Raw genomic sequence first — 115,343 nt, 5'->3', positions numbered from 1 at the left:
GGTACTTTTTCAGTACCTCAAATCCTTTAAATCTTTATTGAATAGTGCTTTGATATTTAATCAGCCACGCCCTAATTATTTAGGAATTTAGGGTTGAAAGTTTCTCCATTGCTTACTCTTGTTAATTGGCTACTTAAATATTTTTAATATTTTCAAAAAGTTTCTGAATATTAATATCTATTATGGTATTATAGAAGGCGAGAATAAATTCGGTTATAATGTTTGTTTATATTGAGAGCTACTTTCCTGTCGCTATTGACAAGCTTCTCTCCGAAATCTAAATCTCTACAAAAATCTTAATTTTGGAGAATATCTATGTCAATTTATGTAGGCAACTTATCCTACCAGGTCACGCAGGAGGACCTATCTGAAGTTTTTAAGGAATATGGTTCTGTCTTGCGAGTCCAGTTACCAACTGACCGTGAAACAGCGCGTCCGCGTGGGTTTGGCTTTGTGGAAATGAGTACAGAGGAAGAAGAAGAAGCGGCCATTGCTGCACTTGATGGTGCTGAATGGATGGGTCGTGAAATAAAAGTTAACAAAGCCAAGCCACGGGAGGAAAGATATTCCTCTGGTGGCGGTGGCGGCAGAAACAACTATCGTCGCTAATAATTTAATTGATTTTCATTCAAACTTAATTATAGGAGTTAGTTTAGTTCCTATAGTGATCGAGAAGAAATTCAGGTAGGGGAAGCATCGAATTAACAAAGTGCAGAATTTTGAATTGAATTCTGTAGTTTTTGTGTGTTTCGGAAGTCCATTGAAGACTCCCTACCAAATCTTAATTTTTGTTAGTCTTGAAAGAGTAACTAGTCTTAAATGCCTACTCATTCATAATCTTTCCTGTCTACTAACTCATAACATTCTTATTCAAGATTTCCAATTGACAAAACGGGTATAATAATAAGCGATCGCTTCTCCAACAACAGTCCGCATACCTGCACTGGACTGCCACCATCTCTTAGGATTATAACCTTTAGGCTCAAGAGCAATTACGCCTACCTGAATATCTGGACTGAAAATATTTCGGTAAATCATCCAGCTACGGCGAGCGTGGGGTCCTAAGGTATAGATATTGATAGAGTCTACTTTCAGATTAGAAGTTGTTAGCCATTCTTTAACTGCAATAGCAGAGGCAGCAGTGCGATACTTAACAACTTGAGGAGTGGGTATGGCAACTACTTGGTCTGGATGGACACCCAAGGCAATTAAAGTTGCGGCTGTTAGTTCGGCAAAGTTATCATATTCTGATAGATAATGTCCTTTTCCTATTGGCGAACCTGTGGTAATTAATTTTTGATAAGTGCCTTGATGAAATTCAGCGATCGCTAATTTTACTGCATAGTCAGACATCCAACCCTCAACTATTAGTATATCTGCTTTTATGGGGGAGTTTACTGCTAAGAATGAATAAATATTAAAGCAGCAAATCGCAATTAGAAAGATAATTAATCCTAGAATTAATATCCATATCTGGATTGTTAAAATTAATTTTTTCTGCCATTGTAATAAAATGTTTTTGGATACATTTAAGTAATCAACATAGATTCCAGATCACATTAAATCCTTTTAATAAAACAGATTTATAATTTTTTCTGTTCTTTACTATTGAGTTTCATAAGTAATTTATTTAACTGAATTTTATATATACAGATATAGCGTTTCTCAAGTTACTGAGGTACAGTTGTTTTCTTCTTTTCTACTCCCTACTAGGTACGGACGTTGCATGCAACTTCTCTACTAAAAATTACGAATTTTGTACCTCATGCTGGTTGGGAATTGCTATAATACCAATTACTAAAAATTTTGCTATACTTGAGTGCCTTATAAATTTGCAAAATCAAAGTTATGAGGTTAGCACAACTTTTGAGACAGCATATTCAATCAGGCGTTCAGTGTGGGAGTATGTCACATTTGGTATAACTATTATCTATTAAAAAAGGCTCAATCTTCTTCACCGAAAAATTTTGGTCTGAAGTCTTCTCTTTTAAGAGGATAAAAAAAGAATATTCCGTATTTTATTGTCTTCTTATCGCAGAGGTACTGATAACTGATAACTGATAACTGAAATGACTTAATTTTAGTAAGATTTATTGCTAATAGTTCTTTCTAGCTATGAGCTACTTCTTCCTGTTTTTTGTGTAAATATTCAAAAACACTCTTGTCTCCAATATCTGGAGGTATTGCTTGAAATACCTTTCGCATAGCAAAACTATAAATAGAAATGCCCAAATTCCTAATAAAAATTCTTTGACTTCCAGTGATAAAAAACCAGCCATATGAGATAGGAGTAAAAAAGGTACTAAAGGTGTGAGGAATTTTGTTTCTAGGCGGTTAAAACAAAAAGCTTCTTTGAAATAAATACCAGTCAAAGCAGCAAAGGTAAAACCAACACCCAAAATGGTAATTGGATTAGTGTAAACTACTAAGAACAGGGGCTGACTACTGTTAATTGCTAAAATTACTGTAGTAATAGTCCCTATAATCCAAAATACCTGGAGTAGTCGGTGTAAAATGGCCATATAGATATGAATAGTCGCTAAACTTAGGCCTAAAGCTAGACAAAAACAACCATAGATAGGCGTAAGTGCTTTAATAATGGTTGGGTTGTCACCTGGCCATAGGACTAAAGCGCTGCCTAATGCAAAACTCAGGGCAGCGATCGTGAGGCCACTGCGGTAAATAATGACACTAAGGCGATCGCTTTTTGTGATAGTAAATTCTCCAAAATGTCCTTGATAAACTATGGGTTCTGGGGATTGTAGTATTTGTGTCATAATTTACTCCTAAAGAGAGATAGATCGACTGATTTTTTTAACTTTATAGATATTCTTTAATCATAAACCTGGATAAGGGGAGAACTTCATGGCAAAATCTAATCAAAGACAAAATAAAAATAAGTCTCAACCTGATACCAGGAAACTAAAACCAATTGAGATTGATGAGACTATTATATCAGGGAAAACTGGTAAGTTGAATAATGGAGAAAATATAACTATCAGTGTACCTATTGAGGATTTTTACAACGTATTGGTGCTTTTCAAGGGATGGAAGAAGATGATGAAGCAGAAGAAATTAATTTAGAAGTTTTTGAGCAAAAGTTAGAGGAAATTTTCAATACAAGTAATTTAAAAGTTAATCAAAGTAATTTAAAAAATATTTTAAATATCTCAAGCAAAATCTTGAATTTCCTTGTTTAGTGACAGGAATAGAAGAATTTGAGTGGGAAGAACATTATACTATGGGTCCAGGAAGTGAAAAAGAATATCAAAAGCTGAAGAAGAAAAAACCATCCTATACAGATGTGTTTAATCTGCTGAAATTAGACGACCGATTAAATTTAGAGTCGGGAATTTTAGCAGAACTGGAGCGCACTACAGATCGTCAGAAATTTACATTACCACTAGCTGAATTAGAGGCTGTTATGGAAGATTCTGAGAATGCTGAATTGTTAGAAGATTATTCTCTGTGGTTTTTTACTTATCTATAATAAATTGAAAGTAGCCCTCTCCTGTATGTTTTTCTACCGACAGCTTTATCTGTTCAAATTTAAGTTATGAAATTCTTTAAAACTGCTTAATTGAATAGTAATTTTCTTATTAATTTTCAATCTGAAATCTGAAGAGCTTTTGGTGGAGATTTCAAAGTATATATCTGAGTTTCTGTGGCGATCGCCTGTCGTATATTCAAAGGTATTTGCAACATTCCTAACAAAGAAATACCATCCATAACTTTTAAACCACCGATAGTTTTTTCTGCTAACAAAAGGTCTACTTTTTCTGGGTTTGGTGTAGAGGAAATTTCTTGCTGAGAAGCAATAACAAATCCTAATGGAGTTCCATAACTTGTAGAATAAGCTTCTACAGAATGAACATAATTAAACACTGTCTGTAAAGTTTTAACCACAGGGACATGAAGATACATTTCAGCAGGAGAAATTGAGCCTGCTTGTATCATAAAAACTCCATCAGGAGACAAATGTTGATAAATTTTTTGAAAGTATTCCTGAGTAAATAAGGGAAAAGACAGACCAGACTCAATAGGGTCTGTCAGATCGGAAATAATGACGTCCCAAGTTTCTGAAGAAGAGTTTAAAAAATTCTGGGCATCATCAATAATTAATTCTACGCGGGGGTCTTCAAAAGAATTTTGGTGCATTTCTGGCAAATACTTTTTGCAGGCATCTACTACTTCCCCATCTATATCAACCATAACTAATTTTTCTACAGTTTTCCAGCGTAATACTTCTCGTAATGTTGCTCCTTCTGCACCTCCAAGCACTAAGACTTTGCGTGGCGACCCATGAAAAATCATTGCTGGATGTACTAAGCATTCATGGTAGAGAAATTCTTCTTCGGTGCAAGACTGCCACTTATTATCTAGTATTAAAGCTTTGCCATAAATACCTTCAACAATATACATTTCCTGATATTTAGTTTTTTGATAAACCAGCACCCGATCAATGCCATGTTTATAGATATCCCAAGGTGTAATTTGTTCAGCAAACCATAAGTTTGTATTAAGTTTAGCACCTGCCATTAATCGTTTTCCTCCGAATAAAATAGTTGGGGGTGGGGTGGGGAGTGGGGGAGTGGGGGAGTGGGGGAGTGGGGGGAGTAGGGAGTGGGGAGTGGGGAGTGGGGAGTAAGGGAGTGGGGGAGTAAGGGAGTAGGGGAGTGGGGGAGTGAGGGAGATTTAAGTAATTTAAGAAATTATCAACATATAGTATATAACTAGATTCTATATGATTTCGCGTCTTCTGACTTCTAACTTCTGACTTCTGAGTTCTCAAAGGAGTGGGGGAGATTGAAGGCTCGAAGTAATTATAGAATTATCTCAGTATATATTATATAACCGGATTTTATATTAATCAAACTTATAGCAATTCTCATATTGGTGAGGTAAAAAATTCGTTTGTTTTAGAGAGTAGGGAGTAGGGAGTAGGGAGTAGTAATTCGATAAATAGGGGATAGAAAAAAATCAAAACAATTTTATCTCACTGATTTGAGAAACGCTATATTTTTGGTAAATTTATTTCTTTTTTATCTCTTTATAAAGAGGAGGATTGAGACAGGATTTTTGTAAGCATTTCCTGCGGAATGCTGCGCAAACAGCCGTCAGCTATTAGCTAGCCTCCTATGGTCGGAACTGCGGACTTCAGCTATTAATGTTGGGAAAGGTAAAAGCAACTTTTGAAATTGAGGATAGAACAAAAAGTTACTCTCAAAGTCTCCTTCCCCAACCTGAGAAGTAATTATTCATTATTAATTGCTGAAGAGCGTAGTTCCTCCGGAGGAGGCTAGCTGATTGCTAATAGCTGAATACTTACGGATTTTTTGGGCAATATATAAAGAGAAAAAGGGTGATTATGACTCCTCAAAACCTAACACTATATCCAAGTTTGATGTATATTTTTATCAAAATAATATGGGTCGCACCACCCCGTCTTTTAAGGTGAAATATTTTTGGAGACTTGCTCAAATCCCCGTTACAAAAATAACTTCTGACTTCTAACTTCTGACTTCATTAAGCCTACCTAATTAGGGTTTGCTGAAAAAGTCTTTTAACCCACCCCTAACCCCGACCGTGGAGGGGAAGGTAGGAGACAACTATGCGCCTAAAATTCGCTCATTTTTGAACCATTACCAACTAAAACCTCGCAATTTTTGATACTTAAAAAGGAACTTACCTTTATCTGTAAAGACTTTTAAATTTAATCAGCAAGCCCTAATTAATAAGTACGGATCGAATTTTTAGGCATAGATAAGGAGGTATTTATGTTTCCATATTTTTATTTTTTATCAAACTAAAAAGGGTGCATCTCATATTTGCAGAAATACTTTTTTCCTATTCCCCATTCCCTATTCTCTATTCCCTGTTCCCTGTTCCCTAAAATTGAGATGCGCCCACTAAGAAAGGTTATATTTTTTCTAGTGCGGGGATTAAATATTGAGTTGCAGAAATACTTTTTTCCTATTCCCCATTCCCTATTCCCTATTCCCCATTCCCTGTTCCCTGTTCCCTAAAATTGAGATGCGCCCACTAAGAAAGGTTATATTTTTTCTAGTGCGGGGATTAAATATTGAGTTAAGGTAAAAGCATCTACTCCTAATTCGGTTCGTTTTTTTGCTGCTAATATTGCTGTTTGAGCGTGCCACCAAACTGCTGTTTTGACTGCTTCAAGTGGTGGGGTTTGAGTTGAAGTAATAGCTAATAAACCTCCAACTAAACCTGTTAATACATCTCCACTACCTCCTCTTGCTAATGCAGGGGTACTTTCTGGATTAATCAATATTTTTTGACTATTGGCAATAATTGTTTTTGCTCCTTTGAAAACTAAAATAAGATTACTATTTTGAACTGCTTTTTGAGCTACTAATATCCGATTATTAATTTGATTTTCTAGGTGAGGAAATAGACGTTTAAATTCTCCTGGGTGGGGTGTAATAATTGTTGGTGCTTGGCGTTGACTGACTAAATAATTTTTTCTAAATTATCACAAATATTTAAAGCATCAGCATCTAGAACTATCGGACAATTTACAGATAATATTACTTCTACTATAGATTTAGGTTCTGTGGTTAAACCAGGTCCGCAGGCGATCGCTTCAAATTTACTTAAATCTATATCTTCTGGTAATTGTTTTATTGTTCCGGTTTCTGTTTCGGGACAACCAATAATTAGTGCTTCTGGTAAGTGATTATTTAGTATGGGTTTAATTGATTTTGGTACGGCAATTGATAACATTCCGACACCTGTTGCTCTGGCTCCTAATCCTGTTAAAATTGCTGCTCCACTATAACGATGGGAACCTACAATTAATAATAAATTACCGTTTTTATATTTATAAGTTATTGGAGAAAGAGGTAAGGGGAAATTTGCTGTGGCAGATGTTTTTGTGATTCTTTCAATAGTGGGAAATTCTCCTAAAATTGCTGTAATATCTGCCAGAGGAATATCAAAATCTATTAGTTCGGATGTACCTATATATTCTAAGGCTTGGTCTTGTAAAAATGCTTGTTTCCACAGACCTAAACAAAATGTGTGGTTAGCAGAAATTGCTGTTCCTAAAATTGCTCCTGTATCTGTATGAATTCCAGAAGGTAAGTCGATACTAAATATATGTTTTTTCCAGCTATTAATTTCATTGATTGCTTTAGCTAAATATCCAGTAATTTCTCGTTCTAAACCAAAGCCAAATAAACCGTCTATGAGCAAATCGCAATTTTTGACCGGGGAAATATTATCAACAAAATTAACTCCTAAAGATTGGAGATATTTACTATGAGCATTTGTTAATTCTTTAAGTTTTTGCATCGGGCAGTAAACTATTATTTCATAACCTTGGAAATGTAATTCTCTGGCTATGACTAAAGCATCTCCGCCATTATGACCAGGACCTACTAATATACCAATTTTACTAATATTAGGATTTAATAATTTTACGATTTTTCGTGTTACTAATCCTGCAACTTTTTCCATTAATGCTGCTACTGGCATTCCGGCAACAAATATTCGTTCTTCTATTTGTCGCATTTGTGCAGCAGTAACTACAAATTTTTCTTTAGTATTGTTCATTTTTGTCGATCTATTATTCTAATTTAATTCTCTTCACTATAAAAAAGTAAAGCTAAGAAAGAGGGAATAACTGAAGTTGGAATAAAAAACAAAAATAATAATAGAGATAAGTAGATTCTCCAATCTTATCAGCTACTTCTAAGTTAAGACGCATTTTTACTGATCTATTATTCTAATTTAATTCACTAGAAAAAGGAAAGTTCATTAATGGATAATGGATAATGGATAATTACCTCGGGTTTTAACCGTTACGGAATTGAATATAAGGAAATATTATTTCTTTATTTTCCCTTGAAAGGGGAGGCGGAATTAGCTGAATTATTTAATTAATAATAATTAATGATTAATTATTCGGTAAGGAAGAACTGAAGTTGGAAGAAGAAAAAACAGAAATAATGATAGAAATATAGCAGAAGGAAGAAGGAACAAGCAAAAAGCAACAAGGAAAAATCTGGTATTGTCTGAATTTTATTTGATATGTCAAATACAGTAATAGCGACTGCTATAAGTAGCTAATTTTAAGCTAAGACAAATTTAGATTTTATCGCATTACCAAGGTAGGTTAGGAGTAAGCATTTCCTGCGGAATGCTGCGCAAACAGCTATTAGCAGTCAGCTCTCAGCTTTTTAATGAATGAAGCAAGCATTCGCTTAACTTTTACTACATTTTCAACTAGAGAATTGAAACACAATCATAACGAGTTTGAGTTGCTAACTTAAGGTAATGAAGCTGATAGCTGATAGCTGACTGCTGAATGCTTACGGTTAGGACATAATTTGTTTACTTAAAAGCCTTAATTGTATATGTTTTCTGTTTTCCTGTTCTCTTTGACAAAAAAGTTATATATAGTTTAAATTCTCAATAGCTTAGGTGAAAAATTTGAGTTTTCTTTTTTGTAGTATTCATAGACGATAATTGGTATAAGACCAAATATCACGCATTTTTGCTATATCTTCCCGAATTTTTTTGGTCAATACCCTGCCCTTTTAAGGGAATAAAAAAAGAGAATATTCCAGATTTCAAGCCTCCTTATTACAGGAGGTACTGATAACTGATAACTGAAATTACTGACTTTTAACGACCAAAGTAAATAACCACATTAACAAACCCCGAGTCTAATAAATAGCGTTGCCACTTTTCTGCTATTTCTTCTTTTTCAAAAGGTCCTATAGCTACATTTTCGGGAATTTCTGTTACCTGGATACCTTTGTCGGGAACTCCTAATAATCGTAATTTATATGTAATTAAAGATAAATCTGTTGACTTACTAGGAATTAATAAATAATAAGATTTACTATTACTTAGTCCATAAGCAATTGAACGTCTAACTGGAGGATATACACTAGATGCTAAAATTGCACGTTTTACAGGTTCACCAAAAGCTTCATTTGAATCAAGTTTTTCTAGTTGGGCATTAATTCCTCTTTCTTCCAAATAATCTAACAAATCTAAAGCAAAAAATAGCTGAGAAAAACTTCCTACTTGAATTACAGTATCGCCTGCAAAAGAACGCAATACTGCTCTTGGTTCGATTTTTCGCCGAATAATTCCTAACAATAACGCACTGTCTGATTCAATATAGACAACATATCGTAAATTGGGAAATGGATTTACTTCTATGGGATTAAATATTGGTTCTTGTTGTGGAATTGATGGTCTGATTATTGATGGAGGTAATACTTCAGGATATTTTGGAAAACTAAAATTTTCTGCTATTAATGGTGTTTGTTTTTTTGTATTGCTATTGGAGGTGAAATTTGTGGTTTTGCTTTGACTTTGATTGGCGGGTGAAATTTGAGTTTTAATGACTTTTCCCTGGGCGATAGTTTGGTGATTTATAGCTAAAAATCCTCCTAATATAATTGATAAGAATGAGATTTTTGAAATTCTGTAGTCTAATATTAAAAATAATTGGTTTAGCATGGTGAGTCGAGCAAATAAATGATGATTTTTAGCATGGGTTTGAACATAGTTTATTACATGGGTAAAACAAAGTGAAATTATATATAGCAATTCCCAAAAAGCGTGAGGTACAAAATTATTTTGCTTTAGGGAGTAGAGAGTAGGGAGTAGGGAGTAGAAAATAAGAAAAACAACTGTACATCAGTAACTTGAGAAACACTATATAGCAGTCCTAAATTACCTTTTTATTTTGGGTTTAATACCCCACCGTCTACACGATATTAACAATTGGTTGGGGTTTGAGTCCCCATCCATTTTTTCTTCCTTCTTCTTTCTTCTTCAATAGTGAAAATTTTATTGCTTGCTATTTGCCATTTTCTATTTACTTTTCCCTAAAAGTCTAATGCCAAATTCATTTCTAAATTGCATATAACAATATTTTAATCAGAGTTGACTTGAAATTAAGACAGACAAATTAAGAAATTTCATCATTCCGTGCAGTCTCATATATAGCAGTGGAAGGAAAGATGAGGAAATATCGAGAACTTAAAACTCAGAGAAAGTAATATTTTTCCTGCTTCCCTTTTCCTTGTTCCTTCTTCTTTCTTCCTGACTTGAAATTAAGACAGACAAATTAAGAAATTTCATCATTCTGTGCAGTCTCATATATAGCAGTGGAAGGAAAGATGAGGAAATATCGAGAACTTAAAACTCAGAGAAAGTAATATTTTTCCTGCTTCCCTTTTCCTTGTTCCTTCTTCTTTCTTCCTGACTTGAAATTAAGACAGACAAATTAAGAAATTTCATCATTCTGTGCAGTCTCATATATAGCAGTGGAAGGAAAGATGAGGAAATATCGAGAACTTAAAACTCAGAGAAAGTAATATTTTTCCTGCTTCCCTTTTCCTTGTTCCTTCTTCTTTCTTCCTGACTTGAAATTAAGACAGACAAATTAAGAAATTTCATCATTCTGTGCAGTCTCATATATAGCAGTGGAAGGAAAGATGAGGAAATATCGAGAACTTAAAACTCAGAGAAAGTAATATTTTTCCTGCTTCCCTTTTCCTTGTTCCTTCTTCTTTCTTCCTGACTTGAAATTAAGACAGACAAATTAAGAAATTTCATCATTCTGTGCAGTCTCATATATAGCAGTGGAAGGAAAGATGAGGAAATATCGAGAACTTAAAACTCAGAGAAAGTAATATTTTTCCTGCTTCCCTTTTCCTTGTTCCTTCTTCTTTCTTCCTGACTTGAAATTAAGACAGACAAATTAAGAAATTTCATCATTCTGTGCAGTCTCATATATAGCAGTGGAAGGAAAGATGAGGAAATATCGAGAACTTAAAACTCAGAGAAAGTAATATTTTTCCTGCTTCCCTTTTCCTTGTTCCTTCTTCTTTCTTCCTGACTTGAAATTAAGACAGACAAATTAAGAAATTTCATCATTCTGTGCAGTCTCATATATAGCAGTGGAAGGAAAGATGAGGAAATATCGAGAACTTAAAACTCAGAGAAAGTAATATTTTTCCTGCTTCCCTTTTCCTTGTTCCTTCTTCTTTCTTCCTGACTTGAAATTAAGACAGACAAATTAAGAAATTTCATCATTCTGTGCAGTCTCATATATAGCAGTGGAAGGAAAGATGAGGAAATATCGAGAACTTAAAACTCAGAGAAAGTAATATTTTTCCTGCTTCCCTTTTCCTTGTTCCTTCTTCTTTCTTCCTGACTTGAAATTAAGACAGACAAATTAAGAAATTTCATCATTCTGTGCAGTCTCATATATAGCAGTGGAAGGAAAGATGAGGAAATATCGAGAACTTAAAACTCAGAGAAAGTAATATTTTTCTCTCTTCCCTCTTCCTTGTTCCTTCTTCTTTCTTCCTGACTTGAAATTAAGACAGACAAATTAAGAAATTTCATCATTCTGTGCAGTCTCATATATAGCAGTGGAAGGAAAGATGAGGAAATATCGAGAACTTAAAACTCAGAGAAAGTAATATTTTTCCTGCTTCCCTTTTCCTTGTTCCTTCTTCTTTCTTCCTGACTTGAAATTAAGACAGACAAATTAAGAAATTTCATCATTCTGTGCAGTCTCATATATAGCAGTGGAAGGAAAGATGAGGAAATATCGAGAACTTAAAACTCAGAGAAAGTAATATTTTTCTCTCTTCCCTCTTCCTTGTTCCTTCTTCTTTCTTCCTGACTTGAAATTAAGACAGACAAATTAAGAAATTTCATCATTCTGTGCAGTCTCATATATAGCAGTGGAAGGAAAGATGAGGAAATATCGAGAACTTAAAACTCAGAGAAAGTAATATTTTTCTCTCTTCCCTCTTCCCTCTTCCCTCTTCCTTTTTCCTTCTTCCTTCTTCAAAAAATCTATAATGCAAGATAAATAAACTTAGTTTTGATTTTATAACCTCAAATTCAATGAATAAAATTATAGTCGGTCTTTCTGGTGGAGTTGATAGTTCCACAACCGCAGCAATACTACATCATCAAGGATATCAAGTTGAGGGTTTAACTCTTTGGTTAATGAAAGGAAAAGGTCAATGTTGTTCCGAGGGAATGGTCGATGCTGCTCATATTTGTGAACAGTTAGGTATTCCCCATCATATTGTGGATAGTCGCGATTTATTTCAAGCAAATATTGTTGATTATTTAGTAACAGGATACAGTGCTGGAATTACTCCACTACCTTGTTCTCAATGTAATAAAGCTGTGAAATTTGGCCCGATGCTGGCTTATGGTCGTGAAAAATTAGGTATTGACAAAATTGCCACCGGGCATTATGCACGAATTGATTATGATTCAGAAAGCGATCGCTATCAATTAAAACGTGCTATTGACCGTAATAAAGACCAGTCTTATTTTCTGTACGATTTAACACAGGACTTATTAGCTGGTTCCGTATTTCCTCTAGGAAAAATGGTGAAAAGTGAAACCCGACGCATTGCAGCAGAATATGGTTTGAAAACTGCTGATAAACCAGAAAGTCAGGATTTATGTCTAGTGGAAGCTAGCGGTTCGATGCGAGCATTTTTGGATAAATATATTACTCCCCATCAAGGTCAAATAGTTGACCAAGAGGGGCGAGTCTTAGGAAACCATGATGGTGTCCATCATTATACAATTGGCCAAAGAAAAGGTTTAGGAGTTTCAGCCCCTCATCCTTTATATGTAATTGATTTAGACCCAGTAATGAATCGGGTAATAGTGGGCGATCGCGACAGTGCTTCAAAAATGGAGTCCACTGTGAAGTTAGTTAATTGGGTTTCTATTGTCCCACCAGCTATGCCTATACAAGCGGAGGTGCAAGTGAGATATCGTAGTTTACCCGTAGCAGCAAATATTATTCCTTTGGGTATTAATGAGGAGAAACCACAGGATGGTTTTCGAGTTAAGTTAATGTTTGAAGAGGCAGTTTTTGGCATAACTCCTGGGCAAGCTGCTGTTTGGTATGACGAAGATATTTTGTTAGGTGGGGGGATTATAGAAAAGTCAGAATAAATGTTAGTTTGTAGTCTAGGATTTTAGTTGATTATCAAAGCTGAAAATCCTGACTACTAAATTATCTATTAGCAGATTTATTAAATTTTGCTTTGTGGGAAATTTTTTAACGGTAAAACTAGAATAAGTATGGGTTCCTCTGGAATTTTTTTGACGTTTCAAGGAGAAAATCTAGAAATCGTAAATTTTCTATCAGTCGGTTTCTCAAATTTTGGCTGGTGCAAATTTTTTCAGGGGATAAAGTCAGAGTAAGTATGAGTTTCTCTGAAGATTTTTTGATGGTCAGAAGGGAAAATTCAGAAGTAGTAAATTTTCTATCAGTCGGTTTCTCAGATTTTGGCTTGTACAAATTTTTTCTGATTTTTTCTGAAGAGAAAGCAAGATTAAATATGGGTTACTCTGGAAATTTTTTGATGGTCAGAGGGGAAAATCTGGAAATAGTACATTTTCCATCAGTGGGTTTCTCAGATTTTGCCTAACTGCCAATTTTTTTAGAGGATAAAGTAAGAGTAAGTATAGGTGAGTCTGAAAATTTTTTGATGGTTAGAGGGGAAATTTCAGGAGCAGTAAATTTTTCATCATTGGGTTTCTCAGATTTTGCCTAACTGCCATTTTTTTTAGGGGATAAAGCAAGAGTAAGTATGAGTTCCTCTAGAACTTTTTTGATGGTCGGAGAGGAAAATTCAGAAGTAGTGCATTTTCCATCATTGGGTTTTTCAGATTTTGCCTAACTGCCAATTTTTTCTGAAGCTAAAGTTAGGGTAAGTACAGGTGACTCTGAAGATTTTTTGATAGTCGGAGGGGAAAATTCAGGAGTAGTACATTTTTCATCATTGGGTTTCTCAGATTTTGCCTAACTGCCAATTTTTTTAGGAGATAAATTTAGGGTAAGTATAGGTGAATCTTAGGATTTTTTGATAGTCGGAGGGGAAAATTCAGGAGTAGTACATTTTTCATCATTGGGTTTCTCAGATTTTGCCTAACTGCCAATTTTTTTAGGAGATAAATTTAGGGTAAGTATAGGTGAATCTTAGGATTTTTGATAGTCGGAGGGGAAAATTCAGGAGTAGTACATTTTTCATCATTGGGTTTCTCAGATTTTGCCTAACTGCCAATTTTTTTAGGAGATAAATTTAGGGTAAGTATAGGTGAATCTTAGGATTTTTTGATAGTCGGAGGGGAAAATTCAGGAGTAGTACATTTTTCATCATTGGGTTTCTCAGATTTTGCCTAACTGCCAATTTTTTCAGGAGCTAAAGCAAGAGTAAGTATGAGTTTCTCTGAAGATTTTTTGATAGTCGGAGGGGAAAATTCAGGAGTAGTAAATTTTCCATCATTGGGTTTTTCAAATTTTGCCTAACTGCCAATTTTTTCAGGAGCTAAAGCAAGAGTAAGTATGAGTTTCTCTGAAGATTTTTTGATAGTCGGAGGGGAAAATTCAGGAGTAGTACATTTTTCATCATTGGGTTTCTCAGATTTTGCCTAACTGCCAATTTTTTCAGGAGCTAAAGCAAGAGTAAGTATGAGTTTCTCTGAAGATTTTTTGATAGTCGGAGGGGAAAATTCAGGAGTAGTACATTTTCCATAATTGGGTTTCTCAGATTTTTACTTGTGCAAATTTTTTCAGGAGCTAAAGCAAGAGTAAGTATGAGTTTCTCTGAAGATTTTTTGATAGTCGGAGGGGAAAATTCAGGAGTAGTAAATTTTCCATCATTGGGTTTCTCAGATTTTACCTAACTGCCAATTTTTTCAGGAGCTAAAGCAAGGGTAAGTATAAGTTCCTCTGAAGATTTTTTGATGGTCAAAGGGGAAAATCCGTAAATAGCAAATTCTCTTTTGAAGTTTTTTTAGGAGGTAAAGCAAAAGTAAGTATGAGTTTGTACTTATAGTTTGCTTGACTGTAAAATCTGTAAATTATAAGTATCGAATCATCAATCAATCTCTAATATTATTGCTAAAAGTTTTGCAGGAGGATTTGTTATGAATCAGTCTTCAGAAATTCAACAAGTCAAAAAATATAAACCACTACTTTACATTACCCCTAATGATAAATCCAGTTTACAACAATCTCTATATTCAGCAATAACTACTGTAGCTACTGAACAAGATAATAATCAATCAAATAGTTTTACATCAAATATCCTAAATCTATTAAACACAGAGATTTTGATAGAGACAGATTTGTTTCTTCCTTTTCCTTTTTCCTATTATGCCTTAAAACGATTAGTAAAAAGAATTATTGCTCGCCAACAAAATATTCAAGATAGCGAACAAGCAAAACTTGACGAAAATACAAAATTAGCTTTAAGTGAATTTAATTTAGAAGGTTGGTCAGAATTTATTACAGAAACTCCTTACTCAGATATACCAGAAGATTTTGACTTTCCTCCCGGTCATCCATTACCAGGAAAATTATATAGAGCGCATCCCTTAAAATCTAAAAGTAATAAATATATTCCTATAGAAGTATTTGACTCTTTACTTTATGCAGAAAGAGAAGCTGAACTAATTCGCTTATTGGTAGATTTAGGAGCAACTCAAATTACAATTAAAGAAAAAAAAGTCGGTAAAACAGCAACGGAAATAGAAGCAAATACTAAACTTACCGGAGCAGGTGGAGTAGAAGGAAAAATAGAAGGAGATATTAATAAATCAGATGAATCAATCAGAAAATTATCACTTGGAGGACAACCCTGGAGTTCGGAAATAGTAGAAAAATTTGACGAAAAAAACTATAGTTGGCTTCCTTATGAACCAGCATGGACAGCAGTTGCTCATAGTCGTTTATACGGAAAATGTTTAACAGCTTCCATTGAATTAACTAATGATGACTCTTATTCTATTTCAGGAAAAATAGGGCTAGCAGAAGGATTACTACAAAACTTAACTGACTTAAATTTAGGAACATCATTTATCCGCAATCAAAATAAAATAAGTCTAATTTATGTTGAATTTTCTCCTCCAGAAAAAAATGGAAAATCTTAACGAAGTCAGAAGTAAGAAATCAAAAGTCAGAAGTTATTTTTGTAACGGCGATTTGAGCTTCGCTCCAAAAATATTTCGCCTTAAAAGGTGGGGTTGCACGACCCAATTATTTTGATAATTTTTATCTAAGCTTTCTTGACATAAATATAGGTATGAAAAAGAATGTAGAGATTTTCCATGGAACATTTCTACCAAAATTTATCGAAAATCAAAATATTGTCTGAATAACTAATAATTTTTGTCTAATATCAATTCCTCTGATTTATACTGTTTTTATTGGAAATTTAGCCGTTGCTGATTCTGGGTATGATTTGATAATTTTATATTTTGGTTTTTGTATTTTGGATGCTTTGAACTACTTGTTAATATTAACTGTTCCCTATTCCCTATTCCCTATTCCCTATTCCCTATTCCCTATTCCCTATTCCCTACAAACCTACTTTTATACCTTAATTCAGCAATGCCGAAATTTATAGACATATCAATTTTATCTATGGTCTTGATGTATGGTCTAATAGGATATATAGCAGTCGAAAGAAAGGGCGCGGACAAGTCAAAAGCTTAAAACTAAGACAACGTAAGATTTTTCCTTCCTCCTTCTTCCTTCTTCGTTCTTCCTTCTGCTATAAAATTGTGAATTAAAATTTCTAGAACATAGGATAAATAAAATAATGACTGAATCTAAAACTGGACGAATGTTGCTTTCCCACAATTTTGAACTCTCAGAAAATACTCTGCCTGAATTAAATAGGAAAGAATTTGCTCAAGTTTTCATTAATGGTTTAAGTAAGTACCCACAACTTAAATGTCGGCAATTAAATCATCCTCATTGGATGGTAGAAATTTTATTTGAACATCAAGTTTTTTCTCCGCCTCAAGTTGGTGAAAAATGTGCTGAAGCTTTAAGAGAAAAGCGAATAATTCAAAAAAATGACAAGGATTTAATTGTTGATATTTTGATTCTCGGAGGTTTGAAAAAAACTCCTCCATTAAGTGATTCTCCCGACACTCTCCAAACAGGAGAATGGGGTATTGATGTTGTAGAAACTCACTCAGCAGAAACTTTTCTCAATATCCTTAACTGGGAGGAAAAAACTGCCGGAAAAACCATTGAAAATATTTTTAAAATAGAAATGAAAAATATTCTTAGTTAATTTATTTACTTAATCCATTTTTGCTTGAAAAGTGGTGCGAGATATATTTCACTCCTTAGTCAAAGTGGTAGATTCAAGATTGGATAATCAAAAAATTATTTAACAATTTGTTGACTAAGAAACAGAAAATATATTTGAGACTTAATTCAACCCTCGAAAACTATGTTCAAAATATAACTAAAGCCTTCTTCCTTACCGAAAAATTGTGGGTATGCGCCTCCCTTTTTAAAGGGATAAAAAACAGACTATTCCTTATGTCAAGCCTCCTGATTACAGAGGTACTTATAACTGATAACTGAAGTCCGCAGTTCCGACCTTATGGGGCTAACTGATAACTGAAATAACCTGAACTTTAATAATACCAATGCTGCCAGACTTGACATTAATTGAAGTTTGAGGTGCTTCAATAGATATAGGTGATTTGATATTAATTTGCGATTGATTTTGAACAGTCTGACAAATCTGATATTCTGGTGATAGTTCTGCGAAATTTTCTAGTCTACTTTCTCCTATATAACCCCAATTAACATAACTTTTTTCTCCGACTATAGTGCCTTTAGATTTGAAAATAGAACTAAGACAAGCACTAACAATTACTATTGGTAGATATAGCAATCGAAGGAAAGAGTGCGGACATATCAAAAGCTTAAAACTCAGATAAGCCAAGATTTTTCTTTCTTCTTTTTTTCCTTCCTACTTCCTTCTGCGTTGATAAATAGTATTATTTTGAAACTTAAAATTAGAGATATTTCCTATTCCCTGACTCTATCGTAAATAACGTAAGCATTCAGCAGTCAGCTAGCATCATAAGGTCGGAACTGCGTCATCAGCTTTATTACCTTTAGTGGACAATTTAAGCTCGTTGTTCTTGTGCTTCAATTCTTTGTTTAAAAATGTAGTAGAAGTTAAGCAAATGCTTGCTTCATTCATTAAAAAGCTGTTTCGCAGCATGACCTAAGAAGAGCTGACCGCTAATAGCTGTTTGCGCAGCATTCCGCAGGAAATACTTACTAAATAACTACATCTATAGAACTACTTCAATATGACTAAAAAATTAAATCGACGCTCGTTTATTTGTTATGGTTCAGTAACTTTAGTAACTAGCTTATTATTAAAAGCTTGTGCTGATTCTCCCTCTACAGTGATTCTTACAGAAAATCCTAGTAATGATTCTATAGATAATTCTGAAACTTTTAAAATTGCTATTGCTTTACCTGGAGTTATTACAGATGGAGGATGGAATCAATCTGGTTATGAAGGGGTGAAAAAAGCAGCCGAAATTCTCAATGGTGAGATGATTTATGTGGAAAATATTGCACAACCAGACCAGGTAGAAACTCTTTCTGATTTTGCCAGGAAAGATTACGATTTAGTGGTAGGTCATGGCGGACAATTTGATGCAGCTATTCAACAAGTAGCTAGTCAATTTCCCAATACATTTTTTTTGGGAGTTAATGGTAATATTGCTGGTGAAAATTATGCTTCAGTGACAACAAATTATTTCCAAATGGGTTATCTTGCTGGTGTAATTGCTGGTTTGATGACTAAGACTAATAAAGTTGCTTATCTTACAGGTTTATCTTTTAAAGGAACTAATTTACAAGGTAAGGCATTTGAGTTAGGTGCTAAGTCAGTAAATTCCAGTGTTGAAGTTGTCATTAGTTACACTGGAGATTTTAATGATATTGCTAAAGGAAAGGAGGCAACTTTGGCTTTAATTTCTACTGGGGTTGATGTGATTTATCACTTATTAGATAATGCTGCTCCGGCAGTTTTGAAAACGGCACAAGAAAAAGGAATTTATGCGGTGGGTAATACAACTGACCAGCTTGATGTTGCGCCAAAAGCAGTGTTGACCAGTGCAGTGCAGGATGTGGGAGGGGCGATCGCTTATATTGCTAATCTTGTTAAAAATAATCAAGTTAAGGGAGAAAAATATATTTTAGGAATTGAAAATCCAGATATTACTAAGTTGGGTCGTTTTAATGATGTTTTGCCAGAGGAAGTTAAGCAAAAAGTGGAAGAAGTTCAGCAGCAAATGTTGGCTGGAAAACTGAAGTTTGAAGATTGTACAGAAAGTGGTCGAGATAAAGTTTGCGTTCAAAAATGAAGGAAGAAGGAAGAAGAAATAAGGAGGAAGGAGAGAGGTAGAAAAGGAAGAAGTAGATAAGGAAGGAGGTGTTTAGCAATCTAGGAGAGAAGGAAAAATCTGGCGTTGTCTGAGTTTTAAGCTGTTAATATGTCCGCGCCTTTTCTTTCGACTACTATAATTAAAGTTAGAAAAATTTTTGAATAATAAATAATACGGATAATGTGGAGGGAAAATATCTACTTCCTCTCTTTAGTTGCGGATGTGGCAATAGTCAATCATTTTGTGAAGCTCATAACTTGAGAGTGTGTAATAGGAAAATATCTACTTCCTCTTTTTAGTTGCGGATGTGGCAATCGTCAATCATTTTGTGAAGCACATAACTTGAGAGTGTGTAATAGGAAAATATCTACTTCCTCTTTTTAGTTGCGGATGTGGCAATCGTCAAATCATTTTATGAAGCGCATAACTTGAGAGTGTGTAATAGGAAAATATCTACTTCCTCTCTTTAGTTGCGGATGTGGCAATCGTCAAATCATTTTATGAAGCGCATAACTTGAGAGTGTGTAATAGGAAAATATCTACTTCCTCTCTTTAGTTGCGGATGTGGCAATCGTCAAATCATTTTATGAAGCGCATAACTTGAGAGTCTGTAGTAGGAAAATATCTACCTCCCCTCTATTGCCACATCCGCAATAGTTAATCATTTTGTGAAGCGCATAACTTGAGAGTCTGTAGTAGGAAAATATCTACTCTCTCTCTCTATTACGGATGTCACAACAGTCAAATCATTTTGTGAAGCGCATAACTAGAGAGTCTGTAGTAGGAAAATATCTACTTCCTCTCTTTAGTTGCGGATGTGGCAATAGTCAATCATTTTGTGAAGCTCATAACTTGAGAGTGTGTAATAGGAAAATATCTACTTCCTCTTTTTAGTTGCGGATGTGGCAATAGTCAATCATTTTGTGAAGCACATAACTTGAGAGTGTGTAATAGGAAAATATCTACTTCCTCTTTTTAGTTGCGGATGTGGCAATCGTCAAATCATTTTATGAAGCGCATAACTTGAGAGTGTGTAATAGGAAAATATCTACTTCCTCTCTTTAGTTGCGGATGTGGCAATCGTCAAATCATTTTATGAAGCGCATAACTTGAGAGTGTGTAATAGGAAAATATCTACTTCCTCTCTTTAGTTGCGGATGTGGCAATCGTCAAATCATTTTATGAAGCGCATAACTTGAGAGTCTGTAGTAGGAAAATATCTACCTCCCCTCTATTGCCACATCCGCAATAGTTAATCATTTTGTGAAGCGCATAACTTGAGAGTCTGTAGTAGGAAAATATCTACTCTCTCTCTCTATTACGGATGTCACAACAGTCAAATCATTTTGTGAAGCGCATAACTAGAGAGTCTGTAGTAGGAAAATATCTACTTCCTCTTTTTAGTTGCGGATGTGGCAATAGTCAAATCATTTTGTGAAGCGCATAACTTGAGAGTGTGTAATAGGAAAATATCTACTTCCTCTCTTTAGTTACGGATGTGGCAATAGTCAATCATTTTGTGAAGCGCATAACTAGAGAGTCTGTAGTAGGAAAATATCTACTTCCTCTTTTTAGTTGCGGATGTGGCAATAGTCAATCATTTTGTGAAGCGCATAACTAGAGAGTCTGTAGTAGGAAAATATCTACTTCCTCTTTTAGTTGCGGATGTGGCAATAGTCAATCATTTTGTGAAGCGCATAACTAGAGAGTCTGTAGTAGGAAAATATCTACTTCCTCTTTTTAGTTGCGGATGTGGCAATAGTCAAATCATTTTGTGAAGCGCATAACTAGAGAGTCTGTAGTAGGAAAATATCTACTTCCTCTTTTTAGTTGCGGATGTGGCAATAGTCAATCATTTTGTGAAGCGCATAACTAGAGAGTCTGTAGTAGGAAAATATCTACTTCCTCTTTTTAGTGCGGATGTGGCAATAGTCATTAGTCAAAACTGCTATAATTTTTGCCCAGGTGCTTACTTTCCCATCTATGGACGAACAAATTTATTAAGTTGTTTAACCAATAAATGTACAGTTGTGGAAGGATTATCATTAACAGGATTAGGTGGATTATATTGCTCTAACAACTTCTCAGCATTTTTAATTGCTTGAGGTTGCTTATTTTTCAAGATTTCATACATTTTCTTACTATTTTTCTCATATTCTTGATTTAGCTTCTCAGTCAAAGCTTTTTTATATTCTTTGCGAGACATGGCGGTATCTCGATATTCAAAATGTAACAAATACCAAATTTCAAATGCTTCATTTGAATAAGCAACTTTAATATTATTATTTTCAGCATCTTTTATAGCTTGATTAAAATTTTTTACCGGAAATGAATCACGGTCATTTCAGTTATCAGTTATCAGTTATCAGTTATCAGTTGTCAAATACACACCAAACTAGATCATTATTATCTTCCTTATCTCTAATTTTTATTGGTTCTTTAACAAGTTTGCTGGGTTCTTCACCCAATCCTCGTACATCAATCACATCTTTAGGCACACGAAAACTCCGCAAATAATTTGGTTCCGTTTCTTCTCCCTCACAAACTATCAAAAAACGCTCAATAACTTCTCGTATTGCTACTGTTTCATTTCTTGAATAATGACTATATTTACTTTTACGGGAATTTTTATAATTTTTCTTAGATGCTTTTTGTTTAGCCATTTTTCTCAAATAATTCAGTTAAATTCCCCAGAAAAGGTATGGCTCCATATTTACCCTTAATATAATCACTTTCAAAAGTCGCATCATTCGGTACTTTGTATTCAACTAAAGAATATAAATCAGTCGATCCCTGCCGATTTTTTTCTGTAAACCATATTTAGTCTCGTCTAAAAATCTTATTACTAAGTAAGTTAGTGTCGTGAGTCGTAAAAATTAATTGGGCGTTTTTAGGATTCGTTTTATTAGAGTTAAATAAATCAATAATTGTGCGAGTGATGATTGGATGTAACCTAGCGTCAAGTTCATCAATTATTAAAATTTCTCCATTTTTTAAAGTATCCAAAATTGGCACGGCAAAAGCAAACAATTTTTTAGTTCCTTCTGACTCATTTTTCTCAAAATCAAATACTTCTAAAGATTCCATTTTTCCTTCAGAGTTATACTTCTTATGAAAACTTTGAATATCATAAGTTAGTGCTCCATAATCTAGCATGACTTTTCTAAATTCCTCTGAAATAAAATTAGGTAACTGTTCTTGTAAAACCTTTTTGGTCTCAATTTTAATATCATCAATACCTAAATCCCATTCCTTAATTAATTGAATAATTTCATTTTTGTATTTACTATCTTTAAAATATTCAACTGTTACTTGTTGATAAAAATCGCTATGCAATCCTGAAATTACATTCAAATTCATAAACCACCGCAAAATACTTGTAGAGATTTTGCCATTAAATTGACCATTGACAGAAAGAAAAAGTGCATTATTTCTTGTCTTATCAGCAATTAATTCTCCTTCTTTAAAAACCTTGGTCATCTTAATGCCATTTTCATCACGTTCAAATAGTCTAGTCTCCCTAACTTTTGGTAAATAAAATAACCATTCAGAAACCACTTGTTTGTTATCGACTTCAAAACCATACTTATATAATTTATGGTCTAAAATAAAAACTATTTCAAAAAAGAAGGTTTTCCTTGTGTCTCCGTATTTAATCTAAATTCCTCTACATTAATAGCATCTTCTATCTGAGTTTCTTTTGAAGAATTAAGCACAAACAGACGCATAAAATCTAATGCTTTAACCAAATTACTTTTGCCACTAGCATTCGCGCCATAAACAGCACAACTTTTCAGCAAATTTAATTCATCATCAACTTGAAAAATATTATTTTCATCAATATTTTGATTATTTGCAGTCACATCTGTAGCCACCATACTCAAAGTGACAATTTTTTCAAAAGATAAATAGTTACCAACACTGAATTGAATCAGTATAGAATTATAAAGAATAGGTCGAGTGGTAAATTTGTGAAAAAATTACAAATTTACACTAATTATACTATTGATGATTACTTTATATTAAATAGAATAATTACCGCTACGGAATATCTCACATAACCCCCTCCTGAAAAGGGAGAAAGTATATAGCCAATATTTTAATCTTTCAGATTACATATACAATTTTAATATGTGTATTGTATATAGTAGTGAACTGTTTCATCTTAAATTTTGCAATAGTAAATTTTTAAGAGATAACTTCTTCTAGTTGTAATAACAAATCTAAAGCACTATTTTAGCTGAAACAGTCTAGTAGGGAAAAATTATAGTGCTATAGCAATCAAAAATCATTTATAAAAAATTTCAGGATATATAAAAACTCTGAAACTTTTACCGAAAAATTGTGGTTTAAAGCCTCCCCTTTTAAGGGGATAATAAATAAAAATTTCATTATTAGTCAATCCTCTTCTTTTCAAGGAGAGGTAATTATTCATTATTCATTATTCATTATTCATTGTTGAAGCCTATTCCTTGTTTCCTAAATTCAAAGATATTTTTACCGATAAATTGTGGGTATGCGCCTTCCCTTTTAAGGGGATAAAAAAGGAAAAAAATCCGTATTTCAAGCCTCCTTATTGCAGGAGGTACTGATAGCGTAGCTCCGACCATAGGAGGCTAACTGATAACTGATAACTGATAACTGAAATGACCCGCAACTGAAATAGGATTGCTATATATATTTAGAATAAATAAATGCTCATTCCCAGGAGTTTTACTATAAAATAGAAATACTCAAGAATAAAATCATAGAAATGACATCAGAAAAAGAATCCTTAAATCAACAAATAACAGACAATTCAACAACTCCCTGGTGGTTAAAAATATGGCAACAACAAAAAGAAAATATTAAAGTTTTGGCGATCGCTTTATCTTTATCTTTATTAGTCAGAGTATTTATTGCAGAACCAAGATATATACCTTCAGACTCAATGATACCTACTTTAGAGGTAGGCGATCGCCTGGTAGTAGAAAAAGTATCTTATTATTTTCATCCACCAGTAGCAGGGGATATTATTGTTTTTCAACCACCCCAACAGTTACAGCGCTATGGTTATGCTAAAAATCAAGCTTTTATCAAAAGAGTTATTGGCCTGCCAGGAGATACTATTAGAATTGAGAATGGTCTAGTGTATATAAATGACCAACCGCTGACTGAAAATTATATTGCTGAACCTCCTGAATATACTTTGCCAATTTCAGTCGAAGTTCCTAACAATCAATACTTTGTGATGGGAGATAATCGTAATAATAGTAATGACTCTCATGTTTGGGGTTTTTTGCCTAAGAAAAATATTATAGGTAGGGCAATATTTCGCTTTTGGCCTTATCCAAGATTTGGACAATTAATTAATTAGGGAGTAGGGTTCAACAATTAATAATTAATAATTAATAATTATTAATTAACAATTCTTTCCTTTTAAAGAAGAGGATTGACTAAAAGGAAAATTTTTCTTTTTATCCCTTTAAAAGGGGAGGCTTTAAACCACAATTTTTCGGTAAATAGTATTTCAAAATTTATGAGGGTAATCTCTATTTTCAGTCAAAAAGACATAACGAATGAAAATCTTTTAATTACTCAAATTATTTGTAAAATTATTTATTTGACACTTGTGATCGAACCTCAAAAATAACACTTCAAACCTAATTTATTACCATTGTTGTTGATCTAAAACAGAAGGTAAACTTAGTTTAGGAAATCTGTAGAATGTATCTCCTTGTTCATCAACTTCTAAAGTTGCGGTGAATACTTCTACTTGACGTTCAAGATATTTCTGAGCTATTTGAGCATCAACTTTAGCAGCAGCAGCTAATTGAATCAAAGAAATTTTACCATTTTGCAGCTCTAGTAACCTGTAAAAAGCATAATCTAAAATACGCTTTTGTTGTTTATCATTAGATAGATTAAAAATAAATGCACCTAATATAACCCCTAATCCTGTAAGTATTACGAATTCGATAATAGCCATTCGATCAAAAAGAGAAAAAAGTAATAAGTAAGAAATCAGAATAAATCAAAAGTACGAGGGTTAACGAAGTCAGAAGTCAGAAGTCAGAAGCGAGTGTGTAATTCTGAGGTCCCCTACGGGGCGCCTACTGTGCGGAAGTAATTCCGCACACAGCCCTCCAGAATGTAAGACACACTTCACCACAGTCAGAAGTTATTTTTGTAACGGGAATTTGAGCAAGCCTCCAAAAATATTTCGCCTTAAAAGGCGGGGTTGCGCGACCCATGTTATTTTGATAAATTTAGAATATTAGGTAGAGCAAAATGTAGAATAAAAACAAAACTACGGATGTATATTCATTAATGGATAATGGATAATTACCTTTGGTTAAAACCATTCTTGATTGAATATAAGGAAACATCCTAGCACTTTTTTTCCCCTTGAAAGGGGAGGCAGAGTAAGCTGAATTATTTAATTAACAACTAATAATTATTAATTATTCGGTAAAACTTTTTGCCTATTAAGCTTGTTAAGGCTAATGGGATAAAATCAATGAATATTTATGCTTTTTACCCTAGTTATCCTCAATTTTTCCTGGTTTTTATAGCTAGAATTTTTATAATTTAAACTAATTAGAGTAATCGGTAGCTTAGTCTTAAAATCTCAAGAATATTTTAGTCACTAAATTATCCAATTACCCTAATTTTAGGCTAAGTTTTACCTCACTATTTTAATTTAAGCTTCAGGTTCAACAAGATTTTCTAATCCAGCAACTACCTTAGCAGAAATAATTTTGTCTCCTTTACCTAATTTTTCCAAAATCTTTTTCCCTTCCACCACATAACCAAAAACCGTATAACGACCATCCAGTAAATTTACTCCTGCAGGCGTTAATTCTGGTTGGAATAAGAAAAAGAAAAATTGAGAAGAACCACCATCATTTTCAGATTCAGGACGAGCCATTGCCACTGTACCATAAGCAGAAAAAGGCAGAACAGGTTGTTCCCGAAAACGACCAATTTCTTCTAAAGTAAAACTATATATTGGCTCTTCATCTCCCTTGACCAAAATTTCCAGTGGGATATTACGATACTCACCACTACCAGGGTCAATAAAACCAACTTCTGGGCCAGGAGGATCTCCAGTTTGTAAAACGTAAGACTGTTCTGAGCGAATAAACTCTAGGCCATCATAAAAACCCCTCTGAACCAAATCTACAAAATTACCTGCTGTAATAGGGGCACTATAACCATCAACAACCAAAGTCAAAGAACCCTTTTCCGTTTCCATCTCAATAGTAGCGCGACCTTTGAGTTGAGGTAAATTAGCAAACTCTGAGGAGACTTCATAGGGAAATCCTTCTAGCATCAACTCTTCAAGCTGACCCACTAATGCCAATAGTTGTGCCCGTTGCTCCAATACTTGTTCCCCATCTTTAGCTTCAGCAACTTCTCGAATATTAATAATGCCCTGCTCAAGTTTTTCAATTATGGCCTCTGCCTCAGATTGTTTCGACTCAGAAACACCAGCTAATAACTTAGATTTACTAATATTAAGAACCCTAGATGCAGCAGCAATATCACTACTAACAGAAGACCAACGTTTACCTCGCAGTCTATTAGCAATATCCTCCAGACTGCGTTGTATTTTACGCACTGGTTCATTGTCTATCGGTAGAGCATACCTTAATAATGCCTTACCATCGGTAATCGGATCGCCTTGGGGCAAACGACTTTCACGAGTTGTTGTGCCCCCACCAAAGTCCCACCAAGCAGCACTAAGGCCAACGGACAAAGTGAAAAGTAATAGTGCTAGGATGCCAGTTTTCAGCAACCGTTTACAAGTGTTAATTACGGAATTGTGTAGATTTAGCATATTTATCAATTTTTATCAAAACGTTAGCTTTTATACCCGCACCATAGCGTAGCTAAAGCCTAACGGCATGGCTCCGCTAAGGTGTCCTATGGGAATGCTAATCAATATTGATATTTACACAGAATATGTTAAAATTTAAACGTAGAATTAGCAAGCAGTAAATGGTTGAAAAAGCTTACAAGTTTAGGTTCTATCCTACTCCAGAACAGGAAAACCTGTTAAGGAGGACTTTAGGCTGTGTTCGACTGATCTACAACAAAGCTTTAACTGCCAGAACTCAAGCCTGGTATGAAAACAAGGAAAGAATAAGCTACAAGCAAACTTCAGCTATGCTGACTTCTTGGAAAAAGCAGGAAGATTTAGATTTCCTCAAAGAAGTCAGTAGTGTTCCATTGCAGCAAGGTTTGAGACATCTACAAACTTCTTTCACTAACTTCTTTAGTGGACGCGCTCTTTATCCTAACTTTAAGAAAAAGCGCAATGGTGGTAGTGCTGAATTTACTAAGTCTGCATTTAAGTGGAAAGATGGTCAAGTCTATCTAGCTAAATGTGTTGAACCATTACCTATCAGATGGAGTAGGCAATTACCACCAGGTTGTACCCCTAGTACAATTACCGTAAAACTTAGCCCCAGTGGTAGGTGGTCTGTATCTTTGAGAGTTAATGACACTAGAGATTTGAGCCTCAAACCGACGAACAAACAAGTAGGGATAGACTTAGGCATTACCAGCCTTTTAACTACCAGTGATGGAGAAAAATTTGCTAACCCGAAGAATCTCAACAAGTTATACAAAAAGCTCAGGTTAGCTCAGAAGTCACTCTCCCGTAAAACTAAAGGTTCTAATAACTATCAAAAAGCCAGACTGAAAGTAGCGAGAATACAGGCTAAGATTAAAGACTCAAGACTTGACTTTACTCACAAGCTGACGACTCAACTGATTCGTGAAAATCAAACGATAGTAGTTGAAGATTTAGCTGTAAAAAACATGGTCAAGAATCATAACCCACCCCCATCCCCTCCCGGAGGGGAGCAAGAGGGGTGGGTAGTGACGCTAACTGGGGGGAGTTAGTCAGACAGTTAGAATACAAGGCTGAATGGTATGGACGGGAATTAGTCAAAATCGATCGATATTTCCCTAATTCTAAACGTTGCTCTAATTGTGGTCATATAGTAGAGAAATTACCTCTAAATATTAGAGAGTGGGATTGTCCTAAATGTGGTAGTCACCACGATCGAGATATCAATGCAAGTATAAACATTTTGGCTGCGGGACTCGCAGTGTCAGTCTGTGGAGCGACTGTAAGACCCGAAGGGAGTAAATCCCGGAAGGCAGGTGTAAAGAAGCAGAAAGCCCTAACCCGTGATGGTTAGGAACCCGCGTTTTATCTATGTGATTCAACGCCGGGAGGATGTCAATCCCTTACTAATATTACATGGCTGTCCACAGTCTTAAAAAAGTCAGAAGTCAGAAGTCAGAAGTCAGAAGTTGTTTGGGACTTGCTGTTTATTAATATACTGATCGGGTTTTGCCATTGCTTAAGTACAGTTTGTTTAACTGGTACTTAATTTTTGTGCAAGTCCCTTTTTGTAATCAGGGAAACAAAATTAATTACACATTTTAGAGTTTGACATCCTCCCCGGCTGTTAGGCACGGGGATTCCTACCGAGCCGTAGCTCCTCGGCGGGTTGACATCTCACAGGCTGCTGCTACTTTGGCAGTAGTCTCATGCTTGCCTCCATGTCCGTTTAATGTCTCGGATTGCCCACCCGCGACTAATATATTTCTTGCTGCATTTTCGTCTCTATCGTGCTTACTTCCGCAATTTAAACATTCCCACTCACGAATTGATAAATCTAATCTTCCACCCTTAAATCCACAACTAGAACAAGTTTGGGATGTGGGTTCCCAACGGCTAATCACCCTAAAATCACGACCGTATTTTTCTGCTTTTCCTTCTAAAAATGTCCTAAATTGCCTCCAACCTAAATCAGAAATAGCTCTAGATAATTTCCGATTTTTAACCATTCCTGAAACATTGTCATACCTCTAAAACAATTGTTTGGTTTTCACGAATTATTTCAGTAGATAATTTATGTAGAAAATCTATTCTTGTATCTTTCAGTTTAGCATGTTTGCGTAGCATTCCGTAGGAAAATTTAGCTATTTTTAGTCTAGCTTTTTCATGACGATTTGTACCTTTAGCTTTCTTAGATAATGATTTACTTAACTTTCGATATTTATTGATTCGTTTCTTTAGTGGTTTTGGTGCATCAAATTTTTGACCATTACTCAAAGTAGCAAAAGTTTTAATTCCTAAATCTATACCTACTGAATTATCAGTTTTAGGTAAGGTTTCAGGCAAAATTTCTACTACAAAACTTAAGAAATATCTGTTAGCTGAATCTTTGATTATTGTTACTGATGATGGAACATTTGGTAGTTCCCTTGACCAGACAATTTTCAGCTTTCCTATTTTGGCTAAATACACCTTATGCTGGCCAACTTTAAATCCACCTTTTGTAAACCTTGCAGTCTGTCTTGACTTTCTAGTTTTGAATTTAGGAGGTTTAACAGGTCTGCCCTTTCTCTTACCTTGAGTTGATTTAAAAAAGTTTTGATAAGCCTGGTTTAAATCATTCAAAGATTGCTGCAGTGGTATAGCAGAAACCTCTGATAACCATTCTCTATATTCAGTTTTTTTAGCTTGAGTAATAAACTGTTTTTGTAGCTCAGAGTTAATAGGTTTCTTCTCTCCAGATTTGTACTTTTCCTGACAGCAAGCTAGACTATCATTCCAGACAACACGGACACAACCAAATAGCCTTGCTAATCGGTATTTTTGTCCCAATGTTGGATATATACGGTACTTAAATCTTGCTTTCATAAAATGACTTTTGAACTAACAATATGATAACATAACCTGTGGCAAAAATAAACTAAAAAGTCGCCCTAGAAGGGCGAGGCTTTAAACCCAATTTTTCGGTAAAACCCTTACTCTATATAGATAGTATTGTTTGTGTAAATACGGCTTGCCGATCAAATCTCAAAGTATTGACAGATAAAGGCTTTAGCATTTTTGGGGCCTTTAAAAAGTGCCAGGTTTTTAGTGTAAAAAGCTCAAAAAGTTAGGATTTTGGGCAGACAAAAGCAGAAAAATTAAGGGACAAATAGATCCGACTATTTCCTCTATAGAACCTGTTTGGTATTTCTAAAAATTTAGGCGCCATTCGGAGCTTTGCGTCAGCAATCGCTCTTATTACTTAACTTAAGCATATATCTTTATCCTCAAAAGACATCTCCAACCATCAAAAATAAAATCAATTATCGTAGAGCGTGTCATCAATTATTTCCCTCTACTCCCTTTTTCCCCTCCTGGGAGGGGTTAGGGGTGGGTCCCTACTCCCTACTCCCTCATTTGGTGGAGAGAGCTAAAAGATACGGTTAGGGGTTCTATAATTCCCTGTTCCTCCTAACTACTCTAATCTCCCCTCCTGGGAGACGTTAGGGGTGAGTCCCCTATTCCTTAACAAGACTTTTTCAATCCCTCAATAATTCTGTGTATGTGCTTAACAGGAATTTTGAGCAACCTTCCAAAAACGTTTCGCTAATCAAGGAGGGGTTGGGCAACCCAATTATTTTGATAATATTTTTAGGGACAAAAATATAGGTGATTTTGACACTCCACGGGATAAATCCGCGTGGATTCGTGACTAGGAGTTGTAAATCGGGTTAAAACCTCGATTTTCACATTGCTCGCAACAACCACATTGCCAGTACCGTACCGTAGTACGTATACAGCAGCAGTCCACGCTTACGGTGTCAATTGCCACTACTCTCTCCGGCCAAAAGACCATTGAGGCTACTTTTTAAGTTTAAGGTTAATTATAACACATTTTTTGACTACGGATTAAAATCCGCGCCCGTCGTTTCCATCCACCGCTTAAAAGACGGTGGTTTCCCATTTACCGAAATTTTACGATGAATGAGGTGTTGACATCCTCCCCGGCCTAAAGGCACGGGGATTCCTACTGAGTCATAGCTCCTCGGCGGGTTGACACTTCACAGGGTGCTGCTTCCTTGGCGGTAGTCTAACGCTTCCCTCCACGTCCGTTTAGAGTTTCCGAGTGCCCCCCGGCAACTAATAACACTATAGCATATATTCAATTCACTTAACATAAAAATAAAAAGTCGCCCTACAAGGGCGAGGCTTTAAACCCAATTTTTCGGTAAAAATTTCTTTCATCTCCCACAATATTCAACCATTATTTCAACTCCTGAATCTTTGCTCCTAACGAAGAAACTCCTTCAAATATTTCTAGAGAGTATTGTACGATGTCTAATGTTAAGTTCTAATCTGAATAATTAAAAACCGCAATAACGGTGTTATATGATTTCTAGTAATGATTTTCGCCCCGGTGTGACTATTGAATTGGATGGTTCAGTTTGGCGGGTAGTAGAATTTCTGCACGTTAAACCAGGTAAAGGTTCTGCTTTTGTCCGAACAAAGCTCAAAAATGCACAAACTGGCAGTGTAGTGGAACGAACATTTAGAGCTGGAGAAACCGTACCTCAAGCTACTTTGGACAAGAGAGCTATGCAGCATACCTATAAAGATGTTGACCAATTTGTGTTTATGGATATGGAAACTTTTGAAGAGGCCAGTTTAAGTTCAGAGCAAATTGGCGAGCGTGTTAAGTATCTAAGTGAAGGTATGGAGGTTAATGTTATTAAGTGGGGCGAACAAGTAATAGAAGTGGAACTGCCCAACTCAGTTACTTTAGAAGTAACAGAAACTGACCCTGGTGTTAAAGGAGATACTGCTACTGGTGGTAGTAAACCTGCTATTGTCGAAACAGGTGCTCAAATTATGGTTCCTTTATTTATATCTAAAGGAGAACGGATTAAGATAGATACTCGAAATGATTCTTATTTGGGTAGAGAGTAATAACAGAAAACTAGATTTATTGCGGAAGTAAGTTATGCATTGATTGTGTAATTCTGAGGTCTGTTTACGGGGGTTAATAAATGTGCGGAATTATCGTGGCACAAGGCCCCTTTAGCAGACTCTAAGATTTACTTAAAAGAGCAACATAGCACAAGGAAGAATGAAGAAAGAAAAATCTTACTTTGTCTGAGTTTTAATATCTCGATTTGCCCGCGCCCTTTCCTTCCACTGCTATAACAGATATAAAAGGATAATTTATTTTAATTTTGGTTTTATTAATAAGTCTAATTTATAGCAATATGATTTTAGTTGTGAGATATTGGAGACTTTTGTTCTAGGGAATAGGTATGGAGGGAATAGGTATGGAGGGAAGAAACGAATACATAAGAATTAAGATAACTGCTATATTCTATGCTTTAAAGGAACACTTCAATTCTCGCATCTGATTCCTGATTGCTATAGTATCCTTAGCAGCTAATAATTCTCCTGTATTTTTCTCTAAACTGCTACATTTTTTTATTAATAAGTAGTAATTCTGCTAAAACTTAAATATCAAGCTAACTTCTGTCAGTCAAAAAAATATATAGCTTTTAATTTCACGCTTCTACATCTATACTAAAACAGTAATAAACTCTTCTTTTTATGCAAAATTAATTGAGTTTAACGGCGATTAAGTGAGGATATAAAAACAGTGCAATTAGATTTACATCAACTGCGAGAACTGCTAACAGCAATAGACCAAACTAATATTTCGGAGTTGACTTTAAAAAGTGGAGATTTAGAATTAACAGTACGAAAAGGAACTTCATTTAGCGATCGCCTCCCATTACCTTCTTCCGACCGGACTGACGCTTCCGAATTTGTTTCTCCTGCTGCTGCCCCATTAGACACAACAGCGACCAAAACTGTTCCTATGACTCTAGGAACGCCTCCTACGGTCTCCAGCAAATTTGAAGAAATTTTATCTCCAGTTGTGGGCACTTTTTACCGCGCTCCTGCTCCTGATGAGCCACCATTTGTAGAAGTGGGCGATCGAGTTACTTCTGGCCAAACAGTTTGTATTATTGAAGCAATGAAAGTTATGAATGAGATTGAAGCAGAGGTATCTGGACAAATAGTAGAAATTTTAATCGAAAATGGGCAACCCGTAGAATATAATCAGCCTTTAATGTTAGTTAACCCCAACTAGAGTGTATAAAAATCATGCCACAATTGATTGAAAAGCCAACTCGGATTGAACCTACAGGTAACAAACCTAAGCAAATTGACGAGTATATTGGTCGTGTCAATAGTCAAACAGATGCTATTAGTGTTGCTCAAATGCACTCTCCCAGTGGCTGGATGGAACCAGGTCAAAGGCCAGAATTTGATGAATTTACTTTGGTACTGAAGGGAAAACTGTGTGTTGAGTATGAAGGCGGTAAGTTAGAAGTTAATGCTGGCCAAGCAGTAATAGCTCGCAAAGGAGAATGGGTAAAATACAGTACACCTGGCGCTGAGGGAGCAGAATATGTTGCCATTTGTCTGCCTGCTTTTTCCCCTAATACTGTTGCTTGCTAGAGCTGAAAAATATAGACTATCCAAGACTTATATCTACAAAATGTCTATGTTTTTACGCCATTAATCTGTGTTATTATTACATACGTCTGCTAAGACCAGAGGATTTTAGCAACGATTATGGAGTGTTTTGCACTCGACTTTTCATAAGGATGAAAGCCCCAGAGGGAATCCTAAACTCAATGTATTTGAGCGGAACATTAACCTTCTCTGCCAGTAGACTTATGGACAGGTGAGTCGGAAAATCGCTTTTAGTCACCGATGGAGAGCGTGTCTAGGATTGTCTAGATTTTTAGAAGGTGTAAATCGTGATTCTGATTGACTACTTCCCGGACTCAAGTCACGGGGATTCTAAGTAGATACTACGCAACAGGATAAATCCGTGTTGCTTTGCTTCGTCTATTCTTAGCTGACCAAAGATATATTCTTTGGGGACAAGTCAAAGTGCCCCTACACAGTCGGCTAAGGCTAATACCTACGCGTTCTGCCTACTTTTTGTTAAGAATAGTAGCACAGGACAACTAAAGTTGTCTAGTCTAAACGACTCCCTTGTTTTCATCCCCCGTTTAAAACACGGGGGCTTTCAAGGTCGCTTTTCGGTAAATACTGAAAAAGTTGACTATGGTAGGAGCTGCTTTGAACTATCTGTTTACTTTAAAACCGCCGCTGAAATGATATATGATATGTGACATAATCCCACGCCAACCTTAAGGTATGGCGTAGGCTTCTCGTTTCTCAGTCCCGGTACCCCGTCGGACAAGCGCGTGCTTTAAAAACGGAATGCCCTACCCCCCTATTTTTAATATTTATTGCTGCATTTCCGTTTGTCATGCTCCGCAAACAAATCGTGGTCAATAATAACACAGCAATTGGCACAATAATGAGTTCTTTCTGGTAATTTTTTGGGGACCCCCTCACCACAATTTGAACAATTTTGGCTCTGTTTTTGAGGATTCACAACTATAGTCTTCACCTCCAGCATTTGCCTCCTGGGTCGGAGCTGCGCTAACAGCTTTAACAATTAAATAATAGAAATTGTCCCCATCCAGTTGATTGCCCAAGTTTTAGGCTTGATTTTTGCTAGAATAACAGAAATTTTTAAATAATGGTGAAAAACTCCAGAATAGTATTGTAAATCAATTAGACATCGAATCCAATTGATTTACCACCGATTCATCTGGTCGCCAATTTTTCAAATATGGCGTGAGGCTTCTCGGCGATGTAGCTAAAATTGGAATTCTTGCTGAAAATTATTGCGAGTAATGGGCTGAGATACTTCTAAACCTTCACCCCCAAGCATTTTTAAAGGTTTACCACCGACAAAAATCCACACTTTTACATCTGGTTCTAAACTAGAGGCAGTATAGATAACTTGTCCCAAGCGACTTATCATCGAAGCACTACCACCTCCAGAAGTAAATTCTTCAGATAAGTCGATGTAGACCCCATTATTTTCAACAGTAAGCGCTTGAACTTTTGTGCCTGTGGGAATAGCACTCAAGACATCGGTATTTGCTGGACCTACGAGCAAGTGATCGAAAGCAGCTTTTAATATAGCTTCTGGTTCATCTGCTGTTTCTAGTTTTACTTTAGAAGAAACTAAATCTATTTCTTCAGCAGCATTTTTGACCCAATAAAGTTCTACAGTTTTTTCTGTAACTGCTTTGGGTTGAGGCACATCCAAAGGAACAGAGTCTGGAGATTCAACTTTAGCAGGAGGTGGGGGAGGCAAAGTGTCATCAGGTGAGCTTGAAGTAGGGGGAGTTGTAAAGGTCTGAGAATTATCAGAAGTTTTTGTGGTGGTTGATTGTAAATTTGTCCATAAGGCGATGCCACCACCTACCGCCACTGCCAATGCACAAACACTGGCCACGATACCGAGAGATAAATTATTAGTTTGATTTTGATCTTTCATTGTGAGAACTTTCCTTAAGAGTTAGGCATAATGGCAGTGAGGAGCTGAGTTGTAACTTTCTCTTAGGTTAACTATGTTACTTCTATTAGAACTGATTTATAAATACTAGAACTGATTTACACATAGAATCTCAAGAAAGTTTTGTCCAAGTTAAATTCGTGTGTTATTTATTTATTGTTAATTATAGTTTAGCCATAGTGAACCAATGATTTAATTTATAGCTTCCTGATTTACATCATGGTCAAGCGTAGCTATAATAGGTTTGTTTGTACTAAAAACTAAGTAGGGCTTGCTGATTAATTCTCAAAGTATTGACTGATATTGGCAAGTGCGTTTTTGGGTTTAAAAAAGTACCAGCTTTTCGGTGGCAAGAGCTGCATAAAGCTAGTATTTTGAGATGATTATGGCAGAAAAATTGAGGAACAATTTTTCCGACTACCTCCTCTATAATTCCCATGTCTCCTGTCTTCCCCTCCTGGGAGGGGCAGGGGTGGGTTGTCTCCTGTCTCCTGTCTCCTACCCTCACTCATAAGACTTTTTCAGCAAACCCTAAGTATACTGCTTTTGCTCAAAAGCTGGAGAATTATTAATCATGCTCTATGGTATTTATACCCTTGCTAATGATACTGTTTACGATCAACTGGTCGCTCTGCTAAACAGTATAGAAAAAAATATTGGAACTCATATACCTGTCTGCATAATTCCCTATAATGACAACCTAAGTAAAGTAAAATGGGAGATTCAGTCCCGTCCTAACGTTACCTTATTCAGTAACTTATCAGTAATTCAACAATGGGATAATTTTATTAATGATGTTTGGGAGGCACATCCAAGAGCTAAAGACCCTAAGCATCTGAGGCCAGGTTGGTACAAAGGCTTTGTTCATCGTAAGTTTGCCGCCTTTGAAGGAGAATTTGAACGTTTTGTTTTTTTTGATGCTGATAGCTTGGCAATGAAACCTATTGATGATGTATTTGAACGCCTAGACCAGACCGATCTCGTATTTAATGACTGGGAACATTCCAAGCGGGGCGATAAAACAGAGGTGATACCAGAAAAGTTAGCGGAAAAATTAAACTGTCCCGTGGCTGATATTTATCCTCAATTTCATTGTGACAGTTTTTTCGGATCTAAATATGGGCTTTTTAATGGAGAAGTTTTAGCTAGACTCAAAAATTTTCTTATTAACGATGGGGCTATTCAATGTGTTCGAGATCGCTGTTGGTGGTCTACATCAGCACTTTTTAGCATTATGACAATTAAAGAAAATTGCAGTTTTTTTAATTTTACCCAAAGTGAGAATGGACAAGAACGCACAGGTAATTGTGCTGATGCCGATCCTTTTATTTATAAAGATGGCGTTCTGTATAACGAACAAGGTTTGAAGCCTATTCATCGCATTCATTATATGAATTATCCTTCCATTGACTTCTCTCGTTTATGTCAAGGGGAAGCAGTAAATATTCGATATGCAGATACCTTTTTGGATTACCGTTTTTTGAAAGATCCAAGTCAAAAACCTCAAACATTAAAAGAACTCAGCACTTTAAATAAGGTTAATCGTAAGGTCAGTAGTGTAATCAAAAAAGTTCGTAAATTTTTCTAAAATTATTTTCAATTGGTAGTCTATAGCAATCCTAAATAAGTTGTCACAATTCAAAAACTAGAAATAAACTCCGAAACTCTTACCCATTACTTATTGCCTATTATCTATATCCCAAAAAGTGGCAAGATTTTGACACGAATAAAATAGGATTGCTATATCCAAAAAAATTAGTCTTAATAATACCTAAATGAAAACTACCCAAGATATCAAAAACTATCTACACAAAGCACTTAATAATATTCCAGACTTTAATAATTGTGCATTACTTGACTATCCCAACGATCGTAACATTGGAGATCATATGATTTGGTTAGGTAATATTTTTTACTTAACTCAAGTTCGTAAAGTTAAAATTGACTATGTATGTGCAAGAGGAAATGATTTTTCTGAAATTGAATTTTTATCCTGCTCCAAGGACGGACCAATCTTATTACATGGTGGTGGAAATTTTGGCGATATCTGGCCAGCTTTTCAAAAGTTTCGGGAAAAAATTATCAAACAATATAGAGATAGAGCAATTGTTATTCTGCCTCAAACTATTTACTACTCTAGTGAAGAAGCTTTAGAAAAATCAGCTAAAGTGTTGAATGAACATCCTGATTTAACCATTTTTGTGAGAGATGATAGGAGTTTTGCTATTGCCCAGCAAGCTTTTTTCAAATGTAAAGTTTATAAAGCTCCTGACATGGCTTTTCAAATGGTTGATTTACCTAAGACAAATATCAATTTTTCTCGTTCAAATCGAACGCTTTATTTGTGTAGAAAAGATGCAGAGATGAACAAAAAGTTTAAACCAAAAAATATCCCTGTTGAGAATTTAGATGTAGATGATTGGATATCTTTTAATTGGATGGGCAAAATTCCCAAAGGTTGGATTTATATTCCTGGTCTTGTCAGTCTTATTAGAGAAGGTTGGCAAAAGGGATTGAAAACTCCCCAAGAATGGGCTTCTCGTCAAGGATGGCAATGGTTACATCCTAATTCATCTGTGTTTAATCAAATCCATCGTCCCGATCTACATCGCAAATCTTGGGGATATATGCACAGTGGTATTTATCAACTCCAAAACTATAATTTGGTTATTACTAACCGTCTTCATGTGCATATTTTATGTTTGATTTTGAATATTCCTCATATATTGTTACCTGGTTCTTATTACAAAATACCAGCTTTTTATGATACTTGGACATCACAAATTCCTTTCTGTCATCTTATTGAGAATGTAGATGAGATACCTAATGCTATAGAAAGGTTAGCCTTGCAATAACCCTAACATACTGCACTGAAAAACTATGGCTGAAAACCATTGCTGAAACTTACTTATTATTGACTACTCCCCGGACTCAAGTCACGGAGATTCTAAGTAGATACTATGCAACAGGATAAATCCGTGTTACTTCGTCTATTCTTAGCTGACCAAAGATATATTGTTTGGGGACAAGTAAAAGTGCCCCTACACAGTCGGCCAAGTCAAAAACCTAAGCGTTCTGCTTACTTTTTGTTAAAAACAACAGCACAAAACAACTAAAGTTGTCTAGTCTAAACAACTCCCTTGTTTTCATCCCCCGGCTAAAACACGGGGGCCTTAAACGTCGCTTTTCGGTAAAAAAACAGCAATGGTTAACAAGTTGACATCCTCCCGACGCTGACCTACGGGAGAGCGCGGGATTCCCATCCATCATTCAAGCAGACTAAGCTGAACAAATGACTCAGGGCGGGTTGACACCTCACTGGAAAATGCTGGCTTGCCAGTAAATACGCTTCCTCCGCGTCCGATAAATAATCGACCGGTGCCCGTCGGCGACTTGATTAAAAAGCGATAGTACTCTCAACTTTGGTTTTTGGTTGAGTAACACTTGCATTTTAACATGCTTATCTGTAAAACCGCTCTTATTGATTGGTTTTTCCTCCGGAATGCAGAGCGCGGGTCTTAAACCAACGTTGAGATAAAAATCAAAGTTGAATTTTTCCAGAGAGAAAAAATCATTTTAATGCTTTATCAATCAAATCTTTAATAGTAGATAACACCTCCGCCACAGGTATTTCCTGAGATTGATGATTAGCTCTTTCTACAAATTCAACTTTGCCAGACTTGAGCGATCGCCCGGTAACTATTCGATAGGGAATTCCAATTAAATCTGCATCTTTGAATTTAACACCCGCTCGCTCATCTCGGTCATCCAAAATAGTCTCTATTCCAGCTTCATTTAATTCTTGATAGAGATTTTCTGCTACTTCTATTTGTTGAGCATCCTTAATATTAGGAATACAAATAACCACATGATAAGGAGCGATCGCCACAGGCCAAATAATCCCATCTTTATCATAAGACTGTTCCACTGCTGACTGAGCTAAACGAGACACACCCACACCATAACATCCCATTACTAAAGGCACTTCTTCACCCTGTTCATTTGTATAAGTTGCCCCCATAGCTTCAGAATATTTCGTCCCTAACTGGAATATATGACCTACCTCAATACCTCTAGCAGTTTCTAGGGTTTGACTGGGGTCATGGATAGAGCGATCGCCTTTTTGAGCTTTTCGTACATCTACTACCAACTTTGGCAATTCAAATTCCTGGCCCCAATTTGCCCCCATAACGTGATAACCAGATTCGTTACTACCTGTTGCGAAATTTTTCAAATCTACAGCGGTCTGGTCTACCATTCGTAAGAACTTAGAACTTACCTCTTTACTAGAAGCAATATAATCATCAGACAAATTTGGAGCAATATAACCTAAAGGCAAAGACTGAGCTGCCCATTTCTTTTGAGCCTCCACATCTGGCACAGTCAAAGCCAAAACTGTTTTGGCTTCATAATTTCCAGCCAACTTAGTCAACTCATTTAACAACTTCACATCATTAACATCTTGGTCTCCCCGAATATTCACCAAAACCAAAACAGTCATTCCATTGTCATAGACTGCTTGGTATAAAACATTTTTCACAATATTAGTAGGAGAACATTTCAGAAACTTGCACAGCTTTTCAATAGTCTCCGTGCCAGGAGTTTCCAATTTTTCATAACTCTCAAAAGGTGAAGCTTCGGCATCAGGTGGCATAGAAACAGCCTTTTCTAAATTTGCTGCGTACTTACCATCCTGGGTATAGAGAATTTCATCCTCACCAGCATCAGCCAAAACCATAAATTCTTGAGACCCAGACCCACCAATAGCTCCAGAGTCAGCATCGACGGCGCGAAATTCTAATCCACTGCGACGTAACATATTTCGATAAGCCTTATCCATATCCTGATAAGTCTTTTTGAGACTTTCTTGGTCAGCATGGAAAGAATACCCATCCTTCATAATAAATTCCCGGCCTCGCATTAACCCAAACCTGGGGCGAATTTCATCCCGGAATTTGGTCTGTAGTTGATAGAGATGTAGAGGTAGTTGGCGATAGGAGCGAATCATATCTTTAGCAATAGTAGTAATTACCTCCTCGTGAGTTGGACCTAACCCTAATTCCCGATTTTGACGGTCAATTAGAGAAAACATAATACCCTCAGCCTGAGTATAAGTATCCCAACGACCAGACTCTCGCCACAGGTCGGCGGGTTGAAGTTGAGGGAGGAGACATTCTTGGGCACCAGTAGCATCCATTTCTTCACGGACTATTTTGGAGACTTTATTGAGGACCCGCAACATTAGAGGTAGATATGCGTAGAGACCACTGCCGATGCGACGAATATATCCAGCACGGATGAGGAGTTTGTGGCTAGGAATTTCTGCTTCTGCGGGGTCGTCTCGGAGGGTGACTGATAACATTTGAGATAGTCGCATGGTTGCTCCTTGGTAGAAATAATGATTATTTCAGATAGTGTAGGACATCTGGTACTGCTTCACATTCAAAAATAAGGACGTTCCAGATTTTCAGCTTATAGCAGAAAGAAGAAGGAAAGATTTTGCGTTGTCTGAGTTTTAATATTTTGGGCGTTGCTGATTCTGGGTATGATGCAAGCCCCCCTCGCCCCCCAATGCGTGGGGGGAATAAAACTCTAAAAGTCCCCCACGCATTGGCAGGGCTGTTTCATTCTTGCGAAAAACAGAGAAAGAGATAGATAGATGGGTATAAAAGGGAGATTTTGGTAAAATAAGCAGAATTTCGTCTCAATTTATCAATTATCCTTGAAGGTTAATTAACCTTCTTATTGTCATTTGACCTAATTTAGTCAGAGTTTAACGATATTCCAAAACTGACAAAAATCCGCAAGTTTTAGCAAAATTTGACAAATTTCGCGATTTCCATATCCCCATTACTCTCATTCTCTCGCTTATCCTTGACTTACGAGACTTTGAAACAGCCCTGCCCACGCATTGGGGGACCAGCGGGGGCTTGACCAGAACCAAACAATCGCGCATTCATACTTCAATTCAGCAACGCCATATTTTGATACGTCCGCGCTCTTTCCTTCGACTGCTATAACAGTCCGCTCTGGAGTCATATTAGGTCAAAACGCTATATGTCTGTATGAAAAACTATAGTGCCACGCTAAATATAGTATTTACCATGAAAAAATCTCTAATTTCTGTGGAGTCATAAAATTCAGATATTTAATGGGTACCACAAGCAGCTCATATTAGGTCAAAACGCTATATGTCTGTAGAAAAAACTATAGTGCCACGCTAAATATAGTATTTACCATGAAAAAATCTCTAATTTCTGTGGAGTCATAAAATTCAGATATTTAATGGGTACCACAAGCAGCTCTTATGAGGCAAAAATGCTATATGTCTGGATAAAAAACTATAGTGCTACGCTAAATATAGTATTTTCCTGAAAAAATCTCTAATTTCTGTGGAGTCATAAAATTCAGATATTGAATGGGTACCACAAGCAGCTCTTATGAGGCAAAAATGCTATATGTCTGGATAAAAAACTATAGTGCTACGCTAAATATAGTGTTTCCCCTGAAAAAATCTCTAATTTCTGTGGGGTAATAAAATTCAGATATTGAATGGGTACCACAAACAGCTCTTATGAGGTAAAAATGCTATATGTCTGGATAAAAAACTATAGTGCTACGCTAAATATAGTGTTTACCATGAAAAAATCTCTAATTTCTGTAAAGGAAAGTAGGAAAAAGAAAGTTTCTGCTCCTGACTACTTTTAGTCATAAGTTATTGAGATACCGAAGGTGGGTAATATATATACTACTCAGAAATATTTTCCGTTCCCTATTTTCTGTTATCTCTTGCAGCTCTTATGAGGCAAAAACGCTATATGTCTGGATAAAAAACTATAGTGCTACGCTAAATATAGTATTTACCATGAAAAAATCTCTAATTTCTGTGGAGTCATAAAATTCAGATATTGAATGGGTACCACAAGCAGCTCATATTAAGTCAAAACGCTATATGCCTGGATAAAAAACTATAGTGCTACGCTAAATATAGTATTTTTCCTGAAAAAATCTCTAATTTCTGTGGAGTCATAAAATTCAGATATTGAATGGGTACCACAAACAGCTCTTATGAGGCAAAAATGCTATATGTCTGGATAAAAAACTATAGTGCCACGCTAAATATAGTATTTACCATGAAAAAATCTCTAATTTCTGTAAAGGAAAGTAGGAAAAAGAAAGTTTCTGCTCCTGACTACTTTTAGTAATAAGTTATTGAGATACCGAAGGTGGGTAATATATATACTACTCAGAAATATTTTCCGTTCCCTATTTTCTGTTATCTCTTGCAGCTCTTATGAGGCAAAAATGCTATATGTCTGGATAAAAAACTATAGTGCTACGCTAAATATAGTATTTACCATGAAAAAATCTCTAATTTCTGTGGAGTCATAAAATTCAGATATTGAATGGGTACCACAAGCAGCTCTTATGAGGCAAAAATGCTATATGTCTGGATAAAAAACTATAGTGCTATGCTAAATATAGTGTTTTTCCTGAAAAAATCTCTAATTTCTGTGGAGTAATAAAATTCAGATATTGAATGGGTACCACAAACAGCTCTTATGAGGCAAAAATGCTATATGTCTGGATAAAAAACTATAGTGCCACGCTAAATATAGTGTTTACCATGAAAAAATCTCTAATTTCTGTAAAGGAAAGTAGGAAAAAGAAAGTTTCTGCTCCTGACTACTTTTAGTAATAAGTTATTGAGATACCGAAGGTGGGTAATATATATACTACTCAGAAATATTTTCCGTTCCCTATTTCCTGTTATCTCTTGCAGCTCTTATGAGGTAAAAATGCTATATGTCTGGATAAAAAACTATAGTGCTACGCTAAATATAGTATTTACCATGAAAAAATCTCTAATTTCTGTGGAGTCATAAAATTCAGATATTGAATGGGTACCACAAGCAGCTCTTATGAGGCAAAAATGCTATATGTCTGGATAAAAAACTATAGTGCTATGCTAAATATAGTGTTTTTCCTGAAAAAATCTCTAATTTCTGTGGAGTCATAAAATTCAGATATTGAATGGGTACCACAAACAGCTCTTATGAGGCAAAAATGCTATATGTCTGGATAAAAAACTATAGTGCCACGCTAAATATAGTGTTTACCATGAAAAAATCTCTAATTTCTGTAAAGGAAAGTAGGAAAAAGAAAGTTTCTGCTCCTGACTACTTTTAGTAATAAGTTATTGAGATACCGAAGGTGGGTAATATATATACTACTCAGAAATATTTTCCGTTCCCTATTTCCTGTTATCTCTTGCAGCTCTTATGAGGTAAAAATGCTATATGTCTGGATAAAAAACTATAGTGCTACGCTAAATATAGTATTTACCATGAAAAAATCTCTAATTTCTGTGGAGTCATAAAATTCAGATATTGAATGGGTACCACAAGCAGCTCTTATGAGGCAAAATGCTATATGTCTGGATAAAAAACTATAGTGCTATGCTAAATATAGTGTTTTTCCTGAAAAATCTCTAATTTCTGTGGAGTAATAAAATTCAGATATTGAATGGGTACCACAAACAGCTCTTATGAGGCAAAAATGCTATATGTCTGGATAAAAAACTATAGTGCCACGCTAAATATAGTGTTTCCCCTGAAAAAATCTCTAATTTCTGTTGAATATCCACAAAGTAAAGTAAGAAAAAGGAAGTTTCTGTTCCTGACTACTTTTAGTCATAAGTTATTGAGATACCGAAGGTGGGTAATATATATACTACTCAGGAATATTTTCCGCCCCCTGTTCCTTATCCTCTCTTAAGCAAAGTTTTGCTACCATTTCAGCTCGTGACGAAACCCCAAGTTTACGAAACATCCGCTTCAAAGCTTGTTTTACTGAATTTTCTGTAATCCATAGAGTTTCTCCAATCTTTGCATTGGTAAATCCTCTAGCGACCAATTCTGCAATTTGTACTTCCCGTGGCGTTATGTTGGAGCAATTCATCTGAAACATAAAAGGTTTCGAGCGTAGCACCGCTAGTCTTGTAGAAAGATGGAGACAAAGCGCATTTAAATCTGCCAGATTATCTGCATTAAAAGCCTGGTCATAACGATAACGCGTAAAGGCAATGCCACCCACAAGTTGACCATCACTGACAATTGGACCAAGCATAACGTGTCCATGATCTGTGCGAGGACAAATCCTCTGCCAAACTCCAGGAGGTAATATTACTTCGTCATGGACAGCAGCATGGCGTTGAACCACATATCGCAAAACGGGATTATGGTCTAGCGACAAAGCTAGTTTAATCATGGCTGGGGTATGTTCATCAATGGCAGGAAGCTGGTCTAAAAAGTTAGCCCCCAACGTTTGGCAGCAAAATAATTGCCTATTTTGGCCACAATTGGTTGCCTTAGTTCTTGCTCATTCTCCGCTTGAGCGATCGCTTGGAATAAAGCTGACAAAGAAATTTCCATCAGGACTTATGCAAAGAAACTAAACTATATATATAGATATATAGTGAACAAAAACTATACAGTTTGTTTTAAATATTTAGTGTTTAGAATTCATTTAAGTTTTTTTTGCTAATTTGAGCCGAGTTAATGTTAATTATTCTGATGTTTACTTCTCTCCCACTCCCCTACTCCTTTGCTCAATAAAATGTAGAAAAGTTTTTGAGCAATGGTATGAGTTTTTGCTATATAGCACTACGCAAATAGGTTATATATAGTCATTCTGGTTTAGATTGAGACGAGTTTTTCTTGCTGTGAAAGGGTTTAAGCTGAAAAAGTGCCCCATTCTTATTCAGAATAACTATAAAATTGAAATGAAGCTGCATAGAATAATATTTCAAGCATAATTGACCGCAGGTAAGCTTAGATAAAGATAGATAAATTTAATGAATTTCATCATTCTATGCAACCTCATATCAAACTGGTATTAGGGCAATTATAAACACTCAAACGAGCATCAGGGATTACTTCTAACTTCTGAATTTGGAATTCTGACTTACTTAATAATTAAAGTTTAAAGCCTCTCCTTGAAAAGAAGTGGATGTCAGAAGGTCGTCCAGTCACAACAGAATTATCTAGCTTCGCTCCGACTGAATACAAGGCAAAACCAATTGATAAAAATTTACGAGTATTGCATGAGGAGGTTCAGTTATCAATTGGTCGTCCCGATACAGTCATACTAGATGTTCGTACTATTCAAGAATACCAAGGCGAACACTTTTTAATGAAGCCACCAGAAGATTCGGAACGTGCAGGACATATTCCCAGCTCTATTCATGTCGAACATATACTGACGCTTAATGAAGATGGAACTTTTAAATCATTTGATGAGTTACAGATGCTCTACAGTAGTCATGGCATTACTTCAGACCGGGAAGTGTTTCCTTACTGTGCAGTGGGTGGGCGATCGGGGTACATCTGGTTTGTTTTGAAGTATTTACTCGGTTATCCCAAAGTTCGGAACTATGATGGTTCGTGGAATGAGTGGAGTCGCTTGTCTAATGTGTTGATTGAAAAATAGAGTAATATCATGTCCGGTTGAATACTTATACAGCGCTTTTGCTCATTGATGAAACACATCTTCACAAGCAAAACTTTGTGGGGACGTTCTATGGAACGTCACTACTGTGGTCTACCCAAATGAAAACCGCTGTCAACCGTGAGACAGGGAAATGTTTTTTCCACATATTTGTGGGCGGGCAGGATGTTTTGTGGAATGGGCATCTTGCCCGTTCCTTATATTTGTGGGCAGGCAGGATGCCTGCCCCACTTATTATTACTACTTATTATTGTTGATAAACAAACCTAACTTTTTGAACTCCTTCTATCATTTGTAACCCAAATTGAGCAGAAGTAAACTCATCTAATTTTAAATATTCATTCATTTGTTGAGTTAATTCTTCTAAATTAACTACTTCTTTATCTTGATTATGCCAAGGTATAGGTGAAATTAAAAATTCATCCATAAGTTCGCCATTCTCATGCCGTAAATTTTTTGACCATTCGGGAGATTCTACTGTAGGTGCATCTAAACCAAAGTGCATAGACTCTGGTTCGAGGTGAATATCAACGGTTTTCACTTCTCCTTGAAATAAACAAATTAACACATCTTCGGCTAAAGTTTCCATTCTTAATAAAGATAAAATATTACCCTCCGTTTCATCTATAGAATCTAAATCTGCCACTGCTCGATCGTAACCATCAACAATTAACCCAGGCCATCCAGAAACTACTTTCGATCGCATAATAATTCCGGTAATTTTTCGCTCTTCATTAAGATTAAATTCTTTATTAGAACGAATTTTGTGGTCATCTTCTACATCTGCATTTGTCACCCTACCAATACTAAAAGTACCATCTTGTAAACAGTCTATCCATAGAGGATCTACCCAGAAAAAACGAATTGATTCTGGTGGTAGTAAACGTTCATCAGGAACTAAATAATTAAAGGGTATTCCTTTCAATAATTCCACTCCACGAAACCATTCTTTTAAGTTCGGGGGGATGAAATTGATGGGTTTATCTTCTCGTCGGGAAATTAGAGGTAGGTTTGATACCAGTTGTTCTAACCGTTTCAAATTTTGGGAATGTTGTCGTTTCCAATTATATAACTCTATGGCTAAACGTTTATTTTCTAACATTAACATTCGTCCTAATTGCCAAGCAGCAGCATAGGATATATCAAACATGGCAATTTCAGAATCATAACGTAATAATTCGTCTGCTGCTTTGACAGGAAATTGATAAGTTTCTGTATTATAACCAGTATTTAAAGGACCTCGATACCAAGAAATTGTTTTACTTCCTTTTCGCAAACCATGAGGTACGGTTATATAACCATTTGCTAAATATTCTTCTGTTTGGGGATTGTTATTTTCTGGTAGTCTTGGAGTAGAAGGTTGATGGTTTAGTCTTTGTAATAATTGGGTAAAAGTCTGATTAGGATCGACACAATCAAAACTCCAACTTGCTAAACTAACAAAGCGGATTAAATCTTCATCTCCTGCTCCTAGAAAATCAAAACCATCCTCAGTATACCGTCCTTCTATGGAAACTAAATGAACTATACTTCGACCATTAGGTTCGGGCAAACGATTAGAAATAATAGTGGCATATTCATTACGAAAAGGTAGAAATTCTTTTTCTAATATTGGATCGGATGATGATGCTTTCCGAACATGAGCAAGATAAGCTAGGTCATTATGACTGGGTAAAATATCTTTTACATATTTCTTTTTAACATCAATTACTGTTACTAAATCTTTGGGTTTTTGCCCTAGTTGCAATTCTGTATCTTTGGGAAAAAAGATGTTGTCTTCTCCCTCTAATAATTCTCCAAGAGTAATATTTTTTGGTTTGGGTTTATCTGCCTCATCTTCAAAATCTGAATCTCGAAATAAAAGTAAAATTAACCAAGAGAGATTTTCATCTTCAAATCCAGGATAACGTTCCCAAGGTAGGGTACTTCTTTTAACCGTAATATGAGGCAGAACGTTAGAATGATCTCCTAAGCTTTCTGAGGGAGGAAAAACTGCATAAATAGAGTTAGGAGATAGGGGTTCAAAACGTTCTCCTTGTACGGTAAAAGTTAGTTCTCGTTCATAAATTTTTAGGTCTTTGTCTGTACCATTATAATCAAGAGTCTGCTCAACTTTTAGGTGATAGTCTCCACTTTCTAAAGCAGGTTGATGGAATTGAATAAATTGAACTTGGTCTTTTTCTTTAGCTATCATGGAATTCACTCGTTTAATTATATTGGTCATTGACACCTTCTTTTTTCCTATCAAAATCTAACAATATAGCATTTCCCAAGAAGCGTGAGGTACAGCTATGGAGATCCCCCCTAACCCCCCTTCTCAAGGCAGGGCTAATTCATTGTCGCCAGAGAAAAATATTGAGGAGTACAAGTTTGGCCATATTGTCAAGTATTTCATAGTCTTTTCCCCTAAATTATCATACTTATACAGGAAAAATTTATGTCACAGACTCAGTCGCGATCGCTAATATCAGTCGCGATCGCCAATACCAGAACTATTGAAATCGAAAACTAGGGGGGAGTGAGGTTCTGTGTATGGGCCAATTTCAATTCTCAATGACTACAGTTCTAGATTTATAATCATCAGAAAAATCTGCTCCAAATCGTGAGCAATGGTACGAATCGCAGTAGTGAGGGAAGAATAACCATGAAGGCGACAGATAGCGATCGCCAACTGACGAATCACAGAAAAATTAGCAGCAGCTTGAGAGTGCCGAATTAGACTTGTGTCCTCTCGAAACACTACATCTTTAACCCAATGTAGTCGATTCTCAATTCCCCAATGTCCCTGAATTCCTACTGCAAATTCTGCTGCACTTAATTTCAGACTGCTAATGTAGTAAGCTGTTTGATAATAGTCAACACTTGCTCGTGTACCCTGACGCTCAACTCTAATCACAGACTTAATTCCTTCCCACTCAGAGCTAATTCCCAACAGATTATTAAACACAGACACTGTTCTACAAACCACACGATTTCTAGATCTATCTTCTGATATATCAACACTACTTGGTTGTGTTTGTTCAGTTGTTAGTTGTACTTGCTGGTACAGTTTTTTTTTGATTACCCTTGACTGCTATTGTGTAATGGTTACCTCTGTCAATGATTAACTTGACGGTTTTTTTTTGACAATGTAAAGCATCGCAACTAAAAACTACTCCTTCAAGGTTTAAACTAGCCAATATGGCTTGGACAACAGCAATTTCACTACTTTCTTCCCACGTGAAATTGTTCTATGGCTACAGGTACTCCTTGACAATTACTGAACACAGAAACAACATTGACAAAGTCTTGGTAAGAACCATAACAGTCACTGACAGTAGACCTAATACTCTTACCGTCCACTGCTAACCATTCGGCCTCTTGAATTGTTATTTGGTGTTGAGCCCATTGATTGAATACTTGAGCTAATTGAGCAAAATCAATTCTGGTCATAATTCGCCGAAATGTAGACTTCAGTTGGAAAACTCAAAGGCGATAGCTCTAGTTGTTGCTGTAATGCCAGATGATGACGACGAGCAAAATCTTCTAGGGCACAATAGGAGAAACAACCGCTCATTGTACCCATAATTACTAACAGTAATACTAACCATAATGGATAACGTCTCCCTCTAGCAGCTCGAAAATCTGGTAATTGGGCCAATATTTGTAATAAGTTCATTTCTATCTAAGCCCTAATATTGAGAATAGTTAGCTTAACTCAATACTTGACAACAATCATTGTACTCCTCAATATTTTTCTCTGGCGACAATGAATTAGCCCTGCCCTTCTCAAGGGGGGAACTGGAAGTCCCCCTTTTTAAGCTATGCTTTATAAACATCTTTCTTAACATAAAACTTGACACAATCGACAAGTTATGTACTAGCCTTTCAAAGATTTTTGCCAGAGAAAAAGTGTATTAAAAAGTAGATTTTTCTTGATAACTTAAGTAGTTTTTCCTATTCCATATTGATTCTTTCTCCCTTCTCCCCTGCTCCCTACTCCCCTACTCCCCTACTCCACACAAGGTTTTCAGGAGTTCCTTATAAGGGATAGCTTTTTAAGGGGGATGCGCGGGGGATCATTAATGTACCTCGCCAGGCTGAAAACTGCTATATCTAGTTAAATGATCAGGTATTGAGGCTTATCGGTGACTCCTCGCGCGTTTAATTACTGTTCAATGTTAGTTTCATAACTTATCACGCCATCGGCATTAATACTTGTTAAATTATATGAATCTATCTAAGATTATGTTAACACAATGTAAATAATAATAAAGGGAGTTCAACAATGAATAATGAATAATGAATAATGAATAATTACCTCTCCTTGAAAAGAAGAGGATTGACTAATAATGAAAATTTTTCTTTATTATCCCCTTAAAAGGGGAGGCTTTAAAGCACAATTTTTCGGTAATGAGTAATGAGTAAATTAGGGTAATAATTTACTTAAACTATATCAAAATTGATTTTATTCTGTTTTATCATTAATGATGCAATATCTCAGTATAAAAATAACTAAACCAAAAAATAAATGAAGCAGAATCTAACAATTATGTGCTAAAATGTTGAGGACGTATTTATGGAAAAAAAGGTGAAACGAAAAAATCTCTCTATCAAAAATTGACCAGAAAAAAATATGATATCGAGGCAATATTTAAGAATCCATTCGCCACATCAGAGATTGGTATGATTAAATATATGCCCTGTTATCGGTTAAATTCAGTCACCGCCGCCGCTATGGTGATAGCCAGAAGAGTATTAGGATTCTCTGAAAGGATACCAAAGTCTTTATTGATGGCTCTATTTGCAGTAGTCATTGTGGGGTTTTTTGCCCTTCAACCTGCTACTTTTGCTGGTAGCATCTCCATGCCCTGTAATGACAAAGCTAGCATCGATCTAGAGGCATCTGACTCTATGGGTGCAGTGTGGACAAACATCTGTGGCGACAGGGCAGAATTTATCGTTGACTACCCATCTGTTTCGCGGAATTACGTTTCCGACGTCGGATCGACTACAGTACAAGAAACTAATCCTACAGCTAACAGTAACGATAGTGCCGTTAATAACGATATTACCGTTACCTTTGACCGTACTTTAAACACTACTACGGCTACCAATGAAAATGTAGTTTTACATACCAGTCAGACTTCCCCAAGTAATGACACGGAAGTAACAGCAAGTGATCGCAGTGTAACCATAGATCCTGAAGCCGACTTTAAGCCCGGTGAATTAGTAGAAGTAACCGTTACTGAAGGCTTAGAAAGTGAAGAAGGACTAGCAGCTAACCCTTATGTATTCCAATACCGGACTGAAGTAGCAAAAGGTCCTTCTCAGTTCACAAACATCACCACTAACTCTTTCGGCAATTTCAATAGCATTGGAGTGAGTTTGGGAGATGTGAACTCAGATGGTTATTTAGATGCTGTCTTCGCTAATGATTTTGGTCAAGCCAACCAAGTGTATCTCGGTGATGGCAGTGGGAATTTCACCGACAATGGTAACTCTTTAGGCTCAAACGATAGCAGGGGAGTGAGTTTAGCAGATGTAGATGGGGATGGTTATTTAGATGCTGTCTTCGCTAATTATGCTCAAGGCAACACCGTGTATCTCAATGATGGCAGTGGGAATTTCACCGACAATGGTAACTCTTTAGGCTCAAACGATAGCATGGGAGTGAGTTTAGCAGATGTAGATGGGGATGGTTATTTAGATGCTGTCTTTGCTAATTTGGATGGTGCCAACACCGTGTATCTCAATGATGGCAGTGGGAATTTCCCCGACACCACCTCTCAATCTTTAGGCTCAAAGTATAGCCATGGAGTGAGTTTAGGAGATGTGGATGGGGATGGTGATTTGGATGCTGTCTTTGCTAATAACGGAGGCAACAGCGTGTATCTCAATGATGGCAATGGGAATTTCCCCGACACCACCTCTCAATCTTTAGGCTCAAAGTATAGCCATGGAGTGAGTTTAGGAGATGTGGATGGGGATGGTGATTTAGATGCTGTCTTTGCTAATTTGGATGGTGCCAACACCGTGTATCTCAATGATGGCAGTGGGAATTTCCCCGACACCCCTAAATCTTTAGGCTCAAACGATAGCTATGGAGTGAGTTTAGGAGATTTAGATGGGGATGGTGATTTAGATGCTGTCTTTGCTAATAACGGAGACAACAGCGTGTATCTCAATGAGGGCAATGGGAATTTCACCCCCACGGATTACTCTTTAGGGTCAAACGATAGCTATGGAGTGAGTTTAGGAGGTGTGAACTCAGATGGTTATTTAGATGCTGTCTTTGCTAATTATGCTCAAGCCAACAGCGTGTATCTCAGTCAACCAATTCCTCTTGAAGTACAAGCAACTAATCCTACAGCCAACAGTAACGATAGTGCTGTTAATAGCGATATTACCCTTGCCTTTGACGGTAATTTAAACACTGCTACGGCTACCAATGAAAATGTAGTTTTACATACCAGTCAGACTTCCCCAAGCAATGACACGGTAGTAACAGAAAGTGGTAGCAATGTAACCATAAATCCTGAAGCTGACTTTAAGCCAGGTGAATTAGTAGAAGTAACCGTTACTGATGGCTTAGAAAGCGATCAAGGACCAGCAGTTAACCCTTATGTATTTCAATACCGAACTGAAGTAGCAAAAGGTTATGCTAACTTCATCTTCTCTAATTCTTTAGGTTCAAACGATAGCTGGGCAGTGAGTTTAGGAGATGTGGATGGGGATGGTGATTTAGATGCTGTCTTTGCTAATTCTTTTGAACCCAGCCGAGTGTATCTCAATAATGGCAATGGAAAGTTCACCGACAGTGGTCACTCTTTAGGCTCAAACGGTAACTATGGAGTGAGTTTAGGAGATTTAGATGGGGATGGTGATTTAGATGCTGTCTTTGCTGCTAGTGGTGTGTATTTCAATGATGGTAATGGGAAGTTCATCCACAGAGGTAACTCTTTAGGCTTAAACGGTAACTATGGAGTGAGTTTAGGAGATGTGGATGGGGATGGTGATTTAGATGCTGTCTTCGCTAATTATGACCATCAAGGCAACCGAGTGTATCTCAATGATGGCAATGGGCAGTTCACCGACAGTGGTAACTCTTTAGGCTCACACTATAGCTATGAAGTAAGTTTAGGAGATGTGGATGGGGATGGTGATTTAGATGCTGTCTTTGCTAATGTTGTTGAACCCAACCAAGTGTATCTCAATGATGGCAATGGGAACTTCACCGACAGTCGTAACTTTTTAGGCTCACACTATAGCTATGAAGTAAGTTTAGGAGATGTGGATGGGGATGGTGATTTAGATGCTGTCTTTGCTAATGATCGACCCAACCAAGTGTATCTCAATGATGGCAATGGGAAATTCACCGACAGTGGTAACTCTTTAGGCTCATACTCAAACTATAGCCATGGAGTGAGTTTGGGAGATTTAGACTCAGATGGTGATTTAGATGCTGTCTTTGCTAATATTGCTCAATCCAACCAAGTGTATCTCAATGATGGCAATGGGAATTTCACCTACATTGGTAACTCTTTAGGCTCAAACTATAGCTATGGAGTGAGTTTAGGAGATTTAGATGGGGATGGTGATTTAGATGCTATCTTTGCTATGTTCGGAGGCAACGAGGTGTATGTCAATGAACCAACAGGTGAATAAACGTCAATTTGTCACGTTATATCAAATCCGGTAGCATTGGTATAATTCAGAATTAGGAAAAATTAATATTGTAGGGGCGTTAACGATAGTTATGCGTAAGCTAACGGCCGGAAAGCCCCTACTGACGGTAGAATTATATTACTCTGATTTCTCGGGAACCGTAGCCACCGGATTTGATATTATGTGACCCTTTGTATCAGTTTTATAGAGCAGTAATAGTAGTATGTGCCGTCACAGAGATCGCCAAACCCTACACAAATTTACTGGGGTGTTGAGTTTTGTTGCCTCAACTCAACCTATAAACTACTTAATGTTTTGTACTCACTTACATCTACTTTCATAATGAAGCACAAGGCATAATAACAAGGTCTGTTGTCAAATGATTGATCATCTCCTGCCTCATCAATACTAATACCTGTTGTATTACTTACAGTATACTTTGTCTCGAACTGGTCGTCAGAGATACCAGAACCATGACCTGCCTGGGTGAATCGCATTTTAGGTGAAGAGAATTGATGACTATGACCATCATCTGTAACACCATGACTATGTGAGGGCATTTGCTCGATAGTTAAAGTAACACTATCTGCTCCCCCTTGTTCTTGGAATTGATAGTTAGTTCTTTCTTCATTCTGTCCTACACCGACTATAAATCGACCTCTTAAATCCGGTCTTCCATTCTGACCATCACATAGCTTCCAACCAAAGGGAATGTCATCTTCCATTCCCGACCACATCAAAATCATGCCAGTAAAAACAGCACCATCTCCTTTAATTCTGTAGGCAGTTAATGTATCTACTACCTTAAGATCCGCATCTGAATCTAAGTTCATCAAAGGACTACTTTCATCTTTTACGAAAAATTGAACTGATGATTGATCGCGAGTTTTATCTACATCAGAACGGAAGACCAAAGGACCCGCATTCTTAATTTCAGCTGTATTGCCAATACGCACTTCCTGATCGAATAAAGTCAAAGGACCTTTTTCAATTTGACAAGTAAACTTCCCATCCTTATAATCTTTAACCCTTTTATAATATAAGTAGAGGTTAGTTTCCCCTGTGGGGTGATTCGTAACAATGTTGCTTAAATTAATTAACATTGTTTCTTGAGCAGTTAATATCACATCAGCATTTTGAGGGATAAAACTCCATTGTATTGCTTTTGTTATACCTCCTACTTCTATTGTTTGCACCCCGTTTTGTCGCCATTGCCCCCCTTCAATTTCAACTGAAATATCGTTAAGTTGATCTTCAGTTGCCAATGCCCAAGGAGCCGCTTGTACAGTTCCCACTTCTAACATCACTACTAATTGAGAAGAAAGAGTGATATCAAGATCGTATTGAAAAACGATATTAAGTTTTGGATCGCTAGTAATGTCAGGAGGCTCAGGAGTAGATGGTGGTGGTTCAGGATGATAATCAGGAGGATAATAATCAGGAGGATGTGGAGAGGCTGGATTTGGACCTGGACCTTCAAAAGGGGGAGAAGCCAAACGTGAGCTAGAGGAAAAATTTGTAGTGCTAAGGGTGCCAGGAAGGTTAGTATTAGTAATCCGTAGTTGCAAATTACTCAATTCATTATTAGTATTGAGAACCTTGTTACAGTTTACAAAACCAACAAAGAGAGGGATATTAGATTTTCCAGTTGCTTGTACCATATTTAGTGTTAATGTAGTAGATTTTGCATATTCGTCTTCTTGTCCAGGGAGTCTCCTAGTTATATCGCTAGGATCGCCAATCTCAATAATTCCCTCTTCCAACTGCCAACTAATGGTAACATCAGTAGTCGCGGTGCCTGCTGCCCTTGTTCTTGCCAGGGATCTAGTTGTGCCATCTGTCAATGTTTGAGCAGCTACACCAGTTAAAATAATTTCCATAGCCTCATTAGGTCTGAGGATAGTTTCATCACCTGTCCAAAGCAGATAAAGACTGACAGCATTAGCATCACCCTCGGAACTAATTGACCAATTTTCACTTTCAAGGCTAATACTTTGTGGCTCAACTAAGATACCAGGATTAAAAGCCAATTTAAAGTGATAATTGCTTGAGTCGGCTTCGGTTACTCCATCAATGGGATAGATAGAGATATTTTTATCTTTGAGGTCATTGGCGATATCAATATGAAGAGGTGGAACAGCATCAGTTTTACCCAATAGTAAAACCTGACATATTTCCCCTTCTTCCTCATCTTCATAGCACCAACGAAACCTAAAAGGCATTTCTTTTTCTTCTTCTGCCATTTGAGTTTGCTCCTATTGAAAACAATTATACCTGTTTAACTTTCTTGCTTTTAATTTAAGGAATTATTAATCTTCCTGTGGAACAGGCTTCTAGCCTGTGTTTTTTTTAAGAGGGAACAGTGTTTGCTTCATCCTCATATTTTGATGTGATTGTAATTGTGATTGTGATTGTGATTGTGATTGTGATTGTGATTGTGATTGTGATTGTGATTGTGATTGTGGAACAGGCTTCCAGCCTGTGTTTTTTGGAACTTCCAGCCTGTGTTTTTTGGAACTTCCAGCCTGTGTTTTTTGGAACTTCCAGCCTGTGTTTTTTGGAACTTCCAGCCTGTGTTTTTTGGAACTTCCAGCCTGTGTTTTTTGGAACTTCCAGCCTGTGTTTTTGGAACTTCCAGCCTGTGTTTTTGGAACTTCCAGCCTGTGTTTTTGGAACTTCCAGCCTGTGTTTTTTGGAACTTCCAGCCTGTGTTTTTGGAACTTCCAGCCTGTGTTTTTTGGAACTTCCAGCCTGTGTTTTTGGAACTTCCAGCCTGTGTTTTTGGAACTTCCAGTCTGTGTTTTTGGAACTTCCAGCCTGTGTTTTTGGAACTTCCAGTCTGTGTTTTTTTCAACTTCCAGCCTGTGTTTTTTTCAACTTCCAGCCTGTGTTTTTTTCAACTTCCAGCCTGTGTTTTTTTCAACTTCTAGCCTGTGTTTTTTTCAACTTCCAGTCTGTGTTTTTTGGAACTTCCAGCCTGTGTTTTTTGAACAGGCTAGAAGCCTGTTCCACGGTATTTTTAATTCCACAATGAATAGTTTTTGATGGACTTTTATTTAACCAGAGGGGCAAAAACAAAACCATCAGCGATCGCCTCAGTATCCTCAATATCCACTTCACTTAAATCGTACCCTAAAGATTGCAAAATTTCATCTCTTTGAGAATTATTTCTTAAAGTTTCCTCAACACGTTCAAGTTTTTCCTCATCTGTATTATAAGCAGAATTAGGCACAAATGGATCTAAAGTTTCCCAAATATAGCGATCGTCAACAAGTACAGTATCATAAAGTAAATGTTCCACGCCGATTACATGGGTTTTGCCTGGTTTAGGAGGTTCAGCAGGAGTAATACGCAAACCATAGAACACATTCTCAATGAATTGCTCTGCATTAACTTCTGGGGGTCTTATACGACCCTCTGACATACGGGGTATTCCCCAAGTAGCTGTTGAGGCTAGTTTGGGAATAGCTTCAAATGTAAATTTGTATTCCACATTTTCCTCACGATCCCCTGCTAAATCTTTAACAAGAGTTACCTTATGAGTCGTTTTCAATTGACTACTGCTAATACCCATAGAATTAATACCAAATGCGATATTAGTATCAAAGGATTTTTCTTCATCCCCTGCAAAAACCTGTTTTGATGGAACCAAGCTATCTGTTGACATTTCAAAGGATTTTGGATTAATAACCCACACTTCTTTTTCCTCTGCTCCTTCCCCTACCACAATTTGTTTCAACAAACCATCAATAGCAGTAATACTGCAAACATCCTCTGGCTCTGGTAAAAATGTCTCCTCAAATTCGCTCCATGGAATAGGATTAGGATAAATAGAACTTTGATCCCCAATTTTGATAGTAATAGGAATTATTAAAATTCGGATCTTAAACTTACAACCAAAATCAGGACCCCAAAAATGAATGCCGATGCCTAAACCCACACTAACATTTCCGATTCCTGCACGAACATGAGCATGGAGGTCAATATCATAATGATAAGGTGCCCAACCAAGCAAAAAATCAGCCCCCGCATCAAAACTAGCCCACACGCTACCTGCTTTATAGGCAATAGCAAATAATCCCCCTGCCATTATACCATGACCGCAGAGACTATAATAAATTTGGGCAGTAGTAAAAGCATGATTATCAATTTGCCAAGTCATGCCAATGTGTGGCACATCAGGATAGTGAGGAGGACGTTGAAATCGGGGATGATAGCCTCCTTGGCTAAAGATAAAATCACCAGCACGAGAACCTGCAAACCATAAACCATAAGCAAAACCCCCTGTTAAAACGCAATTGCGACTAAAGATATAAGAATTGGGGGTAAGTTGTCCACGAACCATCAACTCTCCATCCATAGGAGCAAAACGTGCTTCTAGAGCTACTTCCGCTTGAGCAATAGGCTCAAAGCGACCAAGAGTAGTAGGAAGTTGTAAAAGTCCAATACCGATTAAACACAGTTCAAAATCACTCTGACTAATAGCAAAAGTCACTAAACCAAAGCAATCAATAATTTTGAAGCAGGTAAAATCAAGACCCACAGCACCCCAACCACTTCCTTTGAGAGGAGGTATATATTTGTCCAAAAGCTCTAATTGTTCAGTAACGATCGCCTCAGTTTGACTAGGATCTATAGGATCTGGTCCCTCCATTGCTTGATACACAAAAGGAAATTCCTCTAATTTTTCCAGAGGAGGGACAATTAAATCGTAGTTGTAGCCTAATCCTCCAGAAATACCAGTGATGAAGAAGAAAGGCGGTCCACCAATCGGAAAATCACCTGCTAAGTAGATAAACAGAGAAAATTCTCCACTATCAGTATAATCAGCAAAACCGCCAATAGCAGAGAGAGATAAGGCAGATTTACCCCCTTTACCCCTGGTAAATGCTACTGTAGCCGTGCCTAGATATTCATCATAATTGCTCCCTTCCTTAGCCAGGAATGCTCCTGAAATTTCTAAGCCTCGGCAAATTACCTGTAAACCAAAACCATCAAGATTAAACTCAGGATTAAAGGTAGTTAAAGGAGAACTGATAGAAAGGGTATTGACAGAGAGCAATAAGGAAGAATCTTGAATTAGAAATTCAGGGGTGAGGTGTATTTGTCCTTTTTTGTAAACCAAGCCCACTTTTTCAAAGCGAATTGGCCCAAAGGATTTATGAATTTCTAACCAGACACCATTATCAGCTAGGGTAATTAGATTATCATCGCTTGGAGTAGGAGTGGTAGTTGTAGAAGAAGCAACCAGGGAGGATTTTTCACTTTGTACTGTTATGCTGGCACTGCGACCTCCCGGCCTTGTACCACTGCCACTACTTTTAGTACGTTTTAAGTTTAATAACCATGCTTTTATGTAACCCAGAATATCAAAATAAGCAATAATACTTGCTCCCCTATCTAACTCATTAATAGTGGTAGAAGGAGGTTTGATTTTTAATGGGGTATTGAGTTCTTCTAGCAAACCATTGAGAATTCTTAGTTCTTTTTGGGTGTATTTTTGTAATGACACTAAAAATTCAAAAGCGAACTGACTGGAGTACATTTCTTGAGGTAAGAAATCTCCCACTAAAGGAATTCGACTGAAATTAATATTGGCATTAAAACCAATGCTAAACAGCATTTTCTTCCTAGTAATTCCCTGATTATTTACAGTGCTATAAATTCCAAAAAGAACATTTTCCTGAAGATTAAATGCCTCTACAAGTTCTTCAGGGAATAATGATTCTAAACTCGGACAAATTTCCCCAACTAAACTGGCTAAATTAACATTTCCTATATCTTGTTCTTCTTGAATATTTAGCTGTCCAATAACTAATTTAACATTATCGCCCGATGGATCATTTTTAGTTTGATAATATAAATCAAAGATGAGATTAGTACCATCTGACAGAGGAATAGATAAGGAACCACCATATTCACCAGTGTATGCCAAATTGTTGTATTGTATGTCAATCTTGAGGCTACCACTTAATTGTTTAGTGGCATTTCCCTCATCATCTTGATTAATATCTATGGTAACTCCTACAGTAAATTCATAATTACCTTTCACTGAGTCGATTTCTACAGTAGCTTCTGTCAGAGTAAAGATATCAAGAGTAGTTAAATTTACATCATCCTCTGAGATGCCAAATGCGTCGATGATTAAGTTAATAAAGTCCTCTATTGTAGTCAAACTTTCTACTAAATCGACAGTAATATCATTAGGGCCAGTAATATCTGAAATGCTCATTTTTTTAACTCCAAATAAATTGTTTATTGATTATTTAACAAGTTAACTTTTTCTTGTGGAACAGGCTTCCAGCCTGTGATTTGTGATTTGTGATTTGTGATTAATTTAATTAATGTAATTACTATAATTCCTCTCAAATTTGTAAATCTGTCTCTTGCCAGAAAAAAGGGTAATCTTCTGGAGAATCAGACAGTCCTGCTTTAACAGAATTTTGGCGAATATACTCCCACATATTTGTTAATTCTAAGTCATTTCTGACAATGCGATCGTATCTTTCTGATTGCCAAACTTGACCAATGTTGGTCATTATTTTCAGAATTTGTTTAGCACTATAACTTTTGATGCTGTGCATAATACTACTAACAGACCAATATTCCTCTTCTGACTCCTCTTTAACTAGAGGATGTATTAAAATATGAACATGATCTGGCATAACAACTAAAACAAAAACATCATATCGCTTTCTATGAAAGAAAAGACAAGCATCTAAAACAATTTGTCTAGCTGCCGGAGTCAATTCAAGTCTGTTCCAGGTTTTAAAAGTGATGAAATATACAGCTCCATCAAATTCCCAGTGAGGTAAATCTCTTTGTGTAATCTTGAGTTCTTCTTGTGGCATAGGCTTCCAGCCTGTGTGTGTGTCTATGTGTGTGTTTGTGATTATATCTGTGATTGTCTGTGATTGTCTGTAATTGTCTGTGATTGTCTGTAATTGTCTGTGATTGTCTGTAATTGTCTGTGATTGTCTGTGATTGTCTGTGATTGTCTGTAATTGTCTGTGATTGTCTGTGATTGTCTGTGATTGTCTGTGTTTTTATCTCAAATAGGGACCATCTCACAAGAGTTAACTTACAAAAGCTAATTCACAAGAGTTAATTGATAAGAGTTAGCAAGATTCTTAGACTTCAATTGTTATCTATAGGAATGGACAGCCCAGAGGGCTATCCCACAAGAGCTATCCCACAAGAGCTATCCCACAAGAGCTATCACACAAGAGCTATCTCATAAGAGCTAAGAATCTTCTTGATCATAAATTTGACTTAGTTGTAACCAACCTTCAGAAGCCTCCTGCGATCGATAAAAAGTGGCCTTGAAATTAACAGGTTTAATCTTTTCTTTCTCTGACCATTTTTCGTTCTGTAAAGTCAACCAAGACCAAGTACTACCAGGTTCTTCAGGTAAAGGAATAGCAATTCGATTAAAGTGGCCTAGTCGATCGCTATTAGCAATAGTCCTATCTCTGCGATCGGATAAAATAGGAGTAGAAAGGAAATTAACCTCGATCGCCTGTAAAGCATGATTATAATTTTCCGCAGGTAAACGTAATTCCTGATTAGGTAAAACTCCACAAGTAGCATGAACTACCCCCCTCGGATCGATTAACATTGTCACCCCTTGAGGAGGTGCATCTACCGTTTGCTCAAAATATACTAACCCTTCTTTTTCAGTTTGAATCAGGGGATGATTGGCAATACGACTTTGGGGTGCATAAAACATATTGCCCTCATATTCATAATCTCCCTCATCACCTACAGGTTTTTCTCGCCAATATCCCACTAAACCATCATTGAGTTGTTGATAGTCTCCTAAACGGATCGGAATTTTAACCTCTGTAAACCCATAATTAGCTGGTGCTTGTTCCGTACTTTCAATTTTAACTGTAGGGTCGATCGCAGGTAAACCTTTAACTTCTAAACTAAAAGTTGCCCTCACCACAGCAATAGGTCGTCCCACTAACAAAGCTAAAGTAGTATGTTCAGCAAAGCTTTCAGGATCGATGGTAGCTAGAGAATTATCCAGAGTCGAAAGAAAATCTTGTTGAAATTCCTCCCTTTGTTCTAAAATATAGTGAACCAGTTTGCGTAAATGATGATTAGATAAAAGAGGACGGTCATGGGCATCACTCTCTATAGTTACCTCTGGAGCATCACGCCACTTTCCATCCACATCAATTGTTCCCAAACTGAAACCTTGATGGTCATAAATTGCTAGGTTACTATCAAGATTATTAGGAAGAATCCAACCACAAACAGGCGTTCTCGCTGGTGCCTTGGTCATTTCTACCTCTTGAAGGGCATCCGCAGCTAACCAGTGGAAGTTAAGACGGGCAGGTTGAGCCAAACGAGGCGATAATAAAAATTTATTATCAGCACCAGTATTAGGAGGGTCCATACGGTAAGTGGTGACAACCTCAGTAATTACATCATTCGCTTCTACCACTTTTTTGTGTTGTCCAAAACTATCAACTAACCACAATTTGCCAATAGACATCGCCCCACTACGGATAGGATTGAAAATGTCTCCAGTGAGGAATTTGTATTGTAAACTATTACCCAAAGTCCAACGTACTTGTTCATGGAAGATTTTTGCCACTGGATCGTTAGTCAGAGGATCATCCACTTCTAGTTGTAGAGTTGGTTGAGCTAGCAGGAGAGTATCATTTACACCACCTATACACTGAGCCATACATTGTAGGTCTTCCATTTCCTCGTATGCCCATAAGGCTACAAAGATAGGGTCTTGAACTTGTTCTTCTGGAAGCCGATCTCCTATACCTGTTTCTGCATAATACCAATCCCTAACTGCATCAAAATTCTTAGTCAAATAATCTGAAGTTTTATCTGCTTCAGGAATGCTATTAGCAAAATAGTAGTTAGGAAGTAGTTCTTCGTTCAGATAATAGATGATTCGTTCGCTCAAGTCACTACCTACAGTAGGGCTTAATAGGCTAAAACCACTATAAGTATTGCCACTTTCAATAAAACTGCTTTGCTTTCCTGCCTTAAGCTGTAAGTCTATGGCATTTGGTTCTAAACTATAGTTATCAATAATTTGATTGGGGTGATAATCTTGGACTTCACCCTCTTCTTGATCACGACAAGGATAAAAGAGAACTAACCAATGGAAAGCAAAAGGATTCCAAGGTTGTTCATTCCAAGTGATAAAGTTAATTGATTCTCCCTCTCCTTCAGGTTGGAGATTATCAATTTGCTCTTTAAGTTGCTCTAAATTATCAATAATTGTCTTGACATCAAAATCTAAAGGTTGACATTCTAAGTAATCATTTTGATTTAACCGTCCATCTTGCCCAAACCGCAGAGGGGCTTTGGCTGCATCTCCAGTTAATAAAATTGCTGGTTCGTTGGCACGCCAGTAATTTTGACTGACAAATGGTCTGAGATTATATTTAGTAGTTAGTTTTTGGCTGTTGTTAGTGGCGATCGCTTCACTTAAATTATGAATAGCATTGGTGACTTGAACGGCAATTTGAGAGTCAGTGGGAGGAATATAAATATTAAAAATACCCCCTTCTACTTTAACGTCATAAATTTGACCTGAATCTTCTATTTGCCAAGCTTCACCTTCAGTAATAGTTGTAACAGTCGCATTATCAGATAATTTCACCCCACAGTTGTCAAATTCAACCTTTATATCACCCCAGTCATAATTTTCATCAGCAGCTGCTGCTTGAATGAGATCGACGTAATAACTGAAATATTTCTCAGAATAGGCATCATTTAACTGAGATAAAATACCAAAAGGTAAAGCTTTTGCCGTTACTGTAATTGTTACTATGCCATTTTCATCTTTATTTTGGGTAAATTCTAATTCTCCTGCTTTGGCGATCGCTGTCCTTAAAGGGATAAGACTGGTTATATTGATAGTTTCGTAGAAATTTTCACTCTTATCATTCTGCATAAAGTCATACCACTGGCTATACAACTGGCGACGCATAGATTCTATATCTAGCCAAGCCTGATGATATTGCTCTTGAAGACTATTTAGTTCATTGAGTGCTTGAGCCAGTTCTGTCGGTATTCTCTGTTGACTGGGTTTCTTGGAAATCAGTTTCCTTTCTTGAGAAACTTCAGGCAGGATAGTCCAAAGATGGCCATCGTTTTGAGTCCCAAATCCCAATTCATGTTGTCCTTCTAAAAATTTAGGACTAACATCAAGTTTGCGTGACTGCAACTTTTCTAATAGTTGCAAGGCTTGTATTTTGTCTTCAACTTCTTTGCGGATGTTCTTTCCTGTCTCATTGTTTTCAGGGTTGAAAGAATGAGCTAAATAAGCAGCAAGAGCTTCTGGAGCAGAATCAGCTACCGCAATAGTTGGATTGGATAAACTGTTTACCCCATCTATTGCAGAATTACCTGAACCACTAAAAGTTACTCTAGAATGATACAGCGTTCTTTCAGGAAAACCTGGCTCTACTTGCTCTAAATCTAAAGTCCAATTAAACTCTTCTTGCAATAATTCCAGTAATTCTTCATTAGTTTTACCATCATTTTCTGCTAAGAATAATTGTAAAAAATCCTGTTGCTCATCACTGTAATAACCAATTATGTCATATTGCAACCCAGAAGGAGGAGCATTAGTGGTATATTCCGAATCCACCAACCCAAAAACGCTGTAACAATTGGGATAAAATGCGGCAAAGGTAGCTTTAACTTCATCAAATATGGGTATTTTTGCCTTATTCCCAATAGCAGTTAATGCAGATGCATATTCCTTAGTTTCTTCTTCTGACTGCCATTCTCCTAATTCCCAAGTACGTCCCATGTGGCGATAACGTTGGTATTGATAAGTGCTAGGATCTTCAGGATTAACATTAGCCAAATCTGGCGGTTCTATGAGAATATTAATAGCATCAGGAGTTGTACGATCGTCCGGGTCAAGTTCAGGATAGAGATAGTCACTTTCAATAATCCATTGCTTATTTCCTTTATTACCACCTTGGCGTAAAACTAACCAACGGTTAGGTACGCGAGGAAAAATAGTTCCAGTTTCATCATGTTGTCCATTGGTTAGGGTATCTGGTAATGACCAATGGAGATGAATTCCTGCTTTAAGCTGAAAATTTTGGTTAAATAAGGGGGCAAGAATCTGTTCACTGAGATTATCTTGTCCCGAACCATGAGTATCATTTTGATAAATATATGGTAATAGTCTATAATCAGCCATTGTTGTGAGGGCAGGTCGATCACTGTCTAGACATAGGGCATCAACATGGATGGGGACAAGTAGGGTTTTGGTCATATTTGCTCTGGTTTTCTTGTTGAGTAATTAATAAATAATCAGTACAAATTTGGGCGTTGCTGATTCTGGGTATTATGTAAGCTTCCCTAGCCCCCCAAAATTGGGGGGAATAAAACTCTAAAAGTCCCCCAAAATTGGGGGATGCGCGGGGGCTTGGCCAGAACCAAAAAATCGCGCATTCATACTTCAATTCAGCAACGCCCAAATTTGATTCGGCTTTTCTTGAGCCGAGTATCATTGTTTTTTGACTTTTTTGATTTCTTTTCTTTGGGGTGCGCGTTGTAGATACTTTAATCTTAAGTGTTAGTTTCTTTATCCCAATTTAATAATTTTTTAACTATTTTTTAACAATTCAGCTTATAAATCAGCTCTGGCATCCCAGGAGGGGAAGTGTGATGAGTGTGGTCAGAAATTAAAAAATAGACTTGTCGCTTTATAACTTAAAAAATCCCCAAAAACCTTGTTCTGTAAGGATTGTAGCCATTTGAAGACAAAAATGCTTGGAATTATTGCTCTGTCTAGGTTAGAGCGATTTTTTCCTTTATTCTGCAACGACTCTAATATATATCTTCACCATCACGGGAGTAGGGACTTGATATAAAATTCGATTATTCTTGCCTCTAACTTTAGCCGGAGTTACTGACAACTAATAACTTATAATTGATAACTGAAATGACCTTAATAATCTGATACTCCCATCTCCAAATAATTAGAAATTTCCCGACAATAATCATTACATAACTGCGACATTCGGAAATCTTCACTACGAGGATAAGTTACATCAATATTAACATCTGCTACTATCCTACCAGGGCGGGCAGCCATAACAATTACTCGTTGAGATAAATACACCGCTTCATAAATATTGTGAGTGACAAAAACTACAGTCCAATTTCGTTCTTGCCATAATCTTAATAGATCGCTATTCAGTTTACTGCGAGTTATTTCATCTAAAGCTCCAAAAGGTTCATCCATCAAAACAATTCTTGGCTTAGTTACTAATGCTCTAGCAATAGAAACTCGCATCTTCATGCCACCTGATAATTGTCGTGGATAAGAATGTTCAAAACCATCTAATCCTACTAAATTAATTGCTTCTTGTACTATTGTTCGAGATTTTCTGAGAGATTTTCCTGTTAATTTTAGAGGTAAATGTACGTTATCAATAACGTTAGACCAAGGTATTAAAGCTGGTTCTTGAAATACAAAAGCTAATTCATTTTTATTCCGGTCTATATTTGATTCAATTTTTCCTGAACTAACTTCGCTTAATTGTGATATTAATCGCAATACTGTACTTTTTCCACAGCCAGAGGGACCAACAAAAGTTACAAATTTACCATGATTAATTGTAAAGCTTATGTCTTGCAAAGCAATAGTTTGATTAGGATAAATCTTATTTACATTATGAAAGGAAATAGCAGGATTATTAGTATTATTCATATCAAGTCCTAATCTTATGGTGCTTTATTACTTTTTTAAGTCTAACATAAATCTCAATGATTTTTATGGAATAAAAATGCTTCTTTGTGTGAAGTGGGAGTAGCGATCACCATTCTGAAGGTAAGTATTTAGAACATTTTTTTATAATAGTAAAATACTATTTTATTTTTAGATTAATTTCTGTTACTTAGTAAGCATTCAGCAGTCAGCTTTATTACCTTTGGTGGACAATTTAAGCTCGTTTTTCTTGTGTTTAAATTCTTTGTTTAAAAATGCACTAGAAGTTAAATAAAATACTTTATTTATTCATTTTTATTGCTGTTTGTGTAGCATTATGCACCGAATAGCTGACTGCTAATAGCTGAATGCTTACGTTATTTAGGGAATATAAAATCAATATATTTGTGTATTTTAGCAGTGAACATAAAAATAGTTTTTTCTACCTATAAACTGACTATCAAATAGAAGTAGTTATACCAATTTCATAAAATACTGCTACAGTCACAACACAGGGAACAGGGAACAGGGAAATAAAAACATAATAAAAAGAGAAAAAAGGTTTAATTTTTAGAATTTATGAAATTTAATTTTTTTTATTTTAGTAATAAATCACAAATTAAGATGTAACTATCTTTTTGAATTTGATATTACAAATTCAAGAATTAAGAATTAAGAATTAAGAATTTAGAACTAGACAGTGCAAAGTTCTTGGAATAACTATTGCTAGCTAACACTTTCAGCGATCTAAAGGTTAAAAACTCTTTATTCATAGCTGTAAGTACTGCAAGCCTTTTCCAGTAAGACTTTCAGTCTTCAAAACAAATCATTTTTTTGCATAACTTTGTACTCTCCAGTTTAGAATTACCTTTCCTTTAAAACGGATAGGATTGACTCAAAGGAAATTTTTTCTTCTCTTGGTCGATGGTCGGACAGCGAGGAAACCCGCTCTTATCAGAGCCGCTCCGAATTGCGCCATCCCACCCTACGGGAAACTGCGCTACGACCGCTTTTTTCCCCTTAAAAGACTATGCTTTATAAACATCTTTCTTAACACAAAACGTAGACATTATAGACAAATTATGTTCGAGACTTTAAAAGTCTTTTTCTAGAGAGAAAATGTATTTAAAAGTACATTAATTTTGAATATTTAAATAGTTTTACTTAGATACTATGACTATTTCTCCCTTCTCCCCTGCTCCCCTTCTCCCCTTCTCTCCGTATCCCCGTGTCTGGTGCGTCTCCGTGTCCTCGTGTCTGAGGAGTTCCTTATAAGGGATAGCTTAAAAGGGGAGGCTTTATAGCACAATTTTCGGTAATTGATTACCGACTCTAATTTTATGTAAATTTTGTAGTAAAAATTTTTCAATACCTTGTTCTATATTTTAGCCAACTGATTTCATATTAAATTTATATTGTAAGTGGTAATATCAATATGTTAGAGAATACAAAAATATTAGAAAACATAGAAATTGCCCTAAAAAATCATGGAAAAATGCAAAAATTATGGCAAATATCACCCTTGAACAAAACAGAAAATGATGAGTATTTTTTATTCAAGAGGTAAACTGGTTCATTAATGGATAATTGATAATTACCTCGGGTTTTAACCGTTACGGAATTGAATATAAGGAAATAGTATTAATGGATAATTGATAATGGATAATTGATAATTACCTCGGGTTTTAACCGTTACGGAATTGAATATAAGGAAATAGTATTAATGGATAATGGATAATGGATAATTGATAATTACCTCGGGTTTTAACCGTTACGGAATTGAATATAAGGAAATAGTATTAATGGATAATGGATAGTAGATAATGGATAATGAAATAATTCTCGCGCCTCTCTAACTCTTTAATTATCAATTATCAATTGTCAATTATCCATTAGTAAAGGAGGCTTCAAGGCGCGAATTATTTAATTATTAATAATTAATAATTGGGTAATAATCGGACTATAAATCTTCATCAGATAATTAACCCACTAGAAAGAAAAGAAAATCAGAAGAATTTTAACGCTCTATAAGTTTGAACTGTATAACATTAGATAAAAGAGTTAATCTCCCTTACAAATATTGAGGCTGTTGTGATGGAAACTATTCGTATTCGTCTACAGGGAATGAGTTGCGCTTCTTGTGCCAATAGAGTTGAAAAAGCCATTAAAGAAGTATCAGGAGTCATTGAATGTAATGTTAATTTTGCCCTCTCTCAAGCTACAGTTTCTTATAATTCTCAAAAAACTAATTTAACTTATATTCAAGAATCTGTAAGAGAAGCTGGTTATTATGCTTTTGCCGAATCTGAACAAGAAGAAGATACTGAAAAAAAAGCTAGGGAAGCTGAAGAAAAAGAGTTAACCCGTAAAGTTATTTTGGGGGGAATTATTAGTAGTTTTTTATTTATTGGTTCCCTACCTGCCATGACAGGATTACATATTCCTTTTCTTCCTAGTTGGCTGCATAATTATTGGCTACAATTATTTTTAAGTTTACCTGTACAGTTATGGTGCGGTAAAAGCTTTTTTGTCGGAGCATTTAAAGCATTTAAACATCAGACTGCGGATATGAATACTTTAGTTGCTTTAGGAACAGGTGCTGCTTATTTATATTCTTTATTTGCTACTTTTAACTCGAACTTCTTTATTACTCAAGGCTTAAAACCCGAAGTATATTATGAAGCTTCATCAGTTATTATTACCCTTCTCCTGTTAGGAAAATTATTGGAAAATCGTGCTAGGGGAAAAACTTCAGAAGCTATTCATAAATTAATGGGTTTACAAGCAAAAACCGCTAGAGTTATTCGTAGTGGAAAAGAAAGCGATATTCCCATTCAACAAGTTGTAGTAGGAGATGTAATTTTAGTCCGCCCTGGGGAAAAAATTCCTGTAGATGGAGCAGTTGTAGAAGGAGAATCTTCTATTGATGAATCTATGGTGACAGGTGAACCTATTCCTGTGAAAAAACAAGTAGGAGATGAGGTAATTGGAGCCACAATTAATAAAACAGGAAGTTTCAAATTTCAAGCCACAAAAATTGGTAAAGATACAGTATTAGCCCAAATTGTACAGTTAGTAAAAGATGCTCAAGGCAGTAAGGCACCTATTCAAAAATTAGCAGATAAAATAACTGGATGGTTTGTGCCTGTAGTAATTGCTATTGCTATTTTTACCTTTATTATTTGGTTTACTACTATAGGAAATATGACTTTTGCCATGATTACTACGGTAGGGGTTTTAATTATTGCTTGTCCTTGTGCCCTGGGTTTAGCTACTCCCACTTCAATTATGGTTGGTACTGGGAAAGGAGCAGAAAATGGAGTTTTAATTAAAGGTGCAGATAGCTTAGAATTAGCACATAAATTAACTACTATTGTTTGTGATAAAACTGGAACAATTACCCAAGGCAAACCTAGTGTTACTAACTATATTACGGTTAAAGGTGTCACTAATAATAATGAAATTGAACTATTAGCAATAGCTGCTGCTTTAGAAAAAAATTCAGAACATCCTTTAGCGGAAGCTGTAGTTAATTATGCTCAATCTCAAGGAGTACAAAATCCTCTGGCTGAAGTGACTAATTTTGAAGCTGTAGCAGGAATGGGAGTACAGGGAAATGTATCAGGAAAGTTGGTACAAATTGGTACACAAAGATGGATGGATGAGTTGAAAATTGATACTCAAACTTTACAATCAAATCTTCAACAATGGGAAAGTGAAGCAAAAACTACTGCCTTAATAGCTATTAATGGAAAAATTGAAGGCTTAATTGGAATTGCTGATGCAATTAAACCATCTTCTGGGGATGCAGTTAAAGCTCTACAAAAAATGGGATTAGAAGTAGTAATGTTAACAGGAGATAATCAAAAAACAGCAGAAGCGATCGCCTCTGAAGTTGGTATTAAAAGAATTTTTGCTGAAGTACGTCCTGACCAAAAAGCTAGTATTATTCAATCTATTCAACAAGAAAGAAATAGTTCAAAACAAAAACATAAAATCGTCGCGATGGTAGGAGATGGAATTAATGATGCTCCAGCATTAGCTCAAGCAGATGTAGGAATTGCTATTGGTACAGGTACAGATGTGGCAATGTCAGCTAGCGATTTAACTTTAATTTCTGGAGATTTATGGGGAATTGTTACGGCAATTCAACTCAGTCATGCCACCATGAAAAATATTCGTCAAAATCTATTTTTTGCTTATATTTATAATGTTTTGAGTATTCCTATTGCTGCAGGTATTTTATATCCCTTTTTTGGTTGGTTATTAAATCCAATGATTGCTGGAGCAGCTATGGCTTTTAGTTCGGTTTCTGTAGTAAGTAATGCTTTGCGTTTAAGGAAGTTTAGACCCAAAGTTAATCTATAGATAGATCCTAAATGGGTTCTATTAAGCATCTCCTTCATGCATAGGGAGTAGGGAGTAGGGAGTAGGGAACCCACCCCTAACCCCTCCCAGGAGGGGAAAGAATTGATGAATAATAGTGCAATAATTTATTTTATTTTTGATTATTGGAAATATCTATAACTATACTATATAAATTAAATATCAATATCCTAATACCAAATTCAAAAAAGGCAGTTACATCTTAATTTCTGATTTATTCCTAAAAGAAAAATTATAAATCCCATAAATTATAAAATTTCCACCTTTTTTCCTCTTTAATATTTATGTTTTTCTTTCCCTGTTCCCTGTTCCCTGTTCCCTGTGTCTTCACTGTAGTAGACTGACACACATTAGATGGGGGATGGGGGGATGGGGAGATTGGGAGATAAAGACACCTAGAAACAAAAATCTATTGCACAGTTTTAGCTGTGTCGGTCCAGTAGCAATATTTTATAAATTGGTATAACTTATGACTTCTGAATTATTAGTCAAAAACCCCTACCTTTGTAAAGATACGGTTAGGGGTTCTATAGAAATATAGTAGTTTCAACAATTAATAATTAATAATTAATAATTACCTCTTATTTTCAAGGGGAGGATTTACGCTTAAGGAAATTTTTTCTCTCTTGGTCGATTGGATATGGCGAGGAAACCCGCTCTTGACAGAGCCGCTCCGAATGGCGCCATCCCTCAACCGCTTGTTTCTCCTTGAAAGGAGAAGCTTTAAACCTTAATTATTCGGCAATGAAAATTTTGAAAGAATTTCAAGGTTTTTAGAGCTTAATTTGCCAAAATATCTATTATTTTTTATAGTATACGGTACTGATTTAGTATAAATTGACGAGCAAGTATTTATGTCGATAAAAGTTTATGCTTTTTATAATAATAAAGGTGGTGTTGGTAAAACAACTTTATGTTCTAATGCTTCAATATTGTATGCTGAAAATAATCCAGAGGCACAAATTTTAGTTATTGATATGTGTCCTCAAGCTAACATTTATCAATTTTTACTTGGAGGTGGAAAAAAAGGATATGAGAATAATCAAAATTTGTAAGTAGGGCTTGCTGATTAAATCTAAAAGCATTTACATATAAAGACAAGTGCCTTTTTATGGTCGAAAAAAGTGCGCCTGTTTCAGTCTAAAACGCCCAAAAAATTAGTATTTTACGCAAGAGTTGGGCAGAAAAATAAAGGTACAATTCTTACTCTTACCGAAGAATTAATAATTATTAATTATTAATTAAATAATTCTGGTTAAAAGCCTCCCCTTTCAAGGGAAAAAAGCGGTCGAGAGATGGCGAGGTCTCCTCGCCATATCTAATCGACCAAGAGAATAAATAATATTTCCTTATATTCAATCAAGAACGGTTTTAACCAGAGGTAATTATCCATTATCCATTATCGATTATCCATTAATGAACTCCTCTAAATTCCCATTTATCCTGTCTGCTTTCTCCTGTTTCCTACCCCTACTAAAATACTTTTTCACCAAACCCTAAGTAGCTTACTCAAGACGTAATGTAGTAGGATTTGTTGATTGGATTTTGAAAGGTAATTCTGAATTTAAATCATTACCAAAAATTCTAGTTATACAGTAAAAGCTTCACTCTATAATGACTCTATTCCAGAAAATCTGTATTTAATCGCTGGTGATTCTTTTTTATAATCTTTGTCCTTAGCTCTTAATTATTCTGTACTTAATCCAGCAAATATTACTGCATGGAAAAATCATATGACAGCAATTAAAAGATTATGTCAAAGTGAGTTTGACAATATAAAAAACAAAGAAAAATATAAAAAATTAGTTGTTTTCATAGATTGTCACCCTAGTTTTTCCATCTATACACAGATGGCGTTACTTTCTTCTGATTATTTAATAATTCCTATGATGGCTGATTTTACTTCATTAGAAGGAATTAAAGGAATTTTAATGCTGCTTTATGAACAATATCCTTCAGAATTTCTCAAAAGATATGCAAGTAATATTATCACCTTTAATAAACAAGTTAAGCAATTCGAGCTTAAATCACCTAAAATCAAACAATTTGTTTTTAACAATTACACGAGCAATAAAGGTGTAGCTAATGCTTATAATTCTATCAAACAAGAATTAATCAATTTTTGCTATGAACAATATCAAAGTTTTCCTCAATATTTTACTAAGAATGATAATTCATTAGATTCTCTCATTACATGGCAAAATGCCTATGTTACCGATGTCAAAGATTTTCATTCTTCAGGAAAAGTCTCTGCATCTCTTGGCACTCCTTTACATCAACTTCCTGCTCAAGGGCAAAAATTTAAAATGCCAGATGGAGAACAAATTACTTTAGCTAAACATAGATATGAAGAAGCTATCGAAAATCTCAAATCTTTAGTCTCAAAATTATAACTTTCATATCAATCTTATAGAGAACTGAAACATCTAAATTAGTGTTTAGTAATTGTTAAATACTTCCATCAAAATCATTCAGAAATTATCACTAATTTTAGGTCATTGGGGTGGGGTCTCGGGTCGGTTCATCTAAATTTAATGTTGAGCAAGATGAAGAAGAACAAGGATATATATGTTTTAATTTCTCCCACACTCCCCAAATTCCCCTCCTGGGAGGGTTATACCAATTTAAAAAAGAATGCTATATTTAAATGACACTTCAATTATTAAGTAATTAACACAGACTGAATATTTTTTTGATAATTATTAGCCAGTTATTGTTAATTATTCTTATTTTTACCGAATAATTAAGGTTTAAAGCCTCTCCTTTTAAGGAGAAACAAGAAAAATTTTCCTTTGATTCAATCCTCTTCCTTTTAGGGAGAGGTAATTATCAATTATCCATTATCAATTATCAATTATTGAACTCTCCCTGTACGGACGCCCTTATGCAACGTCCCTACCCACTCCCCTACTCCCCCGCAATGCGAAAATGTAGTAAACATTTATCAAATTGGTATTAGGGGTGGGTCCCCATTTGCCCACACTCCCCGTGCTTTCTTTACCATTACTATGCACCACTACCATCCTGTATAGTAATAGAGTATAGGGACTAAAACATTCACCACATCGTTACCGACATCATGACAATGTACCACTACCAACTATTTAATATATGAAAACTATGAATATAATTTTAGAAGTTAAATAAGTAGCTCAAATTAAAACAGAAAATAGTTGTGGAAAAGAAATAGTAAATTTTGAACAAATCTTACTTCAATAGAACTCTGCATAAAAGATATTTGGCGTAGATATTTAAAAAAATCCTGAAGCTAAGAAAATAAAAGTATCAAACCTATTTTTTGTGACTCAGACTCGATACTAATGGCCTTAAGAATATGGACTACTCAGGCTTCTTCTCCAATATTATTCTCTAACATAGGAGTGTTAGAACTTTTTTTCTTTACTTTCAATACTTACTCTTAAATTTTTATAACTTGGTGTGTTACATTTCCTTATGCGAAATTTAGGATTGAAGATTTGTAGAAATAATTATAGACCTCTAAATATGCAAAATCCATATATTATTATTCTTGCAATGTCAGATTTTCTGGTAATGGTCCATGTTTGAAAAATCAAGATAACTAACTTTGAGTTAAGAGTAGGTCATATCCTCTAAAACTCTGGAATACTGACCGTAATATCCACTCAAACGCTTATCATAAATAATTGAAGGGACATCATTAAATTATGCAACAAGAAAAAGATACTACAAAAGAAGTAGAAGTAGGAGTAAATCCTACAGAACCAGGTTCTCTAACTACAGTATCTAATCCTGAGCCTGAAGAAACATCCGATCAATTCCAAGGTATTAAAAACCAAATCTTGGAAATTTTATCAGAACTACCAGCTATTATCTCTGGCTTCTTTGCACAATATCAGAAACCGATAGTTACTCTCGGTTTGATTTTAGGACTCATTGTTACTCTAAAAGTAATGTTGGCAGTAATTGAATCATTAAATGACATCCCACTGCTAGCTCCAACTTTTGAGTTAATTGGTATTATCTATTCTGGCTGGTTTATATATCGCTATCTACTTCGTGCTTCTAACCGCCAGGAGTTATCAGTAGAGCTTCAAGCTTGGAAAGAACAACTTTTAGGAGATAAATCATCAAGTAAATAAAAAAGTCTCAACCACTAGACATTGGTTAATAATTTGAAAATTCATTTTAAATAAATTAACCAATGTCTAAATTTTAGCTGCTTTTATGAACTACAAATTTGTTGCATAGTAGCAGTAAAATTAGGATAAGAAATGCTTGCAGCTTCAGCCTGATGAATATTGGTAGTACCAGTAGCATTAAGAGCAGCGATCGCCAAACTCATAGCAACTCTATGATCCCCATAACTCTCAACATCTGCACCAGTCAAGGCCACACCACCAGTAATTTCCAACCCATCAGGTAATTCTGTCACCTTAGCTCCCAGTTTTTGGAGTTGAGTGGCCATAGCCATCAAGCGATCGCTTTCTTTTACCCGCAACTCAGCCGCATCCTTAATCACAGTCGTCCCCTCAGCAAACATAGCAGCAACTGCCAAAATAGGAATTTCATCAATTAGTCGTGGAATTATCGCACCAGAAATTTCACAAGCTTTCAAAGGACTGTAACATACTCGTAAATCAGCCACAGGTTCTCCTGCAACAACTCGCTGATTTTCCTGTATAATATTAGCCTCCATCATTTCCAAAGCTTCTAATATACCTGTACGAGTAGGGTTAACACCAACATTTTCAATTACCAATTCCGATCCAGGCACAATAGCTCCTGCAACTAACCAAAAAGCTGCCGAACTAATATCACCAGGCACAACCACATCCTGACCCCGCAATTTAGCTGGGCCATTCACAGTAACACTATTTGTTTCTGGATCAATACTAACTTGAGCGCCAAAAGCTTGCAACATTCTTTCACTATGGTCTCGTGAAAGAGCAGGTTCTGTCACCGTAGTTTTCCCCTCCGTCATTAAACCAGCAAACAAAATACAAGATTTTACCTGAGCTGAAGCAATGGGAGAATGATAATGGATCGGTCGTAACTTTTGTCCCTGAATTGCCAGTGGGGCTAAAGAGCCACCTTTTCTACCCCAGATTTGAGCCCCCATTTGTGTCAGAGGTCCAATCACACGGGACATGGGACGCTGAACCAGGGAACTATCTCCAGTAACAGTAAAAAAACGTTCGGGATGGGACGCCAAAATCCCCAACATTAGTCGCATTGTAGTGCCAGAATTACCACAGTCTAAAACCTGAGATGGTTCTGTGAGATTATCTAGTCCCACCCCCTGAACTTCCACCAAGTCTGTATTCAGTTGAGAAATATTGGCCCCAAGTAGTGAAAAACATTGAGCAGTGCTGCGGGGATCTTCCCCTAAGAGTAAGCCTTTTATAGTAGTTTTCCCTTGAGCGATCGCTCCCAGCATAAGAGACCGATGAGAAATTGATTTATCTCCAGGAATTGAAATGTTACCTTTGAGGGACAGACCCGATGGTGGTCTTTGAATTATCAAAACTTCTTGACTATTTGTAATTTTTGTAGTAATTACAGCAGCTATCATAAAATTAACTATAAATTTGCACAGCCACAATTTTATAGGAGTCTGGGAAGAGTGAGGAGCTAAATAGGGTCTGCTGAAAAAATTTGGTTGTGCAGAGCGTAAAGTGTGGGATAAGTAAGTAGTGCTGGCCAATATAATCTAAAAGCACTGAGATATCAAGGTTGAGCGCATTTTTGTCGCGAAGGGGGTGCAAATTTTTCAGCCTTTAAGACTAAAAAGTTAGGACGGGTGAGAGACACTTCCCAAAAAGATACAGGTACAATTATTCCTCCTACTTTCGAGCGTCTTCCCACAGGAACCAACTTCCCACCCTTCCCACACTTCCTTGACGCACTACCAAAAATTTGTTGGTGGGGGTAGGACACGGGGACGCACCAGACACGGGGACGCACCAGATGTGGGGAACAGACAACGGTTTCGGCCATTTTATGTGAAGAAATTTTCTTGAATTTCAGCAGAAAATTTCAGTAAATTGATGCCAATAAGAGCCATAAACTAGGAGATAAACTGAATATAAAAAGCTCCATTACCGTAAGTTATCCTGACTTTTAGCTTTATTCAGCGAACCCTAAATAGTTCATAAAAATATAGTCACATAAGACATATCCTTCGGATCGAAGGTGTTACCTTGACGCTCGTGTTAGCGTTTGCGTAGCATGACAAAGGTCAAGCTCCTCCAAAGGAGGCACCACAACACCACGCCAGTTGCTTTAAGTCGGGGGACCCGCAAGGGTGCACTTGCTCCTCTATCCCATGGTCATTTCAGTTATCAGTTATCAGTTATCAGTTGTCAGTTGTCAAAGACAAAAGGGAGCTGCTTTTCTCGCATTGGTTCAAAGAACCGTTCACGCACCTCATTGATTAATCCAATGCTTGCGGTACGATACAAACCTATGCATGATTCTTTTTCCTGAGAAAGTGACTTGATTATTCTGACCTTTCTTGTAAACTGGAATCAAATCATTATCTATAAAACTTGCTTTTGACCTATAAGATTCTTCTGTAAGAATTACATCTATCCCTACCATCTTGGCTTTATAAGATAACATTTCTATTAACCTGTTATAGGGAACACAGACAAAATATGAAATGTTTCTTTTTCCTAAATTAATCTTCTGCTTCCAGTTTTCATTGTGCCCAATTATCAATGATCGTATTTTCTCATTAATCAGGGTATCAATAATCAAATGAGATGCAATACGCAAGATAGTCATTTATGAGCAAATTCTCTTTTATTAGAAAGCTTTTTCAGTCTCAGGTTCGATAGATTTTCTCTGAACAGAGCTTGAATACTGCCTCTAACTTTATTATAGTATTGATTGATTGATTGATTGATTTTAATGGTCTGCAATTTATTACTATTGGGTTTGATGCTGGCTTGATTAAAGGTTAATGTAGCTAATACCAATTTGAAAAAAGAATGCTATGAAAAGTGCCACTCTATCATATATGCTTAAAAATAGTGATTATCGTGGATTTTAGATAGTTATTTATATTGTTTTTACCTTTTTTCAATTTTTCCTTCTTCTTCCTTCTTCCTTCTTCCTTCTTTCGTACGGACTTTGCATGCAACTATTTGTAACAAACACTTATCAAATTGGTATAAGTTGTTTAATCCAAGGTTAATACTTGCACAACAATTTTTCTCTAGTTAGTATTGTTTTTCCGTCGCTTCATAAATGACCTCAATTACATAATGGTTAAGTTTAGGGACTAGATTAACTTGTTTAATTTGTGAAGTAGGTATAGCTGTGAGACAAATTTTGAAGATTAATTTGGTATTGCACTTTGACAAACATAAAAAAACAGTATTTATATCATTAACCTTACTTTGTAAAATTGTTCTATCGAATTGTTTGCTATCAGTAAGAACAAGTAAATATACAAATAATTCTATCTAAGTTTAATGTGATAATTTTCTGTATAGTTAATTATTAAACCAAAAGTAAGTCCGCTCAAAAGAATCTTTATTTTAGATTTATAGATTTCAATTATAACTATCCTACTTACTGTTTAACTTAAAATTTTAATCCCGACTATAGCGTTAATAAATCAACTTTAAAACACTAGCAATTTATTATTTTCTGACAAACAACTCTCCGAGCGCTTTTGATTTTTATGATTCTTTAAAGCCGTAAAATTTAACTCATCAAGCGATCGCTTGATGTATTTAGTTAAAAAAATGTAACAAAAGTAAATAAAGATATAATTAAAATCAATAAATTTACTTAGACTTGTCACTAGCAAAATTTTAGTATAAACAATATTCAAATTTTTTTGATCTAAACTATCCCTTGTGTCCAACCATATAAATATGCTACTCTGTTAATATCTTGAGGTGAGTTAGGTAAGTTAATAACCCATGAGCAAGAGCAATCAGTGATGCCAACTGGGGAGAGTTAGTTAGACAATTAACTCCAATAATTTAACACCACTTTACATGAAGTAATTGTTTGAAATTATTGTGTCATCTTAAAGTCTTCAGGCAAAGGCATCTTTTTTTTGACTATATTGAGTGCGTCCTAATATGATGTTTGTGTAGCGTTTCCCCAAGAAATAGAAATCTCATGATTACCTAATAGAAATATCATGATTACCCATTCGATGTATGAGTTCCCTAAAACCTATAAATAACAAACTACATATATAAAATATATTACAAATTTATGAAGTACATAATTATCCAATAACGATGGACCGGTGGGTGTACCTCACTTACTTTAAAAGTCCTGTATATACCGATAGTTTAAATTCTGAGTCAAAATAGAGTGAAATCTAAATTAGAGTTTGAGCAAGGTTGCGTGGGAAAGAAAAAGCTATTAAACATCTCCAATAATAAAAAATCAAATCAATTATCGTACTCTTATTCATCAATTATTTCCCTCTACTCTCTGCTCCCTACTCCCTACTCCCTACTCCCTCTTTTGGAGGAGATGTCTATTAACCAAGAGTAATATTTTTGATCTTTGTAGAACTAACAACCATTAAATAATTACAACTTACCCTAAGAAAATATATGCTAACTTATCAACGCAAACCCGTAAGTCTGTCATTAATATCAACAGACTTGCCCATTTGGTCCATAGTTGAAACAGCGGCCACTCTATATCATAAAGACCGCGATCAATTTCATATACTATTACATGAACCTGCAATTACAGATAGAGAAACATCATGTACAAACATAGATGACCCATCAATATTGCCAACTGTCTTAAAGCCAAGACTTTTATGGTTAGAAGTTGCCCCTTCCCGAGTTATTATGACTATGCAAGGAAGCGGTAAATATTGTTACCGTAATATCTGGGAAAGAGGAGTATATGGCATCTGTCGTTATTGGCTTCAAGACGAGTCATTCAATTTACATTATCAGCTACGAATGCGTAACTTTACCCGTAACCTAGTAGTTCAGGGAAAACCAGTTCCAGATTATCTGCGCTTAGAATATGAACTATGGTCTCAGCAGTTACGCATGGGACATTATGTACTAGAGTTAGAAATCCATCACTAATAGTTTAATTTAATCGACCAATCAATATTTGGCCTAAAAACAACTATCTCAAACTTAACATTCATAGAAATTATTGATTTGCGTTTGACTTCTCACCCGACTGAAGTACGGGTGATTCTAAGTAGTTGTTCCAAATCGGTTTAAAAACGCGATTCTGAAAGGCTACTAGCTGTCACTGGACATGATTAGTTTTTTCCAGTGGTGGTAGCTCATATACCACCTACAGACTCAAAGTATGCTGACTCCGAATGCCACATACATCGCCCTTACTTTTGTCTCACTTTCAGAGTGGTTTTACACTTATGAGTGAGCTATAAATCCCTATCCTTGCTGAGGTGTTTATCTGTGCCGAGCGTCTTGGTAGAACTATGCTAATAGTTTCTTTCCGACAGGAGTTTCACCCCTACAAGCATTGAGTCTATGGGACAAACCTTGTTCCTACTCGCATTCATTGATATTATCCCACATTTTGGGATACTTGGGAATAAATTCCCACAACTTGTTTTCATCCAAGGGCTAAAACCACTTGGCTTTCAACTGCATATTTTTTTTGTAAAGTGCTATAAATTTATTGATTTTGACAATAAGTAACCAGCTTATCTAACAAAATATCTTTTTCTGTAGCAACCTTATTGGCCTGCTGGCCTGCTTGAGTGAGTTGATTTTTAGCCTGATTAAATTTTTTTCTACCCTCTAATGAAGCTTCAACTTGTGTGCTAGTTTGCAGAGCTAAACTCATCTGAACAAAAGCTTGAGAAAGTTCTTTAAATGTTTGAGTTAAGTCTTTTTGAAACTGCTGAAGAGTTTCATCCTCAAGTTTGAGAGCTTCTAACTCCTGAGAAATTGCTTCTAAATCTCCTCCTAGTTGATTAGTTGTAGCAGCATCAAAGGAATTTTCAGCATTGACAAGAGTATTTCCCTTGTTAATAGTAACAATCAATTCATTACACTGAGAAACTTTGCTAGGGCCACAACCAGCGATGGATAAATAGACTAGAATAGTGCCACCAATAATTTTTAATTTACGAAACATTGTTTAAAATCTTGCAAACTTCAGCAGGTATACTTTATAAAAACATAGTTATATCATGTCAGGTTAAATACTTTTAACGAAAGTTATTTTTGTCACAGGAATTTTGACCAAAACTCTCAAAATATTTGGCCTTAAAAGTGGAGTTTTAGACCCAATTATTTTGATAAATTAAGCTAGCAGGAAGATGCTGTTGAAGCGAGAGGATCGGTTTTTTCATTCTGGATTAAAAAGTATCTGTAAAATCAATCTTAAAGACGTGCTTCAAATACCTAGTATTCGATGGGTTAGGCGACAGCATGAAATATTTTGTTTTTTGAAATTATTGCCACCATTTTAGATCGGCGACAGCCATTTAGCAGAAGCTCTGCGTTAGCAAAACCCACCCTACATCAAGGCTTAATTTTTTATTTTATAGATACACTCTTAATTAGGGTTCGCTGAAAAAGTCTTATGGGTAAGGGTAGGGAGACAACCCACCCCTCGCCCCTCCCCCTCCCAACCCACCCCTAACCCCTCCCTCCAGGGAGGGGAAGACAGGAGACAACCCACCCCTCGCCTCCCCCCTCCCAACCCACCCCTAACCCTCTCCTCCAGGGAGGGGAAAACAGGAGAAATGAGAATTAATTAGGAGGTAGGAGGAAGAATAATCCCTTGATTATTCTGCGCAACAAAGCCGCCTAAAATGCTAATTTTTTGAACCATTATGACCATTAAGCTTGGACTTTTTTTAACTAAAAAATGCGCTCAACCTTTATATTTCAGTGCTTTGAGATTTAATCAGCAAACCCTAATTAGGGCTTACCGATCTAATCTAAAAGCATTGGCATATAAAGACTTTAGCCTTTTTTGGGCCTTGAAAAAGTGCGCCTGTTTCAGTCTAAAACGCTCAAAAAGTTATTACTTTAGGCGCATAGTTGGGCAGAACAATATTGGGACAATTCTTATTCCTACCTCCTCGCTTATTCCCATTTATCCTGTATCCTGTCTCCTGTATCCTGTCTCCTACCCCTACTAAAATACTTTTTCAGCAAACCCTAATTATTGGCAAAATTTATCCCAACTACACCATTATTTATTAAAAATCCGCTAAAAGTATCGACAAATTTTGTCTATATTTAGCTATATTAGCAGTAAATGTTGGTGATACCTCATAAGTATAAAAGTTGGCTCAAGAATATTAAAATGCCCGAACAACCAAGAAACCTTAACAATAATAATAAATCCACAAATAATTTTCCCATTGTAATTTCTTTGGGATTAGCATTGCTAATGCTAGGTTTATCCTGGCGTATATTCACAGTCATTACTATTGCTTCTGGAGTTACCTGGTTAGTCAAACGTTATCAGGAAAAACAAAAACAACAAAAGATTATTTGAATATTATATTTTATCAGTTAATTCAGGAAAATAATGGATATATTACAGCCTTAGACTTAGCCATAAATTCCCAACTATCGGGAAAAATAGTCCAAGAGTTTCTTGATGAACAAGCCAAAGAATTTGGTGCTGAATTAGAAATTACACAAGAGGGGGTTTATTATATTATTTTCCTACTGCTGTATCTCTAGTTGGAAGAACAACGGATAAAACTTTAGAAAACAATACTCAGTTAATCTCGAAAGTTTCAAATTATGAGGTTCAACTGCCAAATAATTCCCAACTAAATTCTCATCTAAAAGATTGCCCTGAAGATATTCCAGAAAATTCCCAACTTCAATCTGCTACTGAAATAGTTTCTCCTCTTACCCAAAAAGAATTAGCAATTAGGCTCAATGTTCATGCTAGTACTATCAGTAAACGGAAAACAAAACCTGATTTTGGAGAATGGAGTAGTCAAAAAGATCCGGAATCAATTCCATGGAAATATTTTAAAGAACAAGCACAATTTTTACCTATAATTCCTAGATTTTAAACACAAAGTTTTAGTAGAAGGAAGAAGGAAGAAGGAAGAAGGAAGAAGGAAGAAGGAAGAAGGAAGAAGGAAGAAGGAAGAAGGAAGAAGGAAGAAGGAAAAGTACTTACGTTGTCTGAATTTTACAGCGCTTTTCAAATTGATGAACCACATCTTCACAAACAAAACGTTGTAGGGACGTTCCATGAAACGTCTCTACTGTGGTCTACCCAAGCTGATAGCTGACATCTAGTTAGAGTACGACTTAGATTCCATCCCTATGATTGCGTTACTTGACAAAAAGGTAAAATTGTGTTATAGAAGGGTAGAACAATAACACAAAAAAGGGCTATGTATTGAAAAATTAAGTGTAACATTAAATGAAAGAATGTTAGAAAAAACTTAAAATCTTAATTAAACATTACAATAAAAAAAATTATAGGTAAGTGTAGCAAATGATGCCTAGAATACTCGTAATTGACGACGATCCTGCGATCGCAGAACTCGTTGCTGTTAACCTAGAAATGGCTGGCTATGAAGTTAGCCAAGCAGAAGATGGCATAAAAGGGCAAGCTCTAGCCCTGCAACTACTACCAGACCTGATAGTATTAGACTTAATGCTGCCAAAGGTTGATGGGTTTACAATTTGTCAACGTCTGCGTCGTGATGAACGGACAGCCGATATTCCCGTACTGATGTTAACTGCTTTAAGTCAAACTCAAAATAAAGTAGAAGGCTTCAATGCTGGAGCAGATGATTATCTAACAAAACCCTTTGAAGTAGAAGAAATGCTGGCACGAGTGCGTGCTCTGCTGCGACGGACAGATCGAATCCCACAAGCAGCAAAACATAGCGAAATCCTGAATTATGGTCCTCTGACTCTTGTTCCTGAAAGGTTCGAGGCTATTTGGTTTGAGCAGACAGTAAAACTAACTCATTTAGAATTTGAGTTACTCCATTGTTTACTGCAACGACATGGCCAGACAGTATCCCCGAGTGAAATTCTCAAGGAAGTCTGGGGGTACGACCCAGATGATGATATTGAGACGATTCGAGTCCATATTAGGCATCTGAGAACGAAGATGGAACCAGACCCTCGCCATCCTCGTTATATTAAAACAGTATACGGTGCTGGTTACTGCTTAGAGTTACCTAGTAATAGCTCCAGTGCTAATAATGTGGAAACATCTGACTGGGCAAAACCAAATCAGGAATGGGTTCGAGAACCTTAAAATAATTTCCGGTTGAAAAATTATAATTTAGGTACAAAAACTGAACTATATAGAGATATTTCAAAATTCTGTAATACCTGACAAGTTACAATCTCTCAACCGGAAATTTAACGCGCGTCAGAAGTCAGAAGTCAACCCACCCCTCGCCCCTCCCCCTCCCAACCCACCCCTAACCCCTCCGGTGGAGGGGAGGGGGAAGTAGGGGCGTTAACGATAGTTATGGGCAAGCTTTCGGCCGTTTGCTGAGGCAAAGCTGCCGAATGGCGCCCGTACAGAAGTTATTTTTGTAACGGGGATTTGAGCCTCCCTCCAAAAATATTTCGCCTGAAAAGGCGAGGTGGTGCGACCCAATCCTGTTTGATAAATTAAGGTTTTATACAAATTTTATCTGAAGCGACACAGAATTATTTTTTCCTTTTTCCAACTTCAGTCCTTCTTTCTTGAAGAAATTCATTAATTTGCCTATCTCGATCTAAAGTCAACCCTGATCGCAATATTCAATATTATTCTATGCAACTTAGAAATGAATTTGGTATTAATTGAGTTTTCGGTGAAGAAATAATTATTCAGCGTGACTCCTGTAGAGTCAATATTGAGAAGATCGGAAATTAGCCCTCTGAGTGCCAAAAATCCGGTAAAATCCATTACTATATATGAGGATATATACTATGTGTTGGATTAGATATGTCAAAATAGCTCTAGTTAATACCATTGGAGCATTAGTAGCAATTATTTGGGTGCCCGTTCCTCAAGCAGTGGCACAACCTTCCCTTCTAGAACAAGGAAATTCAGTAGTTTCGCCCTTAGAAACCCTTGAGTCAGTAAACAACAACTTAAAAATTACAAGAAAAGTAAATTCACTATCAGAACTTTACCAGCTTAGAGACGAAATAAAAGCTGAACTGAATAGAGTCTCTCAAAGGCCAAGTCTCCAAGAAGTAGAAGAACCCTGGCAATACAAATTCCACTTACAGCAATATGAAAAAACCCTGAAAAACTTCCGTAACGTAGAAGCTAATATTATTAAAGAAGAAAAAGCGCTCCAAAGCTGGAAGCAAGCGATCGCTAAAGCAACTAAGGCAGTAGAAAAAGGAAAAATAACTCAGGCAAATTACCAAACTTGGCAAGAAGCAGAAAATCTTTGGTTAGAGGCAATTTCTAACCTGCGTCAAATTCCCCAAAATTCCTTCATGACAGATAAAGCGATCGAAAAAATGATCGAATATCAGGGATATCTAGCAGTTGCCTCCTATGAAAAAGTAATAGCAGCAAGAAGATGGGTAGAAAATGTAGAAGACGACACAAACAGTAATACAAGCAATTATTCACCCATTGCATATAGTTTATCTCCCGGTTTCACCATGTATGGCGACACCAACAGAGATGGAGAGTTAGATGAAGCTGATAGATCGGATAGAGAAAAGTGGTCTTTATCAGAAGGTGCATTGATGTTATTTAATAGCGATGATGATAATGGCGATCTAATACCAGACTGGCGCGATCGAGAAGTTAATGGCAAAACAGATGAAGCAGACTTGGCGCTGGTGAATATTCAAGTCGCAGAAAATTATCAAGATGCTCAAATCTATATTTCAACAGATACAGATGCTAGTGACTATATTAATGTATTCCAAAAAACAGAAGACGGATGGCAACCAGTAGATATTTCTGGTACTGAAGCATTAATATCTAGAGAGAAAGTAGTATTGGGGGTGGAAGCTAAACAGTTTGCCGATCGCAACTGGAAAGGAGTTGTTAAATTAACAGCGATCGCTGAAAAAAATGGCAGACAAATTGCTTCTGATAGTATTCAAATAGGTGTAGTTCCTTGGTTAATGTCTCCGAATACTGCTCCAGTCAAAGAACTTCATGTTAGCGAACGTGGTTTTGGCAATCAAGAATTTGTCGCCAAAATCAAACAGATCGTCGAAAGAACAGGTGCTAAAGCTCAAATTAATTCCGGCGGTACTACCTGGATGCAAGATACTAAAGAAATAGGTTATGTGCAATTTCCTTCTCAAGGTCAAACCCATAATATGAATGTGGTACTCAAAGCTAACCGTCCTGGGGAAAATGATCAATACGCTAGAAGTCTGCTCAAAGAAGATTTTGGCTGGTTTGAAGTAGGTAAACCCAGACAACTCGATCCTTTAAATAGATGGGCTGATGCTTATGGCAACCTAGAAGTGACACCACCTCTACCAGGATATGAGCTTGGAAGAATTTATTATGGTAAGGCAGGTGAAGTAGGAATGAATCCTGAAATCATTGATTTTATTAAAGCGCAAAAGATTCAGGGTCCGCCAGTAGCTATTGATACTTCTTGGTTAATGATTCGTCATGTAGATGAAATTATTACTTTTATTCCTAGTAAATTTGGCAAACCTTTAATGTTAATTGTTAGTCCAGAAGCAGGGGTAAAACTATTAGAAGAATTGAGTCTACAAGGATATGGACAAGCGGCAATAAATCGTGGTTTAAGTACTCAAACAACGGTACGAGCAGCGCTAAAAAATCAGAAGTTAATTCAGCATAATCTTTATTTGCAGCGGGAAAAATTAGACCCATTAATTGAAAAGTTGAAGCGGGAATTTAATTTAAGTGATGACCAGATTATTCAAGTGCCAGCTATGTTTGGATATAGCGGTTATTCTTGGTGGCCGAATATGGTAAATTCGGTGGTAGTTAACGGAGAATTGTTAGTTTCAAATCCCGTAGGAGCATTAATTAATGGTAGAGATTATACTCAGGAAAAATTCCGTAGGTTAGTAGCTGATGCTAGTTTAAATATTAATTTTATGGACGATAAATATTATCAGAATCTCAGGGGAAGTATCCATGATGCGACAAATACAACTCGTTTAGGAAAGAATAATCCTTTCTGGGAATCTTTGTCTGAGGATATTATTTCAGGGAGTAGGGAGTAGGGAGTAGGGGAGTAGGGGAGTAGGGGAGTGGGGGAGTGGGGGAGTAAGGGAGTGGGGAATAGTGGAGTGGCACACCCAAAATGGTGCATTAGTAGGGGCGGGTTCCGCGTTAAGTTAATGGTGTTACCCACGACTGAGTAAACCCGCCCCCGCCCCAATAATCTAATGCATAAAATTAGCTATGTCGGTCCAGTAGGGGAGTAGTAGACTGACACAGCTAAAACTGTGCATTAGCTTTTAACTTGAAAATTCTTACTTTTGAGTTTTGAGTTTTGACTTTTGAATTGAATCTAATGCAACATTTAAGATGAAATAGTCTACTAGATGATTTAATATTTATTTGACAAACATTCTTTTAATCAAGTTAAGAAGTCTTATTTTTAACTTTTGATTTGCTATTAAACCCTATCTATCAGGAGAAAAAATGTCGGATTTTATGGATTTTTTGAAGCATAAATATGCTTATGTTGCCTTGGGAGAATTTAAACCAGGAAAATTTGAAGAAGCAAGAGAACTTTATGAAAAGGCAGTTGCTACCTATAACGAAGGTTTTAAGGGAGCTTATTTATTGCAGTTGCCAGGAACAGATAAAGGTATTGCTGTAATTTTTTGGGAAGGGGTTGAAGATATGGATGCTAATCAAACTGATGCTTATAAAGCGGCATTGGAACAAATGTCACATTTATTTGCTAAACCACCAGAAACTAATTTTTATGAAACTATTACTGAGATATTGCCAGATTCAAGAATTTAGAATTTAGAATTTAGAATTTAGAATTATCTCTTCATTGGGGAATAGACTTTGTTCTATATCCCCAATTCCTGAATATTACGAACTAACTTTGATTGTAATCTGAATCCGATCTGCAACACTAGAAGGAACGTGCCATTTTAGGAGCGATCGCTTAATTTCCTCTTCAAGAATTTAGAATTTAGAATTTAGAATTTAGAATTATCTCTTCATTGGGGAATAGACTTTGTTCTATATCCCCAATTCCTGAATATTACGAACTAACTTTGATTGTAATCTGAATCCGATCTGCAACACTAGAAGGAACGTGCCATTTTAGGAGCGATCGCTTAATTTCCTCTATAATTTTTTTATCCTTCAAACTGGAAACTTCATCATCTAAAATTACCCGAAGTACGCGATCGCCTTTTACCTGCAATTCCAAAACTATTTCACCATGAATATTTGGTGGTAAATTAACATTCTGTAGATGCTGCTTAAGACTTTCCTGCGCTACTGCATCTAACCCGATAATTTGGATAACTTGCAAAGTATTACGAGTTAGTTTTGCAGAATCTTTTTGTTTAAGAGAAAGCACCATACCCATAAATTTTCCTTCTAATTTAGGAGCTGACTCCATATCGGCAACTTCTTGTAAGTCAGTAGCTATACGTTTGAGGAATTGCTCGCCTTGCTCGGAAGTCGGAACTTTCTGAGCATGAATTGCTATGGTAACTACAACCTTATCGTTAGTTTTGAGAAAGCGCTCTATATGAGAAAGTCGTACTTGATAATCATTATCCGAAATGTTGTAGCGCATCCTTACTTCTTTAGTAGAAACAGTTTCCTCTAGTTTGCCTTGTTTCAAGAACCTCGAAATTCCTTTCTTAGTACCCGAAAACCCTATATCTTCTCCTTGCTCCATCCAATCTGTTGTTTGAGGTGCCGAATCTGTCGATAGATTCATCTCATTAAATTCTTCCTCATCTGTAAAACATTGGTGTATCTTATCTGTTGCATCACAACCCAAATCTGTTGCTTGAAATGCTGCGAATTTTCTACTTCGACTCCGCGCATTTAGTGGTGCTGAATAAGCTACCATACCCTTAGCTGCAAAGTTGTCTACTCGAAATCTTTCAGGTGCAGCACCGAACCCCTTATAACTCAATCCCTCTGGCATTTCCACAGGAACTTCCATCGAAATACTCTTACCACCAGGTTCAACTCGCACCTCTTGACTCACCGCAACAAATGCCGTATATTCTGACAACAATTGATAACTTAAAGCTGTTTCCGTCACCTCTTTTACCATCGACTTCTTATCATAATCAAACATCTGATTCATCAAATGCTTAATTTTTTGCCTAGCCCAAATTTGAGCAACTGCTACATTACCACTCTCAGCAAAATGAATATCGAAAGTCTGCTGATAAATTTCCCCACCAGCAGCAATACCATTAACCTGTAACTCACCTCCCACAGCATCCTGTTTGTGCCCAAATAAAACCAAAGGTTGTTCCGCAAACAAATCTGGAGTTGTCACCGGATAAATTTCTGGTATTTCACCCCAACCATTCCACTCAACCTCAATTTGAGTCAATACTGGATTATTAATTTGCTGAAAAAATTTCTCTGCTACTTCCTGAGTGGGTTCATCGTGTCGCACAACTCTGGCAATACCCCGCCCAATTTCTGCTAAACGGTTAATTAAATATCGATTTACCGAACTACCGACACCAAAACTATAAAGTCGGTTTCCTGGTTGGAGTTGGTCTTGCACTTCTGCCAATACTGCTTTTTCATTACCAATATAACCATCGGTCAACATTACAATACTCCGTAGTCTTCCTGCAGGTGGAGGCGGAAAATTCAAAACTTCCTGGATGCCATTAAGTAATTCAGTGCCACCATTTGCATTTAATCTGTTGATATAGTTAATTGCAGTGGCAATGTTTTTAGGCGTATTCGGTAGAGGTTGTTCTGACAGTTTTCTGGCAGTATTGGCAAAGTCGATAATTGTGAAAGTATCGTTGGGGTTAAGTCCGTGAATAAAACGGCGCATCAATTCTTTGCATTTGAGCAAGGGTTCTCCCCTTTGGGAACCGGAAGTATCCATCAGGAAAACAACATCTTTCGGCACAATTTCATCACTGCGATATTGTAAAGCGGGAATTAGATAAACGGCAAAATATCCGCCACGTTGGTCTGCTTGAGTTAATACCGTTGCTTTGGTACGATCGCTAGCAACTTGATAGCGGAGAATGAAGTCTTTGTTTGGTATGGTGTCTTCATTTCCTAATTTAACTGTAACAATTTCTCTTCGCTCGGATGTTTGAATTTGGTGGGATGTGGAATTCACCTGAAAAATTGGCATCCCACAGTCTATTTCTACTGTCATACCAATATCATGTCCTGAACGAGTCGCAGGTGGAACTATTGGTGGTGTAATTTGACTAGCATCGGGAACTTGGTCTGTATCGCCGCTTCCATCTATAGGTGTTCCGGGAATATAACGCTCTCCCACAACCATCGGAAACACAAATTCATAGTCCCCACCTTCAAATTTGAGGGAGTCTGTATAGCGAATAATTACATCTATTTGTTCCCCTGGTTTAATATTTGCCAGGGACTGAGTGAAAATATTATCGCGCTGTTGTTCGAGTAACCCTGCGGTGCGACCTTGTTGTTTAGCTTGTTGATAGATTTTTTTTGCTTCTTCTCGTTTTTTGATATTGCCTTTGATTAAGCGATCGCCTATTTTGATTTCCATGTCATCGACTGCTGCTTCGTCTGGTAGTGGGAAGACGTAAGTTGCTTCTAGGGGTTCGGTGAATGGGTTTTCAAATTGTTGAGTAACTTCTACTCTAGATAGGTTGCCCGCTATTTTTGCTTTAACTTCCGTGTGTTTGAGCGGAAAAGTCAGTTTCTCTTCTGAGGATAGAATGTATAATCCTGTTATAGTTGGTATGGTTACAGACATGAATTTCTATGCTCCTAATAGCTATAGATTTTTTTGTAGTATTTTAATTCTTCTTGTAACACATTATAACAAGAATTGTCTGTTAAGAATTGTGTTTTATATCATGTCTGGTAGCAAAGGAACGGGCAAGATGCCCATTATAAATATCCAGAAAAGAGGGAACAGGGAGAAATAATTGACAATTTATGGATAATAATTGATTTTATTTTGAATTTCCACCAGATGTCTATTCCACAAAACTATTAAAATCATCCCGCATTTATCAAACAGGATTGGGTTGCGCAAGCCCGCCTTTTAAGGTTACAAAAATAACTTCTGACTTCTAACTTTTGACTTCTGACTTCGTTAAGCAATGCCTTTTTTTCCCTGTTCCCTGCTATAAATTACCGAAAAATTGCGGTTTAAAGCCTCCTCTTTTAAGAGGATAAAAAGAAAAATTTTCCTTTGAGTCAATCCTCTTATTTTATAAGGAGAGGTAATTCTAAATTCTAAATTCTAAATTCTAAATTCCTGAAAAACTTTTCTGTTTATTCTTAGCAAATATCAACAACTCTTGAGCTTCTTTATAATAAGTTGTTCCTGGTTTAATATTCTCTAACTGATTAATAATTAATTGAATTTTATTAGCCAGTATACCACGATTAGAAGTATCATCAACAGCATATCTTTGCCAATCTGCAATTAAATTTTTAGCCTCCTTAAAAGCTATTTTTGACTCTTTTTGTGCTTGCAGTCGCATTTTGACATTAGCTAAATTAACCTGATATTCTCCTAGTTTAGTCTGTGCTTCCAAATAAGCTGGATTATCTCCTGGTATTTTCTTTAATTGATTAATTGCTTGCTCCCATAAACTCGCTACCACTTGCCATTGTTGTTCTGGATGGGGTCCATTTTGGGCAGCTATAGCCGCTTGCATACCAAATTGTTTTGCCACTTGCATAAAAGTGAAACTGCGTTTGCTTCCCTCAGCTAAACCTGCCTCTTTTTGAAAATCTCGCTTTGTCGCTGCTAACTTTGGTTTCACCATTTTTCCAGCGAGAGTAGTGGGAGGAATTTGCTCTAACTTATCTATTGCCGCTTGCCAGTCAGCGATCGCTTGTTGTTTATCTGTTGGCGTTGTCGCTTGTTCATATTGTTGTTTAGCAGTAGTAATAGTTTTCTCTGCTTCTGTCAACAATTTTTGAGCATTTTTCTCTTGAAACGCCCTTGCTTCTATTTGCCCCACTCTTTTTCTCGCTCTTTCAAATTCATCTACAGTAAATTGCCAAGAACAACTAAAAAAGGTGCAATATCGTTGGGGATAGTAGCCCAAAAACCATACTGGTAAACCATCAAGGTGTTTTTGCGCTTCAGCAACTCTCTCTGACCCCAAATTAATATCGGCACTAGAAGTTGCCTTATTTATCAATTGGTCTGCTTGTTCAGTTTTAGCGATCGCCTCTCGATAGTTACGATCCATACTGATATAGCTAGGTAATAACACCATTGGTGCCACACTTGCGACTGGTCTACGAATCATGGGATAAGGTAAATTTGCTACCCAAACTAAACCAGCTACTCCCAAAGCAGCTAAACCTCCTAACTGAAATAATATTGTTTTTCCTGCGGGATGGTTTTCTTTTACAGCTTGTTTGAGAACTTTTTCGCTAAAAGTGGGATATTGGTCTATAATCAATGGTCGTAATTCTTCTAATTTAACAGGTTCGCCAGACTGCATCCGTAATTTTTCTAATCGTTTCATTACGATTTTCTGGCCTATTTCCCCTGTTAAATCTTCTTTGGATAATTTCTTGATTTCTTCGCTTAATATTTCGTAAGCATAATTATAGAGACGTGGCATAATTTATCTCCAGTGTATCATTATTTCTAGTTTAACCGAAATTAATTGTTAAATCATCATAAAAAATATGAATTTTACTTAATTATTTAGGAGCAAAAACATCTGTAAAAATACTGATTTATTCCTCATCTCAAGTCTCATTAATTAGACTAGAGGTAATAAGAACTCTCTTGTCACTGTATAAAATACTAAGTAGCGATCGAACCGTAGAACCGTAGGTTGGGTTAAGCGGCAGCGCAACCCAACACCAAGCTATAATATTAGGCTGACGTTTACGGAAACCCAACCTACAAAGTGTCAATAATTTTTAGTATAAAATTCGCTGTAAGAATGGGGAAAAAATTGCTGTATAAATCAAAAGTTTCATTCAAAAATCAATAACTTATAGCAATTCCTACAGTTATGAGGTACATTTACGATCCCCCTAAATCCCCCTTAAAAGGGGGACTTTGAAAGACTCCCCCTTTTTAGCGCTTCCCCCTTACTAAGGGGGTTAGGGAGGATGGGGGGATCTAAAACTTTTTTTAGGTTACTATTTACTCAAGGATTCAAGAATTTAGAATTTAGAATTTAGAATTTAGAATTACCTCTTCTTTTCAAGGAGAGGATTGACTAAAAGGAAAATTTTTATTTATTATCCCCTTAAAAGGGGAGGCTTTAAACCACAATATTTCGGTAATTGCAGAACAACGTCTTAAACTAATTATTTATAACGTAGAGCAAGAGGTAATTATAGAATGGAAAAGTTAGAAAAATACAGAAATTATATTGAGCAAATAATTAAAGAATACGGACTATATAAACCATCTTATGGAGAGGTGGAAGTACAAACAATTTTCGACAGGGAACGCGACCATTATCAACTTTTCAATGTTGGTTGGGATGGCAATGAAAGAATACGAGGTTGTGTTTTACAAATAGATATTAAAAATGAAAAAATCTGGATACAACATGATGGTACGGAAATTGGTATTGCTGGTGAATTAGTAGATTTAGGTGTGCCTTCATCTAATATTATTCTGGCTTTTCATGCACCTTATAAACGGAAATATACAGGTTTTGCTGTGTCGTAAAAAGAGGTAGTAGGGAGTAGGGAGTAGAGAGTAGGGAATAATTAATTGATTTTATATAAACCACACCTTATTCAGAATAAAAGGAATAACGGTTTGCTTTGATAAAATTTATGGCCGTTTCCGCAATACCTGGAATTTCTATCAAAAGAATTTTTTCTATCAAAAAAGGTAAAGGAATTTGTCCGAGGGATACCTTTGTTTTAGGGTAAAATATGTTAACCTGCGATGAGGGGTTATCTAAAAAATAAAGTCTTTCTAGACAAAGGTTTGATTGATGAAAATTTTCAAAGTATAAACTTTTATTTATTGTAGTATAGTATGGAAGGAAACGAATAATGGCAACAAAAATGTTTTTAACGCAACAACTTGAATACTTGGTAAAACAAACAACTAAGCTAGAGAATGAAGAAGTGACACTTCCTATACTAATCTCTAGTATGTTGATACCTTCTACACTGACTACAAATTATCTAATTACAGTTGTTTACGGAAATGATTCTGATGCGACAAATAATATAACTTTGCTGGCTTCAAAATTGTATAATGTTACTTGGCATTCATCTATACTTTCTAGTTATGCAGGCATCCGAAATTATATTGCTGAAAAACGCGATATTCTTATTCCTGTGCCTGACGTACAAACAAAAGCACTTGGAAAGAAGAAAAAAGAAGAATTATTTGAAATGCTAAAGGTCGGTGTTAATTCTACAGGAAAAGTTTTTACGCCTAAAAAGAAGTATGAGTTTGATGTAGGGTGTCCAAAGATTTTGTCTACCAAGGAATATATTTGGAAGGACGCAAAATTTAATAATATTAAGGATAGGTTTGTCATTATTCCTGCAGTAGAATTTATTAAATTTATTAATGAGGACGAGGATTATGACTATGAAGTTTTATTCAAAGCTCGTGAGAAATTTTGGTTGTCGGCAGCTAGTGAGTTTGAGGAAAATCTGAAGTTTGTTGAAGGTGTTGATAGGCAGTTAATAGCCACGATGGCAACAATCTATGATATTTCTGTATCAGAGGCGGTAGAAAAAGTATCTATTTATCAAGAGTTCGTCAAAAAATACTTCTAATTATTAGGCTTAAAACTAGAGAAATATTATTTCTTTTTTCCCCTTGAAAGGGGAGGCTTTTAATCTGGATTACTTAATTAATAATTATTAATTATTCGGTAATTTTTTCCACACTTCCTAAGTAATACTCGAAATCAACTAAACCATCACCAAAGTCTGAATAGCTTTAAACGGTTTATCTTGAAAATCAAAACGATTCCTGAGTAGCTGAAACCGACTGTATAAATTATAGAAAAAATCAGGAGTATTACGATTTTTAGATAATTATTCTAAAAAGAAAGAACAAAAGTCGCCCAAAGTGACTCAGATTTTTCATGTCGCCAAGCATTAAACCAAACTGTTTGTGTTTTTTGCTTTAATCCTAATCTGATAAATTTAAAAATGTCTGATAGATTGCTGAAAATAATCTGGTCTTCTTTAATTTTCTGCCAAACCTCTGCTAAATCTTTTTTATCTAATTCTTCAGACTTCTTAAGAATCTCCTTTTCCAACTGTTTCATAAAAGAAGATTTACCACTACCCCATTCACCTTCGATAGAAATAGTTAGTGGAGGTTTTGTATTTTCATTAGTTAAAAATTCAGCCATAGCTATTACATAAGGAGTAAAACCAAGTTTATCTTTTGTTTCTGCTTAGTCTCCGACAGTAATAAATTTGTTGGATTTATCTGTAGATTTTTTCATAATTGATAAGTCAAAAGTAAAAAGTTAAAAGTAAAAAGTGAGATTTTATAGGGAAGTAAAAAGTTAAAATTTACCGAAAAATTGTGGTTTAAAGCCTCCCATTTTAAGGGGATAATAAAGAAAAATTTTCATCTCTTTGTCAATCCTCTTCTTTTCAAGGAGAGGTAATTATTCATTATTCATTATTCATTATTCATTGTTGAAAGCATATTCCAAGTATTATAAAGTACAAAGATTAAAAATTAAATTTTTGTAGTGCGGGCATCTTGCCCGCGATGAATTTACCTCACCAAATAAGTCAAAAGTCAAAAGTCAAAAGTCAGATTTTTTAGGCTCAAAACTCAAAGGTACAAAAGTAGGGGCGAATGGCATTGACTAACGTCAAGCTCCGCTAACGCCCTCACTGGATTTAGTGTTCATGCGTAAGTCCTGAATACAACAGAAGTAAAGTTAATAAAAGTTATTACATCATAGCTTTTCTTAAATATTTAGTACCAAGTAGCCTTAGCATTAAATTAATAGTTAAAATTAAATTTTCTCTCAACTAGAATTATAATCTAAGTAATTTCCCCAGCAAGAAACTTTCATAAATCAAGAACAAATTCACTTAAGAGAAAAAAACCTATGAATAAACAAATAATCCGCTCTACTATCACAACTATCGCCCTAATAGCAGGCATAAATATAGCAACCCCCGCCCAAGCTTTTTACAATTTTCACGATGCTTATGATGAAGAGTCGGATAACATATTTTTACCAGAATCAATTACCAATTCAGTACTACAAAATACCTCCGAACTATCAGGTTTAGGAACAGAAGAACTTGAGGTTGTCGATTATGAAAGATTTATTTGGACTGATGGTTGTATGGGATTCAGATTTCCGGGAGTTTGCACATTGGCAATAGTTCCTGGTTGGGTTGTCACTGTAGAAAGCGAAACACAAAAATGGATTTACCACGCTAGTGATTATGGAATCGAACGTTTGGCAAGTCATTATCAATGGGAATTTGATACAGAACAAAATAAATTCTCAAATTATGTGACTAACTACAGTGGTATCGCCCCCTTAAACTTTTTTGTTCCCAAAACCCAGGAATACAACCAGGGAAAAGTAGAAGGTTTTCGCTACACCATGACATCGGATTTTTCGTTTGATCGTATTATTTTACCAACCCCAAATACAGAGGAAAATCTTTTTACCATCCTGACAGAAAATTCTACAACTCAAGTTACCTCAACACTGGTTTCAAATAGCCAAAGTATAGACTTAAATTCCTCCACCAGTGAAGCAGTTAAAGAATTTACCATTGCCGATATCAATTCATCCATTGATTGGTCCCAAGATCCTGCTTTTATAACCTTCGATTTATATTCTGAGTTCTATCCCCTATGGTTAGAAGATAATGATGATTGGTTAGAAGATACCGATCTTGCATTTACTTATACAGTAGAACTCCTGGCAAAATCAGAAGAATTTCCAGGAAAACCTATTCCCGAACCTAGCATAACTTTTAGCCTATTAGCACTGGGAATTTTGGGATTGCTAAAGCGCCAGTAAAGTATAAAAGACAGGACTTACGCAGGAAAAGGGCGAATGGCATTTCCTGACGGAATGCTCCGCAAACGCCCCTACATATGGCGTTTTCAACGTTAATTTGCGTAAGTCCCGTTATAATTATAAATAATAGCTAAATGCTTACCTTCAGTTTTTCCCATAACGAGAAAATTGACGCTTAAAAGCAGAATGAAAACCGATAACTATATCTGAAGTAGGTACACCCATCTGCTCTAATCTCTCAGCAACAGACTCTTCGGTACCATTATATTGAATCCAAATTTTGCCATCTATAATATCAAAGTGCATCACAGGACCAAATACTCTTTTATCTCCTCGCCAACCTACATAAGCTAGTTGATAATGGTCACGTTCTGTATCAAATATTAATTCATCTTTTACTGTATTATTGGTATTTGCTATTTCTGCGTGTGAACTCAAAATTTCCTGAACAAATTGTCGATATTGTTCTAATTTATCCATTGAGAAATCACCTCCAATTTAGGATTATAAATAATAAGTTTGACTTGAAAACGTTTCAGAGAACGTTGGATAATTAGAATTTAGAATTTAGAATTTAGAATTTAGAATTTAGAATTACCTCTTCTTATAAATAAGAGGATTGGATCAAAGGATTTTTTTTCTCCATGAATGGAGAGGCTTTATACCTGAATTTTTCGGTAAATAATTTTCATAATAGACATCTCCTACAAAAGAGGGAATAGGGAATAGGGAATAGAAAATAGGGAACAGGAAACAGGGAATAATAATTGATAATCTATGGATAATAATTGATTTTATTTTGGATTTTTGGAGATATCTAATAAAGGAAAAAGGAGTAAATATATAGCAATCCGCGCAACATAAATCTACTCCTGTCTCCTGACTCCTTCTTCTAAACATATCGCGTCAAATTAACCCGATAACGTTCTTTTTTCGTAATCGCAACATCTCCTACTTCTAACCTCCCTTTACCCCGAATAGCAATTAAATCTCCAGTTTTCACCGTATAACTTGCCTGACTAATTTCTTTCCAATTTACCCGCACATCTCCCCCTTCAATAAAATTAACCATTTTACTGCGAGACATTCCAAAACCAGCAGAAGCAACAGCATCTAATCTCATCGAAGCTTCCACAGTTGTTAACTCTTTCTTTTTCGGTTCTCTTATTCTTAAATCACTCAATTCTAGAGGTTTAACTTTAACAGGAACAGACCGAACTTGTTGCAGATTCATTTCTAAATATTCCACCAATTCAGGCACTACTATTACCTGAGCACCACGTTCTCCCAAAACAATAATATCCCCAGTTTTTTCTCTGACAATTCCCGTACCCAACATCGAACCAAGAAAGTCTCGGTGAGTCGCAGTATCAAACAGAAAATTTCCCTCAATATTAATAGCTTGTAATTCCACACTCGAAGTATCAATAGGTAAATCTGAACGAGCGATCGCTAATCTTTTTCGTTCCGCTTGAGGATAACCACCCCAGGAAACTAATTCTACTTCTGTCAACTTTTGAAAAATTCTTTCCGACTCAAATATTTCTGGCGGTGATAAAAAATCACTCTGAGTAATTTCCCAAGTTCTGATAGCTTGTTCAGCTAAGTCTATTATTCTGGTAATAGTATCGCGATTTTCGATTCCTTTAAGTAGTTCTTCTTTTGGTAACATAATTTTTTATTTAGGCAGTTCAATAATTAATAATTAATAATTAATAATTACCTCAATTTTTCGATAAGCATTTGGCTATTATTTTATCATACCAATTTGAAAAAAGAATGCTACAAAAAAGTAGACCTTGATCGGATATAGCATTTCTCATAAAGATGAGATACATTTACGATCCCCCGCGCATCCCCCTTAAAAAGGGGGACTTTGAAACCTCCTCCCTTTTTAAGTTCCCCCCTTACTAAGGGGGGTTAGGGGGGATCTAAAACTGTATCTCACCAATTTGAGAAACGCTATATGCTTAAAAATAGCTAGTCTAGTTCATTTTAGATAGTTATTTATATCGTTTTTCCATTTTTTAAAATATTTATTCCTTCTTCCTTCTTCCCTCTTCCTTCTTCCTTACTTCTACCATTTGTAACAAACACAGGACTTACGCAAATTGACTGTTAAACCACCATCCGTAGGAGCGTTTGCGGAGCATGACCTTAGGAAATGGCATTTGCGTTCCGCAAAGCTCCGAATGGCGCCCTTGCTATATGTAGAGTCTCAGCGTAAGTCCTGAAACATTTATCACGCTTGGTATCACACAAATTTCAGAAAATGTTTAGCTTTGTTAGTAGAACGAAAAAAGCAATCGCTCTTCAAACCTGGTTGGTTCTGAAAGAGCGATCGCTCTCTGTCTACCTTTAGAAGCTAACTAGGGTTGGCTGAAAAAGTCTTTTTTAGGAGTAGGGGAGTAATTTTTTTGCCTAACTCTTGCCTTTTATGTGCTCCATGCTTGACCATGAAGAGCTGAAAACCAGGTATTTCTGACCAGAAAAAAGACTAAAACCTTTAGAAAGTAAATGCTTTATACCAGTGTTCACACTACTTCCACACTCAGATCCAGGTCATAATCTGTATTAGCATTTCCCACAGAAAATACTCTCACAAAATATGTTCCGGCATTCAAAGTTTGACTAATGCTTTCCTCATTACTGCCACCACGACGACTCGTGCTGATTACACTCCCATTGTTCCGGAGCAATTGTAGGTTGGCATTAGCGCTTAAATCGTCCAAGTCCAGGTCGAGTTCGCTTCTGTTATCTAGAGTAAAACGGTAATAGTCATTTCTATCTGTTTCTCCCACAAAGTCCTCAAAATCACGACTACCACTGAGACGACCTATATTGCGAGCATTACCCCTGTTGTTCCCTGCCAAATCGGGGGCACCCACTACTTCCACACTCAGATCCAGGTCATAATCTGTATTGGCATTTCCCACAGAAAATACTCTCACAAAATATGTTCCGGCATTCAAAGTTTCACTAATGCTTTCCTCATTACTGCCACCACGACGACTCGTGCTGATTACACTCCCATTGTTCCGGAGCAATTGTAGGTTGGCATTAGCGCTTAAATCGTCCAAGTCCAGGTCGAGTTCGCTTCTGTTATCTAGAGTAAAACGGTAATAGTCATTTCTATCTGTTTCTCCCACAAAGTCCTCAAAATCACGACTACCACTGAGACGACCTATATTGCGAGCATTACCCCTGTTGTTCCCTGCCAAATCGGGGGCACCCACTACTTCCACACTCAGATCCAGGTCATAATCTGTATTGGCATTTCCCACAGAAAATACTCTCACAAAATATGTTCCGGCATTCAAAGTTTCACTAATGCTTTCCTCATTACTGCCACCACGACGACTCGTGCTGATTACACTCCCATTGTTCCGGAGCAATTGTAGGTTGGCATTAGCGCTTAAATCGTCCAAGTCCAGGTCGAGTTCGCTTCTGTTATCTAGAGTAAAACGGTAATAGTCATTTCTATCTGTTTCTCCCACAAAGTCCTCAAAATCACGACTACCACTGAGACGACCTATATTGCGAGCATTACCCCTGTTGTTCCCTGCCAAATCGGGGGCACCCACTACTTCCACACTCAGATCCAGGTCATAATCTGTATTGGCATTTCCCACAGAAAATACTCTCACAAAATATGTTCCGGCATTCAAAGTTTCACTAATGCTTTCCTCATTACTGCCACCACGACGACTCGTGCTGATTACACTCCCATTGTTCCGGAGCAATTGTAGGTTGGCATTAGCGCTTAAATCGTCCAAGTCCAGGTCGAGTTCGCTTCTGTTATCTAGAGTAAAACGGTAATAGTCATTTCTATCTGTTCCTCCCACAAAGTCCTCAAAATCACGACTACCACTGAGACGACCTATATTGCGAGCATTACCCCTGTTGTTCCCTGCCAAATCGGGGGCACCCACTACTTCCACACTCAGATCCAGGTCATAATCTGTATTGGCATTTCCCACAGAAAATACTCTCACAAAATATGTTCCGGCATTCAAAGTTTCACTAATGCTTTCCTCATTACTGCCACCACGACGACTCGTGCTGATTACACTCCCATTGTTCCGGAGCAATTGTAGGTTGGCATTAGCGCTTAAATCGTCCAAGTCCAGGTCGAGTTCGCTTCTGTTATCTAGAGTAAAACGGTAATAGTCATTTCTATCTGTTCCTCCCACAAAGTCCTCAAAATCACGACTACCACTGAGACGACCTATATTGCGAGCATTACCCCTGTTGTTCCCTGCCAAATCGGGGGCACCCACTACTTCCACACTCAGATCCAGGTCATAATCTGTATTGGCATTTCCCACAGAAAATACTCTCACAAAATATGTTCCGGCATTCAAAGTTTCACTAATGCTTTCCTCATTACTGCCACCACGACGACTCGTGCTGATTACACTCCCATTGTTCCGCAGCAATTGTAGGTTGGCATTAGCGCTTAAATCATCCAAGTCCAGGTCGAGTTCGCTTCTGTTATCTAGAGTAAAGCGGTAATAGTCATTTCTATCTGTTCCTCCCACAAAGTCCTCAAAATCACGACTACCACTGAGACGACCTATATTGCGAGCTGTGCTCAAAGTATTGCCTGCTCGACGTTGAGTTCTAGTTTTAGGATTGTTGTGATTTGTCAAACTGTCATTTTCTTCTATTGTTGGTTCGTTCTCCTCACCTATTATTAGGTCTTCCTCCCCTGATGGAGAATTTGAAACATATAAACCTACCTCCAACACTTCCGGTCTCTGAAGGGGTAGTAATAGTTCGTTCTCCCCTTCATTTAGTTCTGGAACTTGTAGTTCACCAGTCTCGCTATTTGACTCAATACTACTAGCCAATCGTAGTTCCTTATTGACATTGGCCTCGTTTATCCCAACTAATATTGGGTCTGTAAATTCTGACCCAAAGATGCTAGATTCTCGGTCAAAAATTTTGTCCAAAATAGTCACCTCTATTGTAGATAAATCATCAATTATTTCCCCCCTACTCCCTACTCCCTACTCCCTACTCCCTCTTTTCTGAAGAGAGTTAAAAGATACGGTTAGGGGTTCTATAAATTTTGTCAAGACTTTAGGACTCCATTCCTTTAGTTAACGGTGATAACTGAATTTTAACTTTCCGATGCAGAATATCCTTGGATATTTTCTGGTTTAAACTGATATAAAGTGCGAGTTGCTAGACGAATCAGAGCTTCTGAACCCCGAACAACAATCAAATACTTACCAGCATTAAGGCGGTTACGATAAGGCAGAGCATCACCACCACCAAAAATCAAACCCACTCCACCACCAACAAAAGTTCCACCCATTGCACCAGAAATAGCCCCCAATATACCACCAATAAAATGATTACCAAATTCCCCAGCCCAGGCAAAAGTATTCAATCCCGTAATGAGACTAAAAGTAACACCAGCAGCAAAGCCAAAAGGTGCAAGCCAAGTAACCATTTGTTTTGCTTGTTTACGGGCCTGCTCATTAGGATCGATTAGGCCATATTCATCAGCAGTTTTATAGCCCCGGCCCAATATTGCCACTTGCTCCATTGGCAAGTCTTCTTTTTCCAAAGCAGAATAGGCAGCTTCAGCTTGAATGCGGTCTGGTAATACAGCAACTAGATAATTCATAAAATTCGGTCAAGGCAATCTAAAATATTTCTGACAATCAATAAAATTATAGGCCCATAACTGGTACTCTGAAGGTTAAGGTTAAGTCAGCAGCTAATGTTTTTGCTAAATAAACATGACTAATCACAATGATAGTCTGACAAAATACCCTGCTATTTCAGAAACTAAAAAATAAAACTGAAGCGAAAGTTTCAGTGGGTTAAACAGTCAAATAACTTAATTATTCAACTAATTTCCTATGCCAAAAGTTCTTGTATCCGATTCAATAGATAAAACTGGAATTGATATTATCTCCCAAGTAGCTCAGGTAGATGTCAAAACAGGTCTACCCACAGAAGAATTGGTGAAAATTATACCAGAATATGATGCTTTAATGATTCGCTCTGGTACTAAAGTTACTAAAGAAATTATTGAAGCTGCTACTCAACTAAAAATTATTGGTCGTGCTGGAGTAGGGGTAGACAATGTAGATGTAACAGCAGCAACCCGCAAAGGTATTGTAGTCGTTAATTCCCCAGAAGGAAATACAATTGCCGCAGCAGAACACGCCCTGGCGATGATGTTATCTATGTCTCGCCATGTTGCAGAGGCTAACCAGTCAGTTGTTAGTGGTAAGTGGGACCGTAAAAAGTTTATTGGGGTAGAGGTCTACAAAAAAACTCTTGGTGTTGTTGGTCTAGGTAAAATTGGTTCCCATGTAGCTAAAGTGGCGAAAGCTATGGGTATGAAAATTCTGGCCTATGACCCATTTATCTCTAAAGAAAGGGCAGACCAATTGGGTTGTAATTTGGTAGATATGGATTTATTGATCCAAGAGTCGGACTACATTACTCTCCACATACCTAAAACTGATGAAACTTATCATTCTATTAATGCTGAAACTTTCGCAAAAATGAAGCCCACAGCTCGTATTATTAACTGTGCTAGAGGTGGCATTATTGATGAAGTTGCTTTAGCTGAAGCTTTAAAAGAAGGAAAAATTGCTGGTGCTGCTATAGATGTGTACGAAAATGAACCTCTAGAAGCTGAGTCCCCACTACGAGAGCTAGGACAAAAAATTGTGATGACTCCTCACTTGGGTGCTTCTACTGCTGAAGCTCAGGTTAATGTGGCAATAGATGTTGCGGAACAAATTCGAGATGTGTTGTTGGGGTTACCTGCTAGATCGGCAGTTAATATCCCTGGTATGTATCCAGACACATTAGAAAAACTTAAGCCCTATTTGTTATTGGCTGAAACTCTTGGTAATTTAGTTAGTCAATTGGCAGGTGGACGAATTGATTTTCTGAATGTCCGTCTTCAAGGAGATTTGGCCACTGGAGATAGTAAACCAGTAGTAGTGGCAGCTCTCAAAGGTTTACTCTCTCAAGCTCTGCGAGAGCGTGTAAACTATGTAAATGCTTCAATTGAAGCTAAGGAAAGAGGTATTCGAGTAGTGGAAACTAGGGATGCTTCAGTCCGAGACTATACTGGTTCGTTAGAGTTGGAAGCAAAGGGTTCTCTGGGCGACCATATTGTTAGAGGTGCTTTACTTGGAGAAGATGAGATTCGGATTACTAATATTGATGGATTTCCAATTAATGTCCCTCCAAGTCCTTATATGTTATTGACTCTGCACCGAGATCTGCCGGGAATTATTGGTAAAATAGGTTCGCTCCTGGGTAGTTTTAATGTCAATATTGCCAGTATGCAAGTAGGTCGTAAAATTGTCCGGGGTGATGCAGTGATGGTATTAAGTATTGATGACCCATTGCCGGAAGGAATATTAACTGAAATTCTCAAAGAACCAGGAATTAGGGATGCTTATACAGTTGCTCTGTAGAATTTAGAATTTAGAATTTAGAATTTAGAATTGGTAAATTTACCTTTATATCAGAATTCAGAATTGGTAAATTTACCTTTAATTCCTCTAAATTCTAAATTTTAAATTTCAATTACCTTTAATTCTAAATTCTACATTCTATTTTTATGGCATATAACTGGTGGGAAATTAGAGTATTGTGTCACCCAAGTCTCGAGGAAGTCATTTCTTGGCGTCTAGATTCTAAATTTCAATTACCTTTAATTCTAAATTCTAAATTCTAAATTCTACATTCTAAATTACCTTTAATTCTAAATTCTACATTTTAAATTCTAAATTCTATTTTTATGGCATATAACTGGTGGGAAATTAGAGTATTGTGTCACCCAAATCTGGAGGAAGTCATTTCTTGGCGTCTAGATACTTTTGGTTGCCGGGGTACTGCAAGTCAGGTCAAAGATAATCAGTGTTTGATATTGGCCTATATACCAGAAGAACAGGCTCAAATGTTGGACTTGTCAGCTTTGGCTATAAATTTACGTCAGGATGCCCTATGTATGAATTTACAAATTCCAGCAGTAGATTGGGATTTAATTGAGGAAGAAGACTGGGCAAGTAGTTGGAAACAATATTGGCAACCTCAAGAAATTGGCGATCGCTTTCTGATTCATCCTGCTTGGCTAGATATACCAGAAAATATAGATAGAATTATTCTTCGTTTAGACCCAGGAGCGGCTTTTGGTACAGGAACTCATCCTACTACAGAGTTATGTTTGGAGTCATTGGAAATGCGTTTGGGGTTGGAACCTAACCCAGAAGCTATTATTGCTGATATTGGTTGTGGTAGTGGTATTTTGTCCATTGGTGCAGCATTATTAGGAGTACGTCAGATATATGCAGTTGATATTGACCCACTAGCAATTAGATCCACTATTGGTAATCGGAAATTAAATGATATAACGGCTGAAAAATTAATTGTTGAACATGGGGATATTGAGCATTTAATTAAGTTAGCTTCTGGTCCGGTAGATGGTATAGTTTGTAATATTTTAGCTGAAGTAATTATTGATATAATTCCGCGTATGGAAGCGATCGCTAAACCTAAAACTTGGGGTGTTTTGAGTGGGATTTTATTAGAACAATCTAAATCAATTGCTGATACTTTGGAAGAAAATGGTTGGGTTGTGGCCACTCTTTGGAAACGAGGAGAGTGGTGTTGTTTTAATATTCGACGTTCTTAATCAGTTATCAGTTATCAGTTATCAGTTATCAGTTATCAGTATTTCTGCAATCAGGAGGCAAGAAAATTCAGTTATCAGTTAACTGAAATGACTGAATGGTTGACTTCGGTTAACCACTATAAATTTTTTTTACTTTTTACTTTTTACTTTTTACTTTTTACTTTTGAATTATATTTAGTTATCAGTTATCAGTTAACTGAAATGACTGAATGGTTGACTCCGATTAACCACTATAATTTTTTTCTGACTTTTGACTTTTGACTTTTAACTTTTAACTTTTAACTTTTAACTTTTAACTTTTAACTTTTAACTTTTGACTTAATATTTTTATGCTATATTTTGTGCTGCCGAATGTGGGTTAAAAAAGGAGGCTTCAGACTAAAATTTTTAGGTGAAAGTTTAAGAACGAAGATAAAAATAAATATAACTACTACCATAAAAATATTAACTAGAACTATCAATACTTTTCCTATTCCAGAATTAATACTAGGAAATATCCACAAAGTTGCTAAGAACACCAGTAAAATTTCTATCAAGGCAACAATTGTTCCATAATGTTTTGGGTCCCAATAAGAAATAGGGCTAATAAATCGATAGTTACTTAAAGGGAAAAAATGTCTATGAGCATCATTATTATGTACTGGTAAATCACCCAGAGAATGAAGCACTAAACTAATACAAATAACTTGCATAATTTCCCAGCCAAAATAGTAAGAAATTAGTAATAAAATTATCGCTAAAGGGATAGAATGAAAAGTAGCAACAAAATTTTGTATTAATGGTTGATAATAGGCTTCTGACCAAATTTTTGCTTCTGGTAACCGGACAATAAATTTTGCCCAAAAGTAGAAAATAAAGATTGGAATATCTGGTAAAACTCCACCTATGACAATAGCAAGATTAGCTTGCGGTAATTGTGGTTTAGCAAGAAGAGCTAGATTAATAATGGCATGACTTGGTGTATTCATTAGGAAGAAGTAAGAAGGAAGAAGGAAGAAAGAAGAAGGAAAAGAGATTTGCCGTTGAAGTGAGAAGATGATTTTTTTCACCACTAATAGACATCTCCAAAAATCAAAAATAAAATCAATTATCGTACAGAAATTATCAGTTATTTCCCCCTATTCTCTATTTCCGATTCCCTATTTTCTGGAGATGTCTAATTAAACAGACATGATATAAAACCTGCTTCAACAAAATTCTTGCTATAATAAAAGTTTGAATAATTGGCATTAGTGAATCAACATAAGAATTAAGATATTTGGGCGAACCGTAATCAAGACCTTTAGGGACGTTTCATGCAACGTCCCTACCTATTCCCTATTCCCTATTCCCTATTCCCTAAATTAATTAAAATTAACTATGTCCTTACCTATAGTAGCTATTATTGGCAGACCAAATGTGGGAAAGTCCACAATTGTGAATCGCTTGGCCGGAAATCAAGATGCAATTGTCCATGACGAACCAGGAATAACTCGCGATCGTACTTACCGTAATGCATATTGGCGGGACCGAGAATTTCAAGTTGTAGATACAGGAGGTTTGATATTTGATGATAATACAGAATTTTTACCGTTAATTCGCGAACAAGCTATGGCAGCTCTCACAGAAGCAAGTGTTGCTATTTTTGTAGTAGATGGACAAGTAGGAATGACTGGAGGAGATGAAGAAATAGCTAGTTGGCTCCGTCAACAACCTGTCCCTACCCTCCTAGCGGTTAATAAGTGCGAATCTCTGACAGAAGGACTAACCCAAGCTGCGATGTTTTGGGAATTGGGTTTAGGAGAACCTTATCCCATTTCTGGTATTCATGGCAATGGCACTGGAGAATTATTGGATGAGTTAGTTACCCATTTACCACCTATTGCAGAAATTCCAGAAACAAATGAGATTAGAGTAGCAATTGTTGGTCGTCCTAATGTGGGTAAATCTAGTTTATTAAATGCATTTCTTGGAGAAAATCGTGCAATTGTTAGTCCTATTTCTGGTACGACAAGAGATGCTATTGATACTGTGGTAGAACGTAATGGAAAAACTTACCGTTTGATTGATACTGCTGGTATTAGAAAGAAGAAAAATGTGGAATATGGTGCAGAATTTTTTGGTATTAATAGAGCTTTCAAAGCTATTCGTCGTACTGAAGTTGTTCTGTTTGTAATTGATGCTTTAGATGGGGTAACGGAGCAAGACCAAAAATTGGCAGATCGAATTATTGAGGAGGGTAGAGCTTGCGTTATTGTGGTGAATAAATGGGATGCTGTGGAAAAGGATGCCTATACTATTTATACTTATGAACAAGAAGTAAGGTCGCGACTATATTTTATGGAATGGGCAGAGATGATTTTTATTAGTGCATCTACAGGAAAACGAGTAGAGAAAATTCTAGATTTAATAGATAATGCTGCCAATGAATATCAGCGTCGAGTAACAACTTCAGTGATTAATGAAGTTTTAGAGGAAGCTGTTAGTTGGAATTCTCCTCCAACAAATCGTCAGGGTCGTCAAGGAAAAATTTATTATGGAACTCAAGTGACAAGTAAACCACCAACAATTGCTTTATTTGTGAACGATCCCAAGCGTTTTCCTGATAATTATCGTCGTTATATACAAAGTCAGTTTCGTCAACATTTAGGATTTACAGGAACACCTATAAGATTACTTTGGCGTGGCAAAAAAGCTAGGGAAGTAGAGCATAATACTGTGAATAGAGCAACTCGTGTTTAGGGTTAACGAAGTCAAAAGTCAAAAGTCAAAAGTCAAAAGTTAGAAGTTAGAAGTTTTTTTGTAACGGGGATTTGAGCAACCCTCCAAAAACATCTCGCCTTAAGAGACAGGGTGGCGCGACACAATTATTTTGATAATTAACAGGTAAACGAAGTCAGAATTCAAAAGTCAAAAGTCAAAAGTCAAAAGTTGTTTTTGTAACGGGGATTTGAGCAAGTCTCCAAAAACATTTCGCCTGGGGTTGCGCGACCCAATTATTTTGATAATTAACAGGTAATTGTTAAAGTTAACGATTAATATATTTGCCAGTTTTTTTAGGTGCATCTCATATTTGCAAAAATACTTTTTTCCTATATATTCCCTGTTCCCTATTCCCTATTCCCTATTCCCTATTCCCTGCTATAAAACCTAAATAAAAATGGATTTACTACGATCGCTTCCTCTAGGACTATACTTAGAAAAACCCATAACATGGCTACATAAACTCGACCCTAGAGTTAAATTAATCTGGCTAATGAGCTTTCTAATTAGCCCAGTTTTGAGTAGTTCCATCTGGCGTTTAATATTAGTAGCTATGTTAATTGTATTAACATTTAGTGCCTCAATTCCTTTACGAGTTTGGAAACAACAAATGGGTTGGTTGCTCACATTTTGTTGTTTAGTTTTTGTCATGAGTGCAGCTATTGCCCCTGATGGACTTTCAATTAACTATCAACCCCGTTTACCAAAAGATGAACTAACCTTTGCTGAACAAACTAATTTACCACCAGAACCAGAAGCGAAAAATTTTTCCAATTTTTTTGGATTGGTAAAAACAGAAACTTCAACTGAATCAAATTCTGAAACACAACAGCAAAAACCAACTGAATTACCTCAACCTACCTCTTATAGGTACGTTCTTTTTCAACAAAGACCACTGACTATAACTCGTCGTTCAGTAGATTTAGGTATTAGGATTGCCACCTTATTATTTACCGTGATTTATAGCACAAACTTATATCTTTTAACCACAGGAGCAGAAGAAATTACAGCAGGTATAGAAGACCTAATGCAACCTCTGAATAAATTAAATTTACCTGTAACAGAAATAAGTTTAACTTTAACCTTATCTTTAAGATTTATTCCCCTAGTTTTAGAGGAGATACAAAATTTAGTTCGTTCAGTTAGAACTAGGGCAATTAACTGGAAAAAACTAGGACTGCGACAAGCTTCTCAGGTGTGGTTAATAGTAGCAGAAAGACTATTAGAAAATTTGCTATTACGAGCAGATCAAATTGCCAGTGCAATGAAAGTGCGAGGTTTTACAACTCCCGATCAACATAAAGTAGAATGGCACGATCTAAAGCTAAAGGTATGGGACTGGTTAATATTGGTTTGCTTAGTGTTATTCTGGTGGGTTAGATTAGTTTGGGGAGGACAAAGTTAAAACAAAATTATATATTCTTTATAGATAATTATTTATCTGGTATCGTTATCTTAAGTAAAGTGCAAAACTTTCAATAAAGTACTATGCGATACTTAATCACTGATTTATATTGTTGATAATTTGAAGCAAAAATTATAGGTTGATATTCGAGTTGAATATTACATAATTATAATTTCAGAAAATATATTTTCTGGGTCTATTTAATTCTAAGAGAATTTAATAATTTACAGAAAAAACAAAAATCATTATTTATCTGTTAAGCTGTAAAATCTAAAATCTAAAGCAATTAGGGGCTTTCAATTGACAAAGGCCACTAAGTTATTTAAAAATCCTGTCATTATCTGCTGATTTTTAAGCCTAAATGACTAACGAAACTTACATGAACCATCCTAACTTTGGCCTTTTATACAGGGTGTGCTTAGTTGAGGATAACAAAGAATTGTTTACGACTCTCTATGCTCAACGCTTATTTTTTTTAGTGACAAATGGAATAGGAGGTATTAAATTTGAACCTTTAGGCCGCTCAGATGCACGTTTAATGGTGGAAATACGCCTCCGCCAACTGCGTCGAAATGGTCCAGCAGTTGAATACCAAAAACTTCAGACAGTTCACAAAAATACTTTTCAATAATTAAGCTGTTCTCTGTTTCTACTCAAGTAAAGTAAAGTTAACTATATTGTCCGGCCTAATCTTGAAGAAGGCAGAAGGGAAAATTGCATGGGTATAGTCAACGACCGCCCACGCGTGTGTCTGATCGCCCCAAACAATTTTAAGCACCCTCCTTGACCGAAAATTTTGGGTAGTTACCAATGGATAATTGATAATTGATAATTGATAATTAATAATTAATCCCCATTTGGTTTAAAGCCTCTCCTTTTAAGGAGAAAAAAGCGGTCGTTTGCTTCGCAACGCTGACGCGAAACGCGACAGCGGAACGGAGTTCTATCTTCGCAGCGCACCCGTTGGGTGGGATGGCGAGGTCTCGGAGCTGGCCGACCATCGACCAAGAGAAGAAATCAGATTTCCTGATATTCAATTCCATTTCTGTTAACAGTTAACACCCGAGGTAATTATCCATTATTCATTATCCATTATCAATTAATGAAGCCTCCTCTTCTAAGAGGATAAAAAAAAGAAGATTCTGTATTTCAATCCCAATGGTCCAGTTAGAGGCACTGATAACTGATAACTGATAACTGAAATGACGGTGGGGTATTAAGCCCGCCACAGATAAAGATAATAAAAAATTCTCAAATCTCAAGATAAAATGGTTGAGTCCATTACTGAACGTATTACTAAAATCCGCTCCAACTTACCTGCATCAATACGCTTAATTGCTGTAACTAAACAGGTATCAGTTGATGCTATTCGTACTGCTTATGCAGCAGGAATAAGAGATTTTGGAGAAAATAAAGTTCAAGAAGCAGAAGAAAAGCAAGCCCAACTACAAGATTTACCAGAGATTACCTGGCATCTGATTGGCCACTTGCAATCTAATAAAGCAGCAAAAGCCTTACAGCAGTTTCAATGGATTCATTCTGTAGATAGTTTAAAATTGGCCCAGCGCCTGGACCGTTTAGCAGAAGAGTTATCTTGTAGTCCTAATATTTGCCTGCAAGTCAAAATTTTACCCGACCCTAATAAGTATGGGTGGAGCATACCAGAATTAATTAGTGACTTACCACAGTTAAATCAATGTCAAAATCTGAAAATTAAGGGTCTAATGACTATCCCACCCCAAGGATTAGACCATGGGCAAACCTTATCAGTATTTGAGAAGACTCAGGAATTAGCCCAGGAAATTAGCAAAAAAAATTTGTCTAGTCTAAATATCCAAGAACTTTCAATGGGAATGTCAGAAGATTATAATCTAGCCATAACTGCTGGTACGACTATGGTTAGACTAGGTAGAATTCTATTTGGAGAGAGGAGGATAACACACAAGAAGATTGAAAGTTCCTAGCCTTTAGGCAAAGGATGAAAATGACGGTGCGGGTTAACGAAGTCAGAAGTCAGAAGTCAGAAGTCAGTAGGGGCGTTAACGATAGTTATGCGAAGCAAACGGCCGTTTGCTGGCGCATAGCTGACGCTAACGCCCGTACAGAAGTTAACCCACCCCTAACCCTCCCAATCCACCCCTAACCCCGACCGTGGAGGGGAAGTAGGGGATTTGATCCCCGCTCCAAAAATATTGCGCCTTAAAAGGCGGGGTTGCGCGACCCATATTATGATAAATCCGGCCAAGTGATAGAATTAAAGTTTGAATAAGGGGTTCATTTGCACCTGGAACTATCCTAGTACAGAGAAATTCCGGCAATTAACGAAGTCAGAAGTTAGAAGTCAGATAGGGGAGCCGTTGGTAGGGCTATGTAGAGAAGTTGTTTTTGTAACGGAGATTTGAGCAAGCCTCCAAAAACATTTCGGCATTTCCCAGGGGGGTTGCGCGACCCAATTATTTTGATAAATCTCTAGGTGATAGTTAAGAATAAGAAGCAATGTATATTTATTCCATTGTGTAGCATCTGCTTAAAATGCTTGTATCTTTAATTATCGGGAGAAGTCATTAAATCTGAAGACTTATGATTGTCCACCATCTAGCTTGTCAATAGACCGCGACTTGAATGGGTCAATTAATTTAAAAAAGCGAGTGCGGTCTTGGCGAAGTTTCCTACGGGGCGTCTACTGTGCGGAAGTAATTCCGTACACAGCCCCTCCAGAATATCAGACACACTCAAGAGGTGCGGTCGGCTTGACCGTTTTGGCTGTCGCCGACATAGAAAATGCCTGTGGATGAGTAACTGCCGACGGTCTCACAAGAAGCAGGAAGTAAACAGCCTCCTAGGTCGGAGCTACGCAATCAATTCGTCACTGTTTGTGACGTGTTGTGTCAGTTTTATGAAGCAGAAGTCAAAAGGACTGATATGCTATCAAATACAACTTAAAGAGTAAAAATAGTAGTAAACTACCAGCGATTAAGCTACCTTGGGACAATAGTCCGAATTAGACAGTAGCGAAGGAGTAATTTAATTGTGAATAGTCTTTTTTCCAAACTAAAACATTTTGTGGGACTCAACGAACAAGTTGAGTACGAATATGATTACGATGAAGTGGAAGGAGAAGAATATCAAAGTGTTTATCCTCCACAACAAGAAGCTCCTGCTGCTGTACCAGTAGTAGAAGAGGAAAGTCGCAATAGTCGCCGATTAAGAAATAGGGCCACTGCTGCGACAACAACAACAAGCAGCACAGGTGTTACTGGAGCTGTAAAATCAGAATCTGGAATGGGATCGGTTATGAATAATGTAATTGGAATGCCTGGCGCTTTAAATGGAATGTCTGAAGTTGTGGTTATGGAACCACGAACTTTTGAAGAAATGCCTCAAGCAATTCGTGCTCTACGGGAGCGCAAGTCCGTGGTTTTAAATTTGACCATTATGGACCCAGACCAAGCTCAAAGGGCAGTGGACTTTGTAGCAGGTGGTACTTATGCTCTGGATGGTCATCAAGAACGCATCGGAGAAAGTATTTTTCTGTTTACACCAAGCTGCGTACAAGTCAGAACTCAAGCAGGTGTAGTCAACGAGACGCCTCAGGCTCAACCACGCCCTCGTGTGGGAACTTCTGGGTCTCAAGTTTGGCAACCGGAGCAAGTTCAGATGATGCAATAATAGCTAGTGCTGCTACGCGGAAGTCAAAAGTCGTAGGGGCGTTAACGATAGTTATGCGAAGCAAATGGTGGTTTAAAGGTCAATTTGGGTAAGTCCTAATCAATTCACTCTAAGGATGTCACAAATAGTCTGCAACTGATGATGTGGAATAATAGGCTGAAATTATTGTTTAGTTAAAACTTTAAGTCTATCAACTTTTACTTCTGACTTTTGACTTCTGACGTCCGTGAAACGGTATAGGAACCCATCCCTAATTCCCTATTCATCTTGAAAATTTGGTAAGTGGGAAACCACTGTCTTTTAAGCAGTGGATGGAAATGACCCGACTGGTTTTAACCCGAACAGGACTTACGCACGGACACTAAATCAAGTGAGGGCGCAATTCGGAGCTTGGCGCTAGCCAATGCCATTCGCCCCTACATCTAGGGTTTTCAAGGTTAATTTGCGTAAGTCCTGCCGAAGATATTCTTGATGTCAAGTCTCCTTATTACAGGAGGTACTGATAGCGTAGCTCCTCCGCTAGGAGGCTAACTGATAACTGATAACTGATAACTGAAATGGCAACTGCAAAATTTGGTTTAATTGGTGGTGGGGTAATGGGTGAAGCTTTATTATCCCGACTGCTCGAACAGAAAATTTATCAACCCTCAGAAATTTTAGTTAGTGACCCGCAGCAACAAAGGCGGGATTTTTTAGCACGGGAATATGGTGTAGAGGTAACTACTGATAATCGTTTGGTTGTTACTTCTACAACTGAAGCTTTGTTACTGGCGATTAAACCTCAAATATTTGATACCATAGCATCGGAATTGGCAGACTGGCAAGTTGGTGGCGAGACTATATTGGTAATTTCAATTATGGCAGGTGTACCTCTGCAAAGTTTGGAGGCAGCTTTCCCATCGAGACCTATGGTAAGAGTTATGCCTAATATTCCAGCAACAGTAGGTGCAGGAATGAGCGCGATCGCTCCTGGTAAGCATATTAAACCGGAACATCAAGAGTTAGCTACTCGCATTTTAGAGTCGGTAGGAAAGGTAGTGGAAGTTCCAGAAACTTTAATGGATGCAGTTACAGGTTTATCTGGTTCCGGACCTGCTTATGTGGCAATTTTAATTGAGTCCTTGACAGATGGGGGAGTTCATGCTGGTTTACCTAGAGCGATCGCTTATCAGTTAGCATTGCAAACAGTTTTGGGTACGGCAGTTATGTTACAGGAGTCGGGAATGCATCCCGCACAGTTGAAAGACCGGGTAACAAGTCCTGGAGGAACAACTATTGCCGCAGTTGCGGAATTAGAAAGTTTGGGTTTTCGTTCTGCTTTAATTGAAGCAGTCATGGCGTCAAAAGAAAGGTCTCAAGAGTTAGGGAATAGTTAAATAGGGGTAGGGGTGTTGCATAAATGCGGGGTGATTTGAATAGTCTTTCTTGTGGAATGGGCATCTTGCCCGTTCCCGTTCCTGATATTTTCACCGCAGTAGTGGACTTTATTTCCTCCTGACTTCTGGCTCCTGACTCCTCCCTTATTAACAGGACTTACGCACGGACACTAAATCAAGAGGGCGAATGCCATTCGCCCCTACATATGGCGTTTTCAAGGTGAATTTGTGTAAGTCCTGATTAAAACACAATTGTGGGATGAACTAACTCAAAACCTTCATCCCTCAATTTTTTATTTGATACTCTGGCATTAAAAGGTCGCATTGATGAGGGGGAACCATCCCAAGAAACTTTTTCTAAACCTTGATATTTATGTAAACCATCCAGTAATTCTTTACCTTTCATTGGTACATCATTAACTAAGTTGTAAATACCCTGCAACTGTCTGTCTCTGGCAAATTCTACAGCACCGACGATATCATCTAAGTGAATCCAATTAGTGACATCATCACCAGTACCAGGGCGAGTTTTGCCTCCCCACCTACTAAAAATTTTTATTAGCTCTCTACCGGGACCGTAAATTCCCCCTAAACGGAGAATACAAACT

General features: G+C 36.5%; 81 protein-coding genes and 2 pseudogenes (1 of these 83 cut by a window edge). 43 read left to right on the top strand and 40 right to left on the bottom strand.

Features of this window, described 5'->3' with window-relative positions:
- Positions 1-315: 315 nt before the first annotated feature.
- Positions 316-609, top strand: a complete 294-nt coding sequence (locus tag SAGCYANO_RS11680; protein ID WP_202220223.1) for an RNA-binding protein — start codon at positions 316-318, stop codon at positions 607-609.
- 261 nt (positions 610-870) lie between these two features.
- Here SAGCYANO_RS11680 and SAGCYANO_RS11675 read toward each other — a convergent pair whose 3' ends face one another.
- Positions 871-1,353, bottom strand: a complete 483-nt coding sequence (locus tag SAGCYANO_RS11675; RefSeq protein ID WP_375339917.1) for a hypothetical protein — start codon at positions 1,351-1,353, stop codon at positions 871-873.
- 756 nt (positions 1,354-2,109) lie between these two features.
- Positions 2,110-2,522 (bottom strand): annotated as a pseudogene (locus tag SAGCYANO_RS50225) (DUF2301 domain-containing membrane protein).
- A 343-nt stretch (positions 2,523-2,865) separates the two neighbouring features.
- Between SAGCYANO_RS50225 and SAGCYANO_RS11665 the strand changes: the two are divergent.
- Both SAGCYANO_RS11665 and SAGCYANO_RS11655 read left to right on the top strand, forming a co-directional pair.
- Positions 2,866-3,084 carry a hypothetical protein gene (locus SAGCYANO_RS11665; RefSeq protein WP_202220222.1) on the top strand — a complete coding sequence of 73 codons (219 nt, stop codon included), beginning with the start codon at positions 2,866-2,868 and terminating at the stop codon, positions 3,082-3,084.
- Between the two features lie 115 nt (positions 3,085-3,199).
- The gene (locus tag SAGCYANO_RS11655) at positions 3,200-3,490 is read left to right on the top strand and encodes a calcium-binding protein (RefSeq protein ID WP_202220220.1); all 291 of its coding nucleotides are present in this window, start codon (positions 3,200-3,202) and stop codon (positions 3,488-3,490) included.
- 116 nt (positions 3,491-3,606) lie between these two features.
- On the opposite strand, the gene SAGCYANO_RS11650 is transcribed toward SAGCYANO_RS11655, so the two are convergent.
- The 4 genes from SAGCYANO_RS11650 to SAGCYANO_RS11640 all read right to left on the bottom strand — a co-directional run bounded on the left by SAGCYANO_RS11650 (position 3,607) and on the right by SAGCYANO_RS11640 (position 9,591).
- Positions 3,607-4,539 (bottom strand): fused MFS/spermidine synthase, encoded by a 933-nt coding sequence (locus SAGCYANO_RS11650; RefSeq protein ID WP_202220219.1) that lies wholly within the window; start codon positions 4,537-4,539, stop codon positions 3,607-3,609.
- Positions 4,540-6,052: 1,513 nt separating this feature from the next.
- Positions 6,053-6,448, bottom strand: a complete 396-nt coding sequence (locus tag SAGCYANO_RS50220) for an NAD(P)H-hydrate dehydratase (RefSeq protein WP_375339919.1) — start codon at positions 6,446-6,448, stop codon at positions 6,053-6,055.
- A 26-nt stretch (positions 6,449-6,474) separates the two neighbouring features.
- Positions 6,475-7,578 (bottom strand): NAD(P)H-hydrate epimerase, encoded by a 1,104-nt coding sequence (locus tag SAGCYANO_RS11645; RefSeq protein WP_375339916.1) that lies wholly within the window; start codon positions 7,576-7,578, stop codon positions 6,475-6,477.
- Between the two features lie 1,074 nt (positions 7,579-8,652).
- Positions 8,653-9,591 carry a hypothetical protein gene (locus SAGCYANO_RS11640; RefSeq protein ID WP_237396066.1) on the bottom strand — a complete coding sequence of 313 codons (939 nt, stop codon included), beginning with the start codon at positions 9,589-9,591 and terminating at the stop codon, positions 8,653-8,655.
- A 2,304-nt stretch (positions 9,592-11,895) separates the two neighbouring features.
- On the opposite strand from SAGCYANO_RS11640, the gene mnmA reads away from it, so the two are divergent.
- The 4 genes from mnmA (at position 11,896) to SAGCYANO_RS11620 (ending at position 17,129) form a co-directional block, all read left to right on the top strand.
- Complete coding sequence (gene mnmA / locus SAGCYANO_RS11635) at positions 11,896-12,990, top strand: tRNA 2-thiouridine(34) synthase MnmA (protein ID WP_255502544.1); 1,095 nt, start codon at positions 11,896-11,898, stop codon at positions 12,988-12,990.
- A 254-nt stretch (positions 12,991-13,244) separates the two neighbouring features.
- The gene (locus SAGCYANO_RS11630) at positions 13,245-13,469 is read left to right on the top strand and encodes a hypothetical protein (protein ID WP_202220216.1); all 225 of its coding nucleotides are present in this window, start codon (positions 13,245-13,247) and stop codon (positions 13,467-13,469) included.
- Positions 13,470-14,970: 1,501 nt separating this feature from the next.
- Positions 14,971-15,975, top strand: a complete 1,005-nt coding sequence (locus SAGCYANO_RS11625) for a hypothetical protein (RefSeq protein ID WP_202220215.1) — start codon at positions 14,971-14,973, stop codon at positions 15,973-15,975.
- A gap of 671 nt (positions 15,976-16,646) precedes the next feature.
- On the top strand, positions 16,647-17,129 hold the full coding sequence (locus SAGCYANO_RS11620) for a DUF2656 domain-containing protein (RefSeq protein ID WP_202220214.1): 483 nt from the start codon (positions 16,647-16,649) through the stop codon (positions 17,127-17,129).
- A 324-nt stretch (positions 17,130-17,453) separates the two neighbouring features.
- Here the strand turns inward: SAGCYANO_RS11620 and SAGCYANO_RS11615 are convergent, their stop codons facing one another.
- Positions 17,454-17,795, bottom strand: a complete 342-nt coding sequence (locus SAGCYANO_RS11615) for a hypothetical protein (RefSeq protein WP_202220213.1) — start codon at positions 17,793-17,795, stop codon at positions 17,454-17,456.
- A 376-nt stretch (positions 17,796-18,171) separates the two neighbouring features.
- On the opposite strand from SAGCYANO_RS11615, the gene SAGCYANO_RS11610 reads away from it, so the two are divergent.
- The gene (locus SAGCYANO_RS11610) at positions 18,172-19,239 is read left to right on the top strand and encodes a BMP family protein (RefSeq protein ID WP_202220212.1); all 1,068 of its coding nucleotides are present in this window, start codon (positions 18,172-18,174) and stop codon (positions 19,237-19,239) included.
- Between the two features lie 1,604 nt (positions 19,240-20,843).
- Positions 20,844-21,038, top strand: coding sequence for a hypothetical protein (locus SAGCYANO_RS11605; RefSeq protein WP_202220211.1), 195 nt, complete (start codon positions 20,844-20,846; stop codon positions 21,036-21,038).
- A gap of 203 nt (positions 21,039-21,241) precedes the next feature.
- Here the strand turns inward: SAGCYANO_RS11605 and SAGCYANO_RS47510 are convergent, their stop codons facing one another.
- The 3 genes and pseudogenes from SAGCYANO_RS47510 to SAGCYANO_RS11595 all read right to left on the bottom strand — a co-directional run bounded on the left by SAGCYANO_RS47510 (position 21,242) and on the right by SAGCYANO_RS11595 (position 22,988).
- The gene (locus SAGCYANO_RS47510; RefSeq protein ID WP_255502543.1) at positions 21,242-21,562 is read right to left on the bottom strand and encodes an RloB family protein; all 321 of its coding nucleotides are present in this window, start codon (positions 21,560-21,562) and stop codon (positions 21,242-21,244) included.
- 70 nt (positions 21,563-21,632) lie between these two features.
- Positions 21,633-21,923: an RloB family protein gene (locus SAGCYANO_RS47505; RefSeq protein WP_255502537.1), complete on the bottom strand. Its 291-nt coding sequence runs from the start codon at positions 21,921-21,923 to the stop codon at positions 21,633-21,635.
- A gap of 157 nt (positions 21,924-22,080) precedes the next feature.
- Positions 22,081-22,988 (bottom strand): annotated as a pseudogene (locus tag SAGCYANO_RS11595) (AAA family ATPase).
- Positions 22,989-24,013: 1,025 nt separating this feature from the next.
- On the opposite strand from SAGCYANO_RS11595, the gene lepB reads away from it, so the two are divergent.
- A complete protein-coding gene (gene lepB / locus SAGCYANO_RS11590; protein WP_202220210.1) occupies positions 24,014-24,616 on the top strand; it encodes a signal peptidase I in 603 nt (200 codons plus the stop codon).
- A 294-nt stretch (positions 24,617-24,910) separates the two neighbouring features.
- On the opposite strand, the gene SAGCYANO_RS11585 is transcribed toward lepB, so the two are convergent.
- Entirely contained in the window at positions 24,911-25,228 is a 318-nt protein-coding gene (locus SAGCYANO_RS11585) for a hypothetical protein (RefSeq protein ID WP_202220209.1), read from the bottom strand.
- 714 nt (positions 25,229-25,942) lie between these two features.
- Positions 25,943-27,082 carry a peptidylprolyl isomerase gene (locus SAGCYANO_RS11580; protein ID WP_202220208.1) on the bottom strand — a complete coding sequence of 380 codons (1,140 nt, stop codon included), beginning with the start codon at positions 27,080-27,082 and terminating at the stop codon, positions 25,943-25,945.
- 161 nt (positions 27,083-27,243) lie between these two features.
- Between SAGCYANO_RS11580 and SAGCYANO_RS11575 the strand changes: the two genes are divergently transcribed.
- A complete protein-coding gene (locus SAGCYANO_RS11575) occupies positions 27,244-28,152 on the top strand; it encodes an RNA-guided endonuclease InsQ/TnpB family protein (protein ID WP_375339915.1) in 909 nt (302 codons plus the stop codon).
- Positions 28,122-28,454 (top strand): RNA-guided endonuclease TnpB family protein, encoded by a 333-nt coding sequence (locus SAGCYANO_RS50215; RefSeq protein WP_375339914.1) that lies wholly within the window; start codon positions 28,122-28,124, stop codon positions 28,452-28,454. Before SAGCYANO_RS11575 ends, SAGCYANO_RS50215 begins: the two co-directional genes overlap by 31 nt.
- Before the next feature lie 289 nt (positions 28,455-28,743).
- On the opposite strand, the gene SAGCYANO_RS49185 is transcribed toward SAGCYANO_RS50215, so the two are convergent.
- Together SAGCYANO_RS49185 and SAGCYANO_RS11570 are read right to left on the bottom strand one after the other, a co-directional pair.
- Positions 28,744-29,109, bottom strand: coding sequence for an RNA-guided endonuclease TnpB family protein (locus SAGCYANO_RS49185; RefSeq protein WP_307785869.1), 366 nt, complete (start codon positions 29,107-29,109; stop codon positions 28,744-28,746).
- 13 nt (positions 29,110-29,122) lie between these two features.
- The gene (locus SAGCYANO_RS11570; protein ID WP_307785868.1) at positions 29,123-29,968 is read right to left on the bottom strand and encodes an RNA-guided endonuclease TnpB family protein; all 846 of its coding nucleotides are present in this window, start codon (positions 29,966-29,968) and stop codon (positions 29,123-29,125) included.
- A gap of 1,503 nt (positions 29,969-31,471) precedes the next feature.
- Between SAGCYANO_RS11570 and efp the strand changes: the two genes are divergently transcribed.
- The 3 genes from efp to SAGCYANO_RS11555 all read left to right on the top strand — a co-directional run bounded on the left by efp (position 31,472) and on the right by SAGCYANO_RS11555 (position 33,589).
- Positions 31,472-32,029: an elongation factor P gene (gene efp, locus SAGCYANO_RS11565; protein WP_202220207.1), complete on the top strand. Its 558-nt coding sequence runs from the start codon at positions 31,472-31,474 to the stop codon at positions 32,027-32,029.
- A 691-nt stretch (positions 32,030-32,720) separates the two neighbouring features.
- On the top strand, positions 32,721-33,218 hold the full coding sequence (accB, locus tag SAGCYANO_RS11560; protein WP_202220206.1) for an acetyl-CoA carboxylase biotin carboxyl carrier protein: 498 nt from the start codon (positions 32,721-32,723) through the stop codon (positions 33,216-33,218).
- Positions 33,219-33,232: 14 nt separating this feature from the next.
- Complete coding sequence (locus tag SAGCYANO_RS11555) at positions 33,233-33,589, top strand: cupin domain-containing protein (protein WP_202220205.1); 357 nt, start codon at positions 33,233-33,235, stop codon at positions 33,587-33,589.
- A 796-nt stretch (positions 33,590-34,385) separates the two neighbouring features.
- On the opposite strand, the gene SAGCYANO_RS50210 is transcribed toward SAGCYANO_RS11555, so the two are convergent.
- Both SAGCYANO_RS50210 and SAGCYANO_RS11545 read right to left on the bottom strand, forming a co-directional pair.
- Positions 34,386-34,607 carry a zinc ribbon domain-containing protein gene (locus SAGCYANO_RS50210; protein WP_375339913.1) on the bottom strand — a complete coding sequence of 74 codons (222 nt, stop codon included), beginning with the start codon at positions 34,605-34,607 and terminating at the stop codon, positions 34,386-34,388.
- 204 nt (positions 34,608-34,811) lie between these two features.
- Entirely contained in the window at positions 34,812-35,501 is a 690-nt protein-coding gene (locus SAGCYANO_RS11545; RefSeq protein ID WP_202220203.1) for a GerMN domain-containing protein, read from the bottom strand.
- A 592-nt stretch (positions 35,502-36,093) separates the two neighbouring features.
- Between SAGCYANO_RS11545 and SAGCYANO_RS11540 the strand changes: the two genes are divergently transcribed.
- From SAGCYANO_RS11540 to SAGCYANO_RS11530, 3 genes are all read left to right on the top strand, one after another.
- Positions 36,094-37,107, top strand: a complete 1,014-nt coding sequence (locus SAGCYANO_RS11540; protein ID WP_202220202.1) for an Npun_R2821/Npun_R2822 family protein — start codon at positions 36,094-36,096, stop codon at positions 37,105-37,107.
- A gap of 187 nt (positions 37,108-37,294) precedes the next feature.
- Positions 37,295-38,374 (top strand): polysaccharide pyruvyl transferase family protein, encoded by a 1,080-nt coding sequence (locus tag SAGCYANO_RS11535; RefSeq protein WP_202220201.1) that lies wholly within the window; start codon positions 37,295-37,297, stop codon positions 38,372-38,374.
- Between the two features lie 105 nt (positions 38,375-38,479).
- A complete protein-coding gene (locus SAGCYANO_RS11530; RefSeq protein ID WP_237396065.1) occupies positions 38,480-38,635 on the top strand; it encodes a hypothetical protein in 156 nt (51 codons plus the stop codon).
- A 455-nt stretch (positions 38,636-39,090) separates the two neighbouring features.
- Here the strand turns inward: SAGCYANO_RS11530 and proS are convergent, their stop codons facing one another.
- Complete coding sequence (gene proS, locus SAGCYANO_RS11525) at positions 39,091-40,896, bottom strand: proline--tRNA ligase (protein ID WP_202220199.1); 1,806 nt, start codon at positions 40,894-40,896, stop codon at positions 39,091-39,093.
- A gap of 3,356 nt (positions 40,897-44,252) precedes the next feature.
- Entirely contained in the window at positions 44,253-44,843 is a 591-nt protein-coding gene (locus tag SAGCYANO_RS11520; RefSeq protein ID WP_237396064.1) for a LuxR C-terminal-related transcriptional regulator, read from the bottom strand.
- A 687-nt stretch (positions 44,844-45,530) separates the two neighbouring features.
- Here SAGCYANO_RS11520 and SAGCYANO_RS11515 point away from each other — a divergent pair.
- Entirely contained in the window at positions 45,531-46,010 is a 480-nt protein-coding gene (locus SAGCYANO_RS11515; protein ID WP_202220198.1) for a sulfurtransferase, read from the top strand.
- Between the two features lie 265 nt (positions 46,011-46,275).
- Here the strand turns inward: SAGCYANO_RS11515 and SAGCYANO_RS11510 are convergent, their stop codons facing one another.
- From SAGCYANO_RS11510 to SAGCYANO_RS11490, 4 genes are all read right to left on the bottom strand, one after another.
- Positions 46,276-48,252 (bottom strand): hypothetical protein, encoded by a 1,977-nt coding sequence (locus tag SAGCYANO_RS11510; protein ID WP_237396062.1) that lies wholly within the window; start codon positions 48,250-48,252, stop codon positions 46,276-46,278.
- A gap of 333 nt (positions 48,253-48,585) precedes the next feature.
- The gene (locus SAGCYANO_RS11505) at positions 48,586-49,077 is read right to left on the bottom strand and encodes an ISAs1 family transposase (RefSeq protein WP_255502477.1); all 492 of its coding nucleotides are present in this window, start codon (positions 49,075-49,077) and stop codon (positions 48,586-48,588) included.
- Between the two features lie 155 nt (positions 49,078-49,232).
- Positions 49,233-49,460, bottom strand: a complete 228-nt coding sequence (locus SAGCYANO_RS11495) for a hypothetical protein (protein ID WP_202219317.1) — start codon at positions 49,458-49,460, stop codon at positions 49,233-49,235.
- Positions 49,447-49,686: a transposase family protein gene (locus SAGCYANO_RS11490; RefSeq protein WP_202219316.1), complete on the bottom strand. Its 240-nt coding sequence runs from the start codon at positions 49,684-49,686 to the stop codon at positions 49,447-49,449. Before SAGCYANO_RS11490 ends, SAGCYANO_RS11495 begins: the two co-directional genes overlap by 14 nt.
- Before the next feature lie 941 nt (positions 49,687-50,627).
- Between SAGCYANO_RS11490 and SAGCYANO_RS11485 the strand changes: the two genes are divergently transcribed.
- A complete protein-coding gene (locus tag SAGCYANO_RS11485; RefSeq protein WP_202220197.1) occupies positions 50,628-53,675 on the top strand; it encodes an FG-GAP-like repeat-containing protein in 3,048 nt (1,015 codons plus the stop codon).
- 296 nt (positions 53,676-53,971) lie between these two features.
- On the opposite strand, the gene SAGCYANO_RS11480 is transcribed toward SAGCYANO_RS11485, so the two are convergent.
- Entirely contained in the window at positions 53,972-55,918 is a 1,947-nt protein-coding gene (locus SAGCYANO_RS11480; RefSeq protein ID WP_202220196.1) for a hypothetical protein, read from the bottom strand.
- Positions 55,919-56,037: 119 nt separating this feature from the next.
- On the opposite strand from SAGCYANO_RS11480, the gene SAGCYANO_RS11475 reads away from it, so the two are divergent.
- Complete coding sequence (locus tag SAGCYANO_RS11475) at positions 56,038-56,709, top strand: hypothetical protein (protein ID WP_202220195.1); 672 nt, start codon at positions 56,038-56,040, stop codon at positions 56,707-56,709.
- A gap of 18 nt (positions 56,710-56,727) precedes the next feature.
- Here SAGCYANO_RS11475 and SAGCYANO_RS11470 read toward each other — a convergent pair whose 3' ends face one another.
- The 4 genes from SAGCYANO_RS11470 to SAGCYANO_RS11455 all read right to left on the bottom strand — a co-directional run bounded on the left by SAGCYANO_RS11470 (position 56,728) and on the right by SAGCYANO_RS11455 (position 66,390).
- A complete protein-coding gene (locus tag SAGCYANO_RS11470; RefSeq protein ID WP_202220194.1) occupies positions 56,728-59,907 on the bottom strand; it encodes a DUF6603 domain-containing protein in 3,180 nt (1,059 codons plus the stop codon).
- Between the two features lie 133 nt (positions 59,908-60,040).
- Positions 60,041-60,526, bottom strand: coding sequence for a transposase (locus SAGCYANO_RS11465; protein WP_202220193.1), 486 nt, complete (start codon positions 60,524-60,526; stop codon positions 60,041-60,043).
- 392 nt (positions 60,527-60,918) lie between these two features.
- On the bottom strand, positions 60,919-64,947 hold the full coding sequence (locus tag SAGCYANO_RS11460; RefSeq protein ID WP_202220192.1) for a hypothetical protein: 4,029 nt from the start codon (positions 64,945-64,947) through the stop codon (positions 60,919-60,921).
- A gap of 678 nt (positions 64,948-65,625) precedes the next feature.
- Positions 65,626-66,390 (bottom strand): ABC transporter ATP-binding protein, encoded by a 765-nt coding sequence (locus SAGCYANO_RS11455; RefSeq protein ID WP_202220191.1) that lies wholly within the window; start codon positions 66,388-66,390, stop codon positions 65,626-65,628.
- Positions 66,391-67,822: 1,432 nt separating this feature from the next.
- On the opposite strand from SAGCYANO_RS11455, the gene SAGCYANO_RS47500 reads away from it, so the two are divergent.
- The 5 genes from SAGCYANO_RS47500 (at position 67,823) to SAGCYANO_RS11435 (ending at position 74,894) form a co-directional block, all read left to right on the top strand.
- The gene (locus tag SAGCYANO_RS47500) at positions 67,823-67,954 is read left to right on the top strand and encodes a hypothetical protein (protein ID WP_255502534.1); all 132 of its coding nucleotides are present in this window, start codon (positions 67,823-67,825) and stop codon (positions 67,952-67,954) included.
- 527 nt (positions 67,955-68,481) lie between these two features.
- On the top strand, positions 68,482-70,755 hold the full coding sequence (locus SAGCYANO_RS11450) for a heavy metal translocating P-type ATPase (RefSeq protein WP_202220249.1): 2,274 nt from the start codon (positions 68,482-68,484) through the stop codon (positions 70,753-70,755).
- An 872-nt stretch (positions 70,756-71,627) separates the two neighbouring features.
- Positions 71,628-71,828, top strand: a complete 201-nt coding sequence (locus tag SAGCYANO_RS11445) for a ParA family protein (protein WP_202220190.1) — start codon at positions 71,628-71,630, stop codon at positions 71,826-71,828.
- 678 nt (positions 71,829-72,506) lie between these two features.
- The gene (locus tag SAGCYANO_RS11440; protein WP_237396061.1) at positions 72,507-73,166 is read left to right on the top strand and encodes a ParA family protein; all 660 of its coding nucleotides are present in this window, start codon (positions 72,507-72,509) and stop codon (positions 73,164-73,166) included.
- A 1,293-nt stretch (positions 73,167-74,459) separates the two neighbouring features.
- Positions 74,460-74,894: a CAAD domain-containing protein gene (locus tag SAGCYANO_RS11435; protein ID WP_202220188.1), complete on the top strand. Its 435-nt coding sequence runs from the start codon at positions 74,460-74,462 to the stop codon at positions 74,892-74,894.
- A gap of 83 nt (positions 74,895-74,977) precedes the next feature.
- Here the strand turns inward: SAGCYANO_RS11435 and aroA are convergent, their stop codons facing one another.
- From aroA to SAGCYANO_RS11420, 3 genes are all read right to left on the bottom strand, one after another.
- A complete protein-coding gene (aroA, locus tag SAGCYANO_RS11430; protein ID WP_202220187.1) occupies positions 74,978-76,327 on the bottom strand; it encodes a 3-phosphoshikimate 1-carboxyvinyltransferase in 1,350 nt (449 codons plus the stop codon).
- A gap of 155 nt (positions 76,328-76,482) precedes the next feature.
- The gene (locus SAGCYANO_RS11425; protein ID WP_202220186.1) at positions 76,483-76,752 is read right to left on the bottom strand and encodes a hypothetical protein; all 270 of its coding nucleotides are present in this window, start codon (positions 76,750-76,752) and stop codon (positions 76,483-76,485) included.
- Positions 76,753-77,181: 429 nt separating this feature from the next.
- The gene (locus tag SAGCYANO_RS11420; RefSeq protein WP_202220185.1) at positions 77,182-77,541 is read right to left on the bottom strand and encodes an IS200/IS605 family accessory protein TnpB-related protein; all 360 of its coding nucleotides are present in this window, start codon (positions 77,539-77,541) and stop codon (positions 77,182-77,184) included.
- Positions 77,542-79,343: 1,802 nt separating this feature from the next.
- Here SAGCYANO_RS11420 and SAGCYANO_RS11415 point away from each other — a divergent pair.
- Positions 79,344-79,838 carry a hypothetical protein gene (locus SAGCYANO_RS11415; protein ID WP_202220184.1) on the top strand — a complete coding sequence of 165 codons (495 nt, stop codon included), beginning with the start codon at positions 79,344-79,346 and terminating at the stop codon, positions 79,836-79,838.
- 568 nt (positions 79,839-80,406) lie between these two features.
- On the opposite strand, the gene SAGCYANO_RS11410 is transcribed toward SAGCYANO_RS11415, so the two are convergent.
- Positions 80,407-80,871, bottom strand: coding sequence for a hypothetical protein (locus SAGCYANO_RS11410; protein ID WP_202220183.1), 465 nt, complete (start codon positions 80,869-80,871; stop codon positions 80,407-80,409).
- 1,134 nt (positions 80,872-82,005) lie between these two features.
- On the opposite strand from SAGCYANO_RS11410, the gene SAGCYANO_RS11405 reads away from it, so the two are divergent.
- The 5 genes from SAGCYANO_RS11405 to SAGCYANO_RS11385 all read left to right on the top strand — a co-directional run bounded on the left by SAGCYANO_RS11405 (position 82,006) and on the right by SAGCYANO_RS11385 (position 87,675).
- Complete coding sequence (locus SAGCYANO_RS11405; protein ID WP_202220182.1) at positions 82,006-82,248, top strand: hypothetical protein; 243 nt, start codon at positions 82,006-82,008, stop codon at positions 82,246-82,248.
- On the top strand, positions 82,245-82,439 hold the full coding sequence (locus SAGCYANO_RS11400; protein ID WP_202220181.1) for a hypothetical protein: 195 nt from the start codon (positions 82,245-82,247) through the stop codon (positions 82,437-82,439). The genes SAGCYANO_RS11405 and SAGCYANO_RS11400 overlap by 4 nt, the downstream gene beginning before the upstream one ends.
- A 781-nt stretch (positions 82,440-83,220) precedes the next feature.
- Positions 83,221-83,994: a response regulator transcription factor gene (locus SAGCYANO_RS11395; protein ID WP_202220248.1), complete on the top strand. Its 774-nt coding sequence runs from the start codon at positions 83,221-83,223 to the stop codon at positions 83,992-83,994.
- Positions 83,995-84,662: 668 nt separating this feature from the next.
- The gene (locus tag SAGCYANO_RS11390; RefSeq protein ID WP_202220180.1) at positions 84,663-86,921 is read left to right on the top strand and encodes a protein-arginine deiminase domain-containing protein; all 2,259 of its coding nucleotides are present in this window, start codon (positions 84,663-84,665) and stop codon (positions 86,919-86,921) included.
- A gap of 424 nt (positions 86,922-87,345) precedes the next feature.
- A complete protein-coding gene (locus SAGCYANO_RS11385; protein ID WP_202220179.1) occupies positions 87,346-87,675 on the top strand; it encodes an antibiotic biosynthesis monooxygenase in 330 nt (109 codons plus the stop codon).
- A 250-nt stretch (positions 87,676-87,925) separates the two neighbouring features.
- Here the strand turns inward: SAGCYANO_RS11385 and infC are convergent, their stop codons facing one another.
- Entirely contained in the window at positions 87,926-90,631 is a 2,706-nt protein-coding gene (gene infC, locus SAGCYANO_RS11380; protein WP_202220178.1) for a translation initiation factor IF-3, read from the bottom strand.
- A gap of 502 nt (positions 90,632-91,133) precedes the next feature.
- Positions 91,134-92,471 carry a hypothetical protein gene (locus SAGCYANO_RS11375; protein ID WP_202220177.1) on the bottom strand — a complete coding sequence of 446 codons (1,338 nt, stop codon included), beginning with the start codon at positions 92,469-92,471 and terminating at the stop codon, positions 91,134-91,136.
- Positions 92,472-93,208: 737 nt separating this feature from the next.
- On the opposite strand from SAGCYANO_RS11375, the gene SAGCYANO_RS11370 reads away from it, so the two are divergent.
- Positions 93,209-93,544 carry a XisI protein gene (locus tag SAGCYANO_RS11370; RefSeq protein WP_202220176.1) on the top strand — a complete coding sequence of 112 codons (336 nt, stop codon included), beginning with the start codon at positions 93,209-93,211 and terminating at the stop codon, positions 93,542-93,544.
- Positions 93,545-93,879: 335 nt separating this feature from the next.
- Positions 93,880-94,620 (top strand): hypothetical protein, encoded by a 741-nt coding sequence (locus SAGCYANO_RS11365; RefSeq protein ID WP_202220175.1) that lies wholly within the window; start codon positions 93,880-93,882, stop codon positions 94,618-94,620.
- Positions 94,621-94,889: 269 nt separating this feature from the next.
- On the opposite strand, the gene SAGCYANO_RS11360 is transcribed toward SAGCYANO_RS11365, so the two are convergent.
- Entirely contained in the window at positions 94,890-95,213 is a 324-nt protein-coding gene (locus SAGCYANO_RS11360; protein WP_255502542.1) for a P-loop NTPase fold protein, read from the bottom strand.
- A gap of 714 nt (positions 95,214-95,927) precedes the next feature.
- Between SAGCYANO_RS11360 and SAGCYANO_RS11355 the strand changes: the two genes are divergently transcribed.
- Positions 95,928-96,863 carry a hypothetical protein gene (locus SAGCYANO_RS11355; RefSeq protein WP_202220173.1) on the top strand — a complete coding sequence of 312 codons (936 nt, stop codon included), beginning with the start codon at positions 95,928-95,930 and terminating at the stop codon, positions 96,861-96,863.
- A 144-nt stretch (positions 96,864-97,007) separates the two neighbouring features.
- On the opposite strand, the gene SAGCYANO_RS11350 is transcribed toward SAGCYANO_RS11355, so the two are convergent.
- From SAGCYANO_RS11350 to SAGCYANO_RS11335, 4 genes are all read right to left on the bottom strand, one after another.
- Positions 97,008-97,343 (bottom strand): XisI protein, encoded by a 336-nt coding sequence (locus tag SAGCYANO_RS11350; RefSeq protein ID WP_202220172.1) that lies wholly within the window; start codon positions 97,341-97,343, stop codon positions 97,008-97,010.
- Positions 97,344-97,755: 412 nt separating this feature from the next.
- Positions 97,756-98,535: a photosystem II S4 domain protein gene (locus SAGCYANO_RS11345; protein WP_202220171.1), complete on the bottom strand. Its 780-nt coding sequence runs from the start codon at positions 98,533-98,535 to the stop codon at positions 97,756-97,758.
- A gap of 862 nt (positions 98,536-99,397) precedes the next feature.
- Positions 99,398-101,818, bottom strand: a complete 2,421-nt coding sequence (locus SAGCYANO_RS11340) for a pre-peptidase C-terminal domain-containing protein (protein ID WP_202220170.1) — start codon at positions 101,816-101,818, stop codon at positions 99,398-99,400.
- A 170-nt stretch (positions 101,819-101,988) separates the two neighbouring features.
- A complete protein-coding gene (locus tag SAGCYANO_RS11335; RefSeq protein WP_202220169.1) occupies positions 101,989-102,501 on the bottom strand; it encodes a hypothetical protein in 513 nt (170 codons plus the stop codon).
- Between the two features lie 238 nt (positions 102,502-102,739).
- Here SAGCYANO_RS11335 and serA point away from each other — a divergent pair, with 238 nt between their 5' ends.
- Both serA and prmA read left to right on the top strand, forming a co-directional pair.
- Complete coding sequence (gene serA / locus SAGCYANO_RS11330; RefSeq protein ID WP_202220168.1) at positions 102,740-104,323, top strand: phosphoglycerate dehydrogenase; 1,584 nt, start codon at positions 102,740-102,742, stop codon at positions 104,321-104,323.
- Between the two features lie 326 nt (positions 104,324-104,649).
- Positions 104,650-105,543, top strand: coding sequence for a 50S ribosomal protein L11 methyltransferase (gene prmA / locus SAGCYANO_RS11325; protein ID WP_202220167.1), 894 nt, complete (start codon positions 104,650-104,652; stop codon positions 105,541-105,543).
- Between the two features lie 332 nt (positions 105,544-105,875).
- Here prmA and SAGCYANO_RS11315 read toward each other — a convergent pair whose 3' ends face one another.
- A complete protein-coding gene (locus tag SAGCYANO_RS11315; protein ID WP_202220165.1) occupies positions 105,876-106,511 on the bottom strand; it encodes a hypothetical protein in 636 nt (211 codons plus the stop codon).
- 391 nt (positions 106,512-106,902) lie between these two features.
- Between SAGCYANO_RS11315 and der the strand changes: the two genes are divergently transcribed.
- The 6 genes from der to proC all read left to right on the top strand — a co-directional run bounded on the left by der (position 106,903) and on the right by proC (position 114,735).
- Positions 106,903-108,264, top strand: coding sequence for a ribosome biogenesis GTPase Der (gene der, locus SAGCYANO_RS11310; protein WP_202220164.1), 1,362 nt, complete (start codon positions 106,903-106,905; stop codon positions 108,262-108,264).
- Positions 108,265-108,682: 418 nt separating this feature from the next.
- Positions 108,683-109,690 carry an energy-coupling factor transporter transmembrane protein EcfT gene (locus SAGCYANO_RS11305; protein WP_202220163.1) on the top strand — a complete coding sequence of 336 codons (1,008 nt, stop codon included), beginning with the start codon at positions 108,683-108,685 and terminating at the stop codon, positions 109,688-109,690.
- Positions 109,691-110,051: 361 nt separating this feature from the next.
- Positions 110,052-110,321, top strand: a complete 270-nt coding sequence (gene pipX, locus SAGCYANO_RS11300) for a transcriptional coactivator PipX (protein ID WP_202220162.1) — start codon at positions 110,052-110,054, stop codon at positions 110,319-110,321.
- Positions 110,322-110,958: 637 nt separating this feature from the next.
- Positions 110,959-111,654 carry a YggS family pyridoxal phosphate-dependent enzyme gene (locus tag SAGCYANO_RS11290; protein WP_202220160.1) on the top strand — a complete coding sequence of 232 codons (696 nt, stop codon included), beginning with the start codon at positions 110,959-110,961 and terminating at the stop codon, positions 111,652-111,654.
- A gap of 1,066 nt (positions 111,655-112,720) precedes the next feature.
- On the top strand, positions 112,721-113,359 hold the full coding sequence (locus SAGCYANO_RS11280) for a cell division protein SepF (RefSeq protein WP_202220158.1): 639 nt from the start codon (positions 112,721-112,723) through the stop codon (positions 113,357-113,359).
- Between the two features lie 557 nt (positions 113,360-113,916).
- Entirely contained in the window at positions 113,917-114,735 is an 819-nt protein-coding gene (gene proC, locus SAGCYANO_RS11275) for a pyrroline-5-carboxylate reductase (protein ID WP_202220157.1), read from the top strand.
- A gap of 241 nt (positions 114,736-114,976) precedes the next feature.
- On the opposite strand, the gene SAGCYANO_RS11270 is transcribed toward proC, so the two are convergent.
- On the bottom strand, positions 114,977-115,343 hold the final stretch of the coding sequence (locus tag SAGCYANO_RS11270) for an SDR family oxidoreductase (protein ID WP_202220156.1). 461 nt of this gene lie beyond the right edge of the window; only the last 367 of its 828 coding nucleotides appear in the window; the start codon falls outside the window, past its right edge; its stop codon occupies positions 114,977-114,979.

It is taken from the genome of Okeania sp. KiyG1 (assembly GCF_014132355.1).
Taxonomy (GTDB): Bacteria; Cyanobacteriota; Cyanobacteriia; order Cyanobacteriales; family Microcoleaceae; genus Okeania.
This window is presented reverse-complemented; position numbering and strand designations above follow the sequence as displayed.

Bases quoted from the DNA above. Each gene is read 5' to 3' on its own strand.
- SAGCYANO_RS11385 (WP_202220179.1), top strand. From the start codon at position 87,346: ATGTCGGATTTTATGGATTTTTTGAAGCATAAATATGCTTATGTTGCC.
- infC (WP_202220178.1), bottom strand. From the start codon at position 90,631: ATGTCTGTAACCATACCAACTATAACAGGATTATACATTCTATCCTCA.
- SAGCYANO_RS11415 (WP_202220184.1), top strand. From the start codon at position 79,344: ATGCTAACTTATCAACGCAAACCCGTAAGTCTGTCATTAATATCAACA.
- SAGCYANO_RS11390 (WP_202220180.1), top strand. From the start codon at position 84,663: ATGTGTTGGATTAGATATGTCAAAATAGCTCTAGTTAATACCATTGGA.
- SAGCYANO_RS11460 (WP_202220192.1), bottom strand. From the start codon at position 64,947: ATGACCAAAACCCTACTTGTCCCCATCCATGTTGATGCCCTATGTCTA.
- SAGCYANO_RS11650 (WP_202220219.1), bottom strand. From the start codon at position 4,539: ATGGCAGGTGCTAAACTTAATACAAACTTATGGTTTGCTGAACAAATT.
- SAGCYANO_RS11395 (WP_202220248.1), top strand. From the start codon at position 83,221: ATGCCTAGAATACTCGTAATTGACGACGATCCTGCGATCGCAGAACTC.
- SAGCYANO_RS11440 (WP_237396061.1), top strand. From the start codon at position 72,507: ATGACAGCAATTAAAAGATTATGTCAAAGTGAGTTTGACAATATAAAA.
- SAGCYANO_RS11315 (WP_202220165.1), bottom strand. From the start codon at position 106,511: ATGAATACACCAAGTCATGCCATTATTAATCTAGCTCTTCTTGCTAAA.
- SAGCYANO_RS11555 (WP_202220205.1), top strand. From the start codon at position 33,233: ATGCCACAATTGATTGAAAAGCCAACTCGGATTGAACCTACAGGTAAC.
- SAGCYANO_RS11365 (WP_202220175.1), top strand. From the start codon at position 93,880: ATGGCAACAAAAATGTTTTTAACGCAACAACTTGAATACTTGGTAAAA.
- SAGCYANO_RS11645 (WP_375339916.1), bottom strand. From the start codon at position 7,578: ATGAACAATACTAAAGAAAAATTTGTAGTTACTGCTGCACAAATGCGA.
- SAGCYANO_RS11435 (WP_202220188.1), top strand. From the start codon at position 74,460: ATGCAACAAGAAAAAGATACTACAAAAGAAGTAGAAGTAGGAGTAAAT.
- SAGCYANO_RS11450 (WP_202220249.1), top strand. From the start codon at position 68,482: ATGGAAACTATTCGTATTCGTCTACAGGGAATGAGTTGCGCTTCTTGT.
- SAGCYANO_RS49185 (WP_307785869.1), bottom strand. From the start codon at position 29,109: ATGGTTAAAAATCGGAAATTATCTAGAGCTATTTCTGATTTAGGTTGG.
- SAGCYANO_RS11355 (WP_202220173.1), top strand. From the start codon at position 95,928: ATGAATAAACAAATAATCCGCTCTACTATCACAACTATCGCCCTAATA.
- SAGCYANO_RS11620 (WP_202220214.1), top strand. From the start codon at position 16,647: ATGACTGAATCTAAAACTGGACGAATGTTGCTTTCCCACAATTTTGAA.
- SAGCYANO_RS11480 (WP_202220196.1), bottom strand. From the start codon at position 55,918: ATGGCAGAAGAAGAAAAAGAAATGCCTTTTAGGTTTCGTTGGTGCTAT.
- SAGCYANO_RS11445 (WP_202220190.1), top strand. From the start codon at position 71,628: ATGTCGATAAAAGTTTATGCTTTTTATAATAATAAAGGTGGTGTTGGT.
- SAGCYANO_RS11625 (WP_202220215.1), top strand. From the start codon at position 14,971: ATGAATCAGTCTTCAGAAATTCAACAAGTCAAAAAATATAAACCACTA.
- SAGCYANO_RS11610 (WP_202220212.1), top strand. From the start codon at position 18,172: ATGACTAAAAAATTAAATCGACGCTCGTTTATTTGTTATGGTTCAGTA.
- serA (WP_202220168.1), top strand. From the start codon at position 102,740: ATGCCAAAAGTTCTTGTATCCGATTCAATAGATAAAACTGGAATTGAT.
- proS (WP_202220199.1), bottom strand. From the start codon at position 40,896: ATGCGACTATCTCAAATGTTATCAGTCACCCTCCGAGACGACCCCGCA.
- SAGCYANO_RS11335 (WP_202220169.1), bottom strand. From the start codon at position 102,501: ATGAATTATCTAGTTGCTGTATTACCAGACCGCATTCAAGCTGAAGCT.
- SAGCYANO_RS11495 (WP_202219317.1), bottom strand. From the start codon at position 49,460: ATGACCAGAATTGATTTTGCTCAATTAGCTCAAGTATTCAATCAATGG.
- SAGCYANO_RS47505 (WP_255502537.1), bottom strand. From the start codon at position 21,923: ATGGCTAAACAAAAAGCATCTAAGAAAAATTATAAAAATTCCCGTAAA.
- SAGCYANO_RS11535 (WP_202220201.1), top strand. From the start codon at position 37,295: ATGAAAACTACCCAAGATATCAAAAACTATCTACACAAAGCACTTAAT.
- SAGCYANO_RS11350 (WP_202220172.1), bottom strand. From the start codon at position 97,343: ATGGATAAATTAGAACAATATCGACAATTTGTTCAGGAAATTTTGAGT.
- SAGCYANO_RS11630 (WP_202220216.1), top strand. From the start codon at position 13,245: ATGAGTTTCTCTGAAGATTTTTTGATGGTCAGAAGGGAAAATTCAGAA.
- efp (WP_202220207.1), top strand. From the start codon at position 31,472: ATGATTTCTAGTAATGATTTTCGCCCCGGTGTGACTATTGAATTGGAT.
- aroA (WP_202220187.1), bottom strand. From the start codon at position 76,327: ATGATAGCTGCTGTAATTACTACAAAAATTACAAATAGTCAAGAAGTT.
- SAGCYANO_RS11470 (WP_202220194.1), bottom strand. From the start codon at position 59,907: ATGAGCATTTCAGATATTACTGGCCCTAATGATATTACTGTCGATTTA.
- SAGCYANO_RS11305 (WP_202220163.1), top strand. From the start codon at position 108,683: ATGGATTTACTACGATCGCTTCCTCTAGGACTATACTTAGAAAAACCC.
- SAGCYANO_RS11405 (WP_202220182.1), top strand. From the start codon at position 82,006: ATGTTGGTGATACCTCATAAGTATAAAAGTTGGCTCAAGAATATTAAA.
- SAGCYANO_RS11545 (WP_202220203.1), bottom strand. From the start codon at position 35,501: ATGAAAGATCAAAATCAAACTAATAATTTATCTCTCGGTATCGTGGCC.
- SAGCYANO_RS11290 (WP_202220160.1), top strand. From the start codon at position 110,959: ATGGTTGAGTCCATTACTGAACGTATTACTAAAATCCGCTCCAACTTA.
- pipX (WP_202220162.1), top strand. From the start codon at position 110,052: ATGACTAACGAAACTTACATGAACCATCCTAACTTTGGCCTTTTATAC.
- SAGCYANO_RS11665 (WP_202220222.1), top strand. From the start codon at position 2,866: ATGGCAAAATCTAATCAAAGACAAAATAAAAATAAGTCTCAACCTGAT.
- SAGCYANO_RS11375 (WP_202220177.1), bottom strand. From the start codon at position 92,471: ATGCCACGTCTCTATAATTATGCTTACGAAATATTAAGCGAAGAAATC.
- SAGCYANO_RS11345 (WP_202220171.1), bottom strand. From the start codon at position 98,535: ATGTTACCAAAAGAAGAACTACTTAAAGGAATCGAAAATCGCGATACT.
- SAGCYANO_RS11455 (WP_202220191.1), bottom strand. From the start codon at position 66,390: ATGAATAATACTAATAATCCTGCTATTTCCTTTCATAATGTAAATAAG.
- SAGCYANO_RS47500 (WP_255502534.1), top strand. From the start codon at position 67,823: ATGTTAGAGAATACAAAAATATTAGAAAACATAGAAATTGCCCTAAAA.
- SAGCYANO_RS11580 (WP_202220208.1), bottom strand. From the start codon at position 27,082: ATGCTAAATCTACACAATTCCGTAATTAACACTTGTAAACGGTTGCTG.
- SAGCYANO_RS11465 (WP_202220193.1), bottom strand. From the start codon at position 60,526: ATGCCACAAGAAGAACTCAAGATTACACAAAGAGATTTACCTCACTGG.
- SAGCYANO_RS11515 (WP_202220198.1), top strand. From the start codon at position 45,531: ATGTCAGAAGGTCGTCCAGTCACAACAGAATTATCTAGCTTCGCTCCG.
- der (WP_202220164.1), top strand. From the start codon at position 106,903: ATGTCCTTACCTATAGTAGCTATTATTGGCAGACCAAATGTGGGAAAG.
- lepB (WP_202220210.1), top strand. From the start codon at position 24,014: ATGACATCAGAAAAAGAATCCTTAAATCAACAAATAACAGACAATTCA.
- SAGCYANO_RS11575 (WP_375339915.1), top strand. From the start codon at position 27,244: ATGGTTGAAAAAGCTTACAAGTTTAGGTTCTATCCTACTCCAGAACAG.
- SAGCYANO_RS11510 (WP_237396062.1), bottom strand. From the start codon at position 48,252: ATGACCAATATAATTAAACGAGTGAATTCCATGATAGCTAAAGAAAAA.
- prmA (WP_202220167.1), top strand. From the start codon at position 104,650: ATGGCATATAACTGGTGGGAAATTAGAGTATTGTGTCACCCAAATCTG.
- SAGCYANO_RS11420 (WP_202220185.1), bottom strand. From the start codon at position 77,541: ATGACTATCTTGCGTATTGCATCTCATTTGATTATTGATACCCTGATT.
- SAGCYANO_RS11540 (WP_202220202.1), top strand. From the start codon at position 36,094: ATGCTCTATGGTATTTATACCCTTGCTAATGATACTGTTTACGATCAA.
- SAGCYANO_RS11490 (WP_202219316.1), bottom strand. From the start codon at position 49,686: ATGAACTTATTACAAATATTGGCCCAATTACCAGATTTTCGAGCTGCT.
- SAGCYANO_RS11680 (WP_202220223.1), top strand. From the start codon at position 316: ATGTCAATTTATGTAGGCAACTTATCCTACCAGGTCACGCAGGAGGAC.
- SAGCYANO_RS11370 (WP_202220176.1), top strand. From the start codon at position 93,209: ATGGAAAAGTTAGAAAAATACAGAAATTATATTGAGCAAATAATTAAA.
- SAGCYANO_RS11570 (WP_307785868.1), bottom strand. From the start codon at position 29,968: ATGAAAGCAAGATTTAAGTACCGTATATATCCAACATTGGGACAAAAA.
- SAGCYANO_RS11410 (WP_202220183.1), bottom strand. From the start codon at position 80,871: ATGTTTCGTAAATTAAAAATTATTGGTGGCACTATTCTAGTCTATTTA.
- proC (WP_202220157.1), top strand. From the start codon at position 113,917: ATGGCAACTGCAAAATTTGGTTTAATTGGTGGTGGGGTAATGGGTGAA.
- SAGCYANO_RS11585 (WP_202220209.1), bottom strand. From the start codon at position 25,228: ATGGCTATTATCGAATTCGTAATACTTACAGGATTAGGGGTTATATTA.
- SAGCYANO_RS11530 (WP_237396065.1), top strand. From the start codon at position 38,480: ATGCAACAGGATAAATCCGTGTTACTTCGTCTATTCTTAGCTGACCAA.
- SAGCYANO_RS11425 (WP_202220186.1), bottom strand. From the start codon at position 76,752: ATGGCCGAAACCGTTGTCTGTTCCCCACATCTGGTGCGTCCCCGTGTC.
- SAGCYANO_RS11675 (WP_375339917.1), bottom strand. From the start codon at position 1,353: ATGTCTGACTATGCAGTAAAATTAGCGATCGCTGAATTTCATCAAGGC.